Source organism: Arsenicibacter rosenii (genome assembly GCF_001870735.1).
Classification (GTDB): domain Bacteria; phylum Bacteroidota; class Bacteroidia; order Cytophagales; family Spirosomataceae; genus Arsenicibacter; species Arsenicibacter rosenii.
Map to the genome: position 1 here is coordinate 634,387 of NZ_MORL01000001.1, position 115,343 is coordinate 749,729.

Genomic DNA, 115,343 nt, shown 5'->3' on the forward strand with positions numbered 1-115,343 from the left:
ATCAAGCCCTCTAAAGACGACGCCCCCACCGACACCAGTGCCCATGATCACCCCAAAAACACACCGGAAATCAGGGGCAACTTCAGGCACAACCCCAAGCGTTGCTTCAGCCAGCGCAAAACAGTTGGCATCATTGGCAATTTCTACCTTTACCCCCAACCGTTTTGACAACTCCTGCGGTAAGGGCATCCCGTTAAGGACGGTTGTGTTACACCCCTTCATTGTTTTTGTGACCGGGTCAAAGGTGCCGGGTGTTGCAAACCCGATTTTCTCCGGTTCGCAATTTGTTTCAGCCTTAAGAATGCCAACCAGTTTTATAATCTGTCCCAGTATATGCTCATACCCCAGATGTGCCTCAGTATCAACTCGTTTACGGACTAAAACAGCTTCAGGCGAAGGCGCCGACAAGACAACTCCTTCAATTTTGGTACCACCCAAATCGATACCCCAATAAGTTTTCATAAAGTTCGGAACAGAATAGTATGTAAGGTGTAATAGTGGTTTCAGGTATGAATTTACTCTTTACAAGCAGCAAAAGAGAACAACAAAAATCACTATTTTTTTGTAAATCGCACACCAGTTTCTGCTTCAATTATTTTAGCAGCGTTTCATCATAAATCTAAACAAATAAAAATATGCTTCGAGCCGGAGAAAGTGCCCCTGATTTTAAGCTGTTTAATACCGAAAAGAAAGAAGTTGCCCTACAGGATTTTACCGGAAAAAACGTTGTTATTTTGTTTTTCCCTATGGCGTTTACCAGTGTTTGTACGGCTGAATTATGCGAAATGCGCGATAATATCAGTACGTATACCGGGCTGAATGCCGACATTATTGGCATCTCCGTAGACTCCCCTTTTACCCTTGCTAAATTTAAACAGGAACAAAACCTGCCATTTGAGTTGCTGTCAGATTTTAACAAGGAAGTCTCTGCGGCCTACGACAGTCTGTATGAAACATTTGTGCTGAATCTGAAAGGAGTCAGTAAGCGTGCCGCATTCGTTGTTGACGGCGAAGGCATTATTCAGTATGCCGAAGTGCTTGACAATGCAGGGGATGTACCTGACTTTTCGGCCATTCAATCAACCTTAAATCAACTGAATTAACTTTGTCACCGGTCAGAAAAATCTGACCGGTGACACTCCTGGAAACCATGAAAGCCTGGTATCATACCTTTTTCAACGGACTACCGCAGGTTGCCTGGAAGGCAGCCCAAACGCATGAGCAAACCCAGCTTGATCTGGAGTTACTCGTGGAAAATCTTGATTTTGGTCCCGGCGACCGTATTCTCGACATTTTTTGTGGCTATGGACGGCATGCCATACCCTTAGCGCGGATGGGTGCCTGGGTAACCGGAGTTGATATTTCAACGGAATACATTGCCGGTTTACAGCTGACTATTGACCAGGAAACGCTCCCGATGGAAGCCATTGAGGGCGACTTTCTGGATATGGCCATTGAAGGCACGTTTCATGCGGCCTACTGCATGGGAAACAGCTTCAGTTTTTTTCCGGCCGACGATATGCTCCGGTTTCTGCAAAAAACTGAAGGTCTGCTCAGACCCGGAGGCCTGTTCCTTGCTCACACCAGCATGGTGGCCGAAGTAATCTTACCCGATTATCAGGAACGCAGCTGGATGAATGTCAGCGATGACATAACCTTTCTGAGCGAAAACACCTACGATCCCATGTCAGGCAGGATTGATGCCCGGCTTACCTATATTCAGACCCTTGATTCGGGGCAAGCCGAAATCGAAACCCGTACCGCTGAATATCACATTTATTCAATAGCCGAAATTGGTCGTATGGCCATGCAGGTTGGCCTTGAACTCATTGATTGTTACGGAACCGTTGATGGTCAGCCCTTTGCTGTCGGAGATGAGGCCGCGTGGATGCTCTTTTCAAAACCGGCTGATTAAATCTTATCCGTAAAACATAGTATACTACCAGCGAAGACCATTAAACGACATTTATACCATTATTAGCCAACTTTATTAAAATTTTCCAGGATTTTTTGCGTTAGTGCTGGCCTTTTATATATTAATTCAGTAGTTTTCAATGAATTTAACACTGTTAACTACTATTTGACCCATAAATGGAAGTTTTAGAACGCAAACAACGTACCCGGGAGCAAACGCGACAGGGCATCGTTTTCACGGCTAAGGATATTGCCCGGCGAGAAGGATGGCAGGCTGTTTCGATTCGTAAGATAGCCGATGCTATTGACTACAGTGCACCTATCGTTTATGAATATTTTGACAGCAAAGATATACTTTTACATGAAATCCGTGCCGAAGGGTTCCGGTTTCTGAGAGAAGAATATAACCGGATCATGAAGCTATACCGTGATCCGGAAAAAAGGTTGTATGAAATATCGCTGATTCAATGGAAGTTTGCCTTTGAGCAACCTGAGACCTACCAGGTCATGTATAACCTCAACGGAGCTTTTTGTCAGGTTTCAATCTGCGGAACCCTCGATATGGAAGAAATGGCGAATCTGGTCCGGGAAACCATTTTCTCCTTCATTCCTAAATCTAAGGAAAGTATCCAGAAGCTTTATTTCGAATGGTGGTCGATTTCGCACGGCATTATTACCATGTCCATGATTCTTAAAGACCAGCAACCCATCGAGCAGTCTGAAATTATTTACCGTGACACGCTCCGGCGGTTTATCCGGAACTTACGGTAACAAACAGCAATGATCTTATCAAGGATTGTCGTTTACTCTACGCTGTTTACAGACCGTACCTGAATTTCGCTCTGGTGGTAAACCAGTGAATGGGGATCGATGCTATGCGTTAACCATACGTTACCGCCAATAACAGAGTCATGCCCTACTACTGTTTTACCACCGAGTATAGTTGCATTTGCATAAATGACCACATTATCTTCTATGGTCGGATGCCTCTTTTTCTGAGCCAGATTCTTTGCTACATGCGTCGCGCCTAAGGTAACCCCCTGATAGATCTTCACATTCTTTCCGATGATCGTGGTTTCTCCAATGACTACACCTGTACCATGATCAATAAAAAAAGACGGACCAATCGTAGCACCCGGGTGAATATCAATACCGGTATGGCTATGGGCATACTCCGTCAGCATTCTCGGTAACATCGGAACCTCCAGCGCAAGCAGTTCATGAGCCACCCGGTACACGGCAATGGCAAAAAAACCGGGATATACCGATACCACTTCTTCAATCCCGTTGGCGGCCGGATCATTCTCGGCAATCGCCCGCGCGTCTGACTGCAGCATCGAATAGATGCCCGGCAACCGCTTGAAAAACTGATTCGATACAGATTCCGGCGACTGGGAAAGCTGCGACTGCAAAGGCCGCAGCAGACACTGCAGCTGATCCGTCAGTTTGTCATATGTCCGCTGTACATCGACCGAAACCGACTGACAATCCTGCGTAATCGGAAAAAGCAGCCGCAGCAGCTGATCAATAAACCGCCCGGCATCCGGACGGGATGGCAGCCGGAAGCGAAACTGTTCGCCCTGGGTAGCTAACTGATCAAAAAAGGCCGTCAAAGCATCTGTAGAGGTCATATATTCAGCGTATTCAATTCCCCGGTTTGGGGAAACCTTACAACAATACGGTCAATGCATCTATCGGGTCTGATAGGTGATAATCTGCTATTTGCCAACAAAAACGGCGCCAATAAGTTCCTCCGACCAGACTGGCGTTGATTTTGCAGTTAATTAACGTCGTAAATAACAGAATCATGTTTGGTAAAGCAATAATAACCCTGTTTTTTTCACTGGCAGCGACGGCCGGATTCTCCTGGCTTATCTCTATGGCATGCAGCCGGAAGAGCCAGCATTCCGCGTCGGTGGTCCAGGCATCAACAGGTAACCTCGTCAATGTCGTCAGTGCCGGACCGGCGGTAACGTTTTCGCTTCCGGTGGAGTTTTCGCAAGCAAACGACGGAAGTAACCGGGTCTTTGTCATTGAACGTCCCGGGCGTATTCAGGTCTTCGAGAAAGAGGCGAGTGCCGCGGCGGCAAAAACCTTCCTTGATATCCGCTCACGGGTGAGTGGCGGCCCCCAACACGGGCTGATCAGTCTGGCTTTTGATCCGGCCTATGAGGCAAACGGCTTTTTTTATGTCAATTATACCAAGGAGGATCCGGAAGAAACCGTCATCAGCCGGTTCAAATCCATTACACCAACCGAAGCGGATCCGGACAGTGAACAAATCCTGATGAGGCTGAAAATACCGTTCACGAATTATAGCGGCGGTAAGCTTCTCTTCGGTCCGGACGGCTCTCTGTATATCGCCACCAATGACGGGAAGCAGTCAACGCTCAGAAAAGTGTACACCGGTCATGACGATTTAAACTAAACATAAACCAATGCCCGTTTGAAGGACCTGAAATGACGCAATCGTTGATAATAAATCTGTATTCATGCCTTGATCGCTATTTTAATTGATCTAAAGTAAACTTATATTGTCGATATTTGTCTGCTTATGCAACCATAAGCATATTGATTTCAAACTTGACGGTATGAATCCGGTAATTGAGTTTTTTCAAAAGTTACTCGATACAAATGATTGGCCACCCCGGTGGTATTGTGGCAACTGGACCGATTTCCATGGCTGGCTCTATATTTTTTCTGACCTCGCCATCTGGAGTGCCTACATGGCCATTCCACTCATACTGATCCGTTTTATCATCCTGAAGCAAGGCATTCCGCTTCGTAGTGTGTTCTGGCTCTTCGGGGCGTTTATCCTGCTTTGCGGACTGACGCACCTGGTGGATGCCACCATGTTCTGGTGGCCGGCTTACCGCTTTAATGCCTTTATCCGGTTTCTGACAGGTATTGTTTCTTTCGCAACGGTATTGGCCCTGATTAAGTATTTTGATCAGGCCCTGGGCCTGCGGACCTCCGGCGAATATGAGCGTGAACTCAATTACCGTCAGCGGGCCGTACAGGAGTTATCGCGATCGAATGAAGAGCTGCAGCAGTTTGCCTATGTAGCCTCGCATGATCTCCAGTCTCCCCTGCGGACCATTGAAAACTACATGTCGTTGCTGGAGCAGAAACACGGACATGAATTATCCCCCGATGCCCGCAAATTGCTGGAAGTTACCTCAGCGGCCTCAGGCCGGATGCGGGTCCTGATTAACGATCTGCTGGAGTTTTCCCGGATTGGCAACACCGCTGATTTCGTACCGGTTGACCTCAATACGCTGTTCGAAGAAATCATGGATGAGCAACAGGAAGATATCCGCGATGCGGGTGCCGATATCCAGGTTGGCCGGCTGCCGGTCCTGGAAGCGCACCGGACCGACCTCAAACAACTTTTCCTTAACCTGCTTTCCAATAGTATTAAATACCGCCGTACGGGTGTCACGCCTGTCGTTTCCGTCCAGGCCGAAGATGCAGGGGACAACTGGCAGATCCGGATCAGTGATAACGGCATTGGGATTGACGCCCGCTATTACGACCGCATTTTCCAGCTTTTTCAGCGCCTACACGGCCGGAATGAGTTTCCCGGAACCGGCATTGGGCTGGCCACCTGTAAAAAGGTGGTCGAAATTTATGGCGGCCGCATCTGGCTGGAGAGCAAGGTTAATGAAGGTTCCACTTTTTACGTTGTACTACCTAAAGTAATTAAAACCCTGAAGCATTATGCCCAGTCCGATACACTGCATTCTGTTAATTGACGACGACCCCGATGACAACTTTCTGCACCGGATGGTTATACAGGATTCAGGTCTTTGTGAACAGATTAAAGTTTCCGAAAACGGGTTGCTGGCCTTACACTATCTGACCGACGTTACCAATCCCGATTACATCCGGCCTGATGTTATCCTGCTGGATATCAATATGCCGGGCATGAACGGATTCGAATTTCTGGGGGAATATGACAAACTGCCTGAAGCCCAGAAGGCAAAGGTAGTACTGATGATGCTCACCACCTCGCTGAATCCGGATGACCATAAACGGGCCATGTCATACGGGGTTGTCGATAGTTTTAAAAGCAAACCCCTGACCCGCAAACTACTGGAAGACGTCGTCAATACGCATTTTCAGCCGTGAAGCAACCAACTTTTCTTACCGCATTCCGGTCTCCTTTAGGGACGGTCCGTATTGCCGGCGATGAGCACGGGGTTTCGGCTATTTCCTGTCAGGATCAGGACAATCCGGATGCCTTACCCGAACCACAGGCGCTGCTTCCCGCTCCGGTTTGGGAGGCCGCTACCCAGCTACAGGCGTACTTTGCCGGTCAGCGCCAATCGTTTGACTTTCGGATGAACCCGCAGGGCACGGCATTTCAGCAGCGGGTCTGGCAGTTATTACTGACGGTCCCCTACGGGCAGACCCGCTCCTATCTGAGCCTCTCGCGTGAGCTGGGCGATGAAAAAGCAATTCGTGCCGTAGCCGCGGCAAACGGCAAAAATCCGCTCTGGATAGTTGTCCCCTGCCATCGCATCATTGGCTCGGATGGCAAGCTGGTTGGGTATGCCGGCGGGCTGTGGCGAAAAAAATGGTTACTTGAGCATGAACAGAATCAGCGGCAGATGACGTTATTTTAACAGGTATGAAACGGACGCATCTGATTTTTCTGTTACTGAGTGTGCTGAACCTGGGGTGCTTCGGCCGGTTTACCATGACCGAACGCGAAATCCGGGAGCATTATGCGGGGCGTCCGCTCAAACCAACTTTTTATACCATTGATACAGATACCAGCCGGCTCTTTGTGGCCGCTACCGGCGCGGATACACTTCCTCCGCTCCTGCTGATTCACGGCGCCCCGGGCGCGTGGTACGGCTACATCCGGATGCTGGACGATACCCTTCTCAGTAAACAGTACCACGTCATCAGCGTAGATCGTCCGGGCTATCATAAATCACGGATCAGCGGACCGTGGCGGAAACGACGCAAGCAATATACCCTCGGCTGGCAGGCCAATACGATTGCGCAGGCCCTGCGGTTAAATCACTCCGGTAAGCCGGCCACTGTACTTGGCCGGTCCTATGGTGCTCCGGTTGCGGCCCGGCTAGCCGCAGACTATCCGGCACAGATCAGCCAGCTGTTTCTGGTCTCCCCGGCCATTGATCCCGACGCCGAAAAGTTCTACTGGTTTTCGACATGGGGGAAATTTCCGCTGATTCAGGCCTTTTTGCCTAAATTTCTTAACATTGCCACCCATGAAAAGTTTACCCATGCAGACGAGCTCCGGAAACTGTTACCTTCCTGGTCGCAGATTCAGGCGCCTGTAACGGTGATGCAGGGCGGACGCGACTGGATCATTAATGCCTGTAACTTCGACTTTGCGAAATGTGTGCTGGATGGCAAACCGGCCAACTTCATTTTTTTACCCGAGGCAGGACACCTGATTACCAATTCACACGCTGAACTCGTACGTTCGCTTTTACTGACGCCATCAGCCGGTACCGCTGCTCCGACATCAGCCAATTAACCCATTCGGCATGAACAACATAGAAACTGTATTGCTTTTAATGGCAGTGCTGTCCGGCCTTACGTTACTGACGCAGCGGCTGAAAATCCCTTATACGATATTACTGATCGTGGCGGGGCTTATTATCGGTTTTGTGCCAAGTCTGCCGAATGTTGAACTGAAACCCGATGTTGCGTTTCTGATTTTTCTGCCCCCCTTGCTCTACGAAGCGTCGGGAAATATTTCCTGGCATGAATTCAGAACGTTTAGCCAGCCAATCAGTCTGTTAGCGATCGGTCTGGTGTTTTTTACTACCACCGCCGTCGCCATTGTGGCCCATTATGCCATACCAGGCTTCAGCTGGCCGCTAGCCTTTGTACTCGGTGCCGTTATTTCGCCGCCCGATGCGGTGGCGGCTACGAGCGTTACCCGTGGTCTGGGGCTTCCCAAACGCATCATTGTGATTCTGGAAGGCGAAAGTCTGGTAAACGATGCGTCGGCGCTGATCGCTTACCGCTTTGCCATTGCCACCGTGCTCAGCGGGAGTTTTGTTCTCTGGGAAGCCGGATTACAGTTCCTGTTCGTGGCCGGCGGCGGCATTGTCATCGGTATCCTGCTGGGGGTTATTGCACGGCTTATTCATAATCAGCTCGATAACCCGACGGTTGCGACAACGCTTTCGCTGCTGCTCCCGTTTATTTCGTATCTGCTGGCCGAGCACTTCGGTACCTCCGGCGTCCTGGCGGTAGTCTCCGCAGGCTTATACCTGGCCTGGCACTCCTATGAGATTTACTCGTTTCAGACCCGTATGCAGATCAACGGCTTCTGGAATATCCTGATTTTCCTGCTGAACGGCTTCGTGTTTATCCTGATCGGCACCGAACTGCCGTTTATCGTCAGCGGTCTGGAAAAAGACGAACTGCCGAAGCTGATCGGCTATGGATTTCTAATCAGCCTGGTGGCCATTCTGACCCGGATTGTCTGGGTATTCCCCGTCACCTATCTCTTTTCGTTTTTCAAAACGCGGAAAAAGCGGGCAGGGTCGATCCGGCAGTTTTCCCGTAACGAACTGTTTATCACCTCATGGGCCGGCATGCGCGGGGTCGTTTCGCTGGCAACCGCCCTCTCTATTCCCTATAAGCTGCGTTCCGGTCAGGCATTCCCTTACCGGAGTGAGATTCTGTTTATCACCTTCATGGTGATTGTTGTGACGCTTGTCCTGCAAAGCCTTACCTTGCCGGTCTTCGTTAAATGGCTGAACGTATCTGAACCCAAAGACAAGGAGGAGCAGGAAGAGCGTACCATGCGGCTGGCACTGCTGGTGAGTTCCATCACCTTTATCGAAAGCGAGCTTTCCCTGACACTGAACAACCAGGTCTTAACCGAGCTCAAAGAACGGTTTGAACAGCAGATCAACTACCTGAACGGGGTGGTTCGTACGGACGAAAACCCAAGGCTCCACCGGTCTGATACGCTGCCCGAAGCCTTCCGGGAATACATTGAAAGCGAAGCCAAAATCGTTCATCATCAGCGGACACAGATCATCAAATGGCATAAGGAAGGGACGTATAGCGAGGAGGCCATCCGGCGGATTGAACAGGAACTCGACATCCGGAGCCTTAGCCTGCAGACACGGCTCCGGCGGATTGTTCCGTCGGGCGGGCTGATCTGAGGGGGTTTCCGGCAATTGAGCGGCTTACTCCTGATTTAGTGAGTGAGAACCCGTGAGCCGGTGGCAAATTTAATGCGCCGTTTTTTGTAATTTAGCCAACAAACCAGTTTCAATAGTACATGTCAATGGCCCTTTACAAACTTCAAATCAATGGTAAAACCGTTCAGACAGAAGCTGATCCGGATACCCCACTCCTGTGGGTGCTCCGCGACAACCTGGGTCTGGTCGGTACAAAGTATGGTTGCGGGATAGCCATGTGCGGTGCCTGCACGGTGCATGTCAACGGCGAAGCCACACGGTCCTGCGTACTGCCAGTCTCATCGGTTTCAAGCGCAAAAATTACCACGATCGAGGGATTGTCGAAAAACGGGGATCACCCCGTACAGCAAGCGTGGGATGAAGTCGATGTACCCCAATGCGGTTATTGCCAGGCAGGTCAGATCATGACGGCTGCGGCCCTGCTGAAGCGCAATCCGAAACCGTCTACGGAAGAAATTGATGCGACCATGAGCGGGAATATCTGCCGGTGCGGCACCTATCACCGCATCCGTGAAGCGGTTAAAGTTGCCTCTGCGAAAACAAAATAGCTAACGCCTCCTCAGAAAAATGACCTCAACAAGACGTAGTTTTCTAAAAATAGCCGCTTCGGCTGGTGGCGGTTTAGTACTAGGTTTCAACTGGTTTGACGCCGTTGCCGCCGACACCCTGCAGGCTGGTGGCGGGCTGCCGGCCCTCGTCCACAGCTCAAAAAACGCGGCTGCCGCCGCTTCGGTGGAATTTAACAGTTTCCTGTCCATTGCTCCCGATGGGCTGGTGACCATCCTGTCGCCAAACCCTGAGATCGGGCAGGGGATCAAAACCGCTTTCCCCATTGTGGTGGCAGAAGAACTGGATGTCGACTGGAACCGGGTAAATGTGGTACAGTCGGCACTGGATAACAAGAAATTTGACCGCCAGCTGACCGGCGGCAGCGGTGCCATTAAACATTCCTGGACACGCCTGCGGAAAGCCGGTGCTACGGCCCGTCAGCTACTCATGCAGGCCGCTGCCCAGCGCTGGAGCGTTCCGGTCACGGAGCTGACAACCGACAAAGGCGTTGTTTTCCACAAGGCCTCGAACCGCAAACTGCCGTATGGCGAACTGGTAGCTGACGCGGCGAAACTGCCGGTGCCGGCTGATGTGCCGCTGAAAGACCCGAAATCGTTTAAGCTGATCGGCGGGACGATCAAAAACGTCGATAACAAAAATATTCTGACCGGTAAGCCGCTCTTCGGTATAGACTTCTACCGCGAAGGCATGCTGACCGGTATGATTCAGCGGCCGGCCTTTGGCTATAAACTGAAATCCGTAGATGCCAAAGCCGCCAAAGCCATGCCGGGCATTGTCGACGTAGTTACGTTTAAAAATAACGTAGCCGTTGTCGGTAAATCGACCTGGCAGGTAAAAAAAGCAAGGGAGGCGCTCAAAATTGAGTGGGAAAAAGACGGGTCAACGGAAAGTAATGCTGACCATGATCGTCTGTTCACCGAGATGCTGAACGGCGGAAAGGCGACGGTACAGCGGAAAGACGGGGATGTGGACGCTGCGTTTAAATCGGCGGCAAAGGTAGTTAAGGCGGAGTACCAGTGCCCGTTCCTGCCCCACAGCCCGATGGAGCCGATGAACTTCTTCGCCCACGTAAAATTTGGTCCGAACGGACCGGAAAGCTGCGAACTCGCAGGCCCGACCCAGACCCCGGACATGGCCCGTAACGAAACGGCCAAACTCCTGAATATTCCGGCCGACAAGATTACGGTTGAACTCACCCGGATGGGCGGCGGCTTTGGTCGCCGGCTGAAAGCCGATTATGTCGTGGAAGCCGCCGAACTGTCGAGTCTCGTTAAAGCACCGGTTAAACTGATCTGGACCCGCGAAGATGACATGACCGGAGGCAGCTACCGCCCGGCCGTCCGCTACCGGTTCGAAGCCGCGCTGGATGCCCAGGGGAACCTGATCGGCTACAAACTCCGTGGTGCCAGCATCAATGCCGGAAATTCCACCCGTCAGGACAACTTCCCGTCGGGTGCCGTACCGAATCTGCTGATTGACTCGGTCGACCATAAATCGCCGATTACGACCGGTGCGTGGCGTGCGCCGATCACGAACTTCCTGGCGTTTGCCGAACAATCGTTTATCGACGAAGTAGCCACGGCCGCGGGCAAGGATCCGGTGCAGTTCCGCCTCGATCTGCTCGACAAGGCCAAAGCCTCGCCGACCGGAGCCATTAAGTACGACATTGACCGGATGATCGCGGTGATTAAACTGGCGGCTGAAAAAGCCGGCTGGGGCCAGAAAAAGGGGGCTGACGGTAAAGCCGTGGCCCAGGGCTTCAGCGTTTATTTCTCGCATAACTCCTACGTGGCACAGGTCGGCGAAGTAGTCATGCAGAAAGGCAAACCGGTCTTGCAGAAGATTTACGCCGCTGCCGACTGCGGGATCATCATCAACCAGAGCGGTGCACGGCAGCAGGTTATGGGCGGTATTGTCGACGGCATCGGCCATGCAATGTACGGGAACATGACCTTTAAGGATGGCGTGCCGCAGCAGGCTAACTTCAACGACTACCGGCTGATCCGGATGAATGAAGTGCCGGCCGTTGAGGTGCATTTCGTCGACAATGGTATAGAACCGACCGGGCTTGGCGAACCGGCGCTGCCACCAACCGGCGCGGCGGTATCAAATGCCTACTTCAAAGCCACCGGTCAGCGACTGCGCAATCAGCCGTTCATCAATCAGGATGGGTTTAAAGGCGTTTCATAAATAAGCAGGCAATCCAAATCAAAAAGGGCAGGTCTGTGAAGACCTGCCCTTTTTGATTTGGATACGGTCCGGTTCGCTTACGAGGAGCGATAGGCCATGTCATAGACCGACTTGGCGTGCGGGCCCAGAAACACGCGTGCATAGATCCGCATTATCGCCAACCCGTCGATGATCAGGCTCAGGGCCGTGAAAAAAGCCAGCATGACCTGATCTTCGTGAATATGGGTAAATATCAGATCCTCGCCGACAAACGAAGGGGTCAGCGGAAAGCCGGAAACCCCCAGACAGGCCAGTAAAAAGACCAGTGCAATCCGTGGATGCCGGTAGGAATGCCCGTGAAACTGATCCAGATTAATGTTCCCTTCCAGCCGCTTCAGACGGCTCAGGCACTGATAGCCGACGATCCCCGCCACAATGATTCCGCTGAGGTAAAGCGCCACATGGCTGTAGGTGAAGTGTTCATTGAAGGAAATCGAGAGCGCAATCCAGAAGTGATTCATCACAACGAGTGTCCAGCTCATCCGTGCTTTGCGGCGTTCGGTAAACGACTTCAGCACCATGAGCAGACCAAGCAACGAAAACACGCCGGCCAGAACCCTGTGCACCGGTTCGGGGATCAGCCGGTCGTTGGCGAGGCAGATCAACCCGGCGATATAGGCCGGAATAAAAAAGAGGAGTACGCGGTTCAGGGTCAGGAAATTCAACCGGTTACCGGCCCATTTCAGCGGATTCCACAAATACCGGTACATCAGCGAATCAAGGTTCCACTCCTTCAGGCTTAACATATAGAGGGTGTTCCGGAGTTTTGCCGGATACAGCGCCTCAATCGTCCGGCCACGGAACGAAACGTTGTAGAACTGCTCCCGAATCAGGTAACTGACCACCGACGGCGATACCAGCAGCTGATAGGTCCGCAGGAATGCGTTCCCGGCAAAATGAAAAATCGCCAGGTTTTCAAACCCTAACGCCATTTCAACAAAAATCAGCCCGATCTGGGCAATGGAGGCATAGGCAATCTGGCTTTTTACCGAAGATTGTACCCGTGCAATACCGGTGGCCACAAACGTACTGAGCAATCCCGAGAGCCCGATCAGGATCCGGATCGAGAACTGATGCTCCCAGAACAGATAGGTCCGCAGCATCAGAAAGACACCAAGGTGAACGGACAGCGACCCGTAAAAAATAGCACTTGAAGGCGTTGGCCCTTCCATCGCACGGGGCAGCCACGACGAAAACGGCAGCTGCGCCGACTTTGCCGAGGCCGATACCAGAATCATCAGCGAAATAAAGGCCCCAATCACAGAATGTGACTGTAAATGCTCATGCACCAGATCGAAATTACTCAGCTTCAGAAACGTAATGTTCTCATGCCAGAGGTGATGGCTCATCCACATGGCCAGAATCAGGCCCACATCCCCGATCCGGTAAATTGAGAATACCTTTACCGCATTCTTTACCGGCAGATACCGGTCGCGGTAAAAAGCAATGAGCAGAAACGACGAGATACCCAGAATCTCCCAGCCCACAAACAGCGTTTCGATATTGCCGGAAAAAATGGTGATATTATACCCCAGGTAAAAAAACAGGATCGTGTTAAAAAACCGTTTATAGCCCGATTCACGGTGCATGTAAAAGCGGCTGTACATCGTCACCAGAAACGTCAGAAATGCCCCGACGAAAAGATACATAGCCGTTATCTTATCAAAATAAAGGTCGATAAAAAACTCGTAGCCGGGCGCCGTAAACACCACAAAGTCCTTCTCGTTCAGAACCGGACAGCCGTTGAGCAGCCAGTACCCCAGAAAGGCCAGTGCGCCAGCCAGGTGTGTCCCGACAACCCCGAACGAGAGCCCCGAAATCAGCGTTTCCCGTTTTGCCGGCAACAATAAACTAAGCAGATAGCCTGCCAGCGGAATCAGAATAAAGAATGGTAAGATTGACATGGTCGTACGGGTCCGGTTAGTGTAGGGCGTAAACGGGTAAATTTTCCTGATGGGTTTCTACCAGAGGGGTTATATCCTGTATGGTACGCAGTTGCCCCTGAGCAGGTGTATACGGGGTAAAGGCACCATCTTTAAACAGATAGAGTGCCTCAGTTTCCGGATGAAACACCACCAGCCGGACCCATTCATGATTAAACCATTCGTAGGTTTCGGGCGCGCGCTGTATGGTTTTCAGCACCACTTCCGGCTTGTGCTGTACAATCATCAGCAACCGGACCGGATCATGCACCTCAATCATCTGCACCGGCAGCCCCGGCCGCAGATCGCCGTCGATGCCATTGGCGACCCCGAATAACCCCATCACATTATGCGGCAGTTTCGAGCCTGCCCCCAGCTTCTGGTTGTCGACCCGCGAAAAGAAATACTCCAGGTTAATCCCCCCGCATACCGGAGCGGCCGCTTTCAGGATGGAAAACAGGTAATTGCCGTCGGGGTCGATCTGGTAGTCGTATGAATTCATGAACGACCGCCGGTCCAGGAAAAGGCCTTTGGTCAGATCCCGCTTTCCGACGATGCAAAGGGCATTGGTGGCGTGGTTTAACTCAGGGCGCGGTTCAAAAAGCGACACCGAGCGGATTTTTATCAGTTCGTGAATACGTTTGGCACTCAATCGGGTATCAATCGACGCAAACCGACGCGAACGCTCTTTGGCGTTGTAATCGAGGGCTTTGGCAAAGGTGATTTCGTTTGCCGAATGCCGCTGCTGATTCACGGGCGATAGTTTATGTTCATCGTAAAACATGATTTCGTCGCGCGTGGTATCATGTAGTGCCCCGACAAAATCCGTTGTATCCGGAATAGCAATGCCGCGTTCGCGCAGTTGTGCCCGGACTTCCGGATGGTTGGCCATCGAACAAATGACACGGGCGTTTACCGAACCGGCCCGGCCTGAACACGCCCCGCAGTCGTAGGCGGCGTAGTGTGGATTGTTTACACTGCTGGAACCATGCCCGACTACGTAGATCAACGGGGCAAACTCCCGTACGAGCCCGATGCTTTTCAGCAGCCCTTCGACCCTGGCAACCATTTCCGGCACCGTAAACCCGATCTGCAGGCCGTCTTCAAAACCGTCGGTGGCCCCGTGTTCCACCGTCAGCCTGGCATGTTTATCCATATGCTTGAACGACGAAGCCGTAGCCGGTGTCATCGTCGGCCGGAAAATATTGGCAAATAACCGGAACGCCGACCAGAACCCGAGCGTCTGCGAAATCAGCCAGCCGCTGTGAAATGAATGGGCATGTTTGGTAAAATGAATATCCCGTTCCCGCGCACTTTTTGCGTCGGCTTCCTTGACAAGGTGCTTCGGCGTAACGGGTGCCGGACACAGCTTTGTCAGGTATTGACCATCCTGCGGCTTGTAGAAAAACTCCACATTAAAGAAGCCCGGCGTCCCGAAGGTTTCGCACTCCGGATCAAACTGCTCCACATACCGGCGGAACGAGCATTCGCGGTCGTCGATGCAAAACAGCGCCTGAAAGCTCTTTTCGGCCGGCGCCGGTTTGGGCCCGTAGTTGGCCACAAGCCCGGTCAACACGTCTTCATAGTAGCTCCACTCATAGGCTTCCTGCCAGATCGTGAGCATATCATCGAGCCCGGAGGCGTTCACATCCGCAAACAACGCAGGGGGGGCGTCCTGTAGCCGGCGGGCAAGGGGTTCCCAGGCACCGGCCCCGAACTGACTGTCGAGGGCATCCATCTCCAGCAGCAATTCAAACACAATCAGATCGTGTACTGAAATCTGCCGCTGATCCAGCAGCGTTTGCGGCTGATCTTCAATGGCGGAGACCATACCCGACCACCCCTGATGGGCAAACTGCTGATCATACAGATATTGGGCAAACCAGGTCTCATCCCCTACCAGCTGCGTGAGCAGTTCAGTAATGGTGCACGGCCCCTGTATGAACAGATCCCTGACACGCCTGGTCCGGAAAAAACTGCTGAAACTGTTTTTCTCCATCTCCCGCAAAGCGCTCAGAAAACGCTGGTCGGCAACCGGAAAACTCCAGATGGAAATCCCCTGATCGAGGTACGAACACAAGACCCGGAACAAGACCGGATGCACCAGTGAATCGAGATCAATCCGGTATTGCCGTTTCCAGTTTGCCCGTAACTGACCAATACGGGGCAGCGTGGTCGCATCCGGCGGGGCATGCAATAACCGGTCTTTCCAGTCTGCCAATGCTTTTTCGCCCTTGCGTTCACGGATTTTCTGTTCCAGTATTGTTTCTTTTATCTGACCGGCTGCGTAGGCGGCTCGGTACTCGCTCAGACTCAGCGACACTTTATAGCCAAACAGCGCAGATGCCCGTTGTATGGCTTTATAAAAGGGCAGATGCTGAAACGCATGGAGGGTATTATGGTGGATAAAATCCTTGAGCGGTGCCTGAGCCGGCAAATAATGCTTCAGCTCATGGAGCACCTCATCCTCATCAAAAGGGGCGGGCCGTGTCGTCATTCAGGTGGTACAGCTTATAGTGAGTGTTAACTATGAATAATCCGGGGAATTCATTCGTGCGCCTATCGGGCAGTCATGACTCCGGCCACCTAAAAGTCCCTGAATTTTGTTAAATCGCTATTAAACCTACCTTAAAAAGACATTAAAAATAAATATTCGTTTATATATACATCATTGACAAACAAAGTATGATCAGGATCATACTTTCAAAAAAAATCCACAAATTGTATTTTTACTACATCCCGCGGGAGAATAACGTCTCTGTCATCCGGTCAAATTCTGACTGAACGGCAGCGTCAATCCGGACTACCTGCTGTGTCTCCGGATGCGTAAAGGTTACATGACGGGCATGCAGCAACATGGTATGCATGTCGAACTGCTCCTTAAACAGCTTGTTTTGTTTGTTACACCCGTGGGGGCGGTCGCCGATGATCGGGTGCATCACGTGCGCCATGTGTTTGCGCAGCTGATGCATGCGCCCGGTGGTTGGTTCCAGCTCCACCAGCGAGTAGCGGGAGGTCGCGTGCTTGCCGAAGGCCAGCGGAATTTCGGCCCGCCGGAGCGTCTTCAGCGTCGTAAAAGCATCCTGTACCACCCCGTCATCCCGCTTGAGCGGGTAATCAATGGCCAGGGTATCGGGCGTAAAGCCACGGACAATGGCGAGGTAGGTTTTATGCACCCTGCCCTCCGCAAAAAGCAGTTGCATGGCAGCGTTCAATGGTTCGGTCAGCGCAAAAAGCAGGACACCGCCTGTCTTGCGGTCAAGGCGGTGGACGGGATACACCCGCTGTCCGAGCTGATCGCGGAGCCGCTGCACGGCAAATTCACTGGCATCGCTGGCAATCGGCGAACGATGCACCAGCAGGCCGTGTGGTTTATTAATGGCAACCATGCCATCGGCATGGTGAATAATCTCTAACATGGCAACATACACCTGTAGGGGACGCCCATACGCGGGTGCCCTTTCGCCCTGCAAAGGTAACAGGCTTTCACTGTTTGGCAGAAAGCCGTATCTTTACCTGATCAACTTTTGCACAGAAAACCGGGGCGTTCCGTTTCCCGGACAGCCTTTTTCCGTCATAAACGACGGTTTAGTGATCCAACAGCGCCTGTGCCTGCAATTTGCCTATGTCTACCCCCGTCAACGAAAAACTGGAACTTGCCCGGAATTTTGTCCTGCACACCAACCGGAATCTGTTTCTGACCGGCAAAGCCGGTACCGGAAAAACTACGTTTCTCCATCAGATCAGGCAACAGGCGTTCAAACGGATGGCGGTAGTCGCCCCCACCGGTGTGGCGGCCATTAATGCCGGGGGCGTCACCATTCACTCACTGTTTCAGCTTCCCTTCGGCCCGATTGTGCCGGGGGCACCGCTCCAGGAAGCGCGGAAATTCACCCGTGACAAAATCAGGCTGCTGCGCACCCTCGACCTGCTTGTGATCGACGAAATCAGTATGGTCCGGGCCGATATTCTGGACGGGATCGACGACATTCTGCGCCGGTACCGCTACAACAGCGCTCCCTTTGGCGGCGTGCAGCTGCTGATGATCGGCGACATGCAGCAGTTGCCGCCCGTTATCCGCGACGAAGAATGGGCGTTGCTGCAACCCTATTACCAGACCGGCTATTTTTTCAGCAGCCGGGCCCTCCGGCAGACGCCGTACCTTTCGATTGAACTGACCCACATTTACCGGCAGTCCGACGAGCGGTTTATCGGCATTCTGAACAGCATACGCGAAAAACGGATTTCCCGCGCTGAGCTCGACGAACTGAATAAGCGGTACATTCCGGATTTTGCCCCGAAGGACGAAGAAGGCTACATTACCCTGTCGACCCATAACCAGGCTGCGCAACAGATCAACGCCCGGAAACTACAGGCGCTGAAGGCAAAGGCCCGTACGTTTACGGCTACCATCGACGGCGAATTCCAGCCAAACAACTATCCGACCGAGGCCGAACTGGAGCTGAAAACCGGTGCTCAGGTCATGTTTATCAAAAATGATGCGACGTACGAGAAATTGTACTATAACGGGAAAATCGGCCGCATCGTGGCTATGGACGACGAGACGATCTACGTAAAGTGTCCGGGTGAGGATTCGGTCATCACCGTCCTGCCGGTGGAATGGACCAACCTCCGGTATAGTATTGATCCGGCGACGAAGGAAATCAAGGCCGACCCCATCGGTACGTTCCGGCAATTTCCGCTGCGGCTCGCCTGGGCCATTACCATTCATAAAAGCCAGGGGTTAACGTTTGAAAAAGCGGTTATTGATGCCTCGGCTGCGTTTGCCCACGGACAGGTGTATGTAGCCCTCAGCCGCTGTAAAACACTGAAAGGCCTTGTGCTGCAAACCCCTATCCCGTCGAGCAGCATCAAAACGGAGTTTACACTTGAGGAGTTTCACGAACAGGTTCAGCAAAAAACGCCCGGCGAGCAGGAGTTGACCGAATCAAAACGCAGCAACCAGGAGCTGCTGATCCGGGAGCTGTTTGCGTTTGAACGGGCCGCCACCCTGGCCGTCCGTTGCCGCAGGTTTCTGGAAGAAAGTGAAGACAGTTTCAGCGACGAACTAAAGACCGGTCTGGTCAGGCTTGATGACCTGATCCGCGAAAAAGCGCGGGACATCGCCCGCCGGTTTCAGCACCAGTTAACCACTTATTTTTCGGCCCCCGAACTGCCGGAATCTAACACGGCGTTACAGGAACGGATCCAAAAGGCAGGCACCTATTTTCTGGACCTCATTAAAAATGAGTTAACCCCCTTTCTGCACGACGCGCCCACCGACTGCGACAACAAACAGTTGCGCGACAGCCTCCTCGAACGCCTCGACGAACTGGAAAAAGAGTTGTTTACGAAGCAGGCCTGCTTTGCCCTCTGCCAGAAACAATTTTCGGCCCTCGCCTATCTGGAAGCCCGCAACCATGCCGAACTGGATTTCCGGCCCGCCCGCAAGCAGCCCGACGAGGGCCCGAAAACCCGTAAAGGCGATACCATCGGCAAGGGGCTGTATGGAGCGCTGATGAAATGGCGTGACGATCTCGCCGGCGAGCATAATACGACCGGTTACATGGTATTACCCCAGAAGACGATTGTGGAGCTGGCCCGCGTCCGGCCCGCATCGCCCGCCGACCTGCTGAAAATAAAAGGCATGGGCAAGACCAAAACCAAACAGCTCGGTGCTGCCATTCTGGCGATCATCCGGCAATACGGGGATAGCTGACGGATCAGGCGCGGCCACACTTTCTGTGACTGCCACCGGCAACAGCACACCCTTCAGTTACACCTGGGCCGCTCCGCAGGGCATTACGCTTTCGGCTACCTCCACGTCGGCCGTTTCGGCATCGGCAGGCAATGGGGTGTCGGGTGTTCAGACGCTTACCGTAACGGTTGCTGGTGCCGTATTTACGGGGCCGGGTGGTTATGTGTACAGCAGCGTTTACCGCCGGCCCGGGACGTATACCGTCAATGTCCTCAACATGAAACAACCCGGCACCTTTACCATGACGGCCGCCACGACCAATGCCTGTGGCGACCGGATAACCGATGTCATTACCTGTACGATTACGGGAACGGGGTGTAATTAAACCTGCCGGCCTGAAGCCAGCTACCTGTTCAGAATAGTAAGCAGCCCTCCTCTGAAACTGATCGATGGAGGACGGCTTTTATCGTATGCCGTTAAACAGTATGTTCTCCGATATCGCTCGCCTGTGGCGAGGGGCAAGTAGGAGATAATGCGAAAGCATAAGAATCTTACTTATTGATTACCAGTCTATTTCATTGCGGTGACGCATAACTTCAATTCTCATACCAAAATTACAGCCAAGTTGGAATACGTCAGAAAGGGTTCCTTTCTTTAGTTCAAGACGAGCAAAAATATCCCCATCCCGATCCTCGAAACCTACAACTTCAAAAAGTCTTTTCGGCTCTTTATTAAACTCTTCAACAACTTTTTTGATGAGACTTTCATCACCTGTGATTATTTCGAACTTGAGAGGTAGTTTGTCAAATTGCTCCATCGGTTAATATCAGTTTTACTTCAGGAAACATTCGGTTGAACTGTGCAATTGCGCCCGCACATGATGGGTGCATTTCAAAATTACCATTAAAGTGTTAACTTAGGTCAAACCCTCTATTGCTTATGACCCGAGAAGAACTCCATGCGTTGGTTGATGCCCGGTTTGATGAGTTAGAAGCTCTTCAAGAAGAACCAACTTTCCTGTCCTATGAACAAAAATTTGCTCAGATCTGGACGCAGTTAGGCTGTAATGTGCTGCAGGCGACGCTGGGGAAAGCTCCCCTGAACTCCCGAAAAAAAACAAGTGTCAAACCCGCTTCGGGAAAGTAGATGTTCCTCATAGTCACCGGTTTAAGGCTAAAACAAACGATTTTTTTATTACCCCATATTTGCAGGAACTCATGGCATTGGCTGGAGTGAGTGATGTCTATTCAGCTAGTAATGATTTGTTTAAGGCCTTCCTGGGAATCGATATGTCGGTTAGTCAGGTGTACCGGGTGAGTAGTGTGTTAGGGCATCAAATCAATGTGGATTTAGCTCAGGAAGTTTCTCATCCGGAGCTGCTTGCCGATGAAGTCATTTATGGGTCAATGGACGGGAGCATGATTTTTACCGATCAGGGCTGGCAGGAAGTGAAAGTAGGGCGGCTATTTTCGAGTTTGAGGCGTCGGGAAGCGGGTCAAAAAGAAGATAACCAAACCCGTTTCAGACTGGAACAGTCAACCTATTGCGCTCATTTAGGGAGTTCAGAAGAATTTATTCCGCTGTTTGAAGCCAGTTTAGGTCACTACAAAAATACACCGGAACGGCTGGTTTTTGTCACCGACGGTGGGGTATGGATCCAACGGTATCTGGAAGAGAACTATCCTCTGGCCACTCATATTCTTGACTACTATCATGCGGTGGAACATTTAGCCTCGTTCAGTCGGACCCATTTCCAAAAAGCGGCATGTGCTGCACAATGGCTTGATAAACAGCGTAATTATTTAATGGTCGATGGGATTGACGAGGTCTTGTCTAACCTGGAAGGCTTGAGCAATCTGTCGCGTTCGGCCGAAGAATCCCGTCGGGAAGTTATGGGCTACTATCAACGAAACCGCCATCGAATGCAATACAGTCAGTTCCAGGAGCGAGGTTTACAAATCGGTTCAGGGTCAATGGAAGCGGCTCATCGAACAGTGGTTCAATGTCGGATGAAACGTACCGGGCTGGCGTACCAGCGGGCAGCGGTGGAGCGAACAGGGGGCTCAGGCCATGCTCAATCTGCGGGTAGCAGCTAAAAGTAATCGATGGGATTTGGTCAGGAATCGACTAAATAACCCATAAGTAAACCGTTGCTACGAAGTTTTGAAATGCACCCTACTACAGGCGGCACCTCAACCAACGGCATTGGCCAATTCACATAAATCAATTGTTTAACTTTTAACGAACACAAAAATCATGTTATCAAGATTTGCTGATGCCGCTCTGACAAGGAGCGAAATGAAAAATGTAAAGGGAGGACAGATATGTACTCCAATGGGATCGAAAGTAGATGACAATGGCAGATGCTATGATATTTATTCTTGTCGGCATACCTTTTTAGGTATTGCATATGGGAAACCATATCCAAAGTTTGTGAAATACTAAACTTTCCTTTGCTATAAAAATCACACAAAGAGCACGGGCCCTTTGTGTGATTAAGTTATAGAGATGTATAAAAATAAAGAACCGTTAAAATGAAATATTTCCTTGTCTTTCTTTGTTTTTTTAGTATAAGTACACAGCTTTTTTCTCAAAAAATACGTGCACGTATTATAGGTAAGAATACAAAAAAAACCATACCTTATTGTTCAATAACGAATACTAAAAAAACAATAGGTGTTACATCTAATGAGAACGGCTGGTTTTTTATAAAAGATATCGGTGTTTATGATTCCTTATTAATATCATCACTTGGGTATAAAACTAGTAGAATTAGCGTGAACGCTGATTTAGACTCTGTTTTGTACCTTACTGAGGAACCTGTTCAGTTGGCGGAAGTAAAAGTGCTTCAAAATAGAATATCTGTAGTAGGAATATCTAAACGGAGATCAGAGGGGAGCTTTGGGGGAGTATTTGATTCAAACTATGAGCTTGCAGTTTTTATGCCTAATCAAAAGTCTATAAATGCCAGTATTATTGAAGTAGCTTTTTATATTGTTCATGATGGAATATATAATACTCCATTTAGAGTTAAATTTTATAAAAATAATGACGGAGAAATTGGCGAAGAAATTAATAAAAAAGATATAATATGTAAAGCATATAAGGCTAATCATTGGAATAAATTTGATTTGACAAAGTATAAATTAAATATGCCTGAAGAAGGTTGTTTTGTTGCCATGGAGTGGTTAAATGTAACTATAGAAAAGTATAAATATGCTTTGATAAAAGAAGATAAAGAAGAAAAAAAAGGATTTGGTCAAGTCATAGGGATGGCTACTGATGCAGAAATTTTATCTTGCTTCTATAGAGAAAATCAAGGAGAATGGAAGTCTGGACGTACTATATTTCAAGTTCAGTCTAATAAATTTCTAGAACTGCCAACTACCTATACACCAATGATGAGGACTACTGTACAGTATTAGTAGTGGATTATCCCGTTATCGCTCGCGTTCCGCGAGTGATTTTTATCCAGAAGGGCGTCCCGCCCGTAGGTTGTTCTGTAACAAGCCAGCTTTCGGGCCAGAGGCCCTTCCTGATATTGATCACTCGCAATATGCGAGCGATAACTGAAAAAATCACAGATAAAGACTGCACTTTACATAGCTATTTACTATCTATCACTGAAATTATACTGTAGGAATATTGCTGATTTTTTCATAAGGCATATATTCGTAATCCCAATAATCATAGTCTACTTTTGGGGAATTAATTAAAAATAATGGATTTCTTTGATCACAAGTGCTATAATGATCTGGATCTGAATGATATATCCATTTGAATATACTTGTATTAAAAACTGACTTTAATATCGATGCCAACAAGGGAGCATTTAATGCCCAAATGTTGTAATGTTCTTCTTCAAGTATTGGATTTAAGGGTAAATAAGCAAAGTTACATGCATTTATTTTTAATAAGTCTTGGCTTAACTCAAATTCTAATAATTTAGGAAACCAAATTTCAGTACTTTCTATATATACTGACCCATCAATTGAGAATACTATTTTTATGTTTTCTACTTCATGATGGGTACGATTACTTTTCCTTTTTAATACTCTTTCTGTATATTCATAAATACTATTATAATTTTTTATGAGCATAGTCTTAAAAAGAATACAATCAATATAGTTATGATTATTTTCGTCATCTTTAATTTCAATCTTTAAATTGTAAGAATTTAATGCATCTATGAACAAAACAATAATATTGACAAGTTCTTTATTACTCATTATTAATTTATCAATAAAAGAATCAGATTTAGATTCATTTGCAAATAGCCATTGACCCACAACAGCGTCGGACATATTAGGCTCAAGTGTCCTTATTCTAAGCTTATTATACGTTGACGATTTCATTAGTTTATTAAAATTTCGTTTAGATTGTCTTTAAAATTTACATACACTTTTTCAACTTTCCCGTTACCGCTCGCCTGTGGCGAGTGATTTTTATCCAGAAGGGCCCGCGGCGGCGGTCCGCTCCCGCCCGTAGATTGTTTTGTGACAAGCCAACTTTCGGGTCAGGGTCTGACCTGCCGTAATAGCGGCCGGTGCACTGATGGAGGCCGTAATCCCCGTACAACTGGCGGGCGCTACCACCACCTGTACCGACGCCCGGCCCAGGCAACCGTCATTGTTGGTGGCCTTAACGGTATAGGTGCCGCTGTAGTTGGCCGTCGCGCCGATCCGCTGTATCACGGCCCCGGCCGAACGGTAGCTCTCCGCCCCATCCAGTCAGGGACCCGACCACGTATAGGTTGCCCCGGCAGACGGCGAGGCAGTGGCCCCTCCCATCCACCGGAGCTGACAGAGGCTTATTGGGTCTTCAAACCGCATGTCAAAGAACATTCTGCCAGCCCGGTTAGCAAACCTATCCGGCTGACAGTGACAAGCCTAGCAATTCAGGCCCGGGTTGGCCCATGACTGATCGGTTTGCCACAAAGCTATGTATATATCCAACAACGGCTTACCCCTATGTTAGGGGTTAAAATCAATACAGTCTACTGTATGAATACTCCGTTATCCGATCAACCAGCCCCCCCTACCCCTCAACGGAATATCATTCCGTTGTACCTCTCTACCTGACCAGCTATCCATAATCTGATCATAATCATTGCAAACCTGGTGCCGATGCGCTTTTTTGCGGCGGAATTAACCAACATCCATATGCTATCGAAAGACTACGTCCGGGCGCTGACAGCCGCCCTCCTCGGACTCGGGACCCTCGTCCTGTTATTACTCGTCATGACCTTCGCTCTGTTCTTTTTGTGGCCGGCCAACAGCGGTACGGCCACCGCTTCGGCACCGGCCGGTGGTGGCGGGGCACCCGCTGCGGCGCCTAAAGCCGTCGCGCTGACCGCCGAACAGGAACACGGAAAAACGCTGTTCGCCAACAACTGCGCCCAGTGCCATGCCGTTACCGATGAAGTCGTGGTGGGGCCGGGCCTGAAAGGGGTCCGCCAGCGCACGCCCGGCGATGCGTGGCTGACCAAATGGATCAAAAACTCACAGGCCGTTGTCGCCAGCGGCGATGCCTATGCCGTCGGCGTTTACAACAAATACGGCAAAATCGCCATGAGTGCCTTCCCGCAATTCAGCGATCAGGACATTAATGATATCCTGAATTACATTGACGTAGCAGGAAAATAGTCCTTTTTATACCCAATTTTACTGCTATTTTAGATTATTTTCCGGCAAAGGCGTTTCTGAAGCAGGTTGTTTCGTACTTTTGCGGCTTACATCGCAAGGGTGCCATGAACGAAATACTGAAAAGCCAACGGCTAAACAATCTGAAATACGACATTCGTGGCCCTGTCTATGAGCGTTCGCTTGAGCTCGAAAGCCAGGGCTACAAAATCATAAATCTGAATATCGGTAACCCTGCGCCATTTGGTTTTGACGCCCCTGATGAGATCGTTCACGACATCATTCTGAACATCCGTAATGCGCAGGGTTATTCCGATTCACGGGGGCTGTTTGCGGCCCGGAAAGCGGTGATGCACTACACCCAGAATCTGGGCATCCCCAACATCAGCATCAATGATATTTTTATCGGCAACGGGGTTAGCGAGCTGATTATCCTCTCCATGCAGGCCCTCATCAACGAGGGCGACGAAGTACTCGTGCCGTCGCCGGATTATCCGCTCTGGACAACATCGGTGGCCTTATGCGGGGGCAAACCCGTCCATTATGTCTGCGACGAAGAATCGGACTGGAACCCCGACCTCGCCGACATCGAAAGCAAAATCACCAGCCGGACGCGGGCTATCGTTGTCATCAACCCTAACAACCCAACGGGGGCCGTCTACGATAAGGCCATCCTCGAAGGTATTGCCCGCATCGCGGAGAAGCATAAAATCATTGTCTTTTCGGATGAGATCTACGACAAAATCCTGTATAACGGCGCAATTCACTACCCGATTTCGAAAATGGTGCACGAAACGCTGTGTATCACCATGGGCGGGCTTTCCAAAAACTACCGCGCTGCCGGTTTCCGGGGTGGCTGGCTGATCCTGAGCGGGGCTAAACACAAGGCAAAATCCTATATCGAAGGGCTTACCCTGCTGGCGAGTATGCGGTTGTGTGCCAACGTACCGACGCAGTACGCCATTCAGACCGCGCTCGGCGGGTATCAGAGTATCAATGATCTCATTATGCCTTCCGGACGGCTATATAAGCAACTGATGCTCACCTATGAGCGGATGGTGGCGATTCCGGGCATTTCCTGCGTTAAGCCCAAAGGCTCGCTTTATGTGTTCCCGAAAATCGACCTGTCGCAGTTTACCTTCGCCGATGACAATCAGTTTGTCTATGACCTGTTATCGGAGCAGAAAGTGCTGGTGGTGGCCGGGCAAGGATTCAATTACAAAACACCGGATCATTTCCGGATTGTCTGCCTGCCCACCGTCGACGAACTAACCATTGCCCTCGACCGGATTGAGGTATTCCTCGAAAACCACCGCAGACTGGTGTAAGGTTACAGCGAAACGTTATAAAATGGTTTTCACCACATAGCCACATAGGGCACATAAGAAATTAAAAACTTTGTTTTGCTATGTGTCTATGTGGTGTAGCCATTGAGATTTTGGGTTAAGTGAATTGGTTGTAGCAAACAACTGTTATCTTGGAACCTGAATCACTGGATGCTGTTTCTCCATGGCCTACTCATTTACGAACAAACGAACAAACCTGTTTATCACCCTCAGCGCCATTTTCCTGACCAATGCGCTGGTTGCCGAAATCATCGGCGTTAAAATTTTCTCGGGCGAAACGCTGCTCGGCACCGCTCCCGCGCAGCTGCACCTCTTCGGCGATTTCGTGCTCGACTTCAACCTGACCGCCGGGGCCGTTATCTGGCCGTTTGTGTTCATCACCTCCGACATCATCAACGAGTATTTCGGTAAGGCCGGTGTCAAACGCATTTCGTACCTCACGGCCGGTTTTATCGGCTACAGTTTCCTGATCATTTATGCGGTCACGAAACTGCCGCCCGCTCAGTTCTGGCTCGATGTAAATGCAAAAGACCCCGCCGGCAACCCCATCAACATTGATAATGCATTCGGGATGATTTTCCGGCAGGGCCTTGGTATTATTATCGGGTCATTAACCGCGTTTCTGATCGGTCAGCTGCTCGATGCGTCGGTGTTTCAGTACCTCCGCAAAATTACGGGCAGTCGTAAAATCTGGCTCCGGGCCACGGGTTCGACGCTGGTTTCGCAGCTGGTCGATAGTTTTGTGGTCCTCGGCATTGCTTTTTATGTCTTCGGCAACTGGTCGCTGGCACAGGTACTGGCCGTTGGCATCATCAACTACATCTACAAATTCACAACGGCCATTCTGCTGACGCCGCTGCTGTATGCGGCTCATTATGCCATTGACGGCTACCTCGGCAAAGAACACGCCGAAGACCTGGCCAACGAGGCGTCGATGAGTTCGTTTATGTAATTACGCAACGACGGTTTCTACGGCCGTAATGCGGGCGAAGTCTTCCCAGAATGACGGATATGACTTTGCCACGACACCCGGCTCTTCAATTACGACGGCCTGACGCATGGCTACCGGCGCAAATGCCATCGCCATCCGATGGTCGTCGTATGTTTCAATCGCCGGTGTTCCTTCCGGAGCGGTTGCCAGCTGCCGGACCACGTAACGGGTATTGGTCTCCACTTCGACCAGTTCGGCACCGATTTTCTGTAACTCAGCCTGAAGGGCCGCCACCCGGTCTGTTTCCTTGATTTTGAGGCTTTCGATACCGGTCAGTGTCAGGTCGGCTTTCAGCGCACCACAACAGGCGGCGACGGTCTGCGCCAAGTCCGGGCAGTTCGTAAAATCCCAGGCAAGCGCCGTTTCGGCCGGCTTTTGCGTCAGCAATACGCCGCGGTCGGTAAAGCTGCTTTCGACGCCGAGCGGCCGCATGATGTCGACAATCGCGCTGTCGCCCTGCAACGACTTTTCTTTCAGACCCAGCAGTTCAATGACGGAACCTTGTTCGGCCAGGGCCACCACACTGTACCAATAGCTCGCTCCCGACCAGTCCGATTCAACGGCATAGGTGCACGGCTGGTAAGCGCCCGGTGCTACGGTAATGGTTTTTGCGTCCCAGTCGGCCGTCACGTCGGCACCAAAGACCCGCATCTGGGCCATGGTCATTTCGATATACGGCCGCGAGCCGATGTCTCCCGTTAACGTCAGCGTTAATCCGTCGGGCAATGACGGCGCAATCATGATCAGGGCCGAAATGTACTGGCTGCTGACATCCCCCCGGATGCTGACACGGTTCGTGCCTGATGCCGAAAAGCCGTTGATTTTCAGCGGCGGATAGCCTTCATTCCGTATATACTCAATATCAGCACCCAGCGTCCGGAGGGCGTCGACCAGCATGCCGATCGGCCGCTCACACATCCGCGGCGTACCGGTAAGGGTCTTTTGCTGGCCCGTTACGACGAAATAGGCGGTCAGGAAGCGCATGGTCGTACCGGCATCCAGTACATCGGCCACCGCATCGTCCGATTTCAGCAACCGGATCATCGTCTGCGTATCGCGGGCCGTCGACAGGTTATGTAAATCACACTGAAAGCCCGTCAGCGCATCAAGAATCAGCGCACGGTTGCTTTCGCTTTTCGAAGAGGCTAATGGAATCGTGGCCCGTACCGGACCATCGGGAGGAAGTAAGTGTACAGCGTTCAAAACAAAGAGCATTTAGTGGTAAGCCCTGCCCCGGCAAGGGCTTAAGCACCGCAAAAATACGGCATCTGCCCGGAAACCGGATGATTTTCCCCGTAAAAGATCATTCCGGCCACCTTACCGGTATCCCTGGCCCTTCATAGGTCAGAGGCTGGCATGTCAACGATACCGCTTCGTTCCGGATCATTTTTCAGCTCAGTCCATGTTGAATCTTTCTCAAGCCGGCCCGATCTGACCATCACACGGACATACCCCTTCCGGGCGTTAACCGGATGAAACATAAACTTGCGGAGACTACCGGAATCGTCCCAGAATCCATATGAAAACTTCCCTTTGGGTAATGTTGTGTAACTGACAACAATGCGTTTTGTGCTGTCCGGAACGGGAGATCCGAAAATACGGTGCTGTATCTCAAGCGCGGCCTCTTCATCCAGTTCCCCTTCAATCCTGACACTGAACTGTCGTTCGGCGATGATCGGGTCAAGCTGCTTAAAGAGCCAGCTGGTGTCCTTCTGCATATTGGTGATCCGGATGTCCTGACGTTCATATTTCGTACAGCCGGAGAGGCCAAGGCAAACCACTACCGGCATGATAAAAGGCTTACAAGGTGCTGTAAGGGACCATTCAGCCATTGGAGGCAGCACTGAGTTATTGGTATGGGGCATTGTAAATGGCGGTTAAATCGTTTCGGAAATATAGTAGCTGTTGCTGATAATTACCAGGGGCCCCGGATCGTTTTTCCAAAGCCATTATGCCAGGCTGTTGCTTACAGACGTTATCTTTCAGCCGATAGTTTACACCTTGGGGCTGCTACAGATCCGGACGACAAGCAGGCATGACGATTATTCGGTTTTCAGTAACTTGCACGGCGACGTCACCATACAGATGATCAGGCACAAAGTTGAGCATGGATACATTTTCCCATTTTACACCGCAAATACCCGACAAATGACATTTCTGGATCGTCTGAAAAAAGCGCTTTTACCCATCGATACCGCAGCTCCGGCCCCCGACGTAACGAATACGCGGCTGATGAACGAACTGCTCGCCTGTTTCGACGCCTCGGTGCAACAGGAGTCGGTGGGCTCCAGCTTGCTGTTCAACATGCATTACCTCATCATCCTGCATCCCGACACCTATAATGCCCGGTTGTCGTCATTGCCGGTCGTGGTGAAGGAAACGGTAAAAGCCTTTTACAAACGGCTAAGCGAGCTCAGGAACCAGTACGAAGAAATTTCGCCGGTGTCGGCCAACTGGCAGTTTAAGTTTGGCCCCGGTGTCTCGTTCAACAACGAAACGATTGAACCTAACGACATACTGGTTATCGGTACGCTGACAGGGGTTAAGGAAGGCGGCTACCAGCAGAACACAAAAGCGACCGTAAAACCGAAACGGACCAACGTGTTTGACCGGATGGATATTAACCTCGATACGCTCCGCCATATCGACTTCAACGAGTCAGGTTCGTTTACGGTAAAGTTCAACGCTGACCTGCAGCTGGGCAGCGAGAGTCAGCCCAGGCATAAAGAGGCCGGTCTTGCCCGTATCAGCTACCACCTGCCCGAACAGGATACCGACGAGCAGTTTACCATGCAGGTGCGGGAAATTGTGATTGCCCGGAAAGAACCCGAAAACATGAGCTACAGCAATTACCTGCTGATCGACTCACTGTACGTCTCCAATCCGCATGCCCGTATCCGGTACCACGAAAGTACCCGGCAGTTTCAGATTGCTTCGTTCAGCCGTAACGAAACACGGGTCAACGAACGCATTATTCCCCGCAGCGACCTGACCGACCCGCAATGGCTGGAGCTACCGAATCAGGCCCAGATTCTGCTGAACGGGTTTATTACGCTTCATTTCGACGGAGAATAACCCCCCGTACTATCACTTTTTATACGGATATTCACCGGTTTTTCGTTCCTATCGCTGATAGTTAACCAGGCACCCTAAGCCATTCCCCAGAGAACTCCGGCATGGATTTACTAGACATTTCCGGTCAGACTGACGTTGGCCAGCGCAGACAAGACAATCAGGACACGTTCATCTGCCAATTGCTGAACTCCCCGAAATGGCCCTCCAGGCAGCTGGCCCTGCTGTCGGTAATCGACGGTGTGGGCGGCTATGCGGGCGGCGACAGAGCGGCGGGCATTGCCCGTACGTATCTGGAAGCGTATATGGCCGAACCCAAGGGTGATGTATTGAGCATGCTGCGGGAAGCCGTCGTGCATGCAAACAACCAGATTTTTGACGCCCGCCAGCAGGAACTGCGGCTCGCCCGGATGTCGTGTGTACTGACGGCCGCCGTTGCCGATGCCGAACGGAACCGCCTGTATGTGGTACATGTGGGCGACACCCGTCTGTACCGTTTCCGCGCTGGTGTGCTCGAAAAACTCACCAGCGATCACTCCCTGGTAGGCGTTCGGGAAGACGCCGGCGAACTGAACGAAGCTGAGGCCATGAATCACCCCCGCCGCAATGAGATTCTGCGCGATGTCGGGTCGGCCTATCACCAGATTGACGATCATGACTTTTTTGATGCCTTTGACGCTGATTTTCTGCCCGGCGACGTGCTGCTGCTCTGCTCCGACGGGTTATCGGATATGCTGACAAGGGCACAGATGACTGCGGTCCTTAACCGCAGGATTGCCCTGCCCGCTCAGGTACAAAGCCTGATTGATCTGGCTAATCAGCAAGGCGGCAAGGATAATATTACCGTTGTTCTGGCTAAACATGCCGGTATTCAGCCAGTAACCGGTATTCCGGCCCAATCGGAGCGCAAACAAACCGGTGCATTTCCGCAGGTGGCTCCGGTAAAACAAGCCCCGCCTGTGCAGCAAACACCTGCTGAACCGGTCAGGCCGCCGGCTCAGGCCCCCAAAAAGAAAGCACAGGGTTTGTGGATCGGGCTTGTTTTGCTGGCAGTACTGGGCGTCACGGCGTATTTCTGGATGACCAACCGGCCCGACCGGCCGGCGTCGCCCGCTGAGCTGTCCATTCCTGAACAGGCCACGGGGGCGGTTCAGCCTACCTTTCTGGATACACTGCTTACCACGGCAAGCAGGCATAAACTGGTCATGTCGACCGACTCGCTGCCGGATACCCTGCGGCTCTCCCGTCCGATTGCTATTGCCGATACCCTCGACCTGATTGTTACCGGTAACCCGCTGGTTATCCTGCCGGCTGATTCAACGCAACGGATTGCCGCCTTTTTGGTAGCAGACAGCGGACAGCTGAAGCTGAACAATGTTCGGTTCAGTGGCTTTCAAACGGCAATTCTGGCGGGCAAAAACGCTAAAATCACGCTAAATAACGTATCTTTCCATCATGTTAAGACAACGGTAGCGGCCCAGGCAGCGGCTACCGATTCCACGATGAACGAAGAAATTCAGCTTTTGGTAAAGCCGCTTACACCTAAAAACAACACCCGTAAGTAACCCATGCGCACAACCAACGCTAACCAGCACTTTCCTGACTACGAGATTCTGGGAGAGCTGGGCCGCTCAAATGCCCGGGTTCTCAAAGCACGTCACCGGCAAACCGGCGAACTGGTTGCCATCAAACATTTTGCCTTCAATACAGATGCAGGGACGCTGCGCCGTTTTCAGCGGGAATCAGATATCATGACCACACTGGCTCACCCCAATGTTGTTAAAATCAAGGAAGTTCACTTCGACGCCGATCTGCCCTACATCGTCATGGAACTGATCGAAGGCGGCGATGTACGCTCCCTGCTGAAAAACCGTCATCAGCTGGATGCGGCGACCACCATCCGCCTGGGCCTGCAAATGGCCGAGGCCCTGAAAGCCATCCACGAAGCCGGGATTGTCCACCGCGACATCAAACCCGACAACATCATGTTCCGGCAGTTGCAAAGCGGTGAGCTCCATTTCCTGCTGACCGACTTCGGCATTGCCCGTTTCCGCGAACAGCCGAATACCGTTACCGGTCATTCGGCAATGACATACGAATACGCTTCGCCGGAGCAGTTCCACGACCCATCGTCGGTGACCGAAGCCACAGACTTTTATTCGCTGGGTGTCGTCCTGTACGAATGTCTGACGGGGCAGGTTCCGTTTGTGCTGGGTGATTTCGGCATCGGGCTTCTCAGTAAACGCATCGAAAATGAAACCCCTGCTCCCCTGCCTGCCGGCTTACCCGTGAGCCTCCGGCAGGTAGTAGAGGATCTGCTGTGCAAACAACCGGCCGACCGGCTGACAGTAGCCGGCGAGCTGAAACGAAAGCTGAAACGGGCGGATCTGGAACTGGATGACGAGCCACAATCAATACCGGCGCCGGTCACGCCGGTTATAGCCGTTGCACCGGTTGTACCGCCTGCGCCTCCGGTTTCAGGTACGGCCACCCATGAACCGGCAAAGGCAACCTTACCCGCCCCATCACCGCATGTTGCCCCCGCCCGCCCCGCCGAAACGCAACGGTACGAACCGGTAAAAGCCGTTCAGCCATCGACCCGGCCGCCCTATGTGCCGCCGGCAAATGTCCGGCCTCCGGATGTCCGCGGCACAAGTCAGCCGGGTCCGGTCAAGAAGCGTTCGGGTGATTCGGCCATCCTTATTACCCTGATTCTGGTAGTGGTGATGCTCGGGTTTGTGTGGTACTACCACAGCCGCCGCGAGCCGCATCCGACGGCGAAGGCCAGTCAGGATACCGTCGCCGTTATACCGGCCGATACCACCGAAGCAATAACCGGGGAGATGCCTGCTGATACGGCCCTGACCGAAAGCAGCGAGTCGCCGGAAAACCCGGTGCAGGAGCTGCTCGATCAGGGAAGTCAGTATTACGCGCAGAATAACTTCACGGAAGCATTCAGGGTGTATAAACAGGCAGCCGATGAAGGCAATTCAGAAGCCCAGAACTGGATCGGCCTGCTCTATGACCAGGGTAAAGGCGTGGGCGAAGACCAGACCGAAGCGACCAACTGGTACCGCAAATCGGCCACGCAGGGAAATCCGTTTGGTCAGTATAACCTCGGGGCCCAGTATTACAACGGCGAAGGTGTCGAACAGGATTACAAACAGGCCTTCGACTGGTACGCCAAAGCGGCCGAACAGGGCAACACCTCCGCCGAAAACGGGCTGGGTGACCTCTACTATTTTGGCTACGGTGTGACACAAAGTAATGCCGATGCGGTGCAATGGTACCGCCGCGCGGCTGATCACGGCAACGCATTCGGTCAGTATAACATGGGCTGGATGTACGAAAATGGCTACGGAGTCGACAAAAACGTGGATCAGGCCGTCCGCCTGTATCAGTCATCCGCCAAACAAGGCAATGCATTTTCAATTAAAGCCCTTCGCCGGCTAGGCTATAATGTACGGGAGTACCGGGCTCAGTAACCGGCCTCCTTTCATCCGACATACATGAATCAACCCGCGCAAACGAGACCAGCAGCGACCGTTCCGTATTGGTTGCTCGCGGCCACCATCTTTTTACTCTTCCTGTTTTACCGGCTCTATCAGCATCTGTCGCCGGCGTTGCAGGCGGCTGATCAATCGCTGACGTCCGGAGCGGCCATTCTGCTCTGCCCCGGCACCAGCGCAGAAGACATCCGGCAGGTGCTGACCAATGGCAGTTTTTACACCGACGACCGCGACATTGACCTGGTCGCCGACTCTCTTTCGGCCAGGCTGACCCACGGGTTGTCGAATCTTGGTGCGCTGAACAAACAGGAGTTTGCGATCCGTGTCCCGAACGCCTGGCAACCGTCTGTTGGCGGAACTGACTTTTATAACCGCGTCCGTACCTCACGACAGCGGATGGGTTTCGATTCGCTGCTTTACCGGCGCGAACTGACCAACCCGAAGGCCTATCCATCGGAAGTAGCCATCGGGCAGGGGGAGGAATCCTATGCCGGAAACGTGACGGATGCCCGCACTCAGGCGCCCATGAGCGGTGTACTGGTGCAGCTACAGAAGCATACCAGCCGTCCCGACCAGCCTTACCAGCGGTTTTATGCCCGTACCGACGCTGACGGCCGGTTTACCTTTACCGGACTGGCGGCCGATTCGGGGTACAGCGCCGTTCCGCTCAAGCCGGGTTTTGAGTTTGGTAACCGCCAGGGAACGGCTTCCCTCAACGGCTCTTTTTCGGCATCATTCACCGCCCGACCGCATACCATCCGGCTGATCGGCCCGCTGGTCTACGACCAGATTAAGGACTACAAGGCCTTTATCGTCAGGACTCCTGCTGATTTTACCCGGGCATACGGGGGCTATGCCGCTTTATTTTTTCTGTCTTTCTGGCTGGTATATGCATTCTGGTCGTATCGCCGGTTTACCACCGATCCCCTGCTGCTTCCGCTGCTGATGCTCTTAACCGGCGTCTCGCTCCTGACCCTGTTCAGCATTCAGGACCCGGTGCAGGACACGATGCACGCCAACCAGAACGCCATCGGGATTGCCTTCGGTCTGCTCGGCCTGACCATCGTTTCTCAGCTACCCATCGGTAAACTGTACAGCCAGTGGACCTTCGACGCTCTCGTTAATTTCCGGAAGCGCACCGTTTACAACCTGACCGGCTGGACCTGGCTGATCATCGCCATCGTTCTGGCGTTCATGACATTAGTATTTGGGTCCGGACCTGAAGGCAGCGGGGTACGGGTAAATCTGAATCTGGGCTTGTTCAGCTTTCAGCCAAGCGAACTCACTAAATACCTGTTTCTCTTATTTCTGGCGGGCTTTTTTGCGGCCAACGCGCCCCGAATCCGCGACCTGTCCGATATTCGGTGGCGGGCCCGGATCAGTCTGGGCGTCTTCGGCGGCACACTGGCGATTCTGATCCTTTACCTGTTGCTGGGCGATATGGGCCCGGCGCTGGTTATCTGCCTTACCTTTCTGGTCTTTTACAGCATCGCGCGCGGCAATCTGGGATATGTGCTGGCGGCCGGGGCGGTCTACGGGGCTACCCTCTGGCTACTCCCGGCACTGAATGCCACATTGCTGTCGTTTATGCTGGTCATCTTATTGCTGGTGATGACCAAAACAGTCCGGTCAGCAACAGGAAAAGGCTGGCTGATGCTCGTCACCGAATCGCCGGTGCTGTTGTTGCTGATTATGGCAGCCTTTGTATTTGGCAATCAGTTGCCGGGCGTCGGCAGCCGGTTGGCCGACCGTGAGGCGATGTGGCTTAACCCGTGGAATAACGATGTATACGGCGGCGATCACCTGGCCCACGCCTACTGGTCATTGTCGTCGGGTGGCTTTTCGGGGCAGGGCCTTGGTAAGGGGCTGGCCCACACCATGCCTGCGGCCCACACCGATATGATTCTGGCCAGTTTTGGCGAGGATACCGGCTGGCTGGGCCTTGCTGCGGTATTTGTTGCCTTCGGACTGCTGTTTCACCGCACATTCCTGCACGCCCGTAAAGCCGGTCAACCGTTTAGTTTTTACCTCTGTGCGGGCATCGGTATCGCAAACGGCCTTCAGTTTCTGTTGATTGCGGGCGGAAGCCTCGGCCTGTTGCCACTCACCGGTATTGCGGTGCCCTTTCTGAGCTACGGCAAAATCTCGCTGATCCTCAACCTGACCGCCTTCGGTGTTGTGGCCGGTATGGCCCACCGTCCGGGGCAGGCAACCCAGCAGGAATACGTACAATCGTTCTATGATCCGGTTCTGCTGACCGGTATCCTCGGTTTCATGGCCGGTCTGCTGCTGCTGATTGGTAAACTGGGCTATATCCAGCTTTGGCAGCCTGATGTGTTTATTGTGAAACCCGCCCGTGTGATGAGCCGGAACGGCCTGCCCGTTTATAGCTACAACCCACGCATCGACATCCTGACAAAGGAACTCGCAGCCGGTACGATTTATGACCGCCGGAAACGCATACTGGCGACCAGCTCGCCGAACCAGCTGCTGGCCAATGCCGGGGCTCTCCGGCAGGCCGGTCTCGAACCCACGACCCTCACCCAGCTTGCCCGACGGCACCAGCGCCGATACTATCCATTTGACAATCAGCTGTTTTTCTGGGTAGGCGATGCAAATACGCGGTTATTCTGGAATCAGGAAAACGGGTACTTTGCCGAGGCAACGCATTTGAGTCAGTTGCGGGGGTTTGATACGCAGCCGCGTAAAACCAGTTTTATTACGACCCGGTTTAAAGCCGACCGCTTCTCCAAACCCATCATGCAGCAGGTCACGCTCGTCGCCTATGACTACAGCCCGCTGTCTTCCCTGCTGCGGGCAGGCATCGACAGCAGGGAAGTTACTGCCCTGAAAGCCAAAAACCGGGATGTGTCCCTCAGTGTCGACGCCGGCTTACAGGTAGCCCTGCAACAGGCCATCGGCCGGTCCGACGCCGCTTCGAAACGGACATCGGTTGTGGTGCTCGACGCCGCCTCGGGTGATTTGCTGGCCTCGGCCGTTTATCCGCTGCCCAACCTTCAGGCACCCGATGAGCTGTTGCTCCCGGAAAAAGACAAAATGACGCTGCCTTACCCCGTAACCGACCGTGATCCCGGCCTGACCTACCCGACCGCCCCCGGCTCAACAGCCAAAATCCTGACGGCAGCGGCCGCTTACAATAAGCTGGGCAGTCCGGCCGCCGACGAAACCTATACCGATATTACTTTCGATGAAATTATCCGGAAAGGTACCCGCGAGAGTGAGCCGTTCAACGAGCCGATCGACATGCGTAAAGCCATTGTCCGGTCGAGTAACGTGTATTTCATCCGGCTGGCCAATGAAAAAAAACTGGATGATGATATGGCCAGGCTGTACCTTGCAACGGGGATGAACGTTGATTATGTGGGTGGCTATTCGTTTGTGCCATCGCTGACCCCGCAGCAGCAAACCCGTATCCTGACCCATTGGCGTGATTCTTCCTTCAACGTAAACCGGCAGTTTTACACCAAATGGCGGGGCACCAAACGGAATCGCTACAACAGCGAATTTTCGGGCCTTGCCTGGGGGCAGGGACAATTAACGGCTACGCCTGCCGCTATGGCCCGTATGGCGGCAGCCATTGCAAACGGCGGCCTGCTGGCCCCGACCCGCTACGCCATTAAACGGAGCGGCAACCGCATTCCGCTCGAAAAAGGTACAACGCTGATCAATCAGCCTGCCGACGCGGCCCGGCTGACCTCGTTCATGATTGACCAGTCGAATCCGGCCGGCGGAGCCCCTAAAATCAGCACTAGCCGTGTGGCGGGTAAAACCGGAACCCCCGAACGACGTTTTAATGGCAGGAACCGGTTCGACGGCTGGTACGTCTTTTTTGCGCCGACGCCTGATAAACGCTCGCATACGGTAGTGTGTATCCGCATTGAGCTTGGTGAGTCGTCGGGAAATGCGGTAAAGCTTGCGGATGACTATATCGTTCCGGTATTGCAGAAATTTGGTTATTTCGGATCATTTTAACCCTTATCGCATGATTCCCCGGCTAAAGAAAATCCTTGGGCTAACCGACCCTGAGCCTATACAACAAACCGATGACCACACACCGGCCATACCTTCCCCGCCAGCTGTGCCGGTCAGCGGTTTGCCGGCCGCCCCCCAAAAAAGAGCGGAAATCCTGGCGTTCATCATCAACAGCCTCCATCCGTACCGCGACGAGGCCCAGACCGATATTCAGGGTCTGACGTTGTTGGTCTGTTGCCCGACAGCCGAAGAGGAGGAACTGATGCGTGTTGCCCTCTATACGGCTTTTCCTGACCGGTTTAAGGAGGATGAACTGGACCGCGAGCTGGCGAATCACTACATCCGGCTGCCCCGGAACTGGACATTTACCATCCAGCTCGTGCCTGATCACCTCCCCGACTGCCGGTTCCGGCAAGGCAACCTGGGCCTGCAGCTCCAGCGTGCCCATACCGCCCCGGTACCGGTTTCACAGGCCATCATCAGTGCGTTACGCGGGCAGACCCATCAGGCAGCGTACATCATTCAGCCCGACGGACAGACGACGCTGCTGATCGGGAGAGGGTTTAAACCAGCCTTGCCCAGCGGTCGTGTACGGACCAACGACATTGTCTTTCTGGAGAAAAGCGATCCGGCCTTCGACCCTGTGTCCGGTAAGGAAAACGGGGCGGTCAGCCGCAACCATGCTAAGATAACGTTTGATCCGGTCAGGAAAGGATTTTTCCTGTTTGCCGATGAGGGCGGGCTGCCGATGAGCGGTAATAAAACAAAGATTTTCCGGAGCGACGACAGTGTGGTCCGCGTCGACATTATGGGGATGGGCTATCCGCTTCAGGACGGTGACCAGATTGAGCTCGGCGGCGAGGCCACGTTGTCCGTTACGATCAGTTGATAGAAACCCATAGGCTCATTGACAGAAATCCTGTCATTCTGTTTTAAAAAATACCTGCATAATCGGGCGACCACGTGGGGTCTGTGGGCGGCCATGGTATAGTCTGTGGGCGGCCATGGTATAGTCTGTGGGCGACCACGTGGGGTCGCCCCTACATGGCTTTCAGGCGGTGGTTTTTGTTGATACGGAAACGGGCATGGGCCAGTTTGTAACAAAGCACACCGCCGGCCACCAACGCGCCGGCCGGAATCAGGGAGCCGGGATCAAACCGGAAACGCCCCGAGCGGCCGTCGGGCGCTTTGGGGTTGACAAAGTCCGCTACCGCAAAAACACCGCCCGCCAGGGGCAACATCACCGCTCCCGCCGACACAAACGGAATCTGCCGGTCAATTTTTATCCACTTGACGTCCCCGAACCGGAACGAGATGGTTTCCATCCGGTTCATCACCTCGTTTTCGACCAGAATGCTGAACGATGAATCGGTTACGGCATAGAGCGTCTCACGGTAAACCTCGCCACGGGCCTTAAACCGGATTTCGTCGCCCTCATGGAAACGGTACCGTTTAAACCCGAAAGGGCCGATCACGTCCAGCGCCAGATAGCGGTTTCGTTTCAGCAACGGTGCATAGCGCGGATTTTGCTCCAGTTCACCGTCGGGTGGCCGTACCCGCACCGGTACACCGGTCTGCGCCCGCACCGGCTGGCCGGCAAGTGATAAACAAAGGAGCACACATAAGTAAATTAACCGGTCCATAGGCTGTATAAACAATCAATTATGAGGTGCTGAATGACACCTGGTTGAATAAATGGCCTTCATACAGGCTCATCATCAGGTAAAACAGATTTACCACATAGCCACATCAGAACACAAAAGCAAATACAGACCTTTGTTTTTCTATGTGTCTATGTGGTATTTCAAATCTAATCGCCGCGTCAGCGGTCACTCAATCACTCATTCGCTCAATCACTCATTATTTAAGTATCTGTCTCGAAATGACCAGTTTCTGGATTTCGCTGGTTCCTTCGCCAATGGTACACAATTTGGCGTCGCGGTAAAACTTTTCAACCGGAAAATCCTTGATGTAGCCATATCCGCCGAAAACCTGCACCGCATCGTTGGCTACCCGCACCGCCACCTCCGACGCAAAGAGCTTGGCCATGGCCGATTCTTTGGTCACGGGACGGCCTGCATTTTTCAGGTCTGCCGCCCGCTCAATGAGCAATTGAGCCGCATCAATCTCGGTGGCCATATCGGCCAGTTTAAAGCTGATGCCCTGAAACGACGCAATCGGCTGCCCGAACTGCTGCCGTTCTTTAGCGTATTGCAGCGCCGCTTCGTAGGCCCCCTGTGCAATGCCCAGACTCAGGGCAGCAATCGAAATCCGGCCGCCGTCGAGGACTTTGAGCGCCTGCACAAATCCATCGCCGGTTTCGCCCAGTCGCTGCCCGTCCGGGATGTGGCAGTCCTGAAAAATCATTTCAGCCGTTTCAGACGCCCGCATACCCAGTTTATCTTCTTTTTTACCTGCCGCAAATCCGGCCGTGTTCCGCTCCACAATAAAAGCTGTCGCGTTGCGTGGAGTATTCGGTTCGCCGGTTCGGGCAATCACCACCGCCACATGCCCCGATTTGCCATGTGTAATAAAGTTTTTGGCTCCGTTCAGCAGCCAGCTTCCGTCGGGTTGCTGTGTGGCCACGGTACGCATATTACCCGCATCCGATCCGGTATTCGGTTCTGTCAGGCCCCAGGCCCCAATCCATTCGCCGGTTGCCAGGCGCGGTAAATAAGTTTGTTTCTGCTCCTCGTTACCGAATAATAAAATATGGTTCGTGCAAAGTGAGTTATGAGCCGCCATAGACAAACCGATAGCGCCGTCTACTTTCGACAGCTCAACGATAGCGGCGACATACTCCTGATAGCCCAGACCAGTGCCCCCATATGTTTCCGGTACCAGCATGCCCAACACGCCCAATTCGCCCAGCTGGTGCATGATTTCTATCGGAAAATGTTGTTCCTCATCCCATTTTCGTACATATGGGCGTATGTACCGGTCCGCAAAATCCCGGACCGTACTACGAATTAATGCTACCTGATTTTCCTGAAGTGCAGTGACCATAAACTGGTTGTTTAAGTAAATAGATGAAGTGTTATGACGGAAAATATACCCAATAAACGCCTGATCGCAATGGCTTGTTATCGAAAGGTGATTCAGCAGACCAACATGCTTTCAAACAATTCTTCTATTTTTGTGGCGGTGCAATCTGTACTCATCAAAAAAGTACAAATTCACGTTTAATACGATCAACCGCCAGAATTATCTTAAACTAAATAATCATGAAAATTGCTGTCGTAGGAACCGGTTATGTAGGGCTTGTAACAGGCACTTGCTTTGCAGAGACAGGCAACCAGGTTATCTGTGTAGACATTGACGAACGTAAAGTAGAAAAATTAAATAACGGTATTATCCCAATTTATGAGCCGGGTCTCGATGTTTTATTCTATCGCAATGTTGAAGAAGGCCGTTTAAAATTCACGACAAGCCTGATTGACGGCATCAAAGGGGCTGAAGTTATTTTTCTGGCCCTGCCCACCCCTCCGGGCGAAGACGGCTCTGCCGACCTTAAATATATCCTGAAAGTAGCCTCTGACCTGGGTCCGATCCTGTCACAATACGTTGTAGTTGTCGACAAGAGTACGGTGCCGGTAGGAACCGCCGAAAAAGTACGGGCCCATATTGCCGAACACGCACAGGTTGAGTTTGATGTTGTGTCAAACCCTGAATTTTTGCGCGAAGGCGTTGCCGTTGAGGACTTTATGAAGCCAGATCGGGTAGTCATCGGTACGCGGTCAGACAAGGCCAAGAGCGTCATGAACAAACTATATGCCCCGCTTGTCCGGCAGGGGAATCCGGTTATTTTCATGGACGAGCGCTCGGCCGAAATGACCAAATATGCGGCCAATGCGTTTCTGGCGACAAAAATTACGTTCATGAACGAAATCGCTAACCTGTGTGAAAAGGTAGGCGCCAACGTTGATGATATTCGCCGGGGTATCGGGACCGACAGCCGCATCGGTAAACGCTTCCTGTTTGCCGGCATTGGCTACGGCGGAAGCTGTTTTCCGAAAGATGTCCAGGCCCTAGCAAAAACCGCGCAGGAATACCATTACGACTTTAAAGTACTGGAGTCGGTGATGACTGTCAACAACCTGCAGAAAACTAAATTGCTGCCACAGATTAAGGACTATTTCGGCGACGATCTGAAGGGAAAAACCTTTGCCATCTGGGGATTGGCCTTTAAACCGTATACCGACGACATCCGTGAAGCACCGGCGCTTGACAACATCAAGGCGCTGCTGGCCGAAGGCGCTAAAGTAACAGCCTATGACCCGGAAGCGATGGACAATGTCCGTAATATTCTCGGTACCCAGATCAATTACGCCCACACCCAGTACGCCGCCCTTGACGACGCCGATGCGCTGATTATCATGACCGAGTGGCCGCTGTTCCGTACGCCGGATTTTGAGAAAATGAACCTGCTGCTGAAAAACAAAGTCATTTTCGACGGCCGGAATGTTTACGAACTCGAAACAATGGCAGAAATGGGCTATACCTATTATAGTATCGGGCGTCAAGCCGTAAAAAGTCAACAGTAATAAGTCAGTTGAACGTCATATTATGAAACGAATTCTAATCACCGGTGGGGCAGGCTTTCTTGGATCGCACCTCTGCGACCGGTTTATCAAAGAGGGCTACCACGTTATTGCCATGGATAACCTGATTACGGGCGACATCCGCAATATCGAGCATCTGTTTAAGCTGCCAAATTTTGAGTTTTATCACCACGATGTCTCAAAATTTATCCATGTGCCGGGCGAATTGGATTACATCCTGCACTTTGCTTCGCCGGCGAGCCCGATTGATTACCTGAAGATCCCGATTCAGACACTGAAAGTAGGTTCTCTGGGTATTCACAACTGCCTGGGCCTGGCACGGGTGAAAAACGCCCGCGTGCTGATCGCATCTACCTCAGAAGTATACGGCGACCCAACCGTACACCCGCAGAACGAAGATTACTGGGGTAATGTAAACCCGGTCGGGCCGCGTGGTGTATACGACGAAGCCAAGCGTTTTCAGGAAGCCATGACCATGGCCTATCATACCTACCATAACGTGGAGACCCGCATTGTCCGGATTTTTAATACCTATGGTCCGCGGATGCGGCTGAACGACGGCCGCGTATTGCCGGCATTTATCGGTCAGGCGCTGCGCGGAGAAGATTTAACGGTGTTCGGTGACGGATCGCAGACGCGGTCTTTCTGTTACGTTGATGATCTGATCGAAGGCATTTACCGGTTGTTGATGAGCGATTACCCGTATCCCGTCAACGTGGGTAACCCGAGCGAAATCACCATCGGTCAGTTTGCCGAAGAAATCATTAAGCTGACAGGTACTGATCAGAAGGTGGTTTATAAAGAATTACCCAAAGACGATCCGAAACAACGTCAGCCGGATATCACGAAAGCAAAGGAAATTCTGGGATGGGAGCCTCAGGTTTCCCGTGCCGAAGGGCTCAAAATCACGTACGAATACTTCAGGAATTTGCCTGAAGAAGAGCTATACAAAGCCGCCTATCACCGGGAATTTACTAAAAAATAAATTTCTTTGTATTCGTTGATAAAAAATTTCTGTAACTTTGTCATAGTGAATGCAATAGGCATTACACCTTTAGCTGTCTGACGAAAACCTGCGGGCAATAAAGTGCGTGCAGGTTTTTTTTTGCCCCTGCTTCGACAGCTATTTTTTCAATCGGTTTGGCGTATAAATGCAGAACCGCTGATCTACTGCTAGTTACATATTTTTCTTCTGATTTTTTCGATTCCTTTTTCAGTGTGAACCGGTGCCAAAGGCCTGCTATCGGCCGGGGCTCTGAAACTGACGATATCCGTTTTTTTAAGTTTCTTTGCTGTGCCCTTCATGAAACCCGTACCATACGGGATAAGCGGAGGTGAACAGCATTCAATTTCTACAACTACCTGTATGACTTTCGACGAATACCTTCTTCAGAAAAAAATCAATCCTGAGCAGTTCAAAACCGCCGAACCAACAGAATTTGCAGAATGGAAGCGCCTCTTCGAACAAATGCATCCGGAAAGCTTCACAGCACAAAAAAAATTTTTGATCAATAATAAACGGAGGAAATACCTCACTTATTGACTTTAGCTCAAAATATCTTATTTTGCGAATAGTTTATACTAATCTTTCTAATCTTAATCATGAGCATTCACGTAACTGAACTGAAAGGCATCAGCGATGCCATTCTTAACACCCTGAAAGCAAAAGGCTTAGGCGACAGCGAATCACTCCTTGAAGCCACCAAGACACCGGAAGGACGAAAAGAATTAGCCCGGGCGGCCGGCGTCGATGCCACTACCATCCTTGAAATCGCGAACCGCGCCGATTTGTCCCGTATTAAAGGCATTGGCCGTGTTTACAGCGAATTACTGGAAGAAGCCGGTGTTGACACAGTAAAGGAACTGTCGCACCGCGTTGCTCCGAACCTGCACAGTAAACTGATTCAGATTAACAGAAAGCGCCAGCTGACCCATCGTCCTCCTTCACTTGATCAGATTGCCGAATTTATCGAGCAAGCCAAAACGCTGCCTGCCACTTTAGAATATTAATCATAAAAAAGAGACCCGTGCGGGTCTCTTTTTTTATACCGATTCTGTCTGCTGCTGCCAGAACTGCGCATATACCGTTCCTTTTTTGAGCAGTGTGGTGTGTTTGCCTTCTTCGACAACCTTTCCCTGCTCCAGCACCACTATTTTATCTGCTTTCCGGACCGTGCTGAGCCGGTGCGCGATAATAATTATCGTTTTTCCGGCTTTCCTGAGATCCTGGATGGTTTGCTGTACAAACTGTTCAGACACCGAATCAAGGGCCGAGGTCGCTTCGTCAAGAATCAGAATTTCCGGATTGCGGTATAGTGCGCGGGCAATCGCAAGGCGTTGCCGTTGTCCCCCGGAGAGTCCGGTTCCGTTTTCGCCGAGGTGGGTATTAAACCCGTTCGGCATGCGCTCAATGAAATCGGCAATGCCCAGGTGGCGGCATATCGACAGAATCCGGTCCATGTCAGGCCTGGTCTCCCCGACGGCAATGTTTTCGATGACCGTGCCGGAAAACAGGTCTATTCTCTGCGGCACTACACTGACAACCTGCCGCAGGCTGTCGGGATGCAAGTGTTTTATGTCGTAATCGCCAATAAAGATTGAACCGTTCTGTAACGGATATAACCCCTGCAGCAAAGAAAGGAGGGTTGATTTTCCGGAGCCGCTCTCGCCTACTACGGCCGTAATTTTTCCTTTTGGCATGCTCAGCGTCAGGTTATCAAAGATAACGGCCCGCGTTCCGTATCGGAACGTTACCTCCTGAAAACGGATGTCGCCCACCATCCCGGGCTGCAGGGCAATTTTATTTTCGCCCGTTTCGCGTTCCAGATCCATGATTTCAAACAGCCGGTCCGCAGCAATGAGCGCATCCTGAATACTCTTGTTTGCACCAATCAGGGAGGCTGCCGGTGAGGTAAAATACCCGATCAGGGCATAAAATGACAGCAGTTCCCCGGGTGTCAGCTCATTATCCAGTACATAACCGGCTCCTGCCCACAATAAAATAATGGTGAACAGCCGCGTAATCAGTTCCGACGCGTTGCTTACGTAGATGGAGGCGGTCCCGGTTTTAAAAACTGTCTGCAACAGGCAGACAAACCGCATTTCCGTTTTTTCACTGGTATATTGCTCCAGCCCAAATCGCTTGATGGTCGACATCGCATTCAGGGACTCGACCAGCTGCGCCTCCAGATCCGCCGAGTTTTCCATCAGTTTCCGCTGGTATTGCTGGTTAAACCGATTGACTACCCAATACAACCCGGCATATAAGGGCAGGACCAGCAGCATAATCAGCGCCAGTTTCCAGTAATAGGTAAACATCAGCCCGAAGGAGAACAGCACAATCATCACGTTAACGATCAGGCCCAGACCAACCTCATTGATAAAAGCCCTGATCTTGACGGCGTCATTGACGCGGGAGATGATCTCACCAACCCGCATCGTATCAAAGAAGGACTGCGGCAACCGCATCAGGTGCTTGTAATAGCCCAGAATCAGGGCAGCATCAATCCGTTGTCCGGTTTTTAGATTAAACAGGCTTTTCGTCGAGTTGATAAACAGTTGTAACAGCAACAACCCGATCATGATCGTACTGAGGAGATTGAGCAGATTCCGGTTACCGTCAACCAGTACATTATCAACCAGCTTCTGGACATAAATGGCGGTAGACAGTCCCAGTATGGTATAAATCAGCGCGCCAAACAACGCCTGAAGCATGACGGACCGGTGTGGCTGCATCAGTTGCCGGAAACGCTGTAATACCGACGTCTCCTCCCCGCCTACCCTAAAGGTTTCATCGGGAATCAGCAGCACCAGCAGGCCCGTCCATTCCTCGTTGAAGGCATCCGGTGTTTTTTTATGCATTAACCCGTCCGCCGGATCCATTATCAGGACATACGCCGGCGTAATCTGATAGATGACCACATAATGGTGAAACATACCGTTCCGGATGGCCACGTGAGCAATTGCCGGCAGCGGTAGCCCGGCCAGATTATCGTAGGCCGCCTTCACACCTTTCGCCTGAAAACCAAGTTTCTGCGCCGCCTCTACCATACCCAGCACGTTCGTTCCTTTCTGGTCGGTGGCAGCAAGTTGCCGGATACGGGCAACCGGCATCAGAAAATTGTAATGGGCAGCCACTGAAGCCAGGCAAGCGGCCCCGCAATCGGTTATATCCCGTTGTTTTATCCGGACCTTTGCTTTGGGGCCACTTCCGGAAACCTTGTCCCAAAGTTCTTTACCGGCTCCGACTAATTGGTGTATACGCGTCTGAATGGTGTTCATAACGTTGTGTCTAAGTCTGTACCGGTTACGACCGGCGGGTCTGCGTTGATGGATTCAACCAGTCATCGGCCTTATCATAGAGGAGTTGATAAAGCGAGCGGCGGGTTACGATAAAACGCGCCTGAACCGTCATGCCTTTTTTCAGATAGCCCCGATAGCCGTTTTCGAGCGTCAGATACGGCTTATCCAGCAGGCAACGCACTTTAAACATGGGTTTATTGCTCATGAGCGTAAAGTCGTTGGCGATATCCAGCACACGACCCGTCAGTAATCCCCACTGGTTGTAATCAAAGGCATCTATCTGGAACCGCACCGGCTGTTTTACCTTTATCAGCCCGATGTCTTTGGGCTCTACGTAGGTTTCGACTACCAGAGAAGAGTCCGGCGACACCACACCCAGGGTTTCGCCCGGCTGTACATAACTACCGGCATACCGGCCCTGCACCTGACTGACTGTCCCTCCGATGGGCGCTTTCAGCTCATACAAAGCCCGTTGTTCACCCAGTTGCTTTTCCTCTGCCTCCAGTTCGGTCAGTGCCAGCCGCTGCTGGGTGCGATCTGCCTGCCAGCTGCTGCGCTGCTGTTGCACAAGCGAGTTATAGCGGGCGGCTACACTTTGGTAAGCAAACTGCGCGTCCTCATAGTCGAGCCGGGCAATGACTTTCTCATTATATAGCTTTTTGCTGGTCTGTAGCTCACGGGACCGTTTCTGCAGCGTTTGCTGCGCCTCCGAAACCATCGACCGGAACTGCTCAAACTGCTGCCGGTAGAGCGACGACTCAAGGGTGCTGATGACCGACCAGTCCTTTGCCGTTAATTTATCAAGATCACGGACAAAGGCGCGGCGTTCATTCAACTGCTTTTTCAACAGCTGAACTTTCGTGTCAAGGGCATCCGACTGAAGCCGGAACATAACCTGACCCTGCCGGATGGTCTGCCCTTCACGGACATAAACGTCTGTCATCAACCCACCCATCGTTGCTTTCACATCCCCCCGTTCGGTAACCGGACGAACGAGGCCGCCCGCCTGTGTTGTCACATCTACGTAGATAAACGGTAAGGCAATCAGGCAAAGGGCAACGGCTCCCAGAACGGTCATGTAGATGCGCTGGCTACGGACCGTGACCCGTGGCAGGTAGGTAATCAGGCTTGATGAAAGATCAAATTCGCTCATAGTTCAGCAATTCCTGTTCACATAACCGGTCCGTACCGGCATGGTTAATTTTCTTTATTGTATTACCCCTGATATGCCAGGCGCAGTAACCGCGCCCGAAGACCTGCTTCGGACCCGGCTACTGCGCCAGCTATTAACTATGTACGTAATCCGTTTGGGTTACAGGCTTACAACAGCCCGCCCAGTAGCCCGCCGTTGTTGCCGGAACCTGAGCCGGAACCGCTGTTTGAGCCACCGCCACCAATCGACAATGACGTACCAATGGCCAGTAAGTCGTTGATAACGGTCAGGTTGGCAAAATCTAAGAAGCTACCACCTTGTGTTTGAGTCATTTCCTGTGTTGAGAGCTCTTCTACGTTCAGTTGAGCAAGATTCAGCGTTTTCATAACGGTAAATTGTTTAAAACTGCCTACTCTATAAGCTTTTCGGCATCCGCTGCCCGTCCGATAGATCGTTTCCCGGATGGGCGACGGTTCTGCCGTTTGGACAATACAAAGGTTGCCGTTTTTGGCACAGGGTCTGATAACGGGACTTTATAGCTTCATAGCGGGCAGTTATAAAATCATAACCTGTGGGCCATTCCCTCAATTGCGCTCCCGGGTAGCAATCCTAAACATATTTTATTTGCGTATGTTAATGAGGTGAGCTAGATTAGAACTTAATCTACAGTACAAATATTCTTTATATACTCATTGATGCTGCTATGCGGAAATACTGTACTTTTTAGTTTCATGTACAATTAGTAACAACCTTTTGAGCTATGGCAATCATCTCAGAGAAACTCCGCCGGTTGCGTCATTTATTCGGGTATTCACAGGAATATGTGGCTTTTAACATTGGTATGACGCAACCAGCGTACTGCAAGTGGGAAAGTGGACAAACAAGACCGTCAATCGATAAATTACAGGATTTAGCCAGTTTATATCAGATTACCATCAGCGAGTTACTGGATAAAAATTCGGCTGAATTACTCCGTAAATTGCTGGCCGATGAGCAGTTTGCCAATAAACTCCTTGGGAATACCGGAGGCGAGGCCTGATTCTTATTCCTATAAAAAGAGCGCCGGGACACAGATGATCTGTATCCCGGCGCTCTTTTTATGCACTATATTCCGTCTTTATTCTTTTTTATCCTGAGTAGGTTCGGTAAGGTAAACAGCCAGCCGTTCTTCCAGCTCAGCAATGCCAAGCCCTATATGAAACTGTCCGTTGATGGCCAGTGACAGGCGACCGGTTTCCTCAGAAATGGCAATTACAGCCGCGTCAGTTGCTTCGCTCATACCGATGGCCGCCCGATGCCGGAAACCTAATGAAGTAGGCAAGTCGCTGTCGTCAGAAACGGGTAAAATGCAGCGGGCAGCCCGTATTTTCTCATCACTGATGATAACGGCGCCATCGTGCAGCGGACTATACTGATTAAAAATGGCGAGTAAGAGCGGCCGGGAAAGTGTGGCGTTGATCGCTTCTCCTGACTGGGCATATTTTTCCAGGTCATCATTTTTGCGAAGCACGATTAATCCGCCGGCAAATTCCGCAGCGAGGATTTTACACGCTTCCAGTACTGGTCTGAGCGACATGACCGGCTCAGGCTGTATGGGCTGCCGGAACAGCCATTTCCGGAGGTAGCGGTTATTCATGACATTGGTTCCCTTGCCGATCAGCATCAGAAAACGCCTGATTTCCTGCTGGAAAATAATGATCAGTGCAAGCGCACCAACGCTGATAAAATACCCGAGAATGGTCGTCAGCAAATGCAGTTGTAAAGCCTTAACCAGCAGGTAGACAAGGTATACCAGCAGGTATCCCGCAAATACACGGCTGGCAACACTACCCCGCACGACGTTGTAAATCTGATATAACAGCAAGGCTACCAGCCCCACGTCCAGTATATCCAGCCAGCCAACCTCCAGAAACCCAATTCGAATCATACTCTTTTCTATTCGTTATGAATAAACTATCCGCCCAATATACCGGAATGTTTTTGGATTAACCTACGATATATGTTTTACCTTCTTCTGCCAGCAACGTTGGGGTAAAAACAGACTGTGCTTCTTCCAGAAAGGCCCCGAACTCCTTATACCGTGAGGAAAAGTGACCAATAATTAACTGCCCTACCCCGGCCTGACGGGCTATTGACGCTGCCTGCCGCGCTGTCGAGTGAAAGACCTCATCTGCCCGCCCGGCATGTACGTCCAGAAAAGTCGCTTCGTGATATAGGATATCTACCCCTTTAACCCATCCGATCAGCGGTTCGCTGAAGCGCGTATCGGAACAGAAGGCATAACTGCCCGGTTTAGGGCCGGGCGCAGTATAGGTCGCCACATCGTACAGCACCGAGCCATCTTCCCGTAAAACGTCTTTGCCTTCTTTAAGTTGCTTCATATGCGCCACCAGCACATCATCAGGCAGTTTTTCACGCAGCAGCTTCCGCTTTCCGGATTTTTCACGGAACAGGTAACCCGAACAGGTGATCCGGTGTTCGAGCGGAATATTTTCAATAGTCAGATGTGGCCGGTCGACCAGAATGGTCGGCGTGGCCGGATCAACTACCGTAAAATACAGCGGATACCCTAACCGAGTATCCGAAACACGGAACATGGTGGTCAGGATTTCATCCAGCCCGCGCGGTCCGTACAGATACAAGGGTTCGGTACGGCCGCTCAGGTTCAGGCTCGACAGCAACGGCGCCAGTCCGAAGTAATGATCCCCGTGCAGATGACTGATAAAAATATGCTGAAGCCGTCCGGGTTTTATCCGCCGTTCAATCAGCCGGAACTGCGTACCTTCCCCGCAATCGATCAGAAAGTGTTCGTGATCATACGTGACAACCTGAGCCGTCGGGTGGCGGCCCAGCATGGGAGTCGCCGATCCCGCGCCCAGAATCGTTACCGTAAAATGCCCTTCAGGCTTAGTAGTCGCTTTCGCGGCCGCCTCCAAATCCTCCGTCATACTCATCGTCGTCTTCGCCCCGGAAGTCGTTTTCCAGTTCGTTCATAAAAACAGCATCAATGGCTTCTTCGACGGTAGGTAAAATAGTCAGATCCGGAATACGTGACGAATCGAGGAACTCGATCATGTCTTCGTCTTTCGTCACCAGAACCAGCAGCCCCTGTTCATTCGTGCACTGGCGATTGACCTTCCGGATCACCATGACACCGTCTGCCGCGATGGTCTTCACCGATGCCAGATCAAAAATTATATTGCTGTAACCGTCCCGGAAAAAGCCCCGTGACAATGTTTCCAGCGACGCTGCGATGTCTCCTGCGATCTCGCTCTCATCCAGCCGGACAAGTGCATACTGTTCAGTAGTTTCTTTCGTATAGTTCATAAACCAGTGGTTTGGGATAGATAAATTATCAGAAAGTTAATCGGGCTAACCGTTGATACCTACAACAGCGTTTTCCGGATATTGGCGTCAATCCGGCTTAACGGATCGCCGTCTTCTGCCCGTACAAACGTTTTTCCGGTCACGGTTTCATACAACTCAATATACCGCGCCGAAATCTGGCTGATCCACTCAGCCGACATCGGCGGAACGGTCTGTCCTTCTTTCCCCTGAAAGCCGTTGGCAATCAGCCACTCGCGGACAAACTCTTTCGACAATTGTTTTTGCGGCAGGTTTTTCTCCAGATTTTCAGCATACACATCGGCGTAGAAATACCGCGACGAATCCGGCGTATGTACCTCATCAATCAGGTAAATCTGTCCGTCGAGCTTACCGAATTCATATTTTGTGTCAACCAGAATCAGGCCCCGTTCAGCCGCCATTTCCGTACCACGGGCAAACAACGCCAGGGCATAGTTTTCTAATTGTACGTATTCTGCTTCTGCGACGATTCCGCGGGCCAGAATTTCTTCGCGGGAAATGTCCTCGTCATGCCCTTCATGCGCCTTGGTGGTCGGCGTAATAATGGGTTGAGGGAGCCGGTCATTTTCCCGCAGCCCTTCCGGAAGCGTCACCCCGCAGAGGATGCGGTAACCGGCGCGGTATTGCCGCCAGGCATGACCGGCCAGATACCCCCGTACAACCATCTCAACAGGATAGGTAGTACACTTCAGCCCGACACTCACATTCGGGTCCGGTACGGTTACCAGCCAGTTGGGCACAATATCAGCCGTCGAACGCAGAAAATGCGCTGCCGTTTGATTAAGGACCTGCCCTTTATACGGGATTGGTTTGGGTAACACAACGTCAAACGCCGAAATCCGGTCCGTAGCGATCATGACCAGACGCGACCCGCCGTCGGGTTGGTCAAAGCTGTACACATCCCGCACTTTACCGCGGTAATACCCCGTCTGTCCGGGAAAGGAGAAATTCGTTTCGCTAATTGCAGTCATGGTTATCGTTAGTCCGGAAGGCAGGCAAACTGCCTCCGAACGTATTATAGCTTTTCTATTACAAGTGCCGAAGCCCCGCCACCACCATTGCAGATCCCGACGGCACCATACCGTCCGTTATGCTGCTGCAATACGTTGGTGAGCGTTGTTACAATCCGGGCGCCGGATGCCCCCAGCGGATGACCGATGGAAACCGCTCCGCCCAGGACATTCATTTTTCCCTGAGGCACCTGCAGGAGCTCGCTGAATGCCAGCGGAACCACAGAAAAGGCTTCATTTATTTCAAAATAATCAATATCGTCCATGCTCAGTCCGGCCCGTTCTACAGCGACCGGCACCGCTTTAACCGGAGCCGTTGTAAACCACTGAGGCTCCTGTTCCGCATCGGCATATCCCAGAATCCGGGCCATGGGGGTTAGACCCAGTTCATCCGCCTTTCTGCGGCTCATCACCACCAGGGCCGATGCGCCGTCGTTAATCGTTGACGCATTGGCAGCCGTTACCGTCCCGTTTTTAGAAAAAGCCGGTTTCAGGTCCGGAATTTTGTCATAGATTACATTCCGGAACTCTTCATCTTCGCTTACGGTAACAACGCCTTTCCGGCCAGTCACCGCTACGGATACGATTTCAGCCGCAAAGGTACCGCTCGCGGTCGCATTTTCCGCCCGCCGGTACGACTGAATTGCGTATTCATCCTGTTTTTGGCGCGAAATATCGTATTTTTCAGCTGTACGGTCCGCAAAAACCCCCATTGCACACTGGTCATACACATCCGTCAAACCATCTTTGGCCAGCCCGTCGATCAGCTCGCCGTTGCCGTATTTGTAGCCAAAACGTGCTTTAGGCACATAGTAAGGGATATTTGACATACTTTCCATGCCACCGGCAACAACGATTTCGGCCAATCCCAGCTGGATAGACTGAGCCGCCAGCATAATGGCTTTGGTACCGGAAGCACAGACCTTGTTGATGGTTGTACAGGGTACCGTAGCCGGCAGGCCCGCCAGCAATGCTGCCTGTTTTGCGGGTGCCTGTCCGACATTTGCCGAAACCACATTACCCATGTAAAGCTCCTGCACCAGTTCAGGCTGTATACCGGCCCTGGCCAGGGCCCCTTTGATAGCCGCCGCGCCCAACTCAACCGCAGACAGACTGGCCAGCACCCCGCCAAAACTGCCGATGGGTGTGCGAACGGCCGAAACAATGACAACTTCGTTCATCTCTGATTTTTATTATGAAGTGTAAACTCACCAGCGCTGTGCTGTTCCCTGCTTTTTTGTTTCCGCCTGACGCCGTCGCCGGGCCAGCGCATAAGGCAGATCATCGTCGCGCATGGCATTCAGAATTTGCATAGCCTGCTCTTCGGACATATTCAGATTCCGCAGTTTCCGAAGTACGTCTTTCTGTTCATCAGACTGTTCGGTCTCAGAATTCGCCTGCTGAGGCTTTGGCTGCTGCTTCGGAGCCGGTTCAGGCTTCTTCTGCCGCGGCGGCTTTGTCTTTCCGGAATATATGCGTTTTATTAATTCATAGTTATACCGGGCAGACTTATCCGCCGGATTGTTGAGCATAGCTTCTTTGAACAGAGATAAGGCACCGACAGTATCACGCTCAAAGCAGGCAATAACTCCCAGCTGATTCGTAGCCGTGGCGACCAACGACGGTTCACTGAAGGCCATCACCTGTTTATACTGCTGACGGGCCAGACGGTACTGTTTTGTCCGAAACAGGGCATGTCCGAAATTAAGGTGGATGTCCGGATTTACCCGGGGTTCCGTTTTAATCAGAAAGCTGTAATGTTCGGCCGCCCTTGCATAGTTCCCCGCCGAATACGCCTGCTCTGCCTGCTTCAGAGCCAGGTTACGCACCGAAATCTGGTCAAAACCTTGCCAGTTCCATAGCCAGAGAGCCAATATAAGTACGAAAAAACGCATATGTCTATAAATCCTCCCGCCAAAATTAGCACGAATCTTTCAATTGGACTTCTTCTGTTACAAGCGGAATGTCCGAAGCGTAAAGAGCAGATCGAAGATGATCAGTGCTAAGGCCGCCGCCAGAAAGTAGTAATATTTATTGGTTGTAACAGCTACCCGCTGCTGGTCAACAACCTGGCCGCGTAACGTCCGCAGCTGCCCGGCCAGCTCTGTCAGGTAAGCTGAATTCGCATCGGCTTCTATATATTTCCCGTTCGTAGCAGACACCAGTCTCTGGAGAAACGAACGATCCAGTCTGGTTCTTACAATCTGTCCCCGGTTATCCCGCACAAAGTCGTTGCCTTGCCGGATGGTGCTTCCTCCTTCGGTTCCGACTCCTACTGTAAAAAGGGTAATACCAAACGCTTTCAGCCGCCTGACCATGTTCTGGCTACAGGGCCCGAAGTTTTCACCGTCAGAAAAAAGGACAATTGCCTTTGAACTCTGACGGGTCGAACGATCACCGGTGAACTTCTGTAATGCCCCGTCAAGGGCAATGCAAAGGTTTGTGCCCCCGACGGGTGAGACATTTGTCTGCAAATCGAGTGTAAACCGCTTGACGGCATCGTGATCGGCCGTCAGCGGCGAAAGCACAAATGACTCGTCGGCAACGGCCATTAATCCGAAGCGGTCTGCCGCCAGCGAATCGGTTAACTGACGGATATCGTATTTGATCCGCTCAAGACGTGTAGGGGAAATATCCGACGCATCCATTGATTTCGAGACATCAACTAACAAAAAAATATCGCGGATTTGTGAATTTATTGATTGATCTGCTTCACCAAAAGAAGGACCCAGCAGCGCAATTAATAATAAAATCAAATACCCGGAACGAATAAAAAATTTAGGAATTACTGCCCACGCCGTTGTTTGTAATTGCCGTGCTAAATAAAACGTCCGGAAAAAGAAGCCGGCATAGAGTAGCAAAAACAGTCCAACGAAAAAAAATTCTAAAAAAGTTAACGAATATAACCAGGTCATTTTTTGATGATATTCACCTGAAAACAAGCGAATTATTTATAAATCAGCATGCGTTTGCTTTTGCGAATTTACAGTTTCCTGAAATATTTTTTCATAAAAAGCTTGACAAACGCCAAAATACGTCCTACTTTTGTGTCCCGATCAGCAATAAGCCAATCGCGAAAACGGAGAGATGGGTGAGTGGCTGAAACCAGCAGTTTGCTAAACTGCCGTACCCGTAAGGGTACCGAGGGTTCGAATCCCTCTCTCTCCGCCTCGGAAACAACGGTTTCCGGATTTATTTGACAGACTGATACAGAGAGTGTTCTCTAGAAATTTATATTTCGGGGTGTAGCGCAGTCCGGTTAGCGTACCTGGTTTGGGACCAGGTGGTCGTAGGTTCGAATCCTACCACCCCGACCATTAAAATTGCTCTTCAGGCGTTTTAATTCATTTTTTAGAGTTACCTTTGTATCAACTTCACGGGGTGTAGCGCAGTCCGGTTAGCGTACCTGGTTTGGGACCAGGTGGTCGTAGGTTCGAATCCTACCACCCCGACTTAACCTTCAGATTCTTTGAGTCTGAAGGTTTTTTTATTTATACAGTTCATCAACTACTCCATCGGGCTTTAAGATACATTTGCAGACAGGGAGCGCTTAATCTAAAACGCTACTTTCTTTGCTTACAGCTTTATTTTTTCTATCTTTGTGGCCGGAAAAATTGGTACACCTCGTTATTCTGTTTTTCCTAAGGGTCCCGTAGCTCAGCTGGATAGAGCATCTTCCTTCTAAGAAGGCGGTCTTTGGTTCGAATCCAAACGGGATCACTACATATTTTACTAAAAAAGCGTCGGAATTACCGACGCTTTTTTAGTTTCTGAATTTTACCCGACAGGCTAAAAAAAACAGATAAACCATACTGATTTTAAGAAGGTTCGTCCTGGATTTTACGCAAAAGCGGCGTCGAAATAGCTGTATATCTAGAAGCTTTATATAGTTCTTAATTACCTCTCTATCAACAAACATGCTGCTATCGTTATTTTTTTTATCAAGGAATTGATTTAATCATTTTCAGCATTCACCCTGCTTATCAACCTTTATTTTCCGGGCACAAGTACCCAAACTGACAAACTATTTACACAGCCTCTACGCCGTTTCAGCAGGGTCTGTTTAAAAGGGTGCATGAATACTCATTAAGCTACCTGACAGAACATTTGCTTGCCGGCAGGCCTGTGTTACAGCATCTTGTTACCGTATTATATTTTCAGTTCTTTTTTTTACGCCTGACGTCTGCCCGGGCAATCTAACCGGTCTTTTATATCGTAAAGGAGAGCAAGCCTTTGCGCCTATGAAACGAAACTACTTTCCCGCTCTTGGTTTACTCATTCTGCTTATCGGCACAATCTTATTCTGGAGCTTTATCATCTGGGTATGCTTCTATTGAGCTTTCATTGATAACCATCCACTTACCTGAATAGAAAGGCATAAACGCTTCCGGCTTTTTTCTCCCCGTCTGCAATGGACCGTTTTTCGGATTCAACCTTATTTTCACCTACAGTTTTGCCGCGCTGCTTTTTGTTTATCATACGACCGGATTGTCAGTATCTTTGGATCTTTGCGCATAAAGAACAACTCAATGGAAACAGGTATCGATAGTTTTGCCGGCACGAATGCCCACGACATACGGCCGACCGCGGCCCAATACATGCAGGAGATGACCAACCTGCTCGACCGCATTCAGTTTGCCGATGAGGCAGGGCTGGATGTGTTCGGCATCGGTGAACATCACCGCAAGGAGTTTATGGACTCCGCCCCGACCGTTATCATGGGTGCTGCGGCGGCCCGTACCAAAAAGATCCGGCTTGCCAGTGCCGTAACGGTGCTGAGCGCAGCCGATCCGGTACGGGTTTTTCAAAGTTTTGCAACGCTCGATATTATTTCCGGCGGGCGGGCGGAAATTGTGGCCGGTCGCGGATCGTTTATCGAAGCCTTCCCTCTGTTCGGGTATGATCTGGAGGATTATGATGCGCTTTTTGCCGAAAAACTGGACTTGCTGCTCGCTCTCCGCGACAAGGAGACGATTAACTGGCAGGGTACCTTCAGGCCGGCGCTGGTCAATCAGACGGTTTACCCGCGGCCGGTGCAGGAAACACTTCCGGTTTGGCTGGGTGTGGGTGGCACCCCGCAGTCATTTGTCCGTGCCGGTATGTTGGGACTGCCGCTGATGGTGGCCGTTATTGGCGGTGAAACGCACCGGTTTAAGCCCCTTATCGACCTGTACCGGGAGGCCGGAAAACGGGCCGGACATGCACCGGAACGCCTTAAAGTTGGCTTACACTCACTGGGTTATGTTGCTGCAACCAGGCAGCAGGCGCTGGACACCTATTTTCCGGGCTATGCCGAAACATTTACCCGTATCGGACGCGAACGTGGCTGGCCACCGGTAACCCGCCCCCACTTTGAGGCACAGACGCGGGAAAAAGGCGCGTTACTGATTGGCAGTCCCGACGAAGTAGCCGACAAAATTCTCCGCCATAGCGAGGCACTGGGCGGTATCTCGCGGGTAACCTTTCAGATGGATAACGCCGGCCTCTCGCACCGGCAATTGCTGGACGCCATTGAACTCATCGGAAAACACATCGCCCCTGTCCTTCGTTAACTTCGCATGCTCGAACCGATCAACCTGGCAGAATCCGAATACCGGTCGTTGCCCAGAATCGCGAATTCTGACCTGACAGAACTCCATTTTTTGCAGATGGGCTATGCCGTACGCCCTATCTACCCGTCGACGGCCCAATTCGGCACGACGTTTCATCAGCTTATTCTGGAACCCGATAAGCCCGTTGACTGGCAGCTGCATCCTGAAAAGCAACGCACAGATTTGGCGCATATGCAACGGGCCTGGCAGTATTTTCTGTCGCTTTATAAGGATAAAGGCCCTTTCACCTTTACCTCAACTGAGCAGATTCTGCTTTTTGACCAGCCATCACCAACCGGAACGGTTGCCTGTAAGGCCAAACTGGATGCCATCGGATTTTACCGGGATCAGCCGTGGGTGGTAGATCTGAAAACTACATCTGCGGCCTCGCTGAAGGAGTTTGTCAAGTGTTTTGATAAGTACGACTATGACAGGCAGGCAGCGTTTTACCTCGACGCCCTCAGTCTGAAACTGGAACAGCCGCTGCGCAACAACGTTTATTTTATTGGGTTACAGAAGCAACGGCCCTATCACGTATATGTCGTTGACATGAACCAGCATCCGCGGATGCTGCAGATTGGCCGCCAAAAATACCAGACATTGCTCCGGAAAGCATCCCTTGAACTGGCAAACCCGACAGGCTGGCGCCCGTCTGCCTGGCAACGTACCAGTCAGGGTTTGTAGCTCAACGGCAACAGCTCGGCAACCTTTTCCCAGCTCCAGTAGCCTTCGAACAAGATATCGAGGGGCTCATAGTAATTCCCGTTCGGCTCCACCCGGATTACCGGCCCTTTGAGCTGTATCACCGACGTTTGCGGTCCCCCACGCCCGGAGGACTGCGAAAACGGACTTTGTGCGCGCAGGTATTCCTGTGATTCCTTTTCTTTGGTATACGTAACCTGCACGATATCACTGAATTTCAACAGAGAATGCCCGGCATCCGACGAATCAGCGACCACAAGGTAGTTCTCCGGCAGCGGGGTACGGATCAGCATACGCGTTTTCCGGGTGCGGACCGGCATACCGCTCATCCGGACCGTATCTTCCTTTTCGATAATCCGGCGCAACTCAAATCCCTCCTCGCCCAGGCGGCGCTCGTGTACTGCCCGCATAAAATGCATCGGTGAGCCATAGAATGCCTTTTGCCGGTTTTCCTCCCAGCGCTTTTGCCGGCGCTTATTCCGGGAGGTCATTTCCTGCAGAACCGGATAGCCCATGTAGGCCAGATAGTGGTTTTTATAGTCGAACGTAAACGATTCCAGCAGATAGGTAATGGTGTATCCGAGGGCTTTATTTTCGATTTTGAGCGGCTCGCGGGCCCCTGCGGTCAGAAACGGAATCTCCGGCTTGAAATCAAACCAAAGTACCTCGGGGTTCACCAACCGGCAGTCTCCGGCATTTTCGCTGGAACCGATAAAGTTTTTTTTGAAAAACTGCAGGTGTTCGTCCCATTCGGCATCCCGTTTCGCCTTTACATGAACCTCAGCCAACTGATTGGCGATTGGCTTCAGTCTGATTTTATACGTACGGGCGCTGTCTGCCTGCACCGGAAAAGCCAGGGTTTCATAACCGACAAACGAAACGACCATGTCGTACCGCCCGGAGGGTACATTCGTCAACACGAAGCGGCCGTGCTCATCGGCCGTGGTTCCTTTGGTCGTATTTGCCAGAAAAACGGTTGAAAACGGTAACGGTTCTTCGGTCTCTCCGTTGATGACCTGTCCGCGAAGGGTCCGCTGCGCCATCCCCTCCCACGAACAAAAAAGAATTATCAGGATCAGCACCCTTGTCATACCTCACGCACTTGTGTTCCGGCAAAGCTACACATTATAACTAACAACTTAGTTATAGGTTTACTTTTTTCATTTCCGGCCAGTTTCCGACGCAGACCGGATTTTTTTCGTCATCCGTCAGTCGGCTTGCATATAGTGTCAGCGCCGGTTCGGATGTGGTCACCGACCTTTGTTGTGTCAATACATCAAAGAAAAATACGATGAAAACGCTCTTAAAAACCGAAGAACTGGCCCAGCTGATCTTATCGATCGTCCTCTTCTCCTATTTACCATATGCCTGGTGGGTCTATCCGGCCTTGCTGCTTGTTCCTGACATCAGCATGCTCGGTTACCTGATTAACCCGAAAGCCGGAGCAATCGGCTATAATCTCGGCCACCATAAAGGTCTGGCGGTTGCCATCGGGGTTGCCGGTTTTCTGTTCGCTTCTCCGTTGCTGATGCTGACCGGCCTCATTCTGTTCGGCCATGCCAGTATGGATCGGGTCATGGGCTATGGATTCAAATACGCCGATAGTTTCCGGCACACGCATTTAGGCACTGTCGGCACGCAACATTCGTAACCATTCCGGTAAATAATATACTCATGAACCCATCTGTTCTCATACTCGGCGCGACCGGCAGCATTGGCTATGCCGTCACCCGGTACCTGCTCCGGCAACACTACCGCGTAACTATCCTGGTCCGCAACCGCCAAAAAGCCGTGTCGCTTTTCGGCCAGTCAGCTCACCTGACCGTTGTTGAAGGCGATGCCCAAAACGCCGCTTTCCTTCAGTCGCTGGCCAAAGGCAAAGATTTCGTTTTTCATGGCATCAACTACCCATACCACCAATGGTTTGGCCAAATGGACGTCGTCACCCAAAAGCTGATCGATGCCGTGGATCCGGAGACGACGCTTGTTTTTCCGGGCAATATTTACAGCTTCGGTCTCAGCCAAACGCCTATCCGTGAAGACGCCCTGCCAAACCCGTGCAGCCGGAAAGGCGAGTTGCGGCTGCACATCGAACAGATGCTGGAAGAAGCCGCACTGGCGGGAAAATGCAGGGTGATTAATGTGCGGCTACCCGATTTCTGGGGGCCGAACGTGATGAATGACGGCGTGAAACCGGTTTTTGTTAACGCACTGACCGGTAAGGCTATTCCGTGGTTGTATAATGCCGACATTCCGCACCAGACCGTTTATACACCGGATGCAGCCGTGATCATCGGCCGGTTAATGGCCCTCTCCTCCGCAGGCAATACGGCCTTGTCGCCCGCTTACTCGGTCTGGAACTATGGCGGACACACGTTCGGGAGCATGCGCAGTTTATTTCAGCACCTCACGCAGCTGACCGGTCAACCGTTGCGGGTAACGATTTACAGTAAACTGTTTGTCAGTCTGATGGGTTGGTTTATTCCGGTATTGCGCGAAGTGAAAGAGATGGGCTACCTCTATGAAAACACCGTGTTGCTGGACGACAGCCGCGTCCGGACGCTTTTTCCGGACTTCGCCGAAACGCCCCTGGATGACGCCCTTACGGAAACGCTCGGCTGGTTTGCCCGGGAGCATAAGCTGCCCTTTTCGCCCGGGCATCAGGCAGCAACGGTACGGTAAGCGCCGGGGGTCTGGCCGGTCCAGCGCTTGAACGACCGGAAAAATACACTGGGCTCGGAGAACCCAAGCAGGTAGGCAATGTCGGTCGTGCTCAGGTGCGGCTCCCGCAAATGGCGCACGGCCAGCTCCCGCCTTACCTCGTCGAGCAGTTGCTGATAGGTGACGCCTTCATCTTTCAGGTGAAGCTGCAGGGTGCGGACACCCATGGCCAGGCGGTCGGCGACGAGGGCAAGGGTCGGTTCTTCGCCTTTCAGCAAACTAAGAATTTCCTGCTTGACACGGGCAGACAGGCTGGGCTGCCGGAGCTTTGCCATGAGGTCGTTGGCATGCTGTTCGAACAACGGAAACAAGGCCGGATTTGCATTCAGCACCGGTGTCTGAAGCCAGTCGGCATCAAGAATCATCTGCGTAACCGGCGCATCGAATACCAGACGGGCGGGGGCAAAAATGCGGGCGTGTTCTGTCGTATCCAGCGGCCGGGGATATTCAAAATGCACTTCGCGGGCAATCACGTGCAGACCGGTCAGCGCCCGCATGGCCGCCTGATAAATGCTCAGTTCTGAGTTCAGCGCATGATCGGGATAAATAATGTCGGGGCTGATGATGTGCAGGCGCAGCGCAAACCCGTTATCAGCCAAATGGACTCCTTCGGTCACGACGCCTTCGCAGACAATATCCTGATACTGACATAGTTTCTCGAATGCCTTCCCCAGTGTCGGGCAGTGCATCATCACATACGCCAGTACGCCTACGGCAACGGGGTTGATTAATTCGCAGAGATGGAGCGACAGATGGGCATCATTGGTGGCGTCTATGGCTTCGCGCCACAACTGCTGCACCACCGGAATCGGAATGCGGCCGTCGGGGTCCTTAAGCTGTTCAGCCGTTACGCCAACAGCGGTGAGCAGGGCATCGGTATCCGCTCCGCGTAGCCGGGCCCCGAAAAGAATCAAATTAAATGACGAAACAGACAGCGTATGTGCAGCAACCATACACCGAAGATACTTATTTTTTACTTCTGTGATGCCGGCACAGGAAGCATCGCACAGGCGGCTTCAGGGAATGCGCCAACGATGCTTCCTGTGTTGGCATGACAAAAATCAGTAACGGCCCTGATCCTGAGAGCCTGAGTCCCGGATACGTGGCCGTCAGCGAATATTATTTTACCGTAAAGGAAGCCGTTGCGTCGGCCCAGGTCAACGATACGACGCCTTTCGGTGTAATATCGATGGTAAATTTCTCGGTAAACGATTTGGCTTTTTTCGCCGGTACCGTCACGCGCAGCACATCTTCATCCTGCTTATAGGAGAAAGCACCCCACTTAATCGTTTTGTTGAGAATGATAATCCACTCCTTTTCACCGGGAATGGTAAACAGGGCATACTTCCCTTTGGGCACGTCTTTGCCTTCCAGTTTTACATCATCCGAAAAGTCAATGGCGGTTGTTTCGTTAGCTCCGGTCCGCCAAACCTGGCCATAGGGCGCAATTTTACCGGCAGGGTCCCACACGTTACGACCTTTTACAGCAGGCTGGCTGTAATCAATGGTAATGGTTTTACTACCAACGGTTGCTTTTGCCTGAGCCGGCGGACTAGGACGGCTGGCTTTGTCCTGTTGAGCCATGGCGGTGAAAGCCAGCAGCGAAAAAAAGAAGGCGAATACCTTTTTCATGTGTATTTGTTTATCAATCATTCAGGAGTTAAATGTAGTAACTCTAGTGGGTTATTCCGATAAATCAGGCGTCAATCTCCCTGATTATTTAGCAAATTGAGCAGTCGGGCCAGTTCGAAGATATCGAGTACATAATCTACGCCAGCTTCCTGAATGGCCTGTTGGGGCATATAGGCCACGCGGGCGGTTTCTGGTTTCTGGGCAATAATCAGCCCTCCGGCCCGCTTAATGGCTTTCAGGCCAAGGGTTCCGTCGGCATTGGCTCCGGACAGCAGAATCCCGACCAGGGAAGGGCCAAACACATCTGCGGCAGACTCAAACGAAACATCGAGCGAAGGCCGGCTATAGTTTACTTTTTCGGATGCATCGAGCGAAAACACCAGGCTGTGCTCGATCAACAGGTGATAATCGGCCGGGGCAAGGTAGATATTGCCGGGCAGAAGCGGCTCCTTATCCTCCACTTCGTGAATAACCAGCCGGCTTTTACTGGTCAGCAGATCCGCAAGGGCCGATTCTGCCGTATGTTTCCGGTGCAGTACAATGATGAGCGTATAGGTCAGTGGTTCGGGCAAGGCCGGCAGTATTTTCAGTAACACTTCAATGCTACCGGCCGATCCGCCGATGATAACAGCCTTACAGGAATGGCTTACGTTACTTTTCTCCATATTTTTTCCTGTGAAAACTGTTTGAACTTCGGCTCAACCCCGGAGAACCGGAGCGTTTCGCGCGTACCGAGTGCCAGAAAACCCAGTTGTGCCAGGCTGTCATAAAACAAACGCAGTACCCGTTCCTGCAGGGATTTATCAAAGTAAATCAATACGTTACGGCAGAGAATCAGGTCAAATTCGTTGAATGAACTGTCGGACACGAGGTTATGGGTAGAAAAGATCATCTTCTCGCTCAGCGATTCATCGAACTTAACCTGCCCGTAATGTGCGGTGTAATACGACGAAAAATCCTGCACGCCGCCTGAAGCAATGTAATTTTCAGAATTAAGCTTCATTTCGCTGAGCGAAAAAAAACCTTTACGGGCCTTTTCCAGTACGGTTGGATTCAGGTCCGTGGCATACAACAGGGATTTATGCAGGAGATTGGCCTCCTTCAGCAGAATGGCCATAGAATATACCTCTTCGCCGGTTGAGCAGCCGGCATGCCAGATACGGATAAACGGTTTGGCCCGCAGGTTATCAATCACTTCCTGCCGAAGCACCCGGTAAAAGCCCGGGTCACGGAACATCTCCGTTACGTTGACCGTCAGTTCCTCCACAAAATGTTTCAGGTACGTTTCATCAGATCGGAGCCGGTAGCGTAGCTCGGCAAAGCTCGGGAATTTGTCCAGAGAACATAGCCGCTGCACCCGCCGTTTCAGCGAGGCCCGTGCATAGTTGGTGAAATCGTATCCGTATAGTTCAAAAAGATCATTTAGTAAAAGATCAAGATCATGCTCCTCAATCATCAATAAACAAGTTAAATACGAGCGAGTAATGTCAATAATTTATCGACGTCTATTGGCTTCGAAATATAATCATCGGCACCTGCTTCCAGACATTTTTCGCGGTCACCGACCATGGCCTGGGCAGTAACGGCGAAAATGGGCACTTCCCGGCGCGAACGAATACTCCGTATCCGCGGAATGGCCTCGTAGCCATCAATATCCGGCATCATCATATCCAGTAAAATGACATCAACCTCCTCATCCGTTTTTAATAATTCCAATGCTTCATCAGCGTGAAGAGACGACAGGCAGTCAAATGACTTTGCTTTCAGGGTAGCCTTCAGCGCAAAGATATTTCTGGCGTCATCATCGATGATTAATACTTTTTTCTTACGCATGTTGTTCTATTTTTTATCGCCTTGCCTCTGTGTAGTACTCATCGGTCTGTTCAGCGCTCATAGAGCCAAACCCGCAGTAAGGACATAAGCTGATCAATATCCACCGGTTTGGTAATATAGTCGGACGCACCCGCCTGAATGCACTTTTCACGGTCGCCGGTCATTGCCTTGGCCGTCACGGCAATCACCGGCAGGTTTTTCCACTGGTTGTTTTCGCGGATTTTGCGGGCCGTTTCGTAGCCATCCATCTTCGGCATCATCATGTCGAGCAACACCACGTCGATAGCCGGATTTTCGGCTAGTTTCTGCAAGGCTTCCTTGCCGTCGAGCGCCGTTACTACGTTCATTTTGTAGGTTTCCAGCGCTTTCGACAAGGAGAAAATATTCCGCACGTCGTCATCAGCCACCAGCACCGTCCGGTTTTGCAGGACCTGACTCAAGGCGCCCAGTTTACGTTCTTCCAGCGCCGTTCCTCCCGATCCCTTGTTGTTTTCGACGAGGTGCAGGAACAACGATACCTCGTCCAGCATGCGCTGATACGAATGGGCGGTTTTGACAATAATTGAATCAGCGTACTTTCTGATTTTCAGCTCTTCGGCCATCGACAGGCTCTTCCCGGTAAAAATAATGATCGGCAGGCTTTCGAGCCCCGGGTTTTTCCGGGCTTCTTCCAGCATTTCGTAGGCTTTCGAATCCGGAATACCCATATCCAGAATCACACAATCAACTTCTTTCCGTTTGAGGGCATCAATACCGGCCGAAACATCACTCTCCAGCTCCGAATTAATGCTGAACGTTTCCAGGAAGTAGGCCAGTGCCTTGGCATGCTTCGGGTTGTCTTCAATGATCAGTACCTTTTTGGCCTTCCGGTCGAGCACATATTCAATTTTTTTGAACACATCCTGCATCTGCTCAAAGGCCATGGGTTTATTCACAAAATCAATCGCTCCTTTCAGGATACTTTCCTTCTTGAGGCGGTGCGACGACATGATGTGTACCGGAATGTGCCGTGTCCGCGGGTTGGCCTTCAGGGCATCCATCACCTCCCAGCCACTCATCACCGGCAACTGAATATCGAGCAAAATGCCGTGCGGCTGGTAGATGCCGGCCAGTTCCAGCCCCTCGTCCCCCCGCACCGAAACAATGCCTTTGTAGCCCCGTTTCCGTGAATAATCGAGCAGTGACCGCGCAAAACCGGTATCATCCTCAATGATCAGAATGGTTTTGTCTGCTTCGGTAATCTCTTTCCGGTCGTCCGGTATCGCAGCCGGAATCAGCGTACTGATGTAAGACTGCTCTTTCGGCTCTGCCACCACCGGCACAGGCTCTGCTTTCGGGACAATCACCGGTGTCTTCGCAGGCAGCATCAACTCTTTATCGGGATTAACCGGGATACAGACCGTAAATTCGCTGCCTTTACCCGGCGTACTGGCCAGCAGAATTTCACCGCCCAGCAGCTTTGCCAGTTCCCGGCTGATGGAAAGGCCGAGTCCCGTTCCGCCATACTTCCGTTTCGTCGACCCGTCGGCCTGCTGGAAGGCCTCGAAAATCAGATGTTGTTTATCCGCCGGAATCCCGATACCGGTGTCTTTCACGGCAAAGCAAATGACGTCCTTCTGCTTTGGATGCCGTTGTACTGCCACCGTTACGCTACCTTGCGCCGTAAACTTGAGTGCATTGGAAATCAGATTCTTCAGGATCTGTCCAAGCCGCATCTTATCCGTTTCGATAATTGGCGGCACATTCGGAGCCACGCTGATCGAAAAGTCGAGTTTTTTCTCCCGCGCCAGTGGTGTAAATAAGGCCGACAACTCCGACGTAATGTCGTTGACCGCTACCTCCAGGTATTCGAGTTTCATCTGACCGGCCTCAATCTTGGACAGGTCCAGAATCTCATCAATCAGCCCCAGCAAGCCGTTGCCCGACGACTGGATGACTTTTGCGTATTCCACCTGGTCGGTGGTCAGGTTTTCTTCGTCATTTTCAGACAATAACCGGCTCAGTAACAGAATGGAGTTCAGCGGTGTCCGGAGTTCGTGCGACATATTAGCCAGGAACTCGGATTTATAACGGGTACTGATTTCCAGTTCTTCGGCCTTCCGCTGGATTTCCGCATTTTTTTCCTCAAGCAGGAAACTGCGCTCTTCGAGTTCGGCGTTGGTCTGCTGCAATTCCTCCTGCTGCACCCGGAGTTCTTCCTCCGACGCCTGAAGTTTCTGGGCCTGCATTTCGAGTTCGGCATTCAGGTTTTCCAGCTCGGTATGCTGGGCCTGAAGCTCCTCCGACTGCGCCTGCGTTTCTTCGAGGAAATTCTGCAGTTTGATGTAATCCAGGGCAGAGTTTACTCCGATGGCCAGGGCCTCGGTATTTCCTTCGAGGAAGGCCAGTTCCAGCTCCGTCGGGGCTTTCAGCAGGCCAAGTTCAATTATGCCGATACACACCCCGTCATACAGCAGCGGAAGCACCACAATGGTAGCCGGGCGGACGGCTCCGAGCGACGAGTTGATGTCGAAATACGCCTCCGGAAAATCGGAAACAACAATGGTTTTCTTTGCCGTAATCGCCTGGCCCGCCAGCCCTTCTCCGGGCAAAAGACGGGTCGGTACGTTTTTGGCGGCATAACCGGCCATCAGCCCGTAGCTGCCATCGTCATTGATGATGTAAATGGTACCCAGCGGTGCCTTTACATACTTAGCGATCGCGTCGATCAGCCCGGCCGCCAGACGTTTCAGCTCCCGCTGCCCCCGGATGGCCTCACTCAGGGTAACCGTACCGGCCTGTAGCCAGTTTCTGGCTTTCAGGTCGGTAAATGTCTGTTCCAGTGCACTGCCCATGCTGTTGAGCGCTTTGGCGATCCGGCCCAGCTCATCCTCTTTTTCATCCTGCGACCGGACCGTATAATCGCCTCCGGCAATGGCCGAGGTGACTTTTTCCATATCGGTTATACGCCGGGTTGTTTCAAGATACCGGGCTTCGGCTTCCCGTTGCCGGGCAATCCGTTCATCCAGGTCCCGTTTGATACGGATATAGGTGCTTACCGTAATCAGGATAGAAATGATGGCCGCCAGGGCCAGCAAATAAGGCGTATAGGTAATATAGAACTGCTGTTGGTCCAGACGCCGCTTCAACAGGGCATTTTCGTCCCGCTTAATCCGGTTCACCACAATGCGCAGATCGTCCATGATTTTTTTCCCGCGCAGCATTTCACGATGCCGGGCTACGGTATCCTGAGCTGACCGGCTGGATCGCCTTACGAGATCAACCACTTTCTGCATCTGATTGAACTTGTTCTCGTAGAGAGTTTTCACCAGCTCCAGATGCCGGCGTTGCAACTGGTTGTCACTCGTTAAACCAACCAATACCTCATACGAATTCGCCACTTTTTCATAGGCGCCTGTGTATGGCTGCAAAAACCGTTCGTCGAGCGTTACCAGATACCCGCGCTGCCCCGTTTCGGCATCTTTCATGTAGGAGATTACATTCTCGGCTTCAATCAGGACCTGATTGGTGTGGTTCACTAACTTAGAATTGTCGATCAGTTTCTGTGTACTGTAATACGAAGCAAATAAGCTCAGCACCAGTATCAGAATGGAGGCTGAAAAAACGATCTGTAACTGTCGGATGACAGTGGTGGCAGCTGATGTCATTGAATACGTGAACGTTGGGCCTAATAAATCTTTTTGTTAACGCGGAGTGGGTAACGCAGCAGCGGGTAAGCTGCCGGCAGGTCTGCGGTATTTATGACTTCATGACAACGACCGGTTCAGGGCGCTGTACTAATGGTAACACAATGACAAACTGAGAGCCCTCGTTTACCTTGCTTCGTGCCCAGATCAGTCCGCCATGCTTATCAATATTCTTCTTGGCAATGGCGAGACCAATACCGGTACCCTCGTAATTACCCTGGGTTTCAAGGCGCTGAAAGATAACAAATATCCGGTCCAGAAACTTTTCATCGAAGCCGATGCCGTTGTCTTCCACCACAATACGGCAGTAATCTCCCGTTTCAGAAGCCGGACTGTCAATATCCTTACGGCTGATCAGTTCTGCCCGTATGCTGATTTCAGGGGCCTGGTCCTGACGGGAAAATTTCAGGGCATTACTGATCAGGTTCTGAAACACCTGTCGTATGCGTCCGGGAACAATCTCAACCACCGGCAGGGTTTCAATGGTGATCTTCGCCTTTTTGCGGCTGATTGTTTCTTCAAAATCAACCAGCAGTTCCTGCATCAGCTCGTTCAGGTTGGTCGGCATAAACGGGGCCGGAACCGTCAGCTGGGAATACGCCAGTAAATCCTTAATCAGCCGTGACATGCGGGCCGACGCGCGGATCGACCGGTCCAGATACGAGACCGCCTCAGGGTTGTCTTTCAGGTAATTCTCCTTAACCATGTCGTTAAAAACCTGAATTTTCCGGAGCGGTTCCTTTAAATCGTGCGAGACCACCCAGGCAAACTGCTGTAGTTCATGGTTGGTCCGTTCGAGTTCATTGTTTTTGGCTAACAATTCCTGCGTCCGCTTACTGACTTCCTGCTCCAGCATTTCGGCGGTGACTTTCTGCGAATGAATGTCGGAAAACGTCCCGACCCAGCGCAGAATACTTCCTTCCTGCCGTACCGGCACAATCCGGAGCAGGTAAAACCGGTATGCTTTCGTGTGCAGATCACACAGCCGGACTTCCCTGACAAATTCTTCGCCGCATACTCTGGCTACTTCCCAGCCCTCACAAACAGAGTGATCATCCGGATGAAGCTCGGGAAAGGTATGGGCGTCTTTCGAGTATAAAAACCAGTGGTTATTGACGTATTCAATCCGGCCGTCCGTTGTAACGGTAAACGCAATCTGCGGAAGCGACTCCATCACCGACTGCAATTCCTGCATCCGTTCGGCCAGCGCTTCCTGCGCCCGTTTGCGGACCTCAACTTCTTTCTGAAGCGCTTTCTGGGCCTCCCGAAGCTCCTCCTGCTGTTTATAGAGCCGGTGCAGCGTCTTAACTTTCAGTACCAGAATATCGGGATCTACCGGCTTGGTCAGGTAGTCGATGCCACCCGAGCTGTAGCCTTTGGTAATAAATTTTTTCTCGGTATTAACGGCCGAAAGAAAGATAATGGATGTATCCCGTGCTTTACTGAAGCCCGCGATGGCATTGGCCACTTCAAAGCCGTCCATACCCGGCATTTGAACATCCAGAATGATAACAGAATAATTATTCTTCAGCACTTTCTTTAACGCCTCCTCTCCCGACTCAGCGCTATCGACCGGGAATTGGTGCAGTTCAAGAATTTTTCTGAGCGGAAGTATATTTTCTGGCCTATCATCAACAATGAGAATCATATCCCAGGAAACGCGTTTTATACCTTAACGTGAGTAAATATGTACGTTTTACACGTAACTACACCGAAATTAATTGAATTATCTTTCATGTGCGTATTTTTTTAGCGTACAACGATTCCCGTAAACTAATCCCCACTGATTGTAAACTAAATACGTTTTTTTTTGCCTTTCCCGATTTTTTACAGAATAGCCGGAATTCGGTCGGGAACCCCTAACTTGCATGCATACAAAACCAATACTAAACCACTTACAGACATGAAACGCTGGTTATACCTGCCACTCGCCCTGGTGGCCGTACAGACATTCGCCCAGTCTTCGCTCCCACCCGCTGCCATACAGATTAAGCTGGCCACGCTGGCCGCACCGGCCGACAAGCGCGACGGGGCAACGGTGCTGGGCTACAACCCGAACAAAGAACTGGTTGAACTCCGGAAAGGTACCAACGAACTGATTTGCCTGGCCGACGATCCGGCTCAGAAAGGCTTCAGCGTGTCGTGTTACCACCGCGACCTGGAGCCCTTTATGAAGCGGGGCCGTGAGCTGAAGCAGGAAGGGAAAAAGCCGGACGAGATCCTGAAAATACGGGAAGCAGAGGTAAAAAGCGGGAAGTGGGCGATGCCGAAGCATCCGTCATCCTTGTTTGTCTATACCGCAAAAGAAGAAAACGTCGACCTGGCAACCGGCGAGGTAAAAGACGGCTATCAGCGGGGTGTGGTCTATATTCCTTACGCCACGACCGAAAGTACCGGTCTGCCCACCTCTCCCCCGGCACCGGGTATGCCCTGGATTATGGACCCGGGTACGCACCGGGCTCACATCATGATCAACCCGCCGGCCCCACAGGGCAAATAAGCTCATAAAAAAGGGCTGCGTTTCGTAAAACGCAGCCCTTTTTTTGTACTAAACAACGCTACTGTTTTTTGATATCTCCGCGGATTTCACCGTTCGGATAAGCCGCTGTATGGAAATTGACGTAATACTGTCCCGCCAGAATGCTATCCCGCTGAGTCCGGCGCAGAGACGTAGTACCGCTGATGGGTGAGGTCAGGCTGGCAAACGGAATAATTGGCGCACCCGTCCCGTTCGCACTGTCAATCCGGTGAATGTGGCCTGCGGTCGGCGTGATGCCCTGGTACGTCACAGTATAGCTCATGACGTTCGTCGTCGTATCGATCGTACCGGTCATCGTACCGGTAGCCGTTGAGGTTGTCGATGTTGGTTTTTCCTGTAAGCCGTTAATGTCTGCTTTCAGATTTACGACATTGTTTGTCGGTGTGGGGTTGTTGTTGTTATCGTCGTCATTGTTACAGGCTGCAAAAACTGTCATCACTGCCAAAAAGGCCGCCCCTCCAATCCATTTCGAGTTCATTCGCTGTTGAGTTTTAAGTTGCAAACTAGTTTAAGACTATATCCCATCGGATTAATCTTCTTATCACTATTACAATGTCATTCAACCCCACAATATTGTCAGCCGTTTCTCAAACTGAGCGAACGGCCCGGCCCCCGTCAGCCAAAACTTCCTTAAAACCGGGTTTTGAGCCGGATAATCTATACTGATTACCAATTATTTCAGTATTTGTAATCAGTATAAAGTCCGTATTGCCAAAAATGCCTTAATTTTGAGGCTGAAAAACCAATCTGCGTCAATCAATCTTTGGTGCTGCGTTCCTGGTTGTCTGTGCTTTGTTTTCCGGTATTATCCTGAACTCAGCAACTCAATACTCAGCAGCTCAGAACAAAAAAGAGAACGCAACTTTAGACCCAGTTCATTATTTGCTATGGCATTTGATTTTGACATGATTCAACGCGTTTACGCTGGTTTAGGCGAGCGCGTCGAAGCTGCCCGCAAGGTAGTAGGCCGTCCTCTGACATTGTCGGAGAAAATTTTATACGCTCACCTGTCAGCCGGTACCCCGACTCAAGCTTATGAGCGCGGAAAATCATACGTTGATTTTGCCCCTGACCGTGTTGCGATGCAGGACGCAACAGCCCAAATGGCGCTGTTACAGTTTATGCAGGCTGGCCGGTCAAAAGTTGCCGTACCGTCAACTGTACACTGCGATCACCTGATTCAGGCTAAAGTTGGTGCTGTAGAGGATTTGGCCATTGCCAACGATAAAAACAAAGAAGTATACGACTTCCTGGCGTCGGTGTCGAACAAATACGGCATTGGTTTCTGGAAGCCGGGTGCCGGTATCATCCACCAGGTCGTAATCGAAAACTACGCCTTCCCGGGCGGTATGATGATCGGTACGGATTCACACACACCCAACGCCGGCGGTCTGGGTATGATTGCTATCGGTGTTGGTGGCGCGGATGCCTGCGACGTGATGGCCGGTCTGCCATGGGAGCTTAAAATGCCTAAACTGATCGGTGTAAAACTGACGGGTAAACTGAGCGGCTGGGCTTCGGCAAAAGACGTGATCCTGCGTGTGGCCGGTATCCTGACCGTAAAAGGCGGTACGGGCTGCATCGTTGAATATTTCGGCGAAGGTGCAGAAAGCCTGTCGGCCACCGGTAAAGGTACCATCTGTAACATGGGTGCCGAAATCGGGGCGACCACATCGATTTTCGCTTACGACGAGAAAATGGGTGATTACCTGCGGTCGACGAACCGTGCGGATATCGCTGATGCGGCCAGTGCGGTAGCGGCTGACCTGCGCTCAGACGACGAGGTATACGCTGATCCGGCGTCTTACTTCGACCAGCTGATCGAGATCAACCTGTCGGAACTGGAGCCACACATCAACGGTCCGTTCACGCCGGATCTGGCATGGCCACTGTCTAACTTCGCCAAGGCGGTTAAAGAAAACGGCTGGCCGGAGAAACTGGACGTAGGTCTGATCGGTTCGTGTACGAACTCGTCGTACGAAGACATGACCCGTTCGGCGTCCATCGCTGAGCAGGCGACGAAGAAAAACCTGAAAGTAAAAGCGGAGTTTACCATTACGCCAGGTTCTGAACTGGTACGGTTCACCGCCGGGCGCGATGGTCTCTTAGATACATTTGAGCACATGGGTGGTGTCGTTCTGGCCAATGCCTGTGGTCCTTGTATCGGTCAGTGGGCTCGCCACATGGACGATCCGAGCCGTAAGAACTCAATCATTACGTCGTTTAACCGGAACTTCGCCAAGCGGAACGACGGTAACGCTAGCACACACGCGTTCGTGGCATCGCCGGAAATCGTGACGGCCCTGGTGATTGCCGGTGACCTGACGTTTAACCCGATGACCGATACGCTGATCAACGAAAATGGGGAAGCCGTTATGCTCGACGAGCCGCAGGGCATTGAGCAGCCGGTTAAAGGCTATGCCGTTGACGATGCCGGTTATCAGGCTCCTGCCGAAGATGGTTCAGGCGTTAACGTACTGGTTAGCCCTACCTCAGATCGTCTGCAACTGCTTGATTCGTTCAAGGCCTGGGAAGGTACCGACCTGACTGGCCTGAAACTATTGATCAAGGCAAAGGGCAAGTGTACGACTGACCACATTTCGATGGCCGGTCCATGGCTGAAGTACCGTGGTCACCTCGACAACATCTCGAACAACATGCTGATTGGCGCGGTCAACTACTACAACGACCAGACAAACAGCGTGAAAAACCAGCTGACCGGCGAGTACGGCGAAGTACCGGCTACACAGCGGGCTTACAAGGCTGCCGGTATCGGTTCGGTCGTAGTGGGTGACGAAAACTACGGTGAAGGTTCATCACGCGAACATGCGGCGATGGAGCCCCGTCACCTGGGTGTCCGGGCGATTCTGGTTCGCTCATTTGCGCGTATCCACGAAACCAACCTGAAGAAGCAGGGTATGCTGGCGCTGACGTTTGTTAACCCTGCCGATTACGACAAAGTACAGGAAGACGACTCAATCGACATCCTGGGTCTGACGACGTTTGCCCCTGGTCAGCCCCTGACCGTCCGGCTGACGCACGCCGACGGATCGGTCGACGAGTTCCCGGTAAACCATACGTACAACGAAGGACAGATCGAGTGGTTCAAAGCCGGTGCGGCCCTGAACCTGATTAAGATGAAGCAGGCGTAATCGCCCGGACTTCGATATACTATCCCGGCCAGCGGCATGTCCCCTGGCCGGGATTTTTGTTTTCAGAGGGCTCCGACTTGCCGTCCATAAATCGAAAAACGCTAGATTTGCTCATTAGAAAATTCCATTCCGCATTCCTCAATGGCCATTCACATTACACCAGCTTACCGTTTTTTCTTCCTGTTCTTTTTTTCGGTTTTTCTCAGCAGTAAGGGTTTTACAGGCCCGGTAGCCTCGCTCCTCATTCCGGATTCACTTTTTAAAGGAGATGTTCCCACAATAACCTGCACCCCGCCTTCAGGCTTGACCGAAACCGGCCAGAGTTTTCAGTCGACTACCCTCAACTGGACCTTCGAATTCGGATCGCTTTACACGATTCAGCTTAAATCCGGTCCGGAAGGCGGCTGGACGGATGTACAGACCAATTATTTCGGATCAAGCTATACCCTCTATCCGCTTACTTTCGGGCAGACGTATTCGTGGCGGCTGAAGCGGACTTGTACCGACGGTTCATCCTCTGACTGGTCACCGGTACGGACGTTTACGCTTAGTTGCTTTGTGCCTTCCGTAACATTAGAGTTTATCAACAACGGTTCAACGTTTATCCGGTCGGCAGCACAGGACGATCTTGCGGTTACCTACACATACAGATGGCGGCTGGCAGGGACGGAGGCATGGAACTACAGGAGCAATGTTAACACACGTGATTACAATGAAACACCGTTGGTGAAAAACGGCCTCTATGAGTGGCAGGTCCGTTCGGAGTGCCCGGATGGTAGTAGTTCGGCCTACTGTGAAATAAAAACAAGCCCCGTTCAGTGTCCTCAGGTAAGCGGACTCCAGGAAGTCTATGTCACCCCTACTTCTGCTGTCGTCAGCTGGATAGCCTACTATGATATTTATTTTCTGCTGTGGCGTAAAAAAGGCAATACAAAATGGTATTCCAGAAAGGAGTACACATTTCATTCAGGCAGATTCATTGCGAATCAAATCGGAGGTTTGGAAGCTGGCACCGAGTATGAATGGTGTGTCCAGCTTCGTTGTCCTGACGGGGCCATTTCAACTTCTAAAATCCGGACGTTTGTTACCCAGTGTACAACCCAATTAAACGACAACCTGAATAACGCCCAGGTTTATGCTACCAGTGCGCTTGTTAACTGGACGAATGCCGGCAAATACACATCCACTATACCTGCAAAAACATACTTCCAGATTCGATACCGCTCTGCTTCGGATTCGACGTGGCATGAATCGGAAAAACTGGCAGATGGTAATGCTTACTATTTAATTACCGGATTAGTATCCAATCAGCAATACGAATGGCAAGTACGTCAGTATTGTTCCCCTTCTATATACACCGATTACTCATCCGGCAAATATTTTATTACAAGATGCAGTGAGGTCTCGGATATGAGAACTTTTTTTATCAAGGCTACATCTGCTTATTTACAGTGGTTTCTTAGTGGAAGTGAAAATACTGTCATCCAATGGCGGGAAACGGGTAGCGATAACTGGCAATCTGCCTCCGCAGATAATTCTTATGAGCTAAAAGGTTTAAATGCAAATACTGAGTATGAATGGCGTATCCGTTATCATTGTGACAGGGAGAAATATAGTTCCAGCATAAAATTCAAAACCCAGAAGGAAGTTATCTGTCCAAAAGTAAACTCGGCTTCATCCAGTATAATAGACTCAACATCCGTCAGGCTCTCATGGAGCTTGTCAAACTCTGCGGACATCACTACCTACCAGGTCAGATGGCGACAGGTTGGCACTTCGGAGTGGTCATACTCTCCTCCGACCACACAAATGAGCTACACAGTAACCGGCTTAAATTTTAATCTGAAATACGAATGGGATTTAGTATACATATGCGAAGGAGTGACCTCTGTTTATAGTCCTCAGTATGATCGTATTTTCCCACAAATAAACTGTCCCTATTCAGCAATATATGAATACAGTATTGGCAGTAAAGCAATAACGCTGCAAATTACAGGAAGCTGGTTAAGCAAAAATGTGGACAATGAGTTGCAGGTACGGGTTTCTGGAGCGGTAAGCTGGTCTTCAATTAAAGGTATTACCATTGGGGGCTTTAATTCAGTAACCGGCTTAATGCCAAACACCGTATATCAATTCAGATGCCGCGCGTATTGTTCTGACCAGTTTTCGGTAATAAGGTCATTTACTACACTTACACCTTGTGACATAAATGAGCCTAATGAAACAATTACAGAGGCTATACCCCTGTCCGGTACATCCGTTGAAACAAGTGTATTGTGCTTAGATCAATCTCTTGATAAGGACTGGTTTAAATGGGAATATAAGGGTATTTCGTACTACATCTTGGTTACGCCTATCACCAGATATGGAACTGGACCGTACAAACTTAACCTGAGTATTTCTAATGAGATTCTGACTGTCAAAACAGCTCCGGCCACCGACACGTATGCGGATAGTACCGACACCTTTTTACAGATTTATGCCGCAGACGGCAAAACGTTGCTGGCCGAAAACGACGATTTTGATCAATACTATTCTGAAGTAACACTTTACCTTGCGAAGCCCTTCTCAACCGTCCGGCCCGGGCGTTGGTCTGATCCAGTCATCTGGTCAACATTCAGAGTACCTGCTGCCATTGACCCTGTTTTAATCCGGCATCCGGTTAAGCTACCGGCAGCAACAACCGGTAAAGCATCCCGTATTTCGTATGATGCCGGCGGCAGCCTGCAACTTGAGAGCGGGGCCAAACTAAAGATCACGCCTTAACGCCTGTCTTTATGATAAATGGTAAATAAGGGCTCATCTGGCTACTGGTGCCGAATGCTAAGTATGCATGCAAAAGCGGCTTACGAAAAACAGTAAATACTCAAAGGCAAATACAGTCATTTACGATGAAAAACCATACTCCACATCTTGTTTGTTGTCTGATCTTTTTTTTACAAATCATCCATTCATCTGCTACGGCCAGCAATGATTTCTTAATTACTACTATTGATACAGCACAATGTCCAAAGGTAGCCAGTCTCTTTACGCTCTGGCGTACCCCCGCAACTGCCTTTTTAGTCTGGGGCTCCAGTGGAAAAGATGCTGCCTATGAGTGCCGGTGGCGAGAGACCGGTACGCAGGAGTGGAATGTCAGGTCTGATATTAAGGTAGCAAACCTTATTATAAATAATCTCAAAGGCGGTAAACAGTATGAATGGCAGGTACGGGCACTCTGCAGCGGATCAGTATTCGGGGCATACTCCGATGTGATGGTATTCACCGCAATGTGTACCCCCCCACAGCTCCCGTCTTTGTCATGGGTTAAGCCAGATGAAGCCCAGCTCAACTGGAATATCAGCGGCGAAGCAAACACTTATAATTTACGATGGCGACCATCTTCGGTAAGTCTCTGGAATACCATTACTAACATTACGACTAATACATACCGGTTGACAGGACTTACGAATAAAACCCTTTATCAGTGGCAAGTCCAATCCGTCTGTGAAGACGGCAGTCTGTCTGACTTTTCGGCTGTCGGCTCATTTTACACAGCCTGTACGCCTCCGCTCTATTCCTTGATTGAGGCGGCATCACCTACCTCCGCTTATCTGGCATGGCCAGGTTTAAGCGGTCTTACCTACAAAATTGACTGGAGAAAAGCCGGTGAAACAACTTGGAATAGCCTGACTACTCTGTCAAATAATAGCACGTTAAGTAACCTCCAGCCGGAGACCACCTATCAATACCGCTTACAGAGTATTTGCACGAGTGAAATTAGTTCAGGGTTCACAGCCATTCAACAATTCACAACCGGCTGTTATTTTGATACTTTTGCATACACGGATAATATTACCTCTAACGCAGCGCGTATCCGTTGGTCTGCGCCGTTACAGGGTCAGCGGTTTCAGGTCCGCTGGCGTGTGCAGGGGACACAGGACTGGATCATAAGCGAAATCCTGAGGACTAATTCCTTTTATCTTACGAATCTGGCCAATGCCACAACCTATGAATGGCAGCTTCGTGCTATCTGTACGGATCAATCAAGCACTGAGTATGGTCGGGTAAATGAGTTCACAACGCAGTGTTCAATCCCTTGCTGTACAAAGAACTATAACTTAAATCATGCATCCATACTCAGGTGGGAGAGCTTTGAGCTGGGAGCAAATTTTCGGGTTCGCTGGCGCGAAGCAGGCAGTCTGACATGGAACCTGACCGATCTGCAACCCGGATGGTATATTCAGCTCAATAACCTGATTGATGGGCACTACTATGAATGGCAGGTACAAACTATTTGCCGTGACGGTAATGAGTCGGCCTTCTCTCCGGTAACCTCCTTTACGTTTAACTCTGTTGATTGTGACCCACAGGAACCTAATAATACGCCTGAGACTGCGACGCCTGTTACTTCCTTAACATTTACGAGTCCTGATGTATGTCTGGATAATCCACTGGATCAGGATTGGTATAAGTATTCTTATCTGGGACAGGATTACTACATTCTGGTTTCAACTTGGAGTAACTCCGCAAATCCAGCTAACAATACCAGTAAATACAGACTATACCTGAACATCGCTCATGATACGTTAACGATAGAGACCCAATCCGTCAATAGCTCGCAAACAGACACCTATCTGTTTCTGTATAATGCAGACAGAAGGATACTGCTCGCCGAAAATGATGACACGAACGGCCCTTTTTCACGGATCATCTACACGTTACCAGAGGATTGTATGCGCTTTTATACAATCAAATCCGGCAGCTGGAACGATCCTGCCTGTTGGTCGTGTAATCAGATCCCCGGCCAACAGCATGATGTTCAAATCTTACATCGTATTACTGTCCCTGCAAATTACACGGCGCAGGCCGCCAAAGTCACCTATGGCAATGGCGGGGTGCTGTTATTCGGCGCAGGCGCAAAGCTCCGCGTTTACAAATAACCTCCACTACAACTTCGGCTTCCCCGGCTTTACCGGGGCTTCGTAGGTTTTTACCCCCTGAACATTCAGTTTGCGGGCGTAGGTTTTATCCCCGCAAACGATATGCAGGAGATTATGGTCGGGGCCGCCGAAATACAGCTGTTGCGGTTGTCCAGTGGGTAACGGCAGGATGGCGTTGACCCGCCCAACCTGGTCCAGCACCTGAACTCCCAGACTCGTAGCCACATACACCCGACCATCCTTGTCACAAGCCAGCGAGGTGGCTCCTGCGTTTTCGGTCGTATCCGGTACATGCAGCCAGCCATACTGCTGTTTATTAGCCAGTCGTCCGTCGGGCAGAATCGTATAGAGCCAAATCCAGTGGGTTGTCGGTTCCAGTACGTAAAGCTGTGTCTGATCCGGCGTCAGGGCGAGGCCGGAAGCACTGCGCAGCCCCGTGTCAACCCGCTGAATATGTTTGTTGCGTACCAGATAAACACTGCCCTCCGAAGGCCCCGTAACCGTTATGTACAGGTCTCCGTTATGGGCCGCTACCAGATCATTGCCCCGTAGCCCCTTTACCAGCACACGCGCTTTTCCGTCCTGGTCATACGCCATCACGTCGCCGGTGGATGAGGAGAGCATATATTGTTGCCGGTCAGGCCCCTGCACCTGTTTGCCGGGCTGCCTGCCGCGCGTTGCCGGTCGGGCCGGTGGCGACACGGTTTGCCACCCCTCGCCAGGTAGCAGGATGTCGCTCAGAAACTGATTTTTTGTCTTGCCGGTGGCAACCGGTGCCGGCCAGTCCTTCCAGAGCCAGCGCATGGCTTCCGGAAAAACCGCTGTGCCGTGTTTCCCGTTATGCCCGCCTTCGCCCCAGACGTGCTGCACCTCGTAACCGGCAAACGTCAGTGCCCGCTCCATGGCTTCGTTGGCTTTCCACCAGTCGCCGGCGTAGATATTCAGGTCATTGGCGCCATCCTGCAAAAAGACGCGGATGGGTTTAGGCTCCGTTTTCCGCACCAGGGTGCTGTAGCGGTCGCCGCCCCGAAGGCCTACATAGGTCCCGATGGCGCTGAAGACCCGCGAAAACGCATCCGGCCGCTCCCACGCGGCGGTAAAGGCACAGACGGCCCCGCTGCTTGATCCGCCGATGGCCCGGTCGTTACCGGATGTCGACAACCGGATCACCCGCCCGTCGCCGGTCTTTTGTTTTTCGACCTCCGGCAGTAGTTCGTCAAGGATAAAACGGGCATAGGCATCCCCCAAACCATCGTATTCAAAACTCCGGTTATACCGGTCAAGCGCTTTGTCTGGATTGGCCGCCCGCACGCGGCCGGGCGTCACAAAGACACCGATGGTCACCGGCATCTTGCCCTGATGGATCAGGTTATCAAAAACGGCCGGAGCTTTCCACTGAATGCCATCCTGATTGACATAGACACAGGCGGGTTTATCGGGGGAATACTGTGCCGGGACATAGACCCAGTACTCCCGCCAGGTACCGGGATAAATGGCAGACTTTTCGAACGTAAATTTCAGCACCTCCCCTTTCGGAACGCCCGCCTGTTCGACGGATGCGGGATCATCGGGATAGGTTTCGGCCGGCGTCTGGGCCAATACAGCGGATACCGCACACCATAGCGCGAGAAATAAGCCTGTTTTCATTCGTCTGCCTTTTGGATCAGTGTTTTACCCAAAAGGCAGACGAATCAGTTCACCTACTTCCGGTCGTCGTTATTCACCTTTTTCTTTGACCGCTCAGGGGCAGCGCTCATCTTACCAAACCGCCAGTTGACCGATAACCGGATGTTCCGGATCACGTTGTAGTTCGATCCGTCGGTCAGGAACGTGGTGGTACGCAGCATGGTAACGATGGTGTTGTATTTCCGGAACGGATTTTCAAAGTTGGCCGTCAGCGTCAGATTCTGTTTTTTAAACTCCTTCCGGCCCGAGAAGCCGTAGTAATAAAAGCCGGACGACTGCCCCTGTAACTGCACCCGACGCGAGTTGTAAGAGCCATTGGCCTGTAAGCTGAAGTTGGCCGGCAGTTGCAGCGAGGTATTGATATTACCCTGATAACTCCAGTTCCGGTTGCTGGTCTGCAAGGCCGGACTGTTCAACAGGTTATAATTAATGGTAACCGATCCGCTGATATTCCAGGCTTTTACCGGCTTCACCGACGTAAACCAGTTCATCCCGTAGGTAGCATTACGGGCAATGTTGCGGTACGTACTGTTCGAGATCCCTGAGGCATCTACCGTCGTAATGCGCTCAATCGCATTGTTGGTTTGCCGCCCGAATACCATGACGTTGATCGTTGTCCCGTTGTTGCTGAATGTGCTGTAGGATAATTCAACTGAGTGCGCCAGCTCGGGCGACAGATACGGGTTGCCCTGCTGGATGTTTTTCGGATCCGAGTAGTTGACGTACGGATTGAGGAACATGATCGACGGACGCTGAATCCGCTGGCTGTAGTTGGCCCGGAACCGGCGGTTATCGTCGAGGCGCTTCGATACCGTAATGTTCGGCAGGAGGTTCTGATAACGGTCGGCAAACCGTGTTTTGGTTGATATAAAGTTGGCGTCGATAGACGTCAGTTCAAAGCGGCCGCCGATGTTGAACCCCCATTTGTTTTCGGTCCGCATCCGGAACGCCGCATACGATGACCAGACCATCTGCTCATAGTCAAAGGTATTGGCCCGACGCGGGTCTTCCTGAAAATTCAGGGAGCCATCCGTTGCATTTTCGAGCTTGTAAAAACTATTCACATCCCGGACAATCAACTTACTGCCCACTTCCAGTAAACGGCGCTTAACCGTCGAAAACGGATAGGCATAATCGGTCTGGAGGGTAAGTTCACTCTGGCGGTTGGTATTTTCGTTGCGCTCGCGGTAGTCGATCACCTCGCTTTCGGGTAACGGATACTGGTTCAGGGCGTAACCACTCTGCCCGTTATTCCGGTTATACTGCGCCAGAAACGTAAACTCTTGTTCGGAACTGCGCCGCGATGTCCGGTTATAGTTAAAGTTCAGGTCAATGTTCCGGTTCTGATTCTGGCTATTATTGTACCGCCGGAACTCACGCAGTGTATCCAGACTCTGCCGTGTATCGCGTACCGACCGCGTTGTCCGGGAATCGCCGCCGAAGTTGGCATCGATTCCGATCCGGTTTAAGGTGTCCAGATCGTAGTCAACGCTGAACGACCCGAACTGCGACTGGCCACGGTTGCGGTAGTTGCTCTGCTGTTCGATTTTACTGAAAACCTGCCCGTTGCGCAGGTTTTGCCGCACCGATTGTGATCCGCCAAAGTAATTACTCCAGTTAGTACCACCGTAGCCGGTTACGCTCAGCTTGCCGCGTTTATAGTTAATATTGCCGCCCAGGTTATTCCGGCGACTACCCGCCGAAGCATTGAGCCCACCGGTCAGGCCCTGTAGCTGATTTTTCGTGATAATGTTGATAACGCCTGCCGTTCCTTCGGCATCATATTTTGCGGAAGGAGCCGTAATCACCTCTACCGACTTGATCAGTTCCGCCGGAATCATTTGCAGGGCTTCGCTGATGCTGCGGGCCATGATACTCGACGGCTTATTGTTGATCAATACCTTAATGCTGCTGCTGCCTTTCAGCTGCACATTCCCGTCGGGGTCAATGGTTAACAGGGGCACTTTTTTTAAGACATCGACGGCCGTCCCTCCGGCATTGGTCAGGTCCTTGTCAGCATTGTAAACCAACCGGTCATCCTTATCTTCGACCAACGGTTTTTCACCCGTTACGACAACCTCATTCAGCATCCGGGTGTCAGCTTGCATCTGGACCGTTCCCAGCGCGATATCGGCACCCTTCACAATGATATTGTTAATCGTTTTATTTTCATAGCCCATGAAGCTAACCGTTACCCGGTAAGTTCCGGTCGCTACATTGTTAATTGAAAAACGGCCCCGCTCATCGGTTGTTGTCCCACCGACAGGCTTATCCGTCAGCGGATTAATCAGGGCGACTGTCGCAAATTCGACCGGCTTGTTGGCCGTCCCGTCCATGATTGACCCGGAAATTTTAATCCCCTTTTGCTGACCGGATTTACTGCCGGCTATAACCTGTTCGGGCACCGGTTGCGGAGCGCCGGCAGGTGGTGCGTTCTGCGCTTGTGCACACAGACTAATCCCTAAAAAAAGAATCGGTATAGATTGCTTCATGTATTATGTATCGGCCCGCAAGCCCTTCAGGTTGTATACTTTATTTGCTGATGTATATAAAACAATCAAATATATAAAATATACCCTTTCTGAACCAGATAAGACTACCTCTTGATCAGGATTGCACACAAAATGAAGCAATAAGTATACTCTGTTGGTTACTCACTCTTTACTAAGTACGTAAAAGCACGTTTGCCTTGCTGAGCTTTAACGGGCCCTCTTCCGGACTTAGCCGGTGGCATGGTTTTTGAACAAATGCTCAAGCGTTGGCTCCGTAAACCGCGCTTTTTTAAACAGCGCATTCTTCAGCTGACGCAGGTAATCCCCTTTCGGGATTTCAATTGCGCCATAGCGCCGGACATTATCATTAATAAACTGGGTATCAAGAAGATCAAAGCGTTGTTGCCGGAGAATCATAATCAGATAATGAAACGCTACTTTCGACGCATTGTCTACCAGATGAAACATCGATTCGCCAAAAAACACAGCGCCAAGGGCCACACCGTACAGCCCTCCTACTAAACGTCCATCTATATACGTTTCCACACTGTGTGCTAATCCCATCTGATGCAGCGTCGTATATGCCTCAATAATTTCTTCGGAGATCCAGGTACTATCTTCTTCGGAACGGGGAAGCGAACAATACCGCATCACCTGTTCAAAATTCCCGTTGACGCGGACATCAAATGTTTTTTTGTTGAGAACAGGGCGTAACGAACGGGCAGGTTTGTACGTCTCAAGCGGAATAACCGCACGCGGATCCGGTGAATACCAATACAATGTACCATCGGCATCGGCCATGGGAAAAATGCCATTCATGTACCCATAGATCAGATCATCGGCGGTTAGTTTCGTCATGTATAGTGGAAGCAATAACTTACAATAACAAATGTATGGAAAAAACGCTGGAATGATTCCATGCCCTGCGGACTTAATATTTTTGGTCTAGCGGAACTATCCTAAAAAAATACCGTTATTTCATTGCACAACCCGGACAATATCATTAACATTGTCCGCGTTTTTGAATCAGCTCTTACGCTACAGACGCGATCAGTATAGTACATGGAACAGACAGCATACATACCTACGTTCTATCATACTACGCCCTTCCGGTTCAGGTCCGAAAGGGCCGCATAATCTTTTTTGCCTACGTGGCAAAACTTTCTCGTCTGTTAATCCTTTTTTATTCATTTCAATCTAATAATCGTACGGGCAACAGGCATCTGTGGTCTGGTTGAGGTAAACGTTCGACGTTTTTTCGTTACCCAATTACTGCGATGATTCAACAAGACATAATTAACGACCAATACATCGTTCAGGTAGCTAATGAGAACCATCTGCAAATGGCTGAGACTATTTGCAATGAAATGGAGCAAAGTGCGAAAGCCCGCGGCACCGGTATCGCTAAGCGATCACCAGTGTACCTGATGGAGAAAATGCTTGAAGGCAAAGCCGTTATTGCCACAACCGTCGCCGGTGAGTGGGTTGGCTTTTGCTACATCGAAACGTGGGAACACGGTAAGTTTGTGGCTAATTCCGGACTTATTGTGCATCCTGACCACCGCAAAAGTGGTCTGGCAACGAACATCAAACAAAAAGCGTTTGAACTTTCACGCTCTAAGTTTCCGAATGCGAAAATCATTGGCCTGACGACCAGTCTGGCGGTTATGAAGATCAATTCAGACCTTGGCTATCAACCTGTTACACTCAGCGAATTGCCGGCGGATGAAGCGTTCTGGAAAGGGTGTTCCAGCTGTGTGAATTATGATATCCTGACCCGGACAAACCGGAAGCACTGCCTGTGTACGGGTATGCTTTACGATCCGGAAGAACCAAAGAAAAATGAAAAGCAGGAAAAGTGGAATTTCCTGAAAGAATCTAAATTGTATGAGCGCTGGATGAAACTGAAAGAGCGTATCCTCTTTCGGCTTAAAGAACGTCCACGGGCTCGTCGCTCCGAACGTGAACTCGAAGCCGTAGGCTAAGCCATAGCAAATAAAGCCCTGAAAAACCTGATCCGGCGGTCAGGTTTTTTTTATGCCCTTACCGAACATCTGCCAAACCAGCGGGTTATACCAGCATACACAACTCAACAGCCTATGAAAACCTACAGCCCTGATACCGGTAATACCACCGGCAACGACCAACTCACGAATATTCCGTCCGGCCTGGACCATGACCCGAAAGCGGATGAAGAGGTCATTGATCAGCAAGCCGGCCAACAGCAGCCTGAAGCAGTACAGCAAACGGCTGATAACGATGACCTGGCCAACTCCATTGCCTACGCCCTCGACGGCTCAGGCCCCGGACCATCCAGTCCGGGACCATCATCCGACAGTACGGTTACAGGTATACCGCACGAAGTAGTTATCGAAGGCTCTTCTGGTTTCGGACCGTCCAGTCGGGAGCACGATGATGAAGAGGACGCGGCCCGGGAATGGCGGTCGCTTTAATGGCGGAAGGCATCCATGGCAGCGGTCGGTTTGCCGGTATTATCGAACGCCCCCAAATCATACCCCTGCCATTGGCCATACGACTGCGGTTCCCAATAGAGCACGCCCTGCCCCATCGAATCAGGTACGTTGCGCATCTTACCGATCAGGTCGGTAATAAAGGCGTTTGCCGTTGCCGGATCACTGGCGGACATCCCGACTTCAACAACCATGACCGGTTTATGGTACCGCGCGATCATGTCCTGAACGGTGGACAGGCACTGGCTGTTTTTGGTGGCCCAGTCGGCAGCTGACGGATACAGTGACATACCGATCATGTCAAACCTGGTCTGCTGAGCAGCCAGCCCGCCAAACATCCACTGGAATAGTTTCTGGTCGTAGCCGTTTGAAATGTGAACAATCACCTGCGCTGTCGGGCTGACAGCCTTTACCGCATCGTACCCGGCATTGATCAGCGCGGCAAAGTTTGCCATATTGGTTGATGCACGGCCATCGGGCCAGAGCATTCCGTCGTTTGTTTCGTTACCGACCTGCACCCACTCCGGTGTTATGTCGTTTTCTTTCAGGCGCGTCAGAACGGCAGTTGTGTGGCTGCTGACGGCTTTTTTCAGGTCATCAAACGACAGATTCTGCCACGCGGCCGGTTTGGTTTGCTTACCCGGGTCCGCCCAGTTATCGCTATAGTGAAAATCAATCATCAGGCGCATGCCTGCGGCTTTCACCCGCTTTGCCTTTACCAGTACGTCGTCTATACCGTTCCATCCCCCCTGCGGGTTTACCCAGACGCGCAGCCGGATGGCATTCATCCCCTTATTTTTCAGAATACTGAAAATATCATCCGGCTTGCCATCTGACTGATAAAAACGAACTCCTTCTTTTTCCTGCTGTGTGATCCAGCTCACATCGGCTCCTTTTACAAACCGGTCTGGAGCAGCCGACGGTATCGCCTGCCCTTTACACCCTGCCACGTGTCCGGCTAATACAGCCAGTACAAGGCTCCATTTCTTCATCATATCCCTCCTTCAGTTTGAGTAAACCGAATAAACAACGTTGTTTTACCTTCAAAGGAAAAATGTTACCGGAAAAGTTCTTTTACAAGCCGGCAATAAATTTACGCACTGATAATCAAGACACTACTCCCACTTATCCGTTCGTACCCGTCTAACATGACGGTTTCTGCTTGGCGGTACATCGGGATTGCACTATTTTTCGTATTCAGAGTACCTGATTTGGTTTGTCGTTCATGAAAAAACTGGTTTACGTTTTCTTTTTCCTTTTTACCTTACCTGCTTACGCCGACGTTATTTTACCCGCCCTTGTCGCCAATCACATGGTTTTACAGCAACAGGAACAAGTCAGAGTCTGGGGCTGGGCCGAACCGGGTGAAGTAGTGACCGTAATCCCCGGATGGGACAATCAGCCAATATCAACCACAACGACCGATAATGCTGCCTGGAAGCTGACGATGCCGACGCCTGCCGCCGCTGGCCCCTATTCCATCACCATTGCCGGCCGGAATACAATTGTCCTGACCGATGTACTGGTCGGGGAAGTCTGGGTTTGTGCCGGTCAGTCGAACATGGAGTGGAGTGCCAGCCGCGGGGTCAAAGATGCCCTGGCCGAACTGCCGACGGCAGAGAACGACCTGATCCGTTTTTTCAAGATGCCTAAGCTGACCGCCGATTCCCCGCAAACCGACACGAAAGGCCAATGGGTACGCTGCGATTCAGCCAGCCTGCGGACATTCAGTGCGGTAGGCTATTTTTTCGGCAAGAAAATCCAGCATACCCTTCATGTCCCCATCGGCCTGATCGACGTGGCCTGGGGAGGTTCCTACATCGACAGCTGGCTGCCAACCACCGTTACCCAACTCTATCCGGATACCCGCACATCGGCCCTTCGCATGAGCAAATCAGCGCATTGGCCCAGCAAACCCGGCGTTATATACAATGGCATGATTGCTCCGGTTATTCATTATAACATTGCCGGTGTTCTCTGGTACCAGGGCGAGTCGAACCGTCATTACCCACAGGCTTATTACCACCTGATGCACCTGATGGTTGATAACTGGCGGGGCATGTGGCAAAAGGAATTTCCGTTTTATTACGTGCAGATCGCCCCGTTTCTTTACAACGGAGAGCACCAGACTGCCGCCGTGCGGGAAGCCCAGACCCGTGCCCTCGATATGGCCAGATCAGGCATGGTGGTCACTACCGATCTGGTCGATAACCTGAAAGACATTCATCCGGCGTATAAATATGAAGTCGGCAACCGGCTGGCGAATCTGGCCCTTGCCGGCACTTACGGACAGAAACACATTGTCTGCCAAAGCCCGCAGTATCAGTCAATGAAAGTAACCGGCAAAAAAGGCCGTATCCTGCGTCTCACGTTTCAGAACGCACCCAAAGGACTGATTAGTAAGGGCAAGGAACTCACCGAATTTACCGTTGCCGGAGCCGACAAGGTCTTTGTACCGGCCAAAGCCCGGATACGGGGCAATATGATCGATGTCTGGTCTGACGAGGTAAAGGTGCCCTATGCCGTTCGGTTCGCCTTCCGCGATGCTCCGGAGCCGAACGTCTTCAGCAAGGAGGGTTTGCCGCTGATCCCGTTCCGTACCGACGACTGGGACCTGAAGCTGCCGAAGTAAAACGATCTACCCGTTTACCAGCGACAGCAGACAAAACCCGTCGACCACCCATAACCCTGCGGGGACTTCATCGGGCTTACCAACGGCCAGTTTAATGACCGTCCACGCCAGAAACCCCCAGATGATGCCGTGGGTGATGGAATAACTGAACGGAATCAGCACCAGCGCCAGAAAAGCGGGTATGGCATCGTCCAGCTGCTCCCAACGGATTTTCGTGACGGGCTGCATCATAAATGCCCCGACCAGTACCAGCGCAGGGGCCGTTGCAATCGCCGGAATGACCGACAACAACGGGGATAAAAACAAAAAGGGCAAAAACAGACTGCCGGCTACAATGGCCGTCAGCCCCGTGCGGCCGCCCTGCGCAATGCCCACCGCAGACTCGATATATGCGGTGCCGGGGCTGGTCCCCAGTAAACCGGCTAACGTAGTTGCGACGGCATCGGTCATCAGCGATTGTTTCAGGTTGCGGGGCTCACCGGCTTCGTCGTGTAAACCACCCGCTTCGGCTACGCCGACAAACGTTGAGAGGCTGTCGAACAGATCCGTAAAGGCAAAGGCAAAAATCACCGGCCACAACGACCATTTGAATGAGTTAACCAGATCAAGCGTGCCAATCAGGCTAAAATCCGGAGCCGCCAGTACGCCCTGAAAATTCACCAGCGTTTTCAGACCCATGTTCACGGCCGACGCATCACCCCACCAACGGCCGATGGGAATGGCCGCGAGCGTTGTCAGAACAATACCGATGATAATTCCGCCCGGAACCTGACGAACAACCAGGATGGCTGTCAGCAGTAACCCTAGCATAAACGTAATCATTATCGGGTCGTGAAGCGGTGCCATGCTGACAAGCGTCGCCGGACTAGCCACGATAAACCGGGCATTTTCAAAGCCGATGAGTGTAATAAATAACCCGATACCGGCCGAAACAGCGTACCGGATTGGCTTTGGAATTGCCTGCACAATTGCCGCGCGGACGTTCAGGACAGACAGGACCAGAAATAATATACCGGCCCAGAACACGGCACCCAGTGCCACCCCTGGCGATAAACCCATCCCCTTCACAGCCGTGAAGGTAAAAAAGGCGTTCAGCCCCATGCCCGGGGCTACCACAATCGGGTTCTTCGCATACAGCCCCATCATCAGGCTACAAAAAAAGGAAAGCAGAATGGTGGCGGTCAGTACCCCGTTAAACGGCAAACCCGCCTGACTCAGAATGGCCGGGTTTACCACGATGATATACATCGTTGCCAGGAAAGTCGATACACCGGCCAGCAGTTCGGTGCGGCGGTTTGCTGATGGAGTAAGGCTTTTGCTTGTCATGATGCAATGATAGCAAAAACCGGTTATTGAATGTCGTTAACAAAAGCTTAATGACAATTACAACTGCTTCTGCTACCGGATTTCAGGGAAGAGCAACTACTTTTTTCATCCCCAAAAGGGCACTCATGGCCCTGATCCCTGCATTATGTTATTATTTCCGGCTATCGTCCCATCCCAATATTAAGTTTTGCGGAATGGGTTGACAAACCCGAATCAGCCCGATAATTTTACCCGCATGTTAACTGAAATAATATTTGTTGTGGAGTCTGATAAGTCCGGAGGCTTTCAGGCCTACTCTCTCGAAGAAGGTATTCTGACGCAGGGAGACACAATTCCGGAGTTACAGGAATCTATCCGGGAAGCCCTGGACACTCACTATAGTCCGGCCAGCCCGCTACCGCCGATCCGGCTTATTTTACCAGCAGAAGTTGATTGACAAACGTCGTCATAACGTATCAGAAACGCTATCCTCAACTCAATAGAGGATAGCGTTTTGCTTTTTGTAGGCTACCGTACTCCGGGAGTTACCCCATATGTATTGGCATAGATTTTGACACGGGCGGCGGATGGTTACCAGTACAGGCCGGAGTACTATTTACCATTATCACCCTGAATAAAACTATACACTTCAACGTTTCAACCTATTCAGTAACAAGCACTAATATTAACATGGGTATATTTTTTGCTATACTTTCCGGCATCTTACTGCCAATCAGGAAAAGTATATGGTTAAGTTCTATATTAAAGGTTTTATTAAACTCGTCATTCTAAGCGCATTTTTTCTTTATTCTATCTGTATTCAGGCACAATCGGGTAGCGTTTTCCGCGATTTTAATAATAATGGCATAAGAGATAAAAGCGAGGGCGGTGTTGCCGGCATTGCCATTCAGTCGTTTAAAACCGGGAATGTTGTATTCGGGCGGGCGGTCTCAGATGCACAGGGTGCGTATACGCTGTCTCCTGCTGCGGCTGCGAATGAACCGGTACGAATTGAGTTTTTTATTCCTGACTCGCTAAAGGCATTTTTTCCTGCCGCCATGGCCGATGGTGCCGGGAACAACGGCACCTCTGTACAGTTCGCCACCGGATCAGCCACGAACATCAACTTTGGTATTAACCGCGCTATCGATTTTTGTGAGGCCGGGCCACCCGTCTCTATCGTTTGTTTTATCATCGGCAGCGGAACCACCATTGGCAGTAACCTGCTGGCCACGGTTCCGGCCAACGCGACCGGAGTCGATGGTTCAGTGGTAGGCCACCCCAACGCTCCGGGCGCCAGTGTCGGAGCCGTTTGGGGCACTTCGTTCCAGAACGAAACCGACCGCCTTTTTCTGGCTTCCTTTATGCGCAGGCACACAGCGTTCGGCACCGCCGGTACGGGTGCGATTTATGTAACCACCAGGCCCCGTGACCCGGCCAAATCTGCCTCCTACGAATTTATAAACCTGAATGGACTCACGGTAAATCACGCAAGAGGGGGTAAAGTGGTCATCCGTACCGGACAAGACCCGCATCAAATCCCCAACTACATTGCCGACATCATCCATGACGGAAAAAATCCCGCGGATTCAGTGGGTAAAATGTCACTCGGTGACATGGACATGAGCAGTGATGGGAAAGCCCTGTATGTCGTAAGTCTGTACGATAAACGGCTCTATCGTATTCTCATTGACAGTGATAGCAATCCGTTGACAAACCCAACCGCATCCGATGTGCTGGCCTTCGACATCCCTGATCCGGGCTGTCGGGGCGGACAGGCCCGACCGTTCGGCCTCGGCATTCGGGGAGATGAGGTGTTTGTCGGGGTAACCTGCGATGCCGGTACATCCCGAAACCGGTCTGACCTCCGGGCGTATGTTTATAAGCTTAACACCATGACCAACACCTTTTCTGAAGTAATCAGCATCCCGCTGGATTATCAGCGGGGGAACGTCGCCGGTATTACCTTTTCCAGGCTTATGAATGCGTGGCAGCCGTGGACGAATGACCCCGACTGGCATAATGACAATGCTGCTATCGGCGAAGTATACAGTTTCAGTAACCGTCCCGAAGTATTGTGTCCGCAGCCGTTACTATCGGATATTGTTTTTGACGACGATGGTTCGCTCGTCCTGGGGTTCATGGACCGGTTCGGACATCAGGCCATTTATCTTGGTCCCGATCCGGCAGGCTCGACCGTTGATGGTCACTTTGTGAAAGTCGACCCGCGGGCAGGTGGTGATGTCATCCGGATCTGCAATACCGGCACTCTCGCTAAACCCGTTTATGCTGTTGAGTCGCTGGGTAAGTGTGGTTCGCTTGGAGGAGGACAGTTTACAGAAGCAACCTATGCGAATCCGGAATATGAATATTATACGGGTGATAACTTTAATGACAATAGCCATACCGAAACCGCAATGGGATCGCTCGGGCTGGTTCCGGGTTCCGGCGAACTGATTGTGTCGGCTTTTGACCCGATCAACGAACGAAACAACGGCCAGGTCTTTACCAACGGCTTTAAAGTTTTGTCGAATAAAACCGGCCGGGAACTGCGGGGCTTTTCACTGCTGAATGATGTTCCGGCCAATAACGGGAATAATGAATTCGGCAAAGCATCCGGACTTGGCGGTGTGGAGGTATTGTGTTTGCCAAAACCGATTGAAATTGGCAACCTGATCTGGCTCGACCAAAACGTCAACCGTATTCAGGATCCCGGAGAGCCCCCTATTCCGGGCGTTCAGCTTGAGTTATATAACACAGACGGACAAGTAGTTGGCCGCACAACCTCCAATGCTGCCGGGCACTACGCGTTCAATAGCACAAATGTTATGGATACTGTCGGGGTACAACGCCCCAACCGGCCGGGTCCACAAATCGAAACAGCCTACACCATCCGGGTAGCCGCCAGTCAGTATAACAAAAAAGGATTCGGGCCGCTAACGGGCATGACACTGCCGGCTACCTCGCAGCTACGGGCATTTGTGGATGCACCGCTGGGCGAAAACGAGATCCGGGACAACAACGGGGTATTGACAAACGGGTTCATTATCGCTAATGTAACCACCGGCAATTCCGGCGAAAGTGATCACACGATTGATATTGGCTTCGTCCCTGCGCCTGTTCTGAATGTATCTAAGCAGGTTAACACCGTACAGGCGCGCATCGGCGATATATTGACTTACACCGTAACAATCCGTAACACAGGTTTGGGCAACGCCTTCGGCGCCGTGGTGCAGGACGTACTGAGTACAAACCTGACCTATCTGGCCGGTACGGCCAGGCCATCTTCCGGTACATTCGTTGCCGGCAACCCGTCTACATGGACAATTGCCAGTCTGCCCGCCAATTCATCAGCCACGTTAACCTACTCTGTAAGCGTTATCAGAGCAGGACTGGCTGTAAATACAGCGACTATTCCAGGCGACACGGCACAGGTTTGTACAACCATCCCGTACCTGGTTTGTGTCGGTCAACCGTATGCTATATCCGTATCAGGACCCGCCGGAGCTTCTTCCTATACGGTTTATAAGGACAACAGGATTGTTTACCAGGGCCCGCAGCGTACATACACCGCTACCTCTCCGGGCGCGTATCGGATCATACCCGTTCCGGCCGGCACTGACTGCAGCTATCCATCATGCTGTCCGCTTATCATTCAGGAAGTCAGACCGCAGTGTATTCCGCTGTATTGGCTTAGAATCAAATAAATAAAACAAAAGCTCGGCAAGTTGCCGGGCTTTCTGGTCAAGCACAGTCGCGGGAGTTAACGAACCGGCGATGGCTTTCAGGGATTATCTACTATCTATCAGTCATCACCGCCGCCGGTCGACAGGCTTGTGCCGATGGCGGCAAAGTCAAAAATCTCAGTTACATCAGCCAGATTCAGGAAACTACCACCCTGTTTATCAATCATTTCCTGAGTATTCAGTTCCTGTACACCGGGTTGATCCGGATGCAGCGTTTCCATAACATGAAATGGTTGCGTTAATCGCCTACCCGATACGCTTTTCGGCTGCCGCGACCCATCCGTCAGTGCTGCTTCCGAAGAAGTGCTTGCTGCCGTTTGGATGACACAAAGTTGGCAGAAAAAACAGCAGGAGCTGATAACGGACCGTTATAGCTTCATAACAACCGGTTATCAAAGTATAACCCGGCTAAATTTTCTTTTCCGGTCAGGGGTTACATGCCTTTTTCCGACTCTATTAACAGTAGATCGGCTGCATCAAACCGCGTAACGTTCGTTTTCACCCAAACCTGACATGATTAAATTTACAAACACACTCCTTTTTCTGTCCGGACTCTATGTGTTCAGTACAGTTAACAAACCGGTAATGGATGAGCCCAAAACCGGCGTTGTCATAACAGCCCATTCCGGCGGCAGCAACGTAAAGGAGAACCCTGTCATTCCCGGCGACTTTGCCGATCCATCGCTCATCAGGCGTGGCAACACCTACTATGCAACCGGTACATCCTCCGAATGGGCTCCGCATTACCCTGTTTTTACTTCTACGGATCTGATCCACTGGAAACAGCTCGGTTACGTTTTTAACCAGACACCTTCGTGGGCCTCGGCCTCATTCTGGGCACCGGAGTTGTTTTACCGCAACGGCACTTATTTCGTCTATTACGTCGCACGCCGGAAAAGCGATGGCATTTCCTGCATCGGCGTGGCCACGGCGAAAGACCCGGCCAAAGGTTTTACTGATCACGGGGTTATGCTCGAATTCGGCAAGGAAGCCATTGACCCCTTTGTTATTGAGGTTGACGGGCAGCTGTACATGACCTGGAAAGCCTATGGCCTCGACAAACGGCCCATCGAAATTCTGGGAAGCCGCCTGTCGGCGGATGGGATGAAACTTGAGGGGGAACCCTTCATGCTCCTGCGCGACGATGATAAAAAAGGCATTGAAGGCCAGTGCATTGTCAAAAAAGGCAATTATTTCTACCTCCTGTATTCGCTCGGAGCCTGCTGCGGCCGGGGCTGTACCTACCAGGTTGAAGTGGCCCGGGCAACGGCTATTCAGGGACCCTATACCCGCTTTACCGGCAATCCGGTACTGGCTGAAACAGCCGAATGGAAATGCGCCGGCCACGGCACCGTCGTTACGGCCAAAGATGGGAAAGACTACTACCTGTACCATGCCTACAACAAAGCAGACCATGTGTATACCGGCAGGCAGGGTATGCTGAGCGAACTGCGCTGGGACCAGCCCGGGGGCTGGCCATCGCTCCATCCGATGGGTGCCAACGCTGCGGCGATCCGGAATTTCCGCGATGAGTTCACTCAACCAACGCTGGCCGGCGACTGGCAATGGGATTTCCGCCATACGAAACCCGCCTGGAAACTAACGGGTGGTACCCTGGCACTGTCGGGCACGCCGGATGCGAAAAATCCGACCGGCACCGCCCTCACCGTACGGCCCTTGAGCGGCGATTATACCATTACCACCGAAGTGGCCAATCATAACGAATCGTTGAAAGGGCTCGTGCTGTACGGCGATGCTGGTCAGTCGGTCGGGATTGGGGTGAAGGGCAACAGGCTGCAAATCCGGGAAGTCAAAAACGATAAAACGACTATTGCCCACGAAGAAGCCATTGACCATATAAAGCCGCTGACGCTTAAAATCCAGGTTGAAAAGGGCTACTTGTGCCGTTTTTTCCGGGGCGACGGCAAGGGTGGCTGGACAGAGGTAAACACACAGGGGGCCAGCTACAATGCCGGCTTCCTGCCGCCCTGGGATCGCAGCCCGCGCCCGGGTCTTTTGCAACAAGGCAGCGACCCGGCCGCCTTCAGCTACTTCAGTATTGCGTATTAAAAAAATACCACACAGGCCCATAGGTTATGGCCTGTGTGGTAAAAACACCTCGTTGTCGTCCGGACAACTACAGCTTCTCTACCTTTTTCAGGTTGTCGTCCGGCACACGGTCAACGAGGAAACTGATCGGGTCGATACCGGCCTGATAGGGCTCCTCTTTCACGACAAAGGTATAGGTACTGTCTTTTTTCTTCATTTTTTCGCGGCGGATAGCCAGCAATTTGCCTTGCTCCTTTCCGTCGGCCGGACGGCCATAGACCCCGACATCGATCCAGTCGTTGAGCGTCACCGGCTTTTCGTTTCCGTATTGATCGGCACGGAACTTCTCGCTCTGCACCGCTACGGTCACCTCAAACTGTCCGTCAGGCCGTTTTTTGTAGGACGCTGACAAGGCACGGTTGTTGAAGATCGTCATTTCTTCGAACAGGTCCGTGATGACATATTGCAGCGAATCCGGCGTATTTTTCCTGAACAGATCCACGAGCGCGTAGGCATTCGGGTACGGTGGCCGGCGGTAAGCATAGTTCTGTACCAGCTCATGCAGCGCCTTATTCACCGCTTTTTCGCCGATCATTTCCTTGAAGTAATACATCACTACACTGCCTTTCCGGTAATGAATATAGCCCTGGTTTTCAACTTTTTCCAGCGGCACTTCCTTCACCGACTCCGTCCCGCGGTCGCCCAGATACCGGTCCATTTCGTATTTCAGGAATTTTTTCATGCGGTCTTTGCCGTACTCTTTTTCCATCACCATCAGCGCCGAATACTGGGCCATGGTTTCGGAAAGCAGCGTTGCCCCCTGCATATCGGCCCCTACTACCTGATGCGCCCACCACTGATGCCCCATCTCGTGAGCCACCACGTAGTACACCATGTCAATGTCCTTTTCCGGGTCAATCTTTGAGATAAAGCCAATGCCTTCGGAATACGGCATGGTGCCCGGAAAGGCCTGCGCAAAGCTCGCATAGCGCGGAAATTCAATGATCCGTGCTTGTTTGTGGTAATACGGACCGAAGTTCCGGGTGTAGTAGGCCAGCGATTTTTTCACCGACGACAACATGTTTTTAACATTGTACGGGTGTTTTTTATCGTAATACACCTCTACGTCAATGCCATTCCATTTTTCGCGGGCGACTTCGTAGCGTGCCGAAATAAAGGAGTAAAAATTCAGCGACTGATGGTCGAGTTTGTAGTGAAAATACTTCCGTGTTTTGCCATCGTCGCCGGTTTTCGTCCATTCTTTCAGCAATGACCCCGGCGCAACGGCAATCTGATCGCCCGACGTACTGATCACGGTCTCAACCATTACCCAGTCCGCATTATTGTTCAGATAGGTGTTCATGCACTTGTCCGTGCAGTTGCGCGTCAGTTGCGGCATCCGGTCCTTTTCCTTCAGTCCGTACTCCTTGCGCTTGTTTTTATCACCGATCTCAAAACCGTCCTGATACCCGATCATCGGGGCAATGTCTGTGTTATCAAAGAAGGACCCGTTCTGGTTAATCTGCTTGGTAAACGTCACCTCATTTTCAAACCCGTTGGTTTCCTTCCGCATCGTATACCGCAAATGAACCGAATCGCCGGGAGCGAGTGCCGGACTCAGTCTGTAAATCTGATATTGCAGCACCGAATCGTTCAGCGCCAGTCTGCCACGATCCACGGAAACCGTAAATTTCTGCTCATTCGGGTACACAATGTGCAGCGAATCAATTGGGAAGCTGGACCGGTTTACGAGCACAAAGTCGCCTTTCACCGACAGATTCCGCTCTTCCGGATACACATCGATGGTATATTTCACATCGCTGATGCGGGGCTGCGGAATGCCCTGGTATTTTTTATACTTCTTCTCGTAGCTGACCTGACGCGCTTCCTGCTCATCGTCCGACTCAAAGCTGTTAACCACCTTGGTGTTGTAAAATACAAACCCGCCGCAAAGCAACAGTGCTCCGAATAAACCGGCCGTAATGGCTACGTTGGTACCCGAAAAATGCAGCCGCGCCGTCCGGAAGCGGCTCGCCCATGTCGTGTCGCGTCCCCGCACCCAGAACAGGATCGTCTTCATACCCAGCAGGGCGGCTACCAGCGTCCAGTATACCCGGAACCAGACAAAGGATTTCACAAACGGGCCGAAGCCGTTCATGTCCGAATAGGTATAATCCGGTGAGGCATTAAACTGAACCATGTTGCTGCTCACATCCAGCGGGCCCCAGATATAGGCGTTGGCAATCAGCACCACGATAAAGACAAAAAACGCGACATACTTCTGATTCACCAGCGTATGGACCAGCATCGACAGCACGATCAGCGGAATAAACCGGATGAGGTCAATGGCAAAGAACTCAATCAGGTATTGGTCAAGCTCAAGGGTAGTGTATCCCTTCAGCAACTGGGTAACGATGCCGGCCAGAATACACACCGCCTGAATGACAGCGACCATGCCGATCAGGCCCAGCAGTTTACCCGCGAACACGGTCCAGGTTCGGTTTGGCATGGCGTCGTAAATCTGGTCAAGGTCAGCTTCGCGTTCCTTCCAGATGACGGCTCCGGAGTAAAAGACAATGATGGCAATCAGGAAAACATACATCGTTCCCCGGATGGTTGAGATCACCTGATAGGTAACCGGGTAAGACATCAACCCGTAAAAACGATCGGAGTATTGCAGCGAAAAGCCCATATTGAGCATCCCGGCCAGCAGAATCACGATAAAGGCCGTGCCGGTAATGATCCCCCGGAGTTCTGAACGGGCAATGCGCCCCAGTTGCATCCACGCCACCGAAGCCCCTTTCTGCGGAGTCACTACCGGCAGGGGTTGCAGCGGGATAAACAATGGCCGCGGACTGTCTTCCTGAATGTGGTCTTTTTTCTTTTTCCGGTTAACGGCGTTGCGCTCGGCAAACGAGAACCGGAAATAGGTGAAAACCAGAATCCCGACACCAACGCCTGTCCAGATCAGCCGGTTCATGAGCATATCCGGATAATCAAGCCCGACAGAGAGGCTGTTTTTCTCGCTCACCGTCCAGTATTTGGTAATCAGATCGAACGGACGGGCCCCGAACGCATCGACAAAGAAGGCGAGCCGCTCGTTTTCCACGTCGCTGAGAAAACTGCTCGAAATACCGTACGCCACCAGCAGTAAAATGGCCCCCACAAACGAAATAATGGTTGACCGGGTCAACGCAGCCAGCGCAAAAATGAGCGCCCCGCTGATGAAGGTGTTCGGAATGGCAAAGATCAGGAAACTGTTTACGTGGGCAGACCACACCACCGGCCCGTAGCGTTCGGCATCAACCGAGCCGGTTGTCTGCCCGATGAGCGTACCCAGCAGAATGCCCAGCGAAATGCCCAGAAACGGAATAAGCGACACAACAAACGATCCCAGAAACCGACCGGCCAGATAGTCCAGCTTGTTGATGGGAGACGAAAAAATGATCTGGTTTGTCTTGTAGCTGAAATCACGGATGGCCGCGTTCTGGACAAAGGCCGTTGTCATCAGCAGGGCAAACAAGCACCACACACCATACTGATTCTGAACCACATAAGGAGCATTTTTGAAAATATTCCCGAAGGAGCCGCCAATCGTCACATCATCCGAGGCCGATGCCCAGGCAAACATCAGGATATTGACCAGCATGAAAACATACACCATCGGCTGTCGCAGCCAATAGCGTAACTCGAAGGTAAAGAGGTATCTAAACATGGTTTCCGGTTAGCGTCTGGGGTCAGGCATGCGTAGATATGGTCGAGAAAAATACGTCTTCGAGGTCCGGCTGAGCGAGTTCGAAGCCATTGGCCGGTGCCTCCTCACTGTAAATATGAATCAGCGGTTTGCCGGCAACCAGCTTGTTCGAAATGAGCGAATACTGGTCAGCATAGCGGGTAAGTTCGGCCTTTTCGATGGATTTCTGCCAGATTTTTCCTTCCAGCATCGTAACCGAGTCGAGCGGAGAGCCGCTGTATAATACCTTGCCACGGTGAATAATGGCCATGTTCCGGCAGAGCTCCATCACATCCTGCACGATGTGGGTTGACAGGATAACGATCACATTTTCACCGATTTCAGACAGCAGGTTATAGAACCGGTTGCGTTCGCCGGGGTCGAGACCGGCCGTCGGTTCATCGACAATGATCAGTTTCGGATTGCCAATCAGCGCCTGAGCGATGCCGAAGCGCTGTTTCATCCCGCCGGAATAGCTGCTGACGGCCTTTTTCCGGTGTTCGTAGAGGTTCACGCGCTGTAGCAGGGCCGCCACCAGTTCCTTGCGCTCTTTGCTGTTGGTAATGCCTTTCAGCACGGCCAGGTAATCGAGCAGGTCCGTGGCCGCCACTTTCGGGTAGACCCCGAACTCCTGCGGCAGATAGCCCAGCACCTGCCGGATGGACTCCTTATCGTTCAGCACATCGATGTTGTCGGCGTCCGAAGTCCCCAGAAAGGCGGTGCCGCTGTCGGCATCCTGTAAGGTGGCCAGCGTCCGCATCAGGGTTGATTTACCGGCACCGTTCTGCCCGAGCAGGCCATACATGCCGGTCGGAATCGTCAGCGATACATTGTCGAGGGCTTTTACCCCGTTTGAATACGTCTTGGAAAGGTTTTGAATAGTTAGTTGCATGTAGTTGGGTACGGTTTTGGCGATAAACAAATATAACCCAACCAGCTATTCAGGCGTCTTTTTTGTAGTTGAATGGTTAGATAAGTGGCTAAATGGTTTGCCCGTTTAGCCACTAAGGCTGTTATTCTGTCGTTTTTAAGGCCAATGACCGCTCCACGGCTTTACTATCGTGCGCATCCAGGCTACCCGACTGCAAAGAACTGATTACAGCATTGGCCGGCGCAATCAGGATGATCTTAACATCTGCCTTGTAGGTTAGCAGTGGCTGACGCGTATTGGCCGTATTCAGCAGTTTAGCCTGAATACGAACCTTATCGCTCAGGTTCTGCGCTGATGTTTCAATAGTATAGCCGCCTCCCGGAACCCCGGTAATGGCATTAAACCGGATTGAACTCAGCGTCCAGTTATTCAGTAAATCTTTCAGATACACCAGCACGGCGCCCTGATCCGCAAGTTCTGTATACTTGTCGGGCTTCAGCTCCTTATAGCCGGCTACGACATACTGTTTAGTGACCTCATCGAACTGCGGCTCGCAGCAGACCGCAAACGACTGATCTTTGTAGACATAACTCCAGGCATTTACTGTTCCCGGAATACCGGGCTCGCCCTGATCGCCTTTTTGGCCCGGATCACCCTTCGGACCTTGTGCCCCCGGATCACCTTTAGGGCCGGGTTCCGGTTGGCAGCCAAACAGGCTTACGGCAATAAGCAGTGCCGTAACCGACAGCTTTTTCATCATTTTTTTGGTTGTTTACGATGCAAAACTGCCGGGCAAATCACTGATTTACCAGCACGTAAGTGCAGAACTGCTGACTTATGTGTTTTAATTGCGCATTTTCCGTAACGAATTGTAACCCGTTATAGCTCCCTCCCCCAGTTAGCCAGTTCTGCATCCGCCCACAGCTCCGGAAAAAATACCCGCCTCTGGTCGGCAGGCGGCAGGTAACGCTGCCAGTTTGTACCGCCGGTCGCCTCGATGGCCTCGGGTGATTTATGCAGATAGCGCACTGCCGAACGCAGGTGCATCAGCTTCCAGCGTACATTGACCCGCTGATCGAAGGCCCGTAAGCCGGCCATAAGCCCGTCGGTCAGCACGTTTTCCTGCCGGAGCATCAGCATGGCCTGACGCAGATTTTTGGTCTGATAATCCGTTGCCAGCCGGACGAGCCGGTCCGAATACTGCGCTTCAAACTGCCGCAACGTCAGCGTTTTCTGCTGACTGGAGAGTTCGGTAGCACCCCGCTTCCAGTAAATCCGGTCGTATTGCCGGCTGACCGGTGCCCCGGCAACTTCTCCCTGCGGATCATCAAGCAGTAAGGCAAAGTCGGTTGCCATGATTTCAATCTCGCGGAACTGCACCGATTGAAACCCGCTCGACGGCAGGAGCGCCATCCGGAACTTCAGGAACTGGTCTTTGTCCATGCCTTCGACCATTACGGTAAACGAGTTTTCCAGTATCTCGAAATAGCGGTTAATTCTTGCCACGCGTTGCGTGAAGAATTCAGTAAAGCCGGTCGACGGGCCTTCGGGTACGCGTCCGGCAATCTGAGCCATTTCGTGTTTGACCAGTTTGAAATATAGTTCGGTAATCTGGTGATAGGTAATAAAAATCAGCTCATCGGGATAGGCCGTGCGCGGATTTTGCAGGGACAACAAGGTTTCGAGGTGGATATAGTCCCAGTAAGTCAGGTAGTCTGCCTGCAGAAGGCCTTCGAGGTAAGAAGCCATATCCTGCCCCATCGCGGCATATTTCAGGGAAAGCTGCTGTAGCTTTTCGGCCAGATCGGCCGGTATCTGTGTGTTGTTTTCTGATAACATGAGATGAAGTGCAAACTGATTTGGCCGCAAGTTGCCAAAAATCGCGCAAATCAGCTGACGTCATGCATTTCCCGTTCAAACCGAAAGCGCCCCGTGTGTTGCCCCCAGTTATGGCGAAGCTGAAACTGCCGGCGCCGCGCGACCATGATCTGTACGCCACTTGATAAGGTTAGCCGCAGCTTCTTAGGGTCAGACGCCATGCGCTTGATGGATACGACATGGGCCGCATTAACCATAGCGTCTTTCCGGATACGCCAGAAGCCGGGTAATTGCTGCTGGTACCACTTCAGGGTATAGCTGCTCATCAGCGTCGTGTTATCTACGGTATGGATGCGGGTGTAATTCCAGTCGCCCTCCATCCACAAAATAGTATTGGCATAAATATGCCGTTTTTCATATATAATGAATGCTTCGGTGGCTATGTTCAGCATGGTAATTCAGGGTAAAGGTCCGGGATACGTCGGAAAGTCTTTGTTCTACCCACCAAGCTAGGCCGTTTTTGGCCCGCAACCAACTCAAAACCAACAAGCCAGTGACTATTTCGCACAAACAGGCAGGTTAGCGCAATATAGCAGGGAAGCGGTTAGCGCCGGCCCCGCAGCCAGCCATTCAGCAATTCGCGCAGGTGCCGGCGCAGCCCGGATGACACCAGTGTTCCATGCTCCCGTTCTCTGACGTAGTTTTTCATCAGCATGTTTCCCCGCTGCGAAGTTGCCAGCCGCTGACCGGTGGTTAATACCACTTCGCTGGCACGGGGGTTAAACTCCCGGATATAGGCGGCATTCACCAGCAGGCTCTGATGAATCAGCAAAAAGGCATAGTCTTCCTGAAGGGTTCTGGTAAAATGTCCGATGTTGATCGCTGCCGTCAGCGGCTCTTTTTCGCTTCGGAGAAAAACCTTCGTCACTTCACGGTCGGCCTGAAAATAGCTGATCTCCTGCACAGATACCAATCGCCGGACACCGCCCGTGAGCCGGATAGCGATCCGGTCGAAACGGTCGCCGTGCCGTTGTTGCTCCAGCATGGCCCTGACTTCTTCCAGCATGGTATCGTGGGCCTCCAGCCGCTGCATGGCCGTATCGATTGCCGACCGCAGCTGGATCTCATTGATCGGCTTCGTAATAAAATCAAGGGCGGTATAGCGCAGGGCCTTGGTAGCGTTTTCCAGAACGCCGTGGGCCGTGATAAAGATTAGTTGTGGCAACGGATGACCGGCCGCATCCAGCCGCGCCAGCACATCGAACGATGTACCGCCCATGATCTGGATATCCAGCAGCACAATATCGGGTTGCCGGCGTGCCAGCAAGGCATATGCCTCGTCGACACTTCTGGCCTCACCGGCCAGCTGGAGGTCCGGATAGTCCTTTTTCAGAAAATAACGGATAACCTCCAGATTATCAATGGTATCCTCAACAATAACAACGGTTTTCATCGGGTATCGGCCAGGTAGGATTGTGGCTCAAAAGCTGATTCAGAGTTCTTCGCTTCGGGCAATCGTGATGGTGACGACCGTTCCGCCCGCCAGCCGGTCATCGGTTTGTACATGAATACGGTATCCCAGCAGATTCAGCGTATCAACGCGCTGCTGCACCAGCGTGGCCCCGAGCGACCGGTAAGCCTTCCGCGAATGCTGATGAATCTGCCGCATCTGCTCCCGCCCGATTCCATCGTCTTCGACCGTGCAGACCAGCGTTTCTTCTACACCCATAAACCGGATCCACAGGTTTCCGGGCCCGGCTTTGTGAACCAGCCCGTGTTTAATCGCATTTTCGACAAACGGCTGAATCAGCATCGGCGGCAGGGTGATGGTTTCCGGGTTTAGTTTTCCGTCGAGGCTACCGGCGTCGAAATGTACGGTTATTTTATCGCGGTACAGCAATTGTTCGAAACGGACATAGTGATTGAGCAGGCTCATTTCTTCGGCCAGGGTGATCTCCCGCTCCGGCAGACTCTGCCCTTTCCGGCCATTAGTCGTTATGGCCGATGAGTTAAGGAAGCCACGAACCAGGTTCGAAAACTCAACCAGCATCCGGGCGGCTTCATCCGGCTTATTCTTGAGTATCAGATTTTGCAGGGGTACCAGCACGTTAAACATAAAATGCGTGTTCAGCTGCGACTGGATGGTCTGTACGCTCAGAAACAGACTTTCTTTTTCCCGTTCCCGTAACAGCTGGTTTGTCCGGATTACCTGCTGCCGCCCGCGAATCACAATCCACAGCAAGACCAGACCCGTGAGCAGCAGGCCCGACAGCAGAAAAGGCAGGCTTTCCCGGAACAAGGGCGTTTCATAAAAGGCCATATCTGCCTGAAATGTCAGGCGGGCCACCTGCTCACTGACTTCATTCAGCCCCCCCGTCCGCGCTTTGACCCGAAGCGTGTGCCGGCCGCTGCCGTACTCGTGCAGGTAAATGACGGGGGTGGTTTGCCAGGCCGACCAGGGCTGCTGATCCAGTTGCCACGCATATTGGGTCTGCGCCGGCCGGTTGTCGCCCAGGACTTCGGGTTCGACATTGACCGTATGCTGGTTGCCGGGCAGCGTAAAGACCGAATCCCCCCCGCCAAACGGGATACGCTGTCCGTTCAGCTTCCGGATCACCGGCCGCAGCGGCTCGGCCCGTTGCACAAACCGCTTACTGTCGATGTAACACAGCACGGTTCCGGAGGTAATCCAGGCTCTGCCCTGCCGGTCCCGGAAAAAGCCGGCCTGTCCCGGCTGAATCCCCTGATAACCCGTCCGGTGGTTGAGCAGCCGCATGACAATCTTTTTTTGCCGGTACCAGCTAGCGAGATCAATCAGGTAAACACCTTGTGACTCCCCGATGGCCAGGGTCGAGTCGGTCAGCATACCCACAAAGCTGGCTTTGCCACGAAGGGTTTCGGCGGCGATCCGGACTACCTGTTTTTTGGCGTGGTCGACGTAGCAGACGCCATCGCGGGTGGCCAGCCAGATAGTACCGTGTGGGTCCTGACACATATCCTGCACTCCCATGGCCGGTTCGATGCCTTGCTTTCCGGTAAGGTTAGTCAGCTGCCGGGTACCGAAATGATAGCAGGCAAGCCCCGTTCCTGTTCCCAGCCAGTAGACATCCGGTTCGTTGGCGGCAATGGCACTCAGACCATACAGACAGGGATGCAGCCCTTCTTTGGCGGTTATTTTGCGGATCAGCTTTCCTTGTTTAAACACCCAAAAACCACCGGGCATCCCGACAAAAACGCGGTCGGTCCGCACATCATGGTAAAAAAACAGGGCGGTACCGTCATTCGGATTTGTCAGGAAACGGGCGTTCTGACCGTCAAACAGAATCGGGCCGGTTTCGTGGGGCAGGTAGAGCTGTCCGCTATGATCCTGAACGGGGTGGTAGTAGTACCGGTTCCAGAGGGTTTGTTTGTCGGCACGGGCTTTTTTCAACGCCTGATGCAACGCAGGTTCCCGCAATGGTTCAATGGTGCCGGCATCCTCACCCGTCCGGACATACCGCAATGGCAGCGTTCCGTAATTGAGCAGCCAGATAGTGCCATCGGGTCGTTCGGCAACGCTCCAGACATAGGGGACCTGCTGTTCATCGAAATACCGGAGCCCGTTGTCGAATACCTCAATCAGCCCTTTATCGGTGCCAAAATAGACTTTCCCGCTCCGGGCCACCGGCGTTGCATAGGCCAGGTTGCCCAGTGAGGTATGCAGAATATCTACTGTCCGGCGCTCACCTGAGTACCGGAAAAAACGCCCGGACGGGTTATCCAGACAGTAAAAATCACCGGAAAGCGGGGCTAAGCCAGTGCCGGTGCCTTTCGTAATCTGAAAGAACGGGGCGGGAATTTTCGCGGGCTCAACGGTCAGGTATCGGGTTTCACCCAGCTGATTGGCCTCCCGCAGTATTACCTGTGCATACCCTGGCATCAGATGGGCCTGAAAACCGGCCGGTGGCGCATAGCCGCTTACCTGAAAACACCGGTTAGCCGCTACATAATATACCTGCCCGGACGCCGGGCCGCCCGTAAGCCACAGCCGTTTCCCGGCATTTTCCCACCGCAGGCTGGTAACAGGCAGCGAATCGATGCCGGTCACGGTTGAGGCAGCCCGCCGGTATGTGCCATGCTGAAAAAAACAAAGCCGGCCGGAAGCCACGAACCAGATGCGGTCCTGATCGTCGATCTGCATCGGGGTATTGTTGACCGTCAGGTGGCGGGGAACCGGAAAATGCTGAAACACCGCTCCGTCGAAACGGGTAAGGCCTTCGCGCGTCAGTATCCAGATATGATGCCGGCTGTCTTCGGCAATGCCCTGGATATAGGCCGATGTAAGGTGCAGATCGTGGCGGTCGAACGACTCAAACTGATCGCCGTCAAATTTGGCCAGCCCGTCGTTGGTACCCAGCCAGAGATACCCCCTTGAATCAAGCAGAGTGGTGGCAATCTGCATATTGGGCAGACCATCCCGGACGGTATAATGCCTGATCGGGTAGCGCTGCCCGAACAGCGGGGCATAGCCAGTACAGAGCAATAACCCAATCCAGCGCAGATACTTCATACCCGACAATCTACGGATTCAGCTATACTTTTTCCAGCGTAAAATAACAAACGGCGATATTTTACAAACAAGCGAGCAAATTCGTATACATACGTTGTATACAGACTCGTAATCCGGTCTGCCTTTCTCTTCTACGACCAGGCCAGCAACTACCGGTTCCATAGATTTCCTGAACAACCTGACCCGCCCGTATGTATTAACCGAAAAGCAACGTTATGAAACATACTCTTTCGTTTATCTGGCTCTTATTTGGTCTGGCCATTCCCGGCTACGGCCAGTTTTTTGCCGATCTTGAGACGGGCCTTGTGCTGGGTACGCCCTATAATACCATCCGCCGGCCAACCATGGGTGGCACTACCTTCGATATCGGGAAGGACTTAAAACCGCAGGCAAAACTCTTTTACCGGGTTCGTCTGGGCTACACCATTGCCGACCGGCATACGATTTCGGTGCTCTACGCGCCGCTGACCGTTACCTACAAAGGCGGTTTCAGCCAGCCGGTACAGTTTAACGGGGAGTTTTTCCTGGCCAGTCAGCCGATTGAAGCAAAGTACCGCTTTAACTCCTACCGGCTGACCTACCGCTACGACTTTATCCGCAACGACAAACTGCGGCTCGGGCTGGGACTCACGGCCAAAATCCGGGATGCCGACATCCGGATCAGCGGCGATCAGCGGGTTACCAATTTCAGTAATGTAGGTTTCGTACCCCTTGTCAACTTCTATGCTTCTTACCAGGTGGCCGACCAGTGGCGTGCCGTGCTGGAAGGCGATGCGCTGGGTTCTAAACAAGGACGTGCCGAAGACATTTTCCTCGGGGCATCCTATACAATCAATCCGACAGTGAGCCTGAAAGCCGGTTACCGCGTGGTAGAAGGCGGCGCCAATGTGGACCAGATTTACAATTTTACCTGGATCAACTACGCCTCGATTGGTGCCCGTTTTACGCTGTGAGGGCCGTTTCTATACTAACAAAGCGGGCCGCTTTAAAAAAAATGGCCCGCTTTTTGTAAAACCAACCCTCAACTTACTTATCCATCAGTTTTGCTACTTTCCTTACATTATTTTCAGCATTCTACAAAGCTGAATTTCACAAGACTTACGGAACGGTAAACACCCTTACTACCCAACTTTTTACCACTACCCCCAAAGTGGTATATTAATTGTCATTCATTAGAGCAGGAAGAAAACATTGCTTTAATGAAACGTTTATACTCAGCACTCCAAAAACTATTTTTGTTTACGATTTTCCACTTCATTACGGTAAATCTATACGCGCAGGTGACGCCTGATAACGTCTATTACATCCCGTTACCGGAACCGCAGTTGCAAACGGCATTTAAAAACCTGACAACCTCGCCAACCACAACAACGGTGATCAGTAACACCATTCTGGTTACGATCTCTATCGTCTCTACCAACGACAACACGGTCATCTATTATGATCACTGGGAGGATGGTTACCAAACTAATTTCTCCGGAACGAAACAGAGTAGTACACAGATCTGGGGCGATAACAATCCGTCAAACGGGATTCCCCCCGGCTATTCAGTGGATAAAATCGATGCCGGTGACCGGATTAACCTGATTAACAATGTTGCTCTTCCCCGCAATACCAGTACGATCGTCTATGACGGCCGTGATAAAATCGCTTCCACCAAATACCTCTCCGTTACCCGTATCGGTGTTCCCACATCTCCTGGCTCCGTGCTTGGCTCTTCGGTAGAAGTTTATGACACAACGGTTTACGACCGTGCCTTTCAGTTGCCGATCGGCGAAACCTCTGACCTTAACGCCGGTTCAACCTGTTGTTTGTTTGAGTACACCTCTATATTCGTCATGGCCCGCGAAGATGGCACCACGGTCGAAATTGACGCCAACGCCGACGGTACCTATGAAACAACGGCTACGCTGAATCAGGGAGAAAGCTATCATTTTAACGGCAGTTCGGTCGGCGATGTGCTGGCCGGGGCCGCTGTCCGGTCCAACAAACCGGTACAGGTGGATCTGGTGACGGGCGACATCGGGGCCACCTATGAGTCCAGGACCTTTGCCATGTATCCGACTGCACTCTGGGACAACTGCTACTACAACCCGGTCGGGCGGACAACGGTCAATGCCGACGTCAATGCGTTTATTTTTAACCCTGGCCCGGGCTCGCTGACCATCAATGCCCGCACAACCTCCGGGGTTTCCAGCTTCACCGTTGGCCCGAAAGCCACGTACCGGTATAACATGCCCGACAACTCGGGCGCCCACTTTTATACCACCAACGAAAGCGATAAATTTTTCGCCGTCGGGGTACATGACGCCGATCTGACCGAACAATCGACCTGGGACTGGGGCTTTTCGCTGCTGCCGGAAGTGTTTCTGACAACAGGGGCCGTGGTTGGCTATGGTCCGGGCACGTCCGATCCGGTCAGCAATACCGGTAACGGTAGTCCGGTCTGGGTGCTGGCAACCAATGCCACTACCGTCTATGCCGATTTTGACGGAGACCCCACTACCGGGGCTTTCACCGACCCCAACGGGGGTAAATACGATGTAGCGTATCAGGTAGTCGCCGACCAGTCGTTACGGATTTACGACAATACCGACCGCGACCAGACAGGTATGCGGGTGTATACACTCGACGGTACGCTCATTGCCGTGGCTTGGGGAGAAGACGCGTCGACAGCCGGGAACGGGCTCCCCTATCTCGACCTCGGCACAACCGTTACCCCTGACCGGCGGATTCTCGTTTCAAAACTGGCTACTATTACGGTCGATAACGGGCAGCCCGGTATTGTTGACCCCGGCGATGAGGTCACGTACCGGATTGTGGTTCAGAACGCGTCATTGCGTTCCCGGAATGTGGTTTCGATAACCGATACCATTCCCGCCGGGTTTTCATACGTAGCGAACAGTACGCGCCGTAACCGGACAGTTGTTATTCCCGACCAGACCAACCCGAATACAGCCTTTCCGCTGGATGAAACAGGTTATAATCTGGGCGATCTGATTCTGGCCCAACGCGATACGCTCTCGTTCCGGGTTATTGCTCAACGCCCGCTGGTTGCCAATGCGACCGTTACCAACCGCGTAACTTACAGCGACAACCTGAACGACCAGGTAAGCGGACAGGTAACGATTAGTATCAATCAGGCCTACCCGCCGGTGGCCAACCGCGAAGCCGTCACCACGCCGTTTAATACCAGTGTCGGTGTTAATGTGCTGACAAATGATACCGACCGCGCTTTCCGGCCGGCCGCCTTAACCAATGTCTCGGCGCCGACCATCTTTACCCAACCGAAAAACGGAACGGCTACCCTCACCAACGGCGTGCTGGTTTACCGGCCAGGCAGCACATTTGCGGGTCAGGACACGGTCGTGTACCGGCTTTGTGATAACCTGAACACAAATTTATGCGATACCGCGCTGGTGGCGATTACCGTTCAGTCCTTGCCGCCTACGGCCAACCGGGACAACGTTACTACGCCGTTCAACGTAAATGTCCAGATCAGTACGCTTACCAATGATGTTGACCGCGCCGGCCGGCCGGCTTCGCTGACGGGTGCATCCGCCAATGTGAGTTCGTTTTCGGTCATTACCCAACCGGCCAACGGAACCATTGCCATCGGGGCCAACGGGCTGCTGACCTATAATCCCAACGATACCTATGCCGGTACGGACCAGCTCATCTACCGGATTTGTGATAATGTAAATACCAGTCTGTGCGATACGGCCCTCGTTTTCATTACCATCCAATCGGCTCCGCCGGTGGCCAACCGCAATGATGTTACGACAGCGTTTAACACCAATAGTACAATTCTGATTCTGGCGAACGATACCGACAAAGCCGGTCGGCCGGCGGCGCTGACCAACGTGTCGGCACCGGTAATCACCCAAAATCCGGCCAACGGTGCCGTGGTTGTCAATGCGGATGGTTCCATCACCTATGACCCGAACGACACCTTTGCCGGCACCGACCAGCTGATTTACCGGATTTGCGACAATGTAAACGCAAGCCTCTGCGATACGGCCCTCGTAACAATCCGGGTAAACTCGGCCCCGCCGGTCGCCAATCCGGAGACGGTTAACCTGGCCTTTAACGTTACGACAACGGTCAGTATCCTGGCCAACGACGTCGATAAGGCCGGTCGTCCGGCGGCGCTGACCAATGTGTCGGCACCGGTTATTGTGGTGGCACCGAAGCATGGTTCGGCTGTTGTCAACGCAGACGGCACGCTGACCTATAACCCCGACGATACCTTTGCCGGGCTGGACACGCTGCAATACCGCATCTGTGATACCTTCTCCGGCACTTTGTGTGCGACAACTTACGTGGCGTTCAACGTGGGTTCGAATGCCCCTACCGCCGGAGCCGACGTCACGACAACGCCCTTTAACCAGAACATAACGGTAAACATCCTGACCAACGACACTGACCGGGCTTCGCAACCCGCCAGCCTGTCGACCGTCACGCTTCCGCAAATTCTGTACGGACCCGTCAACGGAACCGCCATCATCAATGCCAACGGCACGCTGACCTATAACCCCAACGATACCTTTGCCGGGGTGGATACGATCCGCTACCGCATCTGCGATAACGTAAACACCAGCCTGTGCAGCAATAACCTCGTCACCATCACGGTTCAGTCGGCCCCGCCGGTAGCCAATCCGGAGAGCCTGACAACCGGCTTTAACGTCACGACGACGATTGCTGTACTGGCAAACGACGTCGACAAAGCCGCGCGGCCTGCGGCCCTGACCAATGTTACGGCTCCGGTCGTGACACAGAATCCGGCCAACGGGGTTGTGGTTGTCAATGCCGACGGCACCATCACCTATAATCCGAACGATACCTTTGCCGGACAGGACAGTTTTATTTACCGCCTCTGCGACAACGTTAATAATGCGCTTTGTGATACGGCACTGGTGCGGATCCTGATTCAGTCGGCCCCGCCGGTGGCCAATCCCGATAGTTATACCACGGCCTTTAACACCAACCTGACCATGGCGGTGCTGGGCAATGATGTCGATAAGGCCAACCGCCCTGCGGCCCTGACCAACGTCTCGGCACCCGTGATTGTGGTGCAGCCGCTCAACGGCACGGCCATCGTCAACGCCAACGGGACCATTACCTACAATCCGGAAGATACCTACGCGGGTACCGACCAGCTGACATACCGCATTTGCGATAACATTACCCCGTCGCTGTGCAGTACGGCCCTGGTTACGATGCTGATTCAGTCGGCCCCGCCGGTGGCCAACCGCAACGATGTGACAACGGCGTTTAACACCGACGTAACCATTCCGGTCCTGACCAACGACGTTGACAAAGCCGGTCGTCCGGCGGCGCTGACCAACGTGTCGGCTCCGGCTATTTTCAGCCAGCCGGCCAACGGAACGGTGCTGGTGAACGCCGACGGTTCAATCACCTACAACCCGAACGACACCTTTGCCGGGCAGGATTCGTTTATCTACCGGATTTGTGACCTCATTGATCCGTCGAAGTGCGACACCGCCCTGGTTACAGTCCAGATTGGGTCGGCCCCGCCGGTGGCCAATCCCGATAGTTATACGACAGCCTTTAACACCAACCTGACCATGGCGGTGCTGGGCAATGATGTCGATAAGGCCAACCGCCCTGCGGCCCTGACCAACGTGTCGGCCCCAACCATTTTCAGTCAGCCGGCCAACGGAACGGTACTGGTGAATGCGGATGGCTCAATCACCTACAATCCGAACGATACCTTTGCCGGACAGGATTCGTTTGTCTACCGGATTTGTGACCTCATTGATCCGTCGAAGTGCGACACCGCCCTGGTTACGGTGCAGATTCTTTCCGCTCCGCCGGTGGCCAACCGCAACGATGTGACAACGGCGTTTAACACCAACATCACCATTCCGGTCCTGACCAACGACGTTGACAAAGCCGGTCGTCCGGCGGCGCTGACCAATGTGTCGGCCCCAACTATTTTCAGCCAGCCGGCCAACGGAACGGTGCTGGTGAACGCCGACGGTTCAATCACCTACAACCCGAACGACACCTTTGCCGGGCAGGATTCGTTTATCTACCGGATTTGTGACCTCATTGATCCGTCGAAGTGCGACACCGCCCTGGTTACGGTGCAGATTCTTTCCGCTCCGCCGGTGGCCAACCGCAACGATGTGACAACGGCGTTTAACACCAACATCACCATTCCGGTCCTGACCAACGACGTTGACAAAGCCGGTCGNACGTGTCGGCCCCAACCATTTTCAGTCAGCCGGCCAACGGAACGGTACTGGTGAATGCGGATGGCTCAATCACCTACAATCCGAACGATACCTTTGCCGGACAGGATTCGTTTGTCTACCGGATTTGTGACCTCATTGATCCGTCGAAGTGCGACACCGCCCTGGTTACGGTGCAGATTGGGTCGGCCCCGCCGGTGGCGAACCCCGACAGTTATACGACAGCCTTCAACACCGATTTGTTGATGACGGTGCTGGTCAATGACGTCGACAAGGCCGCCCGGCCGGCCAACCTGACGCTGGTGTCGCTGCCCGTCCTTGTGGCACAGCCCGCCAACGGAGCAGCAGCGGTGAATCCGGACGGGACCATTTCGTACAACCCGAACGATACCTTTGCCGGGCAGGACGTGTTTGTTTACCGGATTTGTGATTTGATTGATCCGTCGAAGTGCGACACCGCCCGGGTGGTGGTCCAGATTCTTTCCGCTCCGCCGGTGGCCAATCCGGATGTCATTAACCTTGCCTTCAACCAGACCGTTACCTCACCGATCCTGGCCAATGACGTTGACAAGGCCACCCGGCCGGCGGCGCTGACCAATGTGTCGGCACCGGTTATTGTGACCCAACCGGCCAACGGGACAGCGGTGGTGAATGCAGACGGAACCATTACCTACAACCCGAACGATACCTTTGCCGGTACCGATCAGCTGGTGTACCGCCTCTGCGACCTGATCGATCCGACGAAGTGTGATACGGCCCGTGTGACCTATACTGTCGGGTCGGCTGCGCCGAATGCAACCAACGACGTTGCCGGTACCCCATTCAATACCGACATAGCCATCAGCATTCTGACCAATGATACCGATAAGGCAGGCACACCGGCCAACCTGACGCTGGTGACGGCCCCGGTCATTGTCAGCGGCCCGGCCAATGGCACCGCCATGATCCTGAACGGGGTGCTGGTGTATAATCCCGACGACACCTTTGCCGGTACCGATCTGCTGACGTACCGCATCTGCGACGTGGTAGACCAGACCAAATGTGCAACGGCGCAGGTAACCATTACCGTCCTGTCTGCCCCGCCAACGGCGCAGCCTGACAATGCCACAACGCCGTTCAATACCGACGTCACCGTCAATGTGCTGGCCAATGATGTGGATAAGGCCGCCCGCCCTGCCGCTCTGACCAACGTAACCGCGCCGGTGATTCTCGAACAACCGGCCAACGGGGTAGCTACGGTAAACGCCGACGGGACCATTACCTACAATCCGGACAACACCTTTGCGGGCCGCGATACGCTCGTCTACCGGATTTGCGACAACATCACCCCTACCCTGTGCGATACGGCACTGGTTAGTCTGCTTGTACAATCAGCTCCGCCAACGGCCAATGCCGATGATCTGACGACGGCCTTCAACACCAACGTGACCATTCCGGTGCTGACCAATGATGTTGACCGTGCCAACCGCCCCGCCAACCTGACGCTGGTCAACGCCGCGACGATTATCCGCCAGCCGGCCAACGGCGTGGCGACGGTGAACGCCGACGGGACCCTGCTGTATAATCCGGACAATACCTTCGCCGGCATTGATACGCTGATTTACCAGATCTGCGACAACGTCAATCCGGCCTTGTGCGATACCGCGCGGGTGACCATCAATGTGCTGTCGGCCCCGCCGGTCGCCACCAATGATGTGTATTCGGTTGGGTTCAATATCACGGTAACGGTTCCGGTGCTGGCCAACGATACCGACAAAGCCGGTCGTCCGGCGTCTGTAACCGGCGGGGCCAACATCACCCTGCCACAGCTTATCGCCGCACCGGCCAACGGAGTGGCGGCTGTAAATCCGGACGGCACCATTACCTACAATCCGGACAACGCGTTTACCGGTAGTGATACGCTGTTTTACCGGATTTGCGACAACTACAACCCGACGCTCTGCGACACCGCCCGGGTTATTTTCAACGTAGGCTCGGCCGCTCCGACCGCGAATCCGGACCAGGCCACCACGCCGTTTAACACCTCTGTGGCAGTCAGTATTCTGGCTAACGACGTTGACCGCGCCAACCGGCCGGCCAACCTGACCCTGGTGACGGCTCCGCAACTGGTATCCCTGCCGAAAAACGGTACGGCTACTATCAATACCGACGGAACCCTGCGCTTTATCCCGGTCAGCACCTTTGCCGGACAGGATACGGTACGGTACCGGATTTGTGATCCGTTTAACCCGACGCTCTGCGATACGACAGACGTCATCATCACGGTATTGTCGGCCCCGCCGGTCGCCAATCGGGAGGCGGTCATTACACCCTTCAATACAACGACGGCCATTCTGATTCTGGCCAATGATGTTGACAAAACCGGCAGTCCGGCGAGTGTAACGGGAACGGCCAACGTAACCATTCCGCAAATCATTGCCCAGCCTGTAAACGGGCAGGTATCTGTTCAGCCGGATGGCCGGTTAATTTACAATCCGGATGATACGTTTGCCGGGCAGGATTCACTGATTT

90 protein-coding genes and 4 tRNA genes (2 of these 94 only partly in view) are annotated in these 115,343 nt (G+C 52.0%); 50 read left to right on the forward strand and 44 right to left on the reverse strand.

What is annotated here, in order from left to right:
* Nucleotides 1–462 carry the 5' portion of an ROK family protein gene (locus BLX24_RS02370; protein ID WP_071501453.1) on the reverse strand. The gene continues 459 nt to the left of window position 1, outside the view, so only the first 462 of its 921 coding nucleotides appear in the window; it begins with the start codon at nt 460–462; the stop codon falls past the left edge of the window.
* Nucleotides 463–635: 173 nt separating this feature from the next.
* Between BLX24_RS02370 and BLX24_RS02375 the strand changes: the two genes are divergently transcribed.
* The 3 genes from BLX24_RS02375 to BLX24_RS02385 all read left to right on the forward strand — a co-directional run bounded on the left by BLX24_RS02375 (nt 636) and on the right by BLX24_RS02385 (nt 2,685).
* Complete coding sequence (locus BLX24_RS02375) at nt 636–1,103, forward strand: redoxin domain-containing protein (RefSeq protein ID WP_071501454.1); 468 nt, start codon at nt 636–638, stop codon at nt 1,101–1,103.
* A gap of 47 nt (nt 1,104–1,150) precedes the next feature.
* Nucleotides 1,151–1,915: a methyltransferase domain-containing protein gene (locus BLX24_RS02380; RefSeq protein WP_071501789.1), complete on the forward strand. Its 765-nt coding sequence runs from the start codon at nt 1,151–1,153 to the stop codon at nt 1,913–1,915.
* A 176-nt stretch (nt 1,916–2,091) separates the two neighbouring features.
* Entirely contained in the window at nt 2,092–2,685 is a 594-nt protein-coding gene (locus BLX24_RS02385) for a TetR/AcrR family transcriptional regulator (protein WP_071501455.1), read from the forward strand.
* A 32-nt stretch (nt 2,686–2,717) separates the two neighbouring features.
* Here BLX24_RS02385 and epsC read toward each other — a convergent pair whose 3' ends face one another.
* Nucleotides 2,718–3,545: a serine O-acetyltransferase EpsC gene (gene epsC, locus BLX24_RS02390; protein ID WP_071501456.1), complete on the reverse strand. Its 828-nt coding sequence runs from the start codon at nt 3,543–3,545 to the stop codon at nt 2,718–2,720.
* A gap of 176 nt (nt 3,546–3,721) precedes the next feature.
* Here epsC and BLX24_RS02395 point away from each other — a divergent pair, with 176 nt between their 5' ends.
* The 8 genes from BLX24_RS02395 to BLX24_RS02430 all read left to right on the forward strand — a co-directional run bounded on the left by BLX24_RS02395 (nt 3,722) and on the right by BLX24_RS02430 (nt 11,879).
* The gene (locus BLX24_RS02395) at nt 3,722–4,342 is read left to right on the forward strand and encodes a PQQ-dependent sugar dehydrogenase (protein ID WP_071501457.1); all 621 of its coding nucleotides are present in this window, start codon (nt 3,722–3,724) and stop codon (nt 4,340–4,342) included.
* Nucleotides 4,343–4,505: 163 nt separating this feature from the next.
* Complete coding sequence (locus tag BLX24_RS02400; RefSeq protein WP_071501458.1) at nt 4,506–5,669, forward strand: sensor histidine kinase; 1,164 nt, start codon at nt 4,506–4,508, stop codon at nt 5,667–5,669.
* Nucleotides 5,635–6,045: a response regulator gene (locus tag BLX24_RS02405; RefSeq protein WP_071501459.1), complete on the forward strand. Its 411-nt coding sequence runs from the start codon at nt 5,635–5,637 to the stop codon at nt 6,043–6,045. Before BLX24_RS02400 ends, BLX24_RS02405 begins: the two co-directional genes overlap by 35 nt.
* Nucleotides 6,042–6,542, forward strand: coding sequence for a methylated-DNA--[protein]-cysteine S-methyltransferase (locus BLX24_RS02410; RefSeq protein WP_071501460.1), 501 nt, complete (start codon nt 6,042–6,044; stop codon nt 6,540–6,542). The genes BLX24_RS02405 and BLX24_RS02410 overlap by 4 nt, the downstream gene beginning before the upstream one ends.
* A 5-nt stretch (nt 6,543–6,547) precedes the next feature.
* Nucleotides 6,548–7,429: an alpha/beta fold hydrolase gene (locus tag BLX24_RS02415; protein WP_229201678.1), complete on the forward strand. Its 882-nt coding sequence runs from the start codon at nt 6,548–6,550 to the stop codon at nt 7,427–7,429.
* Between the two features lie 10 nt (nt 7,430–7,439).
* On the forward strand, nt 7,440–9,080 hold the full coding sequence (locus tag BLX24_RS02420; protein ID WP_071501461.1) for a Na+/H+ antiporter: 1,641 nt from the start codon (nt 7,440–7,442) through the stop codon (nt 9,078–9,080).
* Between the two features lie 125 nt (nt 9,081–9,205).
* Entirely contained in the window at nt 9,206–9,667 is a 462-nt protein-coding gene (locus BLX24_RS02425; RefSeq protein WP_071501462.1) for a (2Fe-2S)-binding protein, read from the forward strand.
* A gap of 19 nt (nt 9,668–9,686) precedes the next feature.
* Nucleotides 9,687–11,879, forward strand: a complete 2,193-nt coding sequence (locus tag BLX24_RS02430; RefSeq protein ID WP_071501463.1) for a xanthine dehydrogenase family protein molybdopterin-binding subunit — start codon at nt 9,687–9,689, stop codon at nt 11,877–11,879.
* A 77-nt stretch (nt 11,880–11,956) separates the two neighbouring features.
* Here BLX24_RS02430 and BLX24_RS02435 read toward each other — a convergent pair whose 3' ends face one another.
* The 3 genes from BLX24_RS02435 to BLX24_RS02445 form a co-directional block, all read right to left on the reverse strand.
* Nucleotides 11,957–13,822, reverse strand: coding sequence for a proton-conducting transporter transmembrane domain-containing protein (locus BLX24_RS02435; protein ID WP_071501464.1), 1,866 nt, complete (start codon nt 13,820–13,822; stop codon nt 11,957–11,959).
* Nucleotides 13,823–13,838: 16 nt separating this feature from the next.
* Entirely contained in the window at nt 13,839–16,337 is a 2,499-nt protein-coding gene (locus tag BLX24_RS02440; RefSeq protein ID WP_071501465.1) for a YbcC family protein, read from the reverse strand.
* Nucleotides 16,338–16,572: 235 nt separating this feature from the next.
* Nucleotides 16,573–17,259: a pseudouridine synthase gene (locus tag BLX24_RS02445; RefSeq protein ID WP_071501466.1), complete on the reverse strand. Its 687-nt coding sequence runs from the start codon at nt 17,257–17,259 to the stop codon at nt 16,573–16,575.
* 206 nt (nt 17,260–17,465) lie between these two features.
* On the opposite strand from BLX24_RS02445, the gene BLX24_RS02450 reads away from it, so the two are divergent.
* Complete coding sequence (locus tag BLX24_RS02450; RefSeq protein ID WP_083421755.1) at nt 17,466–19,559, forward strand: HRDC domain-containing protein; 2,094 nt, start codon at nt 17,466–17,468, stop codon at nt 19,557–19,559.
* The gene (locus BLX24_RS02455; RefSeq protein WP_143092545.1) at nt 19,516–19,923 is read left to right on the forward strand and encodes a hypothetical protein; all 408 of its coding nucleotides are present in this window, start codon (nt 19,516–19,518) and stop codon (nt 19,921–19,923) included. Before BLX24_RS02450 ends, BLX24_RS02455 begins: the two co-directional genes overlap by 44 nt.
* Nucleotides 19,924–20,100: 177 nt before the next feature.
* On the opposite strand, the gene BLX24_RS02460 is transcribed toward BLX24_RS02455, so the two are convergent.
* Nucleotides 20,101–20,355, reverse strand: a complete 255-nt coding sequence (locus tag BLX24_RS02460; protein ID WP_071501468.1) for a hypothetical protein — start codon at nt 20,353–20,355, stop codon at nt 20,101–20,103.
* A gap of 122 nt (nt 20,356–20,477) precedes the next feature.
* Here BLX24_RS02460 and BLX24_RS02465 point away from each other — a divergent pair, with 122 nt between their 5' ends.
* The 3 genes from BLX24_RS02465 to BLX24_RS02475 all read left to right on the forward strand — a co-directional run bounded on the left by BLX24_RS02465 (nt 20,478) and on the right by BLX24_RS02475 (nt 22,963).
* Nucleotides 20,478–20,684 carry a hypothetical protein gene (locus BLX24_RS02465; RefSeq protein ID WP_071501469.1) on the forward strand — a complete coding sequence of 69 codons (207 nt, stop codon included), beginning with the start codon at nt 20,478–20,480 and terminating at the stop codon, nt 20,682–20,684.
* A 71-nt stretch (nt 20,685–20,755) separates the two neighbouring features.
* Nucleotides 20,756–21,634 carry a hypothetical protein gene (locus BLX24_RS02470; RefSeq protein ID WP_071501470.1) on the forward strand — a complete coding sequence of 293 codons (879 nt, stop codon included), beginning with the start codon at nt 20,756–20,758 and terminating at the stop codon, nt 21,632–21,634.
* 438 nt (nt 21,635–22,072) lie between these two features.
* Nucleotides 22,073–22,963, forward strand: coding sequence for a carboxypeptidase-like regulatory domain-containing protein (locus BLX24_RS02475; protein WP_071501471.1), 891 nt, complete (start codon nt 22,073–22,075; stop codon nt 22,961–22,963).
* A gap of 204 nt (nt 22,964–23,167) precedes the next feature.
* On the opposite strand, the gene BLX24_RS02480 is transcribed toward BLX24_RS02475, so the two are convergent.
* Both BLX24_RS02480 and BLX24_RS02485 read right to left on the reverse strand, forming a co-directional pair.
* The gene (locus BLX24_RS02480) at nt 23,168–23,893 is read right to left on the reverse strand and encodes a hypothetical protein (RefSeq protein ID WP_071501472.1); all 726 of its coding nucleotides are present in this window, start codon (nt 23,891–23,893) and stop codon (nt 23,168–23,170) included.
* Nucleotides 23,894–23,983: 90 nt separating this feature from the next.
* Entirely contained in the window at nt 23,984–24,232 is a 249-nt protein-coding gene (locus BLX24_RS02485) for a hypothetical protein (protein ID WP_071501473.1), read from the reverse strand.
* Between the two features lie 468 nt (nt 24,233–24,700).
* On the opposite strand from BLX24_RS02485, the gene BLX24_RS02490 reads away from it, so the two are divergent.
* The 3 genes from BLX24_RS02490 (at nt 24,701) to BLX24_RS02500 (ending at nt 27,478) form a co-directional block, all read left to right on the forward strand.
* Nucleotides 24,701–25,183 (forward strand): c-type cytochrome, encoded by a 483-nt coding sequence (locus tag BLX24_RS02490; protein ID WP_071501791.1) that lies wholly within the window; start codon nt 24,701–24,703, stop codon nt 25,181–25,183.
* Nucleotides 25,184–25,287: 104 nt separating this feature from the next.
* The gene (locus BLX24_RS02495; protein WP_071501474.1) at nt 25,288–26,508 is read left to right on the forward strand and encodes a pyridoxal phosphate-dependent aminotransferase; all 1,221 of its coding nucleotides are present in this window, start codon (nt 25,288–25,290) and stop codon (nt 26,506–26,508) included.
* A gap of 181 nt (nt 26,509–26,689) precedes the next feature.
* Nucleotides 26,690–27,478: a queuosine precursor transporter gene (locus tag BLX24_RS02500; protein WP_071501475.1), complete on the forward strand. Its 789-nt coding sequence runs from the start codon at nt 26,690–26,692 to the stop codon at nt 27,476–27,478.
* Here the strand turns inward: BLX24_RS02500 and BLX24_RS02505 are convergent, their stop codons facing one another.
* Together BLX24_RS02505 and BLX24_RS02510 are read right to left on the reverse strand one after the other, a co-directional pair.
* Nucleotides 27,479–28,720, reverse strand: a complete 1,242-nt coding sequence (locus BLX24_RS02505; RefSeq protein WP_071501792.1) for a 3-phosphoshikimate 1-carboxyvinyltransferase — start codon at nt 28,718–28,720, stop codon at nt 27,479–27,481.
* A 134-nt stretch (nt 28,721–28,854) separates the two neighbouring features.
* A complete protein-coding gene (locus tag BLX24_RS02510; protein WP_071501476.1) occupies nt 28,855–29,307 on the reverse strand; it encodes a hypothetical protein in 453 nt (150 codons plus the stop codon).
* A 358-nt stretch (nt 29,308–29,665) separates the two neighbouring features.
* Here BLX24_RS02510 and BLX24_RS02515 point away from each other — a divergent pair, with 358 nt between their 5' ends.
* The 5 genes from BLX24_RS02515 (at nt 29,666) to BLX24_RS02535 (ending at nt 38,980) form a co-directional block, all read left to right on the forward strand.
* Nucleotides 29,666–30,592, forward strand: coding sequence for an FHA domain-containing protein (locus BLX24_RS02515; RefSeq protein ID WP_071501477.1), 927 nt, complete (start codon nt 29,666–29,668; stop codon nt 30,590–30,592).
* 101 nt (nt 30,593–30,693) lie between these two features.
* Complete coding sequence (locus BLX24_RS02520; RefSeq protein ID WP_071501478.1) at nt 30,694–32,154, forward strand: PP2C family protein-serine/threonine phosphatase; 1,461 nt, start codon at nt 30,694–30,696, stop codon at nt 32,152–32,154.
* A 57-nt stretch (nt 32,155–32,211) separates the two neighbouring features.
* Entirely contained in the window at nt 32,212–34,074 is a 1,863-nt protein-coding gene (locus BLX24_RS02525) for a protein kinase domain-containing protein (RefSeq protein ID WP_445422151.1), read from the forward strand.
* 24 nt (nt 34,075–34,098) lie between these two features.
* Nucleotides 34,099–38,091 carry an FtsW/RodA/SpoVE family cell cycle protein gene (locus BLX24_RS02530; RefSeq protein WP_071501480.1) on the forward strand — a complete coding sequence of 1,331 codons (3,993 nt, stop codon included), beginning with the start codon at nt 34,099–34,101 and terminating at the stop codon, nt 38,089–38,091.
* 10 nt (nt 38,092–38,101) lie between these two features.
* Nucleotides 38,102–38,980: an FHA domain-containing protein gene (locus BLX24_RS02535; RefSeq protein WP_071501481.1), complete on the forward strand. Its 879-nt coding sequence runs from the start codon at nt 38,102–38,104 to the stop codon at nt 38,978–38,980.
* 151 nt (nt 38,981–39,131) lie between these two features.
* Here the strand turns inward: BLX24_RS02535 and BLX24_RS02540 are convergent, their stop codons facing one another.
* Both BLX24_RS02540 and BLX24_RS02545 read right to left on the reverse strand, forming a co-directional pair.
* Nucleotides 39,132–39,734, reverse strand: a complete 603-nt coding sequence (locus BLX24_RS02540) for a hypothetical protein (RefSeq protein ID WP_071501482.1) — start codon at nt 39,732–39,734, stop codon at nt 39,132–39,134.
* Nucleotides 39,735–39,951: 217 nt separating this feature from the next.
* Complete coding sequence (locus BLX24_RS02545; RefSeq protein ID WP_071501483.1) at nt 39,952–41,097, reverse strand: acyl-CoA dehydrogenase family protein; 1,146 nt, start codon at nt 41,095–41,097, stop codon at nt 39,952–39,954.
* A 218-nt stretch (nt 41,098–41,315) separates the two neighbouring features.
* On the opposite strand from BLX24_RS02545, the gene BLX24_RS02550 reads away from it, so the two are divergent.
* From BLX24_RS02550 to BLX24_RS02560, 4 genes are all read left to right on the forward strand, one after another.
* On the forward strand, nt 41,316–42,635 hold the full coding sequence (locus tag BLX24_RS02550; protein ID WP_071501484.1) for a UDP-glucose dehydrogenase family protein: 1,320 nt from the start codon (nt 41,316–41,318) through the stop codon (nt 42,633–42,635).
* A 22-nt stretch (nt 42,636–42,657) separates the two neighbouring features.
* Nucleotides 42,658–43,638 carry a UDP-glucuronic acid decarboxylase family protein gene (locus tag BLX24_RS02555; protein ID WP_071501485.1) on the forward strand — a complete coding sequence of 327 codons (981 nt, stop codon included), beginning with the start codon at nt 42,658–42,660 and terminating at the stop codon, nt 43,636–43,638.
* 381 nt (nt 43,639–44,019) lie between these two features.
* Entirely contained in the window at nt 44,020–44,196 is a 177-nt protein-coding gene (locus tag BLX24_RS32550) for a hypothetical protein (protein ID WP_177225757.1), read from the forward strand.
* 59 nt (nt 44,197–44,255) lie between these two features.
* The gene (locus tag BLX24_RS02560; RefSeq protein WP_071501486.1) at nt 44,256–44,663 is read left to right on the forward strand and encodes a DUF4332 domain-containing protein; all 408 of its coding nucleotides are present in this window, start codon (nt 44,256–44,258) and stop codon (nt 44,661–44,663) included.
* A gap of 33 nt (nt 44,664–44,696) precedes the next feature.
* Here BLX24_RS02560 and BLX24_RS02565 read toward each other — a convergent pair whose 3' ends face one another.
* The 3 genes from BLX24_RS02565 to BLX24_RS02575 form a co-directional block, all read right to left on the reverse strand.
* On the reverse strand, nt 44,697–46,934 hold the full coding sequence (locus BLX24_RS02565) for a peptidase domain-containing ABC transporter (protein WP_071501487.1): 2,238 nt from the start codon (nt 46,932–46,934) through the stop codon (nt 44,697–44,699).
* A gap of 25 nt (nt 46,935–46,959) precedes the next feature.
* The gene (locus BLX24_RS02570; protein WP_071501488.1) at nt 46,960–48,108 is read right to left on the reverse strand and encodes an HlyD family secretion protein; all 1,149 of its coding nucleotides are present in this window, start codon (nt 48,106–48,108) and stop codon (nt 46,960–46,962) included.
* A gap of 167 nt (nt 48,109–48,275) precedes the next feature.
* Nucleotides 48,276–48,494, reverse strand: a complete 219-nt coding sequence (locus BLX24_RS02575) for a hypothetical protein (protein WP_071501489.1) — start codon at nt 48,492–48,494, stop codon at nt 48,276–48,278.
* 374 nt (nt 48,495–48,868) lie between these two features.
* Here BLX24_RS02575 and BLX24_RS02580 point away from each other — a divergent pair, with 374 nt between their 5' ends.
* On the forward strand, nt 48,869–49,147 hold the full coding sequence (locus BLX24_RS02580; RefSeq protein WP_071501490.1) for a helix-turn-helix domain-containing protein: 279 nt from the start codon (nt 48,869–48,871) through the stop codon (nt 49,145–49,147).
* 78 nt (nt 49,148–49,225) lie between these two features.
* Here the strand turns inward: BLX24_RS02580 and cdaA are convergent, their stop codons facing one another.
* From cdaA to BLX24_RS02615, 7 genes are read right to left on the reverse strand one after another with little or no spacing between them, the layout of a single operon-like run.
* On the reverse strand, nt 49,226–50,035 hold the full coding sequence (gene cdaA / locus BLX24_RS02585) for a diadenylate cyclase CdaA (RefSeq protein ID WP_071501491.1): 810 nt from the start codon (nt 50,033–50,035) through the stop codon (nt 49,226–49,228).
* A 58-nt stretch (nt 50,036–50,093) separates the two neighbouring features.
* Nucleotides 50,094–51,056, reverse strand: coding sequence for a ribonuclease Z (locus tag BLX24_RS02590; RefSeq protein WP_071501492.1), 963 nt, complete (start codon nt 51,054–51,056; stop codon nt 50,094–50,096).
* Nucleotides 51,016–51,435 (reverse strand): STAS domain-containing protein, encoded by a 420-nt coding sequence (locus tag BLX24_RS02595; protein WP_071501493.1) that lies wholly within the window; start codon nt 51,433–51,435, stop codon nt 51,016–51,018. Before BLX24_RS02595 ends, BLX24_RS02590 begins: the two co-directional genes overlap by 41 nt.
* Nucleotides 51,436–51,494: 59 nt before the next feature.
* Nucleotides 51,495–52,445, reverse strand: a complete 951-nt coding sequence (locus BLX24_RS02600; RefSeq protein WP_071501494.1) for a phosphoribosylaminoimidazolesuccinocarboxamide synthase — start codon at nt 52,443–52,445, stop codon at nt 51,495–51,497.
* 44 nt (nt 52,446–52,489) lie between these two features.
* A complete protein-coding gene (locus BLX24_RS02605) occupies nt 52,490–53,665 on the reverse strand; it encodes an acetyl-CoA C-acyltransferase (RefSeq protein WP_071501495.1) in 1,176 nt (391 codons plus the stop codon).
* A gap of 27 nt (nt 53,666–53,692) precedes the next feature.
* Nucleotides 53,693–54,379: a tetratricopeptide repeat protein gene (locus BLX24_RS02610; RefSeq protein WP_071501496.1), complete on the reverse strand. Its 687-nt coding sequence runs from the start codon at nt 54,377–54,379 to the stop codon at nt 53,693–53,695.
* A gap of 57 nt (nt 54,380–54,436) precedes the next feature.
* Nucleotides 54,437–55,156: a vWA domain-containing protein gene (locus tag BLX24_RS02615; RefSeq protein WP_229201679.1), complete on the reverse strand. Its 720-nt coding sequence runs from the start codon at nt 55,154–55,156 to the stop codon at nt 54,437–54,439.
* A gap of 409 nt (nt 55,157–55,565) precedes the next feature.
* Here BLX24_RS02615 and BLX24_RS02620 point away from each other — a divergent pair.
* The 6 genes from BLX24_RS02620 (at nt 55,566) to BLX24_RS02645 (ending at nt 58,759) form a co-directional block, all read left to right on the forward strand.
* Nucleotides 55,566–55,652, forward strand: a tRNA-Ser gene (locus BLX24_RS02620).
* Nucleotides 55,653–55,723: 71 nt separating this feature from the next.
* Nucleotides 55,724–55,801, forward strand: a tRNA-Pro gene (locus tag BLX24_RS02625).
* A 60-nt stretch (nt 55,802–55,861) separates the two neighbouring features.
* Nucleotides 55,862–55,936 (forward strand) — tRNA-Pro (locus BLX24_RS02630).
* 194 nt (nt 55,937–56,130) lie between these two features.
* A tRNA-Arg gene (locus tag BLX24_RS02635) sits at nt 56,131–56,204 on the forward strand.
* Between the two features lie 809 nt (nt 56,205–57,013).
* A complete protein-coding gene (locus BLX24_RS02640) occupies nt 57,014–58,036 on the forward strand; it encodes an LLM class flavin-dependent oxidoreductase (protein ID WP_071501498.1) in 1,023 nt (340 codons plus the stop codon).
* Between the two features lie 6 nt (nt 58,037–58,042).
* Nucleotides 58,043–58,759: a PD-(D/E)XK nuclease-like domain-containing protein gene (locus tag BLX24_RS02645; protein WP_071501499.1), complete on the forward strand. Its 717-nt coding sequence runs from the start codon at nt 58,043–58,045 to the stop codon at nt 58,757–58,759.
* On the opposite strand, the gene BLX24_RS02650 is transcribed toward BLX24_RS02645, so the two are convergent.
* Nucleotides 58,747–59,868 (reverse strand): carboxypeptidase-like regulatory domain-containing protein, encoded by a 1,122-nt coding sequence (locus BLX24_RS02650; protein WP_071501500.1) that lies wholly within the window; start codon nt 59,866–59,868, stop codon nt 58,747–58,749. The genes BLX24_RS02645 and BLX24_RS02650 overlap by 13 nt on opposite strands.
* Before the next feature lie 200 nt (nt 59,869–60,068).
* On the opposite strand from BLX24_RS02650, the gene BLX24_RS02655 reads away from it, so the two are divergent.
* Together BLX24_RS02655 and BLX24_RS02660 are read left to right on the forward strand one after the other, a co-directional pair.
* Nucleotides 60,069–60,428: a DUF4260 domain-containing protein gene (locus BLX24_RS02655; protein ID WP_071501501.1), complete on the forward strand. Its 360-nt coding sequence runs from the start codon at nt 60,069–60,071 to the stop codon at nt 60,426–60,428.
* Nucleotides 60,429–60,451: 23 nt separating this feature from the next.
* On the forward strand, nt 60,452–61,459 hold the full coding sequence (locus BLX24_RS02660; RefSeq protein WP_071501502.1) for an NmrA family NAD(P)-binding protein: 1,008 nt from the start codon (nt 60,452–60,454) through the stop codon (nt 61,457–61,459).
* Here BLX24_RS02660 and BLX24_RS02665 read toward each other — a convergent pair.
* From BLX24_RS02665 to BLX24_RS02695, 7 genes are all read right to left on the reverse strand, one after another.
* Nucleotides 61,438–62,451 (reverse strand): AraC family transcriptional regulator, encoded by a 1,014-nt coding sequence (locus BLX24_RS02665; RefSeq protein WP_071501503.1) that lies wholly within the window; start codon nt 62,449–62,451, stop codon nt 61,438–61,440. The two genes, BLX24_RS02660 and BLX24_RS02665, sit on opposite strands and share 22 nt — an antisense overlap.
* A 166-nt stretch (nt 62,452–62,617) precedes the next feature.
* Nucleotides 62,618–63,130 (reverse strand): DUF2911 domain-containing protein, encoded by a 513-nt coding sequence (locus tag BLX24_RS02670; protein WP_071501793.1) that lies wholly within the window; start codon nt 63,128–63,130, stop codon nt 62,618–62,620.
* Between the two features lie 71 nt (nt 63,131–63,201).
* Nucleotides 63,202–63,795, reverse strand: coding sequence for a chemotaxis protein CheB (locus tag BLX24_RS02675; protein ID WP_071501504.1), 594 nt, complete (start codon nt 63,793–63,795; stop codon nt 63,202–63,204).
* Nucleotides 63,777–64,586, reverse strand: a complete 810-nt coding sequence (locus tag BLX24_RS02680; RefSeq protein WP_071501505.1) for a CheR family methyltransferase — start codon at nt 64,584–64,586, stop codon at nt 63,777–63,779. The genes BLX24_RS02675 and BLX24_RS02680 overlap by 19 nt, the downstream gene beginning before the upstream one ends.
* An 11-nt stretch (nt 64,587–64,597) precedes the next feature.
* Nucleotides 64,598–64,963: a response regulator gene (locus BLX24_RS02685; RefSeq protein WP_071501506.1), complete on the reverse strand. Its 366-nt coding sequence runs from the start codon at nt 64,961–64,963 to the stop codon at nt 64,598–64,600.
* A gap of 50 nt (nt 64,964–65,013) precedes the next feature.
* A complete protein-coding gene (locus tag BLX24_RS02690) occupies nt 65,014–68,610 on the reverse strand; it encodes a response regulator (RefSeq protein ID WP_071501507.1) in 3,597 nt (1,198 codons plus the stop codon).
* Between the two features lie 91 nt (nt 68,611–68,701).
* On the reverse strand, nt 68,702–70,297 hold the full coding sequence (locus tag BLX24_RS02695; RefSeq protein WP_071501508.1) for a hybrid sensor histidine kinase/response regulator: 1,596 nt from the start codon (nt 70,295–70,297) through the stop codon (nt 68,702–68,704).
* 255 nt (nt 70,298–70,552) lie between these two features.
* Here BLX24_RS02695 and BLX24_RS02700 point away from each other — a divergent pair, with 255 nt between their 5' ends.
* The gene (locus tag BLX24_RS02700) at nt 70,553–71,149 is read left to right on the forward strand and encodes a hypothetical protein (protein ID WP_071501509.1); all 597 of its coding nucleotides are present in this window, start codon (nt 70,553–70,555) and stop codon (nt 71,147–71,149) included.
* Between the two features lie 58 nt (nt 71,150–71,207).
* On the opposite strand, the gene BLX24_RS02705 is transcribed toward BLX24_RS02700, so the two are convergent.
* The gene (locus tag BLX24_RS02705) at nt 71,208–71,666 is read right to left on the reverse strand and encodes a CHRD domain-containing protein (protein ID WP_071501510.1); all 459 of its coding nucleotides are present in this window, start codon (nt 71,664–71,666) and stop codon (nt 71,208–71,210) included.
* A 409-nt stretch (nt 71,667–72,075) separates the two neighbouring features.
* Between BLX24_RS02705 and BLX24_RS02710 the strand changes: the two genes are divergently transcribed.
* From BLX24_RS02710 to BLX24_RS02720, 3 genes are all read left to right on the forward strand, one after another.
* Nucleotides 72,076–74,340, forward strand: coding sequence for an aconitate hydratase (locus BLX24_RS02710; RefSeq protein ID WP_071501511.1), 2,265 nt, complete (start codon nt 72,076–72,078; stop codon nt 74,338–74,340).
* A gap of 141 nt (nt 74,341–74,481) precedes the next feature.
* Entirely contained in the window at nt 74,482–77,106 is a 2,625-nt protein-coding gene (locus BLX24_RS02715; protein WP_071501512.1) for a fibronectin type III domain-containing protein, read from the forward strand.
* A gap of 125 nt (nt 77,107–77,231) precedes the next feature.
* Entirely contained in the window at nt 77,232–79,262 is a 2,031-nt protein-coding gene (locus tag BLX24_RS02720; RefSeq protein WP_083421756.1) for a fibronectin type III domain-containing protein, read from the forward strand.
* Between the two features lie 6 nt (nt 79,263–79,268).
* Here the strand turns inward: BLX24_RS02720 and BLX24_RS02725 are convergent, their stop codons facing one another.
* The 3 genes from BLX24_RS02725 to aat form a co-directional block, all read right to left on the reverse strand.
* Nucleotides 79,269–80,909 (reverse strand): SMP-30/gluconolactonase/LRE family protein, encoded by a 1,641-nt coding sequence (locus BLX24_RS02725; RefSeq protein WP_071501514.1) that lies wholly within the window; start codon nt 80,907–80,909, stop codon nt 79,269–79,271.
* A 53-nt stretch (nt 80,910–80,962) separates the two neighbouring features.
* On the reverse strand, nt 80,963–83,440 hold the full coding sequence (locus tag BLX24_RS02730) for a TonB-dependent receptor (protein ID WP_071501515.1): 2,478 nt from the start codon (nt 83,438–83,440) through the stop codon (nt 80,963–80,965).
* Nucleotides 83,441–83,668: 228 nt separating this feature from the next.
* Nucleotides 83,669–84,298, reverse strand: coding sequence for a leucyl/phenylalanyl-tRNA--protein transferase (aat, locus tag BLX24_RS02735; RefSeq protein WP_071501516.1), 630 nt, complete (start codon nt 84,296–84,298; stop codon nt 83,669–83,671).
* Between the two features lie 419 nt (nt 84,299–84,717).
* On the opposite strand from aat, the gene BLX24_RS02740 reads away from it, so the two are divergent.
* The gene (locus BLX24_RS02740) at nt 84,718–85,425 is read left to right on the forward strand and encodes a GNAT family N-acetyltransferase (protein ID WP_071501517.1); all 708 of its coding nucleotides are present in this window, start codon (nt 84,718–84,720) and stop codon (nt 85,423–85,425) included.
* A 114-nt stretch (nt 85,426–85,539) separates the two neighbouring features.
* On the forward strand, nt 85,540–85,893 hold the full coding sequence (locus tag BLX24_RS02745; RefSeq protein WP_071501518.1) for a hypothetical protein: 354 nt from the start codon (nt 85,540–85,542) through the stop codon (nt 85,891–85,893).
* Here the strand turns inward: BLX24_RS02745 and BLX24_RS02750 are convergent.
* Nucleotides 85,890–86,906, reverse strand: coding sequence for a glycoside hydrolase family 53 protein (locus BLX24_RS02750; protein WP_218160668.1), 1,017 nt, complete (start codon nt 86,904–86,906; stop codon nt 85,890–85,892). The two genes, BLX24_RS02745 and BLX24_RS02750, sit on opposite strands and share 4 nt — an antisense overlap.
* Before the next feature lie 230 nt (nt 86,907–87,136).
* Between BLX24_RS02750 and BLX24_RS02755 the strand changes: the two genes are divergently transcribed.
* A complete protein-coding gene (locus BLX24_RS02755; RefSeq protein WP_071501519.1) occupies nt 87,137–88,543 on the forward strand; it encodes a sialate O-acetylesterase in 1,407 nt (468 codons plus the stop codon).
* Between the two features lie 6 nt (nt 88,544–88,549).
* Here the strand turns inward: BLX24_RS02755 and BLX24_RS02760 are convergent, their stop codons facing one another.
* Complete coding sequence (locus BLX24_RS02760) at nt 88,550–89,869, reverse strand: NCS2 family permease (RefSeq protein ID WP_071501520.1); 1,320 nt, start codon at nt 89,867–89,869, stop codon at nt 88,550–88,552.
* Between the two features lie 235 nt (nt 89,870–90,104).
* On the opposite strand from BLX24_RS02760, the gene BLX24_RS02765 reads away from it, so the two are divergent.
* Together BLX24_RS02765 and BLX24_RS02770 are read left to right on the forward strand one after the other, a co-directional pair.
* On the forward strand, nt 90,105–90,305 hold the full coding sequence (locus tag BLX24_RS02765; protein WP_071501521.1) for a type II toxin-antitoxin system HicB family antitoxin: 201 nt from the start codon (nt 90,105–90,107) through the stop codon (nt 90,303–90,305).
* Between the two features lie 289 nt (nt 90,306–90,594).
* Complete coding sequence (locus tag BLX24_RS02770) at nt 90,595–93,555, forward strand: SdrD B-like domain-containing protein (RefSeq protein ID WP_071501522.1); 2,961 nt, start codon at nt 90,595–90,597, stop codon at nt 93,553–93,555.
* Nucleotides 93,556–93,653: 98 nt separating this feature from the next.
* On the opposite strand, the gene BLX24_RS32555 is transcribed toward BLX24_RS02770, so the two are convergent.
* Nucleotides 93,654–93,815 carry a hypothetical protein gene (locus BLX24_RS32555; protein WP_177225758.1) on the reverse strand — a complete coding sequence of 54 codons (162 nt, stop codon included), beginning with the start codon at nt 93,813–93,815 and terminating at the stop codon, nt 93,654–93,656.
* Nucleotides 93,816–94,107: 292 nt separating this feature from the next.
* On the opposite strand from BLX24_RS32555, the gene BLX24_RS02775 reads away from it, so the two are divergent.
* Complete coding sequence (locus BLX24_RS02775; RefSeq protein WP_071501523.1) at nt 94,108–95,664, forward strand: family 43 glycosylhydrolase; 1,557 nt, start codon at nt 94,108–94,110, stop codon at nt 95,662–95,664.
* Between the two features lie 67 nt (nt 95,665–95,731).
* On the opposite strand, the gene BLX24_RS02780 is transcribed toward BLX24_RS02775, so the two are convergent.
* From BLX24_RS02780 to BLX24_RS02810, 7 genes are all read right to left on the reverse strand, one after another.
* On the reverse strand, nt 95,732–99,358 hold the full coding sequence (locus tag BLX24_RS02780; RefSeq protein ID WP_071501524.1) for a M1 family aminopeptidase: 3,627 nt from the start codon (nt 99,356–99,358) through the stop codon (nt 95,732–95,734).
* Nucleotides 99,359–99,380: 22 nt separating this feature from the next.
* Nucleotides 99,381–100,268, reverse strand: a complete 888-nt coding sequence (locus tag BLX24_RS02785; RefSeq protein WP_071501795.1) for an ABC transporter ATP-binding protein — start codon at nt 100,266–100,268, stop codon at nt 99,381–99,383.
* Between the two features lie 121 nt (nt 100,269–100,389).
* Nucleotides 100,390–101,007 (reverse strand): collagen-like triple helix repeat-containing protein, encoded by a 618-nt coding sequence (locus tag BLX24_RS02790; RefSeq protein ID WP_229201680.1) that lies wholly within the window; start codon nt 101,005–101,007, stop codon nt 100,390–100,392.
* Nucleotides 101,008–101,126: 119 nt separating this feature from the next.
* Nucleotides 101,127–102,086: a tryptophan 2,3-dioxygenase family protein gene (locus BLX24_RS02795; protein WP_071501525.1), complete on the reverse strand. Its 960-nt coding sequence runs from the start codon at nt 102,084–102,086 to the stop codon at nt 101,127–101,129.
* Nucleotides 102,087–102,136: 50 nt separating this feature from the next.
* A complete protein-coding gene (locus BLX24_RS02800; RefSeq protein WP_071501526.1) occupies nt 102,137–102,517 on the reverse strand; it encodes a LytTR family DNA-binding domain-containing protein in 381 nt (126 codons plus the stop codon).
* Nucleotides 102,518–102,669: 152 nt separating this feature from the next.
* Nucleotides 102,670–103,518, reverse strand: coding sequence for a LytR/AlgR family response regulator transcription factor (locus BLX24_RS02805; RefSeq protein ID WP_071501527.1), 849 nt, complete (start codon nt 103,516–103,518; stop codon nt 102,670–102,672).
* A gap of 39 nt (nt 103,519–103,557) precedes the next feature.
* Entirely contained in the window at nt 103,558–106,614 is a 3,057-nt protein-coding gene (locus BLX24_RS02810; RefSeq protein ID WP_071501528.1) for a sensor histidine kinase, read from the reverse strand.
* Between the two features lie 215 nt (nt 106,615–106,829).
* Between BLX24_RS02810 and BLX24_RS02815 the strand changes: the two genes are divergently transcribed.
* The 3 genes from BLX24_RS02815 to BLX24_RS02825 form a co-directional block, all read left to right on the forward strand.
* A complete protein-coding gene (locus BLX24_RS02815; protein WP_071501529.1) occupies nt 106,830–107,567 on the forward strand; it encodes a porin family protein in 738 nt (245 codons plus the stop codon).
* Between the two features lie 1,659 nt (nt 107,568–109,226).
* Nucleotides 109,227–112,889 (forward strand): Ig-like domain-containing protein, encoded by a 3,663-nt coding sequence (locus BLX24_RS02820; protein ID WP_445422152.1) that lies wholly within the window; start codon nt 109,227–109,229, stop codon nt 112,887–112,889.
* A protein-coding gene (locus tag BLX24_RS02825) for an Ig-like domain-containing protein (protein ID WP_071501531.1) crosses the window boundary here: on the forward strand, nt 112,838–115,343 show its 5' portion. Its footprint extends 4,352 nt past the window's final position; only the first 2,506 of its 6,858 coding nucleotides appear in the window; the start codon lies at nt 112,838–112,840; the stop codon falls past the right edge of the window. The genes BLX24_RS02820 and BLX24_RS02825 overlap by 52 nt, the downstream gene beginning before the upstream one ends.

Coding starts and splice junctions, on each gene's coding strand:
- BLX24_RS02375 (WP_071501454.1), top strand. CDS start 636: ATGCTTCGAGCCGGAGAAAGTGCCCCTGATTTTAAGCTGTTTAATACC.
- BLX24_RS02380 (WP_071501789.1), top strand. CDS start 1,151: ATGAAAGCCTGGTATCATACCTTTTTCAACGGACTACCGCAGGTTGCC.
- BLX24_RS02385 (WP_071501455.1), top strand. CDS start 2,092: ATGGAAGTTTTAGAACGCAAACAACGTACCCGGGAGCAAACGCGACAG.
- epsC (WP_071501456.1), bottom strand. CDS start 3,545: ATGACCTCTACAGATGCTTTGACGGCCTTTTTTGATCAGTTAGCTACC.
- BLX24_RS02395 (WP_071501457.1), top strand. CDS start 3,722: ATGTTTGGTAAAGCAATAATAACCCTGTTTTTTTCACTGGCAGCGACG.
- BLX24_RS02400 (WP_071501458.1), top strand. CDS start 4,506: ATGAATCCGGTAATTGAGTTTTTTCAAAAGTTACTCGATACAAATGAT.
- BLX24_RS02405 (WP_071501459.1), top strand. CDS start 5,635: ATGCCCAGTCCGATACACTGCATTCTGTTAATTGACGACGACCCCGAT.
- BLX24_RS02415 (WP_229201678.1), top strand. CDS start 6,548: ATGAAACGGACGCATCTGATTTTTCTGTTACTGAGTGTGCTGAACCTG.
- BLX24_RS02420 (WP_071501461.1), top strand. CDS start 7,440: ATGAACAACATAGAAACTGTATTGCTTTTAATGGCAGTGCTGTCCGGC.
- BLX24_RS02425 (WP_071501462.1), top strand. CDS start 9,206: ATGGCCCTTTACAAACTTCAAATCAATGGTAAAACCGTTCAGACAGAA.
- BLX24_RS02430 (WP_071501463.1), top strand. CDS start 9,687: ATGACCTCAACAAGACGTAGTTTTCTAAAAATAGCCGCTTCGGCTGGT.
- BLX24_RS02435 (WP_071501464.1), bottom strand. CDS start 13,822: ATGTCAATCTTACCATTCTTTATTCTGATTCCGCTGGCAGGCTATCTG.
- BLX24_RS02440 (WP_071501465.1), bottom strand. CDS start 16,337: ATGACGACACGGCCCGCCCCTTTTGATGAGGATGAGGTGCTCCATGAG.
- BLX24_RS02445 (WP_071501466.1), bottom strand. CDS start 17,259: ATGTTAGAGATTATTCACCATGCCGATGGCATGGTTGCCATTAATAAA.
- BLX24_RS02450 (WP_083421755.1), top strand. CDS start 17,466: ATGTCTACCCCCGTCAACGAAAAACTGGAACTTGCCCGGAATTTTGTC.
- BLX24_RS02460 (WP_071501468.1), bottom strand. CDS start 20,355: ATGGAGCAATTTGACAAACTACCTCTCAAGTTCGAAATAATCACAGGT.
- BLX24_RS02465 (WP_071501469.1), top strand. CDS start 20,478: ATGACCCGAGAAGAACTCCATGCGTTGGTTGATGCCCGGTTTGATGAG.
- BLX24_RS02470 (WP_071501470.1), top strand. CDS start 20,756: ATGGCATTGGCTGGAGTGAGTGATGTCTATTCAGCTAGTAATGATTTG.
- BLX24_RS02475 (WP_071501471.1), top strand. CDS start 22,073: ATGAAATATTTCCTTGTCTTTCTTTGTTTTTTTAGTATAAGTACACAG.
- BLX24_RS02480 (WP_071501472.1), bottom strand. CDS start 23,893: ATGAAATCGTCAACGTATAATAAGCTTAGAATAAGGACACTTGAGCCT.
- BLX24_RS02490 (WP_071501791.1), top strand. CDS start 24,701: ATGCTATCGAAAGACTACGTCCGGGCGCTGACAGCCGCCCTCCTCGGA.
- BLX24_RS02495 (WP_071501474.1), top strand. CDS start 25,288: ATGAACGAAATACTGAAAAGCCAACGGCTAAACAATCTGAAATACGAC.
- BLX24_RS02500 (WP_071501475.1), top strand. CDS start 26,690: ATGGCCTACTCATTTACGAACAAACGAACAAACCTGTTTATCACCCTC.
- BLX24_RS02510 (WP_071501476.1), bottom strand. CDS start 29,307: ATGCCGGTAGTGGTTTGCCTTGGCCTCTCCGGCTGTACGAAATATGAA.
- BLX24_RS02515 (WP_071501477.1), top strand. CDS start 29,666: ATGACATTTCTGGATCGTCTGAAAAAAGCGCTTTTACCCATCGATACC.
- BLX24_RS02520 (WP_071501478.1), top strand. CDS start 30,694: ATGGATTTACTAGACATTTCCGGTCAGACTGACGTTGGCCAGCGCAGA.
- BLX24_RS02530 (WP_071501480.1), top strand. CDS start 34,099: ATGAATCAACCCGCGCAAACGAGACCAGCAGCGACCGTTCCGTATTGG.
- BLX24_RS02535 (WP_071501481.1), top strand. CDS start 38,102: ATGATTCCCCGGCTAAAGAAAATCCTTGGGCTAACCGACCCTGAGCCT.
- BLX24_RS02540 (WP_071501482.1), bottom strand. CDS start 39,734: ATGGACCGGTTAATTTACTTATGTGTGCTCCTTTGTTTATCACTTGCC.
- BLX24_RS02545 (WP_071501483.1), bottom strand. CDS start 41,097: ATGGTCACTGCACTTCAGGAAAATCAGGTAGCATTAATTCGTAGTACG.
- BLX24_RS02550 (WP_071501484.1), top strand. CDS start 41,316: ATGAAAATTGCTGTCGTAGGAACCGGTTATGTAGGGCTTGTAACAGGC.
- BLX24_RS02555 (WP_071501485.1), top strand. CDS start 42,658: ATGAAACGAATTCTAATCACCGGTGGGGCAGGCTTTCTTGGATCGCAC.
- BLX24_RS32550 (WP_177225757.1), top strand. CDS start 44,020: ATGACTTTCGACGAATACCTTCTTCAGAAAAAAATCAATCCTGAGCAG.
- BLX24_RS02560 (WP_071501486.1), top strand. CDS start 44,256: ATGAGCATTCACGTAACTGAACTGAAAGGCATCAGCGATGCCATTCTT.
- BLX24_RS02565 (WP_071501487.1), bottom strand. CDS start 46,934: ATGAACACCATTCAGACGCGTATACACCAATTAGTCGGAGCCGGTAAA.
- BLX24_RS02570 (WP_071501488.1), bottom strand. CDS start 48,108: ATGAGCGAATTTGATCTTTCATCAAGCCTGATTACCTACCTGCCACGG.
- BLX24_RS02575 (WP_071501489.1), bottom strand. CDS start 48,494: ATGAAAACGCTGAATCTTGCTCAACTGAACGTAGAAGAGCTCTCAACA.
- BLX24_RS02580 (WP_071501490.1), top strand. CDS start 48,869: ATGGCAATCATCTCAGAGAAACTCCGCCGGTTGCGTCATTTATTCGGG.
- cdaA (WP_071501491.1), bottom strand. CDS start 50,035: ATGATTCGAATTGGGTTTCTGGAGGTTGGCTGGCTGGATATACTGGAC.
- BLX24_RS02590 (WP_071501492.1), bottom strand. CDS start 51,056: ATGACGGAGGATTTGGAGGCGGCCGCGAAAGCGACTACTAAGCCTGAA.
- BLX24_RS02595 (WP_071501493.1), bottom strand. CDS start 51,435: ATGAACTATACGAAAGAAACTACTGAACAGTATGCACTTGTCCGGCTG.
- BLX24_RS02600 (WP_071501494.1), bottom strand. CDS start 52,445: ATGACTGCAATTAGCGAAACGAATTTCTCCTTTCCCGGACAGACGGGG.
- BLX24_RS02605 (WP_071501495.1), bottom strand. CDS start 53,665: ATGAACGAAGTTGTCATTGTTTCGGCCGTTCGCACACCCATCGGCAGT.
- BLX24_RS02610 (WP_071501496.1), bottom strand. CDS start 54,379: ATGCGTTTTTTCGTACTTATATTGGCTCTCTGGCTATGGAACTGGCAA.
- BLX24_RS02640 (WP_071501498.1), top strand. CDS start 57,014: ATGGAAACAGGTATCGATAGTTTTGCCGGCACGAATGCCCACGACATA.
- BLX24_RS02645 (WP_071501499.1), top strand. CDS start 58,043: ATGCTCGAACCGATCAACCTGGCAGAATCCGAATACCGGTCGTTGCCC.
- BLX24_RS02650 (WP_071501500.1), bottom strand. CDS start 59,868: ATGACAAGGGTGCTGATCCTGATAATTCTTTTTTGTTCGTGGGAGGGG.
- BLX24_RS02655 (WP_071501501.1), top strand. CDS start 60,069: ATGAAAACGCTCTTAAAAACCGAAGAACTGGCCCAGCTGATCTTATCG.
- BLX24_RS02660 (WP_071501502.1), top strand. CDS start 60,452: ATGAACCCATCTGTTCTCATACTCGGCGCGACCGGCAGCATTGGCTAT.
- BLX24_RS02665 (WP_071501503.1), bottom strand. CDS start 62,451: ATGGTTGCTGCACATACGCTGTCTGTTTCGTCATTTAATTTGATTCTT.
- BLX24_RS02670 (WP_071501793.1), bottom strand. CDS start 63,130: ATGAAAAAGGTATTCGCCTTCTTTTTTTCGCTGCTGGCTTTCACCGCC.
- BLX24_RS02675 (WP_071501504.1), bottom strand. CDS start 63,795: ATGGAGAAAAGTAACGTAAGCCATTCCTGTAAGGCTGTTATCATCGGC.
- BLX24_RS02680 (WP_071501505.1), bottom strand. CDS start 64,586: ATGATTGAGGAGCATGATCTTGATCTTTTACTAAATGATCTTTTTGAA.
- BLX24_RS02685 (WP_071501506.1), bottom strand. CDS start 64,963: ATGCGTAAGAAAAAAGTATTAATCATCGATGATGACGCCAGAAATATC.
- BLX24_RS02690 (WP_071501507.1), bottom strand. CDS start 68,610: ATGACATCAGCTGCCACCACTGTCATCCGACAGTTACAGATCGTTTTT.
- BLX24_RS02695 (WP_071501508.1), bottom strand. CDS start 70,297: ATGATTCTCATTGTTGATGATAGGCCAGAAAATATACTTCCGCTCAGA.
- BLX24_RS02700 (WP_071501509.1), top strand. CDS start 70,553: ATGAAACGCTGGTTATACCTGCCACTCGCCCTGGTGGCCGTACAGACA.
- BLX24_RS02705 (WP_071501510.1), bottom strand. CDS start 71,666: ATGAACTCGAAATGGATTGGAGGGGCGGCCTTTTTGGCAGTGATGACA.
- BLX24_RS02710 (WP_071501511.1), top strand. CDS start 72,076: ATGGCATTTGATTTTGACATGATTCAACGCGTTTACGCTGGTTTAGGC.
- BLX24_RS02715 (WP_071501512.1), top strand. CDS start 74,482: ATGGCCATTCACATTACACCAGCTTACCGTTTTTTCTTCCTGTTCTTT.
- BLX24_RS02720 (WP_083421756.1), top strand. CDS start 77,232: ATGAAAAACCATACTCCACATCTTGTTTGTTGTCTGATCTTTTTTTTA.
- BLX24_RS02725 (WP_071501514.1), bottom strand. CDS start 80,909: ATGAAAACAGGCTTATTTCTCGCGCTATGGTGTGCGGTATCCGCTGTA.
- BLX24_RS02730 (WP_071501515.1), bottom strand. CDS start 83,440: ATGAAGCAATCTATACCGATTCTTTTTTTAGGGATTAGTCTGTGTGCA.
- aat (WP_071501516.1), bottom strand. CDS start 84,298: ATGACGAAACTAACCGCCGATGATCTGATCTATGGGTACATGAATGGC.
- BLX24_RS02740 (WP_071501517.1), top strand. CDS start 84,718: ATGATTCAACAAGACATAATTAACGACCAATACATCGTTCAGGTAGCT.
- BLX24_RS02745 (WP_071501518.1), top strand. CDS start 85,540: ATGAAAACCTACAGCCCTGATACCGGTAATACCACCGGCAACGACCAA.
- BLX24_RS02750 (WP_218160668.1), bottom strand. CDS start 86,906: ATGATGAAGAAATGGAGCCTTGTACTGGCTGTATTAGCCGGACACGTG.
- BLX24_RS02755 (WP_071501519.1), top strand. CDS start 87,137: ATGAAAAAACTGGTTTACGTTTTCTTTTTCCTTTTTACCTTACCTGCT.
- BLX24_RS02760 (WP_071501520.1), bottom strand. CDS start 89,869: ATGACAAGCAAAAGCCTTACTCCATCAGCAAACCGCCGCACCGAACTG.
- BLX24_RS02765 (WP_071501521.1), top strand. CDS start 90,105: ATGTTAACTGAAATAATATTTGTTGTGGAGTCTGATAAGTCCGGAGGC.
- BLX24_RS02770 (WP_071501522.1), top strand. CDS start 90,595: ATGGTTAAGTTCTATATTAAAGGTTTTATTAAACTCGTCATTCTAAGC.
- BLX24_RS32555 (WP_177225758.1), bottom strand. CDS start 93,815: ATGGAAACGCTGCATCCGGATCAACCCGGTGTACAGGAACTGAATACT.
- BLX24_RS02775 (WP_071501523.1), top strand. CDS start 94,108: ATGATTAAATTTACAAACACACTCCTTTTTCTGTCCGGACTCTATGTG.
- BLX24_RS02780 (WP_071501524.1), bottom strand. CDS start 99,358: ATGTTTAGATACCTCTTTACCTTCGAGTTACGCTATTGGCTGCGACAG.
- BLX24_RS02785 (WP_071501795.1), bottom strand. CDS start 100,268: ATGCAACTAACTATTCAAAACCTTTCCAAGACGTATTCAAACGGGGTA.
- BLX24_RS02790 (WP_229201680.1), bottom strand. CDS start 101,007: ATGATGAAAAAGCTGTCGGTTACGGCACTGCTTATTGCCGTAAGCCTG.
- BLX24_RS02795 (WP_071501525.1), bottom strand. CDS start 102,086: ATGTTATCAGAAAACAACACACAGATACCGGCCGATCTGGCCGAAAAG.
- BLX24_RS02800 (WP_071501526.1), bottom strand. CDS start 102,517: ATGCTGAACATAGCCACCGAAGCATTCATTATATATGAAAAACGGCAT.
- BLX24_RS02805 (WP_071501527.1), bottom strand. CDS start 103,518: ATGAAAACCGTTGTTATTGTTGAGGATACCATTGATAATCTGGAGGTT.
- BLX24_RS02810 (WP_071501528.1), bottom strand. CDS start 106,614: ATGAAGTATCTGCGCTGGATTGGGTTATTGCTCTGTACTGGCTATGCC.
- BLX24_RS02815 (WP_071501529.1), top strand. CDS start 106,830: ATGAAACATACTCTTTCGTTTATCTGGCTCTTATTTGGTCTGGCCATT.